100 protein-coding genes and 1 pseudogene (2 of these 101 only partly in view) are annotated in these 114,191 nt (G+C 71.3%); 67 read left to right on the forward strand and 34 right to left on the reverse strand.

Features of this window, described 5'->3' with window-relative positions; all coding sequences use genetic code 11:
* The 3 genes from ABZV77_RS22400 to ABZV77_RS22410 form a co-directional block, all read left to right on the forward strand.
* On the forward strand, positions 1-761 hold the 3' portion of the coding sequence (locus ABZV77_RS22400; RefSeq protein ID WP_356259500.1) for an AzlC family ABC transporter permease. The gene continues 10 nt to the left of window position 1, outside the view; only the last 761 of its 771 coding nucleotides appear in the window; its start codon lies off the left edge, out of view; the stop codon is at positions 759-761.
* Complete coding sequence (locus tag ABZV77_RS22405; protein WP_356259503.1) at positions 754-1,083, forward strand: AzlD domain-containing protein; 330 nt, start codon at positions 754-756, stop codon at positions 1,081-1,083. Before ABZV77_RS22400 ends, ABZV77_RS22405 begins: the two co-directional genes overlap by 8 nt.
* Before the next feature lie 73 nt (positions 1,084-1,156).
* Positions 1,157-1,969 carry a thioesterase family protein gene (locus tag ABZV77_RS22410; RefSeq protein WP_356259506.1) on the forward strand — a complete coding sequence of 271 codons (813 nt, stop codon included), beginning with the start codon at positions 1,157-1,159 and terminating at the stop codon, positions 1,967-1,969.
* Positions 1,970-2,026: 57 nt separating this feature from the next.
* On the opposite strand, the gene ABZV77_RS22415 is transcribed toward ABZV77_RS22410, so the two are convergent.
* From ABZV77_RS22415 to ABZV77_RS22430, 4 genes are all read right to left on the reverse strand, one after another.
* Complete coding sequence (locus ABZV77_RS22415; protein WP_356259508.1) at positions 2,027-2,998, reverse strand: acyl-ACP desaturase; 972 nt, start codon at positions 2,996-2,998, stop codon at positions 2,027-2,029.
* Positions 2,999-3,160: 162 nt separating this feature from the next.
* Positions 3,161-3,937 carry a dimethylargininase gene (ddaH, locus tag ABZV77_RS22420; RefSeq protein WP_356259511.1) on the reverse strand — a complete coding sequence of 259 codons (777 nt, stop codon included), beginning with the start codon at positions 3,935-3,937 and terminating at the stop codon, positions 3,161-3,163.
* Positions 3,938-3,975: 38 nt separating this feature from the next.
* On the reverse strand, positions 3,976-6,288 hold the full coding sequence (locus ABZV77_RS22425; RefSeq protein ID WP_356259514.1) for an excinuclease ABC subunit UvrA: 2,313 nt from the start codon (positions 6,286-6,288) through the stop codon (positions 3,976-3,978).
* Positions 6,289-6,297: 9 nt separating this feature from the next.
* On the reverse strand, positions 6,298-7,941 hold the full coding sequence (locus tag ABZV77_RS22430; RefSeq protein WP_356259517.1) for an ABC-F family ATP-binding cassette domain-containing protein: 1,644 nt from the start codon (positions 7,939-7,941) through the stop codon (positions 6,298-6,300).
* 297 nt (positions 7,942-8,238) lie between these two features.
* Here ABZV77_RS22430 and ABZV77_RS22435 point away from each other — a divergent pair, with 297 nt between their 5' ends.
* A complete protein-coding gene (locus ABZV77_RS22435) occupies positions 8,239-8,955 on the forward strand; it encodes a GPP34 family phosphoprotein (protein WP_356259520.1) in 717 nt (238 codons plus the stop codon).
* A 26-nt stretch (positions 8,956-8,981) separates the two neighbouring features.
* Here ABZV77_RS22435 and ABZV77_RS22440 read toward each other — a convergent pair whose 3' ends face one another.
* On the reverse strand, positions 8,982-9,398 hold the full coding sequence (locus ABZV77_RS22440; RefSeq protein WP_356259523.1) for an SsgA family sporulation/cell division regulator: 417 nt from the start codon (positions 9,396-9,398) through the stop codon (positions 8,982-8,984).
* Positions 9,399-9,611: 213 nt separating this feature from the next.
* Here ABZV77_RS22440 and ABZV77_RS22445 point away from each other — a divergent pair, with 213 nt between their 5' ends.
* Positions 9,612-10,724 carry an oxidoreductase gene (locus ABZV77_RS22445; protein ID WP_356259526.1) on the forward strand — a complete coding sequence of 371 codons (1,113 nt, stop codon included), beginning with the start codon at positions 9,612-9,614 and terminating at the stop codon, positions 10,722-10,724.
* A 7-nt stretch (positions 10,725-10,731) separates the two neighbouring features.
* Here the strand turns inward: ABZV77_RS22445 and ABZV77_RS22450 are convergent, their stop codons facing one another.
* The 4 genes from ABZV77_RS22450 to ABZV77_RS22465 form a co-directional block, all read right to left on the reverse strand.
* Positions 10,732-11,031, reverse strand: a complete 300-nt coding sequence (locus ABZV77_RS22450; RefSeq protein ID WP_356259529.1) for a YciI family protein — start codon at positions 11,029-11,031, stop codon at positions 10,732-10,734.
* Positions 11,013-11,480 carry a GNAT family N-acetyltransferase gene (locus tag ABZV77_RS22455; protein WP_356259531.1) on the reverse strand — a complete coding sequence of 156 codons (468 nt, stop codon included), beginning with the start codon at positions 11,478-11,480 and terminating at the stop codon, positions 11,013-11,015. The genes ABZV77_RS22450 and ABZV77_RS22455 overlap by 19 nt, the downstream gene beginning before the upstream one ends.
* A 41-nt stretch (positions 11,481-11,521) precedes the next feature.
* Positions 11,522-12,970 (reverse strand): SPFH domain-containing protein, encoded by a 1,449-nt coding sequence (locus tag ABZV77_RS22460; protein WP_356259534.1) that lies wholly within the window; start codon positions 12,968-12,970, stop codon positions 11,522-11,524.
* 84 nt (positions 12,971-13,054) lie between these two features.
* Entirely contained in the window at positions 13,055-13,570 is a 516-nt protein-coding gene (locus tag ABZV77_RS22465; RefSeq protein ID WP_356259537.1) for a hypothetical protein, read from the reverse strand.
* Between the two features lie 179 nt (positions 13,571-13,749).
* On the opposite strand from ABZV77_RS22465, the gene ABZV77_RS22470 reads away from it, so the two are divergent.
* On the forward strand, positions 13,750-14,439 hold the full coding sequence (locus tag ABZV77_RS22470) for an endonuclease V (protein ID WP_356259540.1): 690 nt from the start codon (positions 13,750-13,752) through the stop codon (positions 14,437-14,439).
* A gap of 58 nt (positions 14,440-14,497) precedes the next feature.
* Positions 14,498-15,952 carry a glyceraldehyde-3-phosphate dehydrogenase gene (locus ABZV77_RS22475; protein ID WP_356259542.1) on the forward strand — a complete coding sequence of 485 codons (1,455 nt, stop codon included), beginning with the start codon at positions 14,498-14,500 and terminating at the stop codon, positions 15,950-15,952.
* Between the two features lie 68 nt (positions 15,953-16,020).
* Here the strand turns inward: ABZV77_RS22475 and ABZV77_RS22480 are convergent, their stop codons facing one another.
* Both ABZV77_RS22480 and ABZV77_RS22485 read right to left on the reverse strand, forming a co-directional pair.
* Complete coding sequence (locus ABZV77_RS22480; RefSeq protein ID WP_356259545.1) at positions 16,021-17,244, reverse strand: saccharopine dehydrogenase NADP-binding domain-containing protein; 1,224 nt, start codon at positions 17,242-17,244, stop codon at positions 16,021-16,023.
* A 97-nt stretch (positions 17,245-17,341) separates the two neighbouring features.
* Entirely contained in the window at positions 17,342-17,791 is a 450-nt protein-coding gene (locus ABZV77_RS22485) for a DUF523 domain-containing protein (RefSeq protein ID WP_356259547.1), read from the reverse strand.
* A 145-nt stretch (positions 17,792-17,936) separates the two neighbouring features.
* On the opposite strand from ABZV77_RS22485, the gene ABZV77_RS22490 reads away from it, so the two are divergent.
* The 6 genes from ABZV77_RS22490 to ABZV77_RS22515 all read left to right on the forward strand — a co-directional run bounded on the left by ABZV77_RS22490 (position 17,937) and on the right by ABZV77_RS22515 (position 25,956).
* Positions 17,937-19,097 (forward strand): CaiB/BaiF CoA-transferase family protein, encoded by a 1,161-nt coding sequence (locus ABZV77_RS22490; RefSeq protein WP_356259550.1) that lies wholly within the window; start codon positions 17,937-17,939, stop codon positions 19,095-19,097.
* Positions 19,097-20,122, forward strand: coding sequence for an LLM class F420-dependent oxidoreductase (locus tag ABZV77_RS22495; RefSeq protein ID WP_356259553.1), 1,026 nt, complete (start codon positions 19,097-19,099; stop codon positions 20,120-20,122). Before ABZV77_RS22490 ends, ABZV77_RS22495 begins: the two co-directional genes overlap by 1 nt.
* Positions 20,123-20,166: 44 nt before the next feature.
* Positions 20,167-21,309, forward strand: coding sequence for an acyl-CoA dehydrogenase family protein (locus tag ABZV77_RS22500; RefSeq protein ID WP_356259555.1), 1,143 nt, complete (start codon positions 20,167-20,169; stop codon positions 21,307-21,309).
* 72 nt (positions 21,310-21,381) lie between these two features.
* Positions 21,382-22,596, forward strand: coding sequence for an acetyl-CoA C-acetyltransferase (locus ABZV77_RS22505; RefSeq protein WP_356259558.1), 1,215 nt, complete (start codon positions 21,382-21,384; stop codon positions 22,594-22,596).
* Between the two features lie 342 nt (positions 22,597-22,938).
* Entirely contained in the window at positions 22,939-25,122 is a 2,184-nt protein-coding gene (locus tag ABZV77_RS22510) for a 3-hydroxyacyl-CoA dehydrogenase NAD-binding domain-containing protein (RefSeq protein ID WP_356259561.1), read from the forward strand.
* 108 nt (positions 25,123-25,230) lie between these two features.
* Positions 25,231-25,956, forward strand: coding sequence for a hypothetical protein (locus ABZV77_RS22515; RefSeq protein ID WP_356259563.1), 726 nt, complete (start codon positions 25,231-25,233; stop codon positions 25,954-25,956).
* A gap of 22 nt (positions 25,957-25,978) precedes the next feature.
* On the opposite strand, the gene ABZV77_RS22520 is transcribed toward ABZV77_RS22515, so the two are convergent.
* Positions 25,979-26,728: a MerR family transcriptional regulator gene (locus ABZV77_RS22520; RefSeq protein ID WP_356259565.1), complete on the reverse strand. Its 750-nt coding sequence runs from the start codon at positions 26,726-26,728 to the stop codon at positions 25,979-25,981.
* Positions 26,729-26,861: 133 nt separating this feature from the next.
* Between ABZV77_RS22520 and ABZV77_RS22525 the strand changes: the two genes are divergently transcribed.
* The 5 genes from ABZV77_RS22525 (at position 26,862) to ABZV77_RS22545 (ending at position 32,279) form a co-directional block, all read left to right on the forward strand.
* A complete protein-coding gene (locus ABZV77_RS22525; protein WP_356259568.1) occupies positions 26,862-28,667 on the forward strand; it encodes an AMP-dependent synthetase/ligase in 1,806 nt (601 codons plus the stop codon).
* A 157-nt stretch (positions 28,668-28,824) separates the two neighbouring features.
* Positions 28,825-30,294, forward strand: a complete 1,470-nt coding sequence (locus ABZV77_RS22530; protein ID WP_356259570.1) for an amino acid permease — start codon at positions 28,825-28,827, stop codon at positions 30,292-30,294.
* Between the two features lie 36 nt (positions 30,295-30,330).
* Positions 30,331-30,810 carry a macro domain-containing protein gene (locus ABZV77_RS22535; protein ID WP_356259573.1) on the forward strand — a complete coding sequence of 160 codons (480 nt, stop codon included), beginning with the start codon at positions 30,331-30,333 and terminating at the stop codon, positions 30,808-30,810.
* Between the two features lie 93 nt (positions 30,811-30,903).
* Positions 30,904-31,413, forward strand: a complete 510-nt coding sequence (locus ABZV77_RS22540) for a hypothetical protein (protein ID WP_356259575.1) — start codon at positions 30,904-30,906, stop codon at positions 31,411-31,413.
* Positions 31,414-31,484: 71 nt separating this feature from the next.
* On the forward strand, positions 31,485-32,279 hold the full coding sequence (locus ABZV77_RS22545) for an alpha/beta fold hydrolase (protein ID WP_356259577.1): 795 nt from the start codon (positions 31,485-31,487) through the stop codon (positions 32,277-32,279).
* A gap of 61 nt (positions 32,280-32,340) precedes the next feature.
* Here the strand turns inward: ABZV77_RS22545 and ABZV77_RS22550 are convergent, their stop codons facing one another.
* Positions 32,341-33,843, reverse strand: coding sequence for a M1 family metallopeptidase (locus ABZV77_RS22550; protein WP_356259579.1), 1,503 nt, complete (start codon positions 33,841-33,843; stop codon positions 32,341-32,343).
* A 202-nt stretch (positions 33,844-34,045) separates the two neighbouring features.
* Between ABZV77_RS22550 and ABZV77_RS22555 the strand changes: the two genes are divergently transcribed.
* The 3 genes from ABZV77_RS22555 to ABZV77_RS22565 all read left to right on the forward strand — a co-directional run bounded on the left by ABZV77_RS22555 (position 34,046) and on the right by ABZV77_RS22565 (position 39,106).
* Positions 34,046-36,016: a Xaa-Pro dipeptidyl-peptidase gene (locus tag ABZV77_RS22555; RefSeq protein WP_356259582.1), complete on the forward strand. Its 1,971-nt coding sequence runs from the start codon at positions 34,046-34,048 to the stop codon at positions 36,014-36,016.
* Complete coding sequence (locus tag ABZV77_RS22560) at positions 36,013-37,293, forward strand: M14 family metallocarboxypeptidase (protein WP_356259584.1); 1,281 nt, start codon at positions 36,013-36,015, stop codon at positions 37,291-37,293. The genes ABZV77_RS22555 and ABZV77_RS22560 overlap by 4 nt, the downstream gene beginning before the upstream one ends.
* A 133-nt stretch (positions 37,294-37,426) precedes the next feature.
* Positions 37,427-39,106 (forward strand): BCCT family transporter, encoded by a 1,680-nt coding sequence (locus ABZV77_RS22565; protein WP_356259585.1) that lies wholly within the window; start codon positions 37,427-37,429, stop codon positions 39,104-39,106.
* 9 nt (positions 39,107-39,115) lie between these two features.
* Here the strand turns inward: ABZV77_RS22565 and ABZV77_RS22570 are convergent, their stop codons facing one another.
* Complete coding sequence (locus ABZV77_RS22570; protein ID WP_356259588.1) at positions 39,116-40,069, reverse strand: FAD-dependent oxidoreductase; 954 nt, start codon at positions 40,067-40,069, stop codon at positions 39,116-39,118.
* 66 nt (positions 40,070-40,135) lie between these two features.
* Between ABZV77_RS22570 and ABZV77_RS22575 the strand changes: the two genes are divergently transcribed.
* Positions 40,136-41,167 (forward strand): oxidoreductase, encoded by a 1,032-nt coding sequence (locus ABZV77_RS22575; RefSeq protein WP_356259590.1) that lies wholly within the window; start codon positions 40,136-40,138, stop codon positions 41,165-41,167.
* A gap of 59 nt (positions 41,168-41,226) precedes the next feature.
* Positions 41,227-42,879, forward strand: a complete 1,653-nt coding sequence (locus ABZV77_RS22580; protein WP_356259593.1) for an ABC-F family ATP-binding cassette domain-containing protein — start codon at positions 41,227-41,229, stop codon at positions 42,877-42,879.
* 28 nt (positions 42,880-42,907) lie between these two features.
* Here the strand turns inward: ABZV77_RS22580 and ABZV77_RS22585 are convergent, their stop codons facing one another.
* The 3 genes from ABZV77_RS22585 to ABZV77_RS22595 form a co-directional block, all read right to left on the reverse strand.
* Positions 42,908-45,379, reverse strand: coding sequence for a Tex family protein (locus ABZV77_RS22585; RefSeq protein WP_356259595.1), 2,472 nt, complete (start codon positions 45,377-45,379; stop codon positions 42,908-42,910).
* Between the two features lie 66 nt (positions 45,380-45,445).
* Positions 45,446-45,610 (reverse strand): LPFR motif small protein, encoded by a 165-nt coding sequence (locus ABZV77_RS22590; RefSeq protein ID WP_356259598.1) that lies wholly within the window; start codon positions 45,608-45,610, stop codon positions 45,446-45,448.
* Between the two features lie 117 nt (positions 45,611-45,727).
* Positions 45,728-46,618: a hypothetical protein gene (locus ABZV77_RS22595; protein WP_356259600.1), complete on the reverse strand. Its 891-nt coding sequence runs from the start codon at positions 46,616-46,618 to the stop codon at positions 45,728-45,730.
* 115 nt (positions 46,619-46,733) lie between these two features.
* On the opposite strand from ABZV77_RS22595, the gene ABZV77_RS22600 reads away from it, so the two are divergent.
* Complete coding sequence (locus ABZV77_RS22600) at positions 46,734-47,750, forward strand: GlxA family transcriptional regulator (protein ID WP_356259603.1); 1,017 nt, start codon at positions 46,734-46,736, stop codon at positions 47,748-47,750.
* A 7-nt stretch (positions 47,751-47,757) separates the two neighbouring features.
* On the forward strand, positions 47,758-48,390 hold the full coding sequence (locus ABZV77_RS22605) for a DJ-1/PfpI family protein (protein ID WP_356259606.1): 633 nt from the start codon (positions 47,758-47,760) through the stop codon (positions 48,388-48,390).
* Here ABZV77_RS22605 and ABZV77_RS22610 read toward each other — a convergent pair.
* Positions 48,384-49,121, reverse strand: a complete 738-nt coding sequence (locus ABZV77_RS22610; RefSeq protein WP_356259609.1) for an enoyl-CoA hydratase/isomerase family protein — start codon at positions 49,119-49,121, stop codon at positions 48,384-48,386. The genes ABZV77_RS22605 and ABZV77_RS22610 overlap by 7 nt on opposite strands.
* Positions 49,122-49,189: 68 nt before the next feature.
* On the opposite strand from ABZV77_RS22610, the gene ABZV77_RS22615 reads away from it, so the two are divergent.
* Positions 49,190-49,813: a DUF308 domain-containing protein gene (locus tag ABZV77_RS22615; RefSeq protein WP_356259611.1), complete on the forward strand. Its 624-nt coding sequence runs from the start codon at positions 49,190-49,192 to the stop codon at positions 49,811-49,813.
* 129 nt (positions 49,814-49,942) lie between these two features.
* Positions 49,943-50,419: an ATP-binding protein gene (locus ABZV77_RS22620; protein WP_356260203.1), complete on the forward strand. Its 477-nt coding sequence runs from the start codon at positions 49,943-49,945 to the stop codon at positions 50,417-50,419.
* A 19-nt stretch (positions 50,420-50,438) separates the two neighbouring features.
* Here the strand turns inward: ABZV77_RS22620 and idi are convergent, their stop codons facing one another.
* The 5 genes from idi to galE all read right to left on the reverse strand — a co-directional run bounded on the left by idi (position 50,439) and on the right by galE (position 55,425).
* Positions 50,439-51,032 carry an isopentenyl-diphosphate Delta-isomerase gene (idi, locus tag ABZV77_RS22625; RefSeq protein WP_356259614.1) on the reverse strand — a complete coding sequence of 198 codons (594 nt, stop codon included), beginning with the start codon at positions 51,030-51,032 and terminating at the stop codon, positions 50,439-50,441.
* Between the two features lie 118 nt (positions 51,033-51,150).
* A complete protein-coding gene (locus ABZV77_RS22630) occupies positions 51,151-52,407 on the reverse strand; it encodes a bifunctional class I SAM-dependent methyltransferase/N-acetyltransferase (RefSeq protein ID WP_356259617.1) in 1,257 nt (418 codons plus the stop codon).
* Between the two features lie 204 nt (positions 52,408-52,611).
* Complete coding sequence (locus ABZV77_RS22635) at positions 52,612-53,121, reverse strand: hypothetical protein (protein WP_356259619.1); 510 nt, start codon at positions 53,119-53,121, stop codon at positions 52,612-52,614.
* Positions 53,122-53,305: 184 nt separating this feature from the next.
* Positions 53,306-54,244, reverse strand: a complete 939-nt coding sequence (locus ABZV77_RS22640; RefSeq protein ID WP_356259622.1) for a cation diffusion facilitator family transporter — start codon at positions 54,242-54,244, stop codon at positions 53,306-53,308.
* A gap of 179 nt (positions 54,245-54,423) precedes the next feature.
* Positions 54,424-55,425, reverse strand: a complete 1,002-nt coding sequence (gene galE, locus ABZV77_RS22645; RefSeq protein ID WP_356259625.1) for a UDP-glucose 4-epimerase GalE — start codon at positions 55,423-55,425, stop codon at positions 54,424-54,426.
* Positions 55,426-55,724: 299 nt separating this feature from the next.
* On the opposite strand from galE, the gene ABZV77_RS22650 reads away from it, so the two are divergent.
* The 19 genes and pseudogenes from ABZV77_RS22650 to ABZV77_RS22740 all read left to right on the forward strand — a co-directional run bounded on the left by ABZV77_RS22650 (position 55,725) and on the right by ABZV77_RS22740 (position 75,994).
* A complete protein-coding gene (locus ABZV77_RS22650) occupies positions 55,725-57,545 on the forward strand; it encodes a DUF5941 domain-containing protein (protein WP_356260205.1) in 1,821 nt (606 codons plus the stop codon).
* Positions 57,542-58,279, forward strand: a complete 738-nt coding sequence (locus ABZV77_RS22655; RefSeq protein WP_356259626.1) for a phosphocholine cytidylyltransferase family protein — start codon at positions 57,542-57,544, stop codon at positions 58,277-58,279. The genes ABZV77_RS22650 and ABZV77_RS22655 overlap by 4 nt, the downstream gene beginning before the upstream one ends.
* A complete protein-coding gene (locus ABZV77_RS22660) occupies positions 58,267-59,334 on the forward strand; it encodes an iron-containing alcohol dehydrogenase family protein (RefSeq protein ID WP_356259629.1) in 1,068 nt (355 codons plus the stop codon). Before ABZV77_RS22655 ends, ABZV77_RS22660 begins: the two co-directional genes overlap by 13 nt.
* The gene (locus ABZV77_RS22665) at positions 59,312-60,091 is read left to right on the forward strand and encodes a CDP-alcohol phosphatidyltransferase family protein (RefSeq protein ID WP_356259632.1); all 780 of its coding nucleotides are present in this window, start codon (positions 59,312-59,314) and stop codon (positions 60,089-60,091) included. The genes ABZV77_RS22660 and ABZV77_RS22665 overlap by 23 nt, the downstream gene beginning before the upstream one ends.
* A 20-nt stretch (positions 60,092-60,111) precedes the next feature.
* Complete coding sequence (locus ABZV77_RS22670) at positions 60,112-60,984, forward strand: glycosyltransferase (protein ID WP_356260208.1); 873 nt, start codon at positions 60,112-60,114, stop codon at positions 60,982-60,984.
* Between the two features lie 95 nt (positions 60,985-61,079).
* On the forward strand, positions 61,080-62,027 hold the full coding sequence (locus ABZV77_RS22675; protein ID WP_356259635.1) for an ABC transporter permease: 948 nt from the start codon (positions 61,080-61,082) through the stop codon (positions 62,025-62,027).
* Between the two features lie 64 nt (positions 62,028-62,091).
* Complete coding sequence (locus ABZV77_RS22680; RefSeq protein WP_356260211.1) at positions 62,092-62,844, forward strand: ABC transporter ATP-binding protein; 753 nt, start codon at positions 62,092-62,094, stop codon at positions 62,842-62,844.
* Positions 62,845-63,191: 347 nt separating this feature from the next.
* Positions 63,192-64,088 carry a squalene synthase HpnC gene (gene hpnC / locus ABZV77_RS22685; RefSeq protein WP_356259638.1) on the forward strand — a complete coding sequence of 299 codons (897 nt, stop codon included), beginning with the start codon at positions 63,192-63,194 and terminating at the stop codon, positions 64,086-64,088.
* Positions 64,085-65,035: a presqualene diphosphate synthase HpnD gene (hpnD, locus tag ABZV77_RS22690; RefSeq protein ID WP_356259641.1), complete on the forward strand. Its 951-nt coding sequence runs from the start codon at positions 64,085-64,087 to the stop codon at positions 65,033-65,035. The genes hpnC and hpnD overlap by 4 nt, the downstream gene beginning before the upstream one ends.
* A gap of 34 nt (positions 65,036-65,069) precedes the next feature.
* Positions 65,070-66,569, forward strand: a complete 1,500-nt coding sequence (gene hpnE, locus ABZV77_RS22695; RefSeq protein WP_356260214.1) for a hydroxysqualene dehydroxylase HpnE — start codon at positions 65,070-65,072, stop codon at positions 66,567-66,569.
* On the forward strand, positions 66,566-67,699 hold the full coding sequence (locus ABZV77_RS22700) for a polyprenyl synthetase family protein (RefSeq protein WP_356259644.1): 1,134 nt from the start codon (positions 66,566-66,568) through the stop codon (positions 67,697-67,699). Before hpnE ends, ABZV77_RS22700 begins: the two co-directional genes overlap by 4 nt.
* Positions 67,700-67,833: 134 nt before the next feature.
* Positions 67,834-69,867: a squalene--hopene cyclase gene (gene shc / locus ABZV77_RS22705; protein ID WP_356259646.1), complete on the forward strand. Its 2,034-nt coding sequence runs from the start codon at positions 67,834-67,836 to the stop codon at positions 69,865-69,867.
* Positions 69,867-70,520, forward strand: a complete 654-nt coding sequence (locus tag ABZV77_RS22710; protein ID WP_356259649.1) for a 1-hydroxy-2-methyl-2-butenyl 4-diphosphate reductase — start codon at positions 69,867-69,869, stop codon at positions 70,518-70,520. Before shc ends, ABZV77_RS22710 begins: the two co-directional genes overlap by 1 nt.
* A gap of 5 nt (positions 70,521-70,525) precedes the next feature.
* The gene (gene hpnH / locus ABZV77_RS22715; RefSeq protein WP_356259652.1) at positions 70,526-71,548 is read left to right on the forward strand and encodes an adenosyl-hopene transferase HpnH; all 1,023 of its coding nucleotides are present in this window, start codon (positions 70,526-70,528) and stop codon (positions 71,546-71,548) included.
* Between the two features lie 4 nt (positions 71,549-71,552).
* Positions 71,553-71,738 (forward strand): annotated as a pseudogene (locus ABZV77_RS22720) (flavodoxin-dependent (E)-4-hydroxy-3-methylbut-2-enyl-diphosphate synthase); the annotation flags it as partial.
* Between the two features lie 70 nt (positions 71,739-71,808).
* Positions 71,809-73,719 (forward strand): 1-deoxy-D-xylulose-5-phosphate synthase, encoded by a 1,911-nt coding sequence (gene dxs / locus ABZV77_RS22725; protein WP_356259654.1) that lies wholly within the window; start codon positions 71,809-71,811, stop codon positions 73,717-73,719.
* The gene (locus tag ABZV77_RS22730; protein ID WP_356259657.1) at positions 73,716-75,125 is read left to right on the forward strand and encodes an aspartate aminotransferase family protein; all 1,410 of its coding nucleotides are present in this window, start codon (positions 73,716-73,718) and stop codon (positions 75,123-75,125) included. Before dxs ends, ABZV77_RS22730 begins: the two co-directional genes overlap by 4 nt.
* Positions 75,126-75,188: 63 nt before the next feature.
* Entirely contained in the window at positions 75,189-75,824 is a 636-nt protein-coding gene (locus ABZV77_RS22735; protein WP_356259660.1) for an XRE family transcriptional regulator, read from the forward strand.
* Positions 75,821-75,994, forward strand: coding sequence for a DUF6126 family protein (locus ABZV77_RS22740; RefSeq protein WP_356259662.1), 174 nt, complete (start codon positions 75,821-75,823; stop codon positions 75,992-75,994). The genes ABZV77_RS22735 and ABZV77_RS22740 overlap by 4 nt, the downstream gene beginning before the upstream one ends.
* Positions 75,995-76,011: 17 nt before the next feature.
* Here the strand turns inward: ABZV77_RS22740 and ABZV77_RS22745 are convergent, their stop codons facing one another.
* Together ABZV77_RS22745 and ABZV77_RS22750 are read right to left on the reverse strand one after the other, a co-directional pair.
* Positions 76,012-76,818: a tyrosine-protein phosphatase gene (locus ABZV77_RS22745; protein ID WP_356259665.1), complete on the reverse strand. Its 807-nt coding sequence runs from the start codon at positions 76,816-76,818 to the stop codon at positions 76,012-76,014.
* 108 nt (positions 76,819-76,926) lie between these two features.
* Positions 76,927-77,724 carry a metalloregulator ArsR/SmtB family transcription factor gene (locus tag ABZV77_RS22750; protein ID WP_356259668.1) on the reverse strand — a complete coding sequence of 266 codons (798 nt, stop codon included), beginning with the start codon at positions 77,722-77,724 and terminating at the stop codon, positions 76,927-76,929.
* A 227-nt stretch (positions 77,725-77,951) separates the two neighbouring features.
* Between ABZV77_RS22750 and ABZV77_RS22755 the strand changes: the two genes are divergently transcribed.
* Both ABZV77_RS22755 and ABZV77_RS22760 read left to right on the forward strand, forming a co-directional pair.
* Positions 77,952-78,785, forward strand: a complete 834-nt coding sequence (locus ABZV77_RS22755; protein WP_356259671.1) for an SGNH/GDSL hydrolase family protein — start codon at positions 77,952-77,954, stop codon at positions 78,783-78,785.
* A 219-nt stretch (positions 78,786-79,004) separates the two neighbouring features.
* Positions 79,005-80,405, forward strand: coding sequence for an aminotransferase class V-fold PLP-dependent enzyme (locus tag ABZV77_RS22760; protein WP_356259673.1), 1,401 nt, complete (start codon positions 79,005-79,007; stop codon positions 80,403-80,405).
* Here the strand turns inward: ABZV77_RS22760 and ABZV77_RS22765 are convergent.
* Positions 80,371-82,107, reverse strand: a complete 1,737-nt coding sequence (locus tag ABZV77_RS22765) for an ABC transporter permease (protein ID WP_356259676.1) — start codon at positions 82,105-82,107, stop codon at positions 80,371-80,373. The two genes, ABZV77_RS22760 and ABZV77_RS22765, sit on opposite strands and share 35 nt — an antisense overlap.
* Positions 82,104-83,999, reverse strand: coding sequence for a propionyl-CoA synthetase (locus tag ABZV77_RS22770; protein WP_356259679.1), 1,896 nt, complete (start codon positions 83,997-83,999; stop codon positions 82,104-82,106). The genes ABZV77_RS22765 and ABZV77_RS22770 overlap by 4 nt, the downstream gene beginning before the upstream one ends.
* Positions 84,000-84,182: 183 nt before the next feature.
* Here ABZV77_RS22770 and ABZV77_RS22775 point away from each other — a divergent pair, with 183 nt between their 5' ends.
* Together ABZV77_RS22775 and ABZV77_RS22780 are read left to right on the forward strand one after the other, a co-directional pair.
* Positions 84,183-84,983: an SIMPL domain-containing protein gene (locus tag ABZV77_RS22775; RefSeq protein WP_356259681.1), complete on the forward strand. Its 801-nt coding sequence runs from the start codon at positions 84,183-84,185 to the stop codon at positions 84,981-84,983.
* A gap of 108 nt (positions 84,984-85,091) precedes the next feature.
* Complete coding sequence (locus tag ABZV77_RS22780) at positions 85,092-86,294, forward strand: MBL fold metallo-hydrolase (protein ID WP_356259683.1); 1,203 nt, start codon at positions 85,092-85,094, stop codon at positions 86,292-86,294.
* 60 nt (positions 86,295-86,354) lie between these two features.
* Here ABZV77_RS22780 and ABZV77_RS22785 read toward each other — a convergent pair whose 3' ends face one another.
* Entirely contained in the window at positions 86,355-86,873 is a 519-nt protein-coding gene (locus ABZV77_RS22785) for a CGNR zinc finger domain-containing protein (RefSeq protein WP_356259685.1), read from the reverse strand.
* Between the two features lie 302 nt (positions 86,874-87,175).
* On the opposite strand from ABZV77_RS22785, the gene ABZV77_RS22790 reads away from it, so the two are divergent.
* The 5 genes from ABZV77_RS22790 to ABZV77_RS22810 all read left to right on the forward strand — a co-directional run bounded on the left by ABZV77_RS22790 (position 87,176) and on the right by ABZV77_RS22810 (position 91,052).
* The gene (locus ABZV77_RS22790) at positions 87,176-89,056 is read left to right on the forward strand and encodes an ATP-binding protein (protein WP_356259687.1); all 1,881 of its coding nucleotides are present in this window, start codon (positions 87,176-87,178) and stop codon (positions 89,054-89,056) included.
* A gap of 83 nt (positions 89,057-89,139) precedes the next feature.
* The gene (locus ABZV77_RS22795) at positions 89,140-89,574 is read left to right on the forward strand and encodes a roadblock/LC7 domain-containing protein (protein WP_356259690.1); all 435 of its coding nucleotides are present in this window, start codon (positions 89,140-89,142) and stop codon (positions 89,572-89,574) included.
* A gap of 2 nt (positions 89,575-89,576) precedes the next feature.
* The gene (locus ABZV77_RS22800; RefSeq protein WP_356259692.1) at positions 89,577-89,948 is read left to right on the forward strand and encodes a DUF742 domain-containing protein; all 372 of its coding nucleotides are present in this window, start codon (positions 89,577-89,579) and stop codon (positions 89,946-89,948) included.
* Positions 89,926-90,519, forward strand: a complete 594-nt coding sequence (locus ABZV77_RS22805; RefSeq protein WP_306335782.1) for an ATP/GTP-binding protein — start codon at positions 89,926-89,928, stop codon at positions 90,517-90,519. The genes ABZV77_RS22800 and ABZV77_RS22805 overlap by 23 nt, the downstream gene beginning before the upstream one ends.
* Entirely contained in the window at positions 90,516-91,052 is a 537-nt protein-coding gene (locus tag ABZV77_RS22810; RefSeq protein WP_356259695.1) for a GAF domain-containing protein, read from the forward strand. The genes ABZV77_RS22805 and ABZV77_RS22810 overlap by 4 nt, the downstream gene beginning before the upstream one ends.
* Before the next feature lie 6 nt (positions 91,053-91,058).
* Here the strand turns inward: ABZV77_RS22810 and ABZV77_RS22815 are convergent, their stop codons facing one another.
* Together ABZV77_RS22815 and ABZV77_RS22820 are read right to left on the reverse strand one after the other, a co-directional pair.
* Positions 91,059-92,939: a DUF2264 domain-containing protein gene (locus tag ABZV77_RS22815; RefSeq protein ID WP_356259698.1), complete on the reverse strand. Its 1,881-nt coding sequence runs from the start codon at positions 92,937-92,939 to the stop codon at positions 91,059-91,061.
* A gap of 173 nt (positions 92,940-93,112) precedes the next feature.
* Positions 93,113-94,216 carry a LacI family DNA-binding transcriptional regulator gene (locus tag ABZV77_RS22820; protein ID WP_356259701.1) on the reverse strand — a complete coding sequence of 368 codons (1,104 nt, stop codon included), beginning with the start codon at positions 94,214-94,216 and terminating at the stop codon, positions 93,113-93,115.
* Positions 94,217-94,404: 188 nt separating this feature from the next.
* Between ABZV77_RS22820 and ABZV77_RS22825 the strand changes: the two genes are divergently transcribed.
* The 6 genes from ABZV77_RS22825 to ABZV77_RS22850 all read left to right on the forward strand — a co-directional run bounded on the left by ABZV77_RS22825 (position 94,405) and on the right by ABZV77_RS22850 (position 102,887).
* Positions 94,405-95,862 (forward strand): M1 family metallopeptidase, encoded by a 1,458-nt coding sequence (locus ABZV77_RS22825; protein WP_356259704.1) that lies wholly within the window; start codon positions 94,405-94,407, stop codon positions 95,860-95,862.
* Positions 95,863-95,933: 71 nt separating this feature from the next.
* Positions 95,934-98,147, forward strand: a complete 2,214-nt coding sequence (locus ABZV77_RS22830) for a discoidin domain-containing protein (RefSeq protein ID WP_356260217.1) — start codon at positions 95,934-95,936, stop codon at positions 98,145-98,147.
* Positions 98,148-98,288: 141 nt separating this feature from the next.
* Positions 98,289-99,473: a Gfo/Idh/MocA family oxidoreductase gene (locus ABZV77_RS22835; RefSeq protein ID WP_356259706.1), complete on the forward strand. Its 1,185-nt coding sequence runs from the start codon at positions 98,289-98,291 to the stop codon at positions 99,471-99,473.
* 145 nt (positions 99,474-99,618) lie between these two features.
* On the forward strand, positions 99,619-100,647 hold the full coding sequence (gene tdh, locus ABZV77_RS22840; protein ID WP_356260219.1) for an L-threonine 3-dehydrogenase: 1,029 nt from the start codon (positions 99,619-99,621) through the stop codon (positions 100,645-100,647).
* A 59-nt stretch (positions 100,648-100,706) separates the two neighbouring features.
* The gene (locus tag ABZV77_RS22845; RefSeq protein ID WP_356259709.1) at positions 100,707-101,921 is read left to right on the forward strand and encodes a glycine C-acetyltransferase; all 1,215 of its coding nucleotides are present in this window, start codon (positions 100,707-100,709) and stop codon (positions 101,919-101,921) included.
* A 66-nt stretch (positions 101,922-101,987) separates the two neighbouring features.
* Positions 101,988-102,887 (forward strand): LysR family transcriptional regulator, encoded by a 900-nt coding sequence (locus tag ABZV77_RS22850; RefSeq protein ID WP_356259712.1) that lies wholly within the window; start codon positions 101,988-101,990, stop codon positions 102,885-102,887.
* A 34-nt stretch (positions 102,888-102,921) separates the two neighbouring features.
* On the opposite strand, the gene ABZV77_RS22855 is transcribed toward ABZV77_RS22850, so the two are convergent.
* Positions 102,922-103,719 (reverse strand): SDR family NAD(P)-dependent oxidoreductase, encoded by a 798-nt coding sequence (locus ABZV77_RS22855; RefSeq protein WP_356259715.1) that lies wholly within the window; start codon positions 103,717-103,719, stop codon positions 102,922-102,924.
* A gap of 227 nt (positions 103,720-103,946) precedes the next feature.
* Between ABZV77_RS22855 and ABZV77_RS22860 the strand changes: the two genes are divergently transcribed.
* Complete coding sequence (locus ABZV77_RS22860) at positions 103,947-104,303, forward strand: beta/gamma crystallin domain-containing protein (protein ID WP_356259718.1); 357 nt, start codon at positions 103,947-103,949, stop codon at positions 104,301-104,303.
* Positions 104,304-104,461: 158 nt separating this feature from the next.
* On the opposite strand, the gene ABZV77_RS22865 is transcribed toward ABZV77_RS22860, so the two are convergent.
* The gene (locus ABZV77_RS22865; RefSeq protein WP_356259721.1) at positions 104,462-105,502 is read right to left on the reverse strand and encodes a LacI family DNA-binding transcriptional regulator; all 1,041 of its coding nucleotides are present in this window, start codon (positions 105,500-105,502) and stop codon (positions 104,462-104,464) included.
* Positions 105,503-105,718: 216 nt separating this feature from the next.
* Between ABZV77_RS22865 and ABZV77_RS22870 the strand changes: the two genes are divergently transcribed.
* From ABZV77_RS22870 to ABZV77_RS22890, 5 genes are all read left to right on the forward strand, one after another.
* Positions 105,719-106,582 (forward strand): ABC transporter permease, encoded by an 864-nt coding sequence (locus ABZV77_RS22870; RefSeq protein ID WP_356259724.1) that lies wholly within the window; start codon positions 105,719-105,721, stop codon positions 106,580-106,582.
* A gap of 78 nt (positions 106,583-106,660) precedes the next feature.
* A complete protein-coding gene (locus ABZV77_RS22875; protein WP_356259727.1) occupies positions 106,661-107,686 on the forward strand; it encodes an ABC transporter substrate-binding protein in 1,026 nt (341 codons plus the stop codon).
* Between the two features lie 2 nt (positions 107,687-107,688).
* Positions 107,689-108,522, forward strand: coding sequence for an ABC transporter ATP-binding protein (locus ABZV77_RS22880; protein WP_356259730.1), 834 nt, complete (start codon positions 107,689-107,691; stop codon positions 108,520-108,522).
* Between the two features lie 96 nt (positions 108,523-108,618).
* Positions 108,619-109,188: an XRE family transcriptional regulator gene (locus tag ABZV77_RS22885; RefSeq protein ID WP_356259733.1), complete on the forward strand. Its 570-nt coding sequence runs from the start codon at positions 108,619-108,621 to the stop codon at positions 109,186-109,188.
* Positions 109,189-109,288: 100 nt separating this feature from the next.
* Entirely contained in the window at positions 109,289-109,879 is a 591-nt protein-coding gene (locus ABZV77_RS22890; protein ID WP_356259736.1) for a GNAT family N-acetyltransferase, read from the forward strand.
* A 28-nt stretch (positions 109,880-109,907) separates the two neighbouring features.
* On the opposite strand, the gene ABZV77_RS22895 is transcribed toward ABZV77_RS22890, so the two are convergent.
* Both ABZV77_RS22895 and ABZV77_RS22900 read right to left on the reverse strand, forming a co-directional pair.
* A complete protein-coding gene (locus ABZV77_RS22895) occupies positions 109,908-110,807 on the reverse strand; it encodes a sugar phosphate isomerase/epimerase (RefSeq protein WP_356259739.1) in 900 nt (299 codons plus the stop codon).
* 8 nt (positions 110,808-110,815) lie between these two features.
* On the reverse strand, positions 110,816-114,191 hold the 3' portion of the coding sequence (locus tag ABZV77_RS22900) for a ThuA domain-containing protein (protein ID WP_356259742.1). 119 nt of this gene lie beyond the right edge of the window; 3,376 of the gene's 3,495 nt are visible here — the last part of the coding sequence; its start codon lies off the right edge, out of view; the stop codon is at positions 110,816-110,818.

Below are 114,191 nucleotides of genomic sequence, written 5' to 3' on the forward strand. Positions count from 1 at the left end.
CTCCACCCGTCGTCGGCGACACCCTTGTCCCCGCCCCTGCCCCCGCCGCCCCTGCCGAGATATCCAGCCCCCGGCCCTTCTCAGGACTGCGGACCGCGCTCGGCGACACCGCCTCCGTAGGACTCGCGTTCCTCCCGCTCGGTCTCGCCTTCGGGGCCCTGGTCACCCAGTCCGGCCTCGACTGGTGGTGGGCGGGCCTGTCCGCCGCGCTCGTCTACGCGGGCTCGTTCGAGTTCCTGCTCATCGGCATGGTCGCCGCCGTCGCCCCGCTGGCCTCGATCGCCGCGACCGCGTTCATGGTCAACGTCCGGCACGTCTTCTACTCGCTGTCCTACCCGCTGCACCGCGTCGAAGGGCGGCTCGGCAAGGCGTACGGCACCTTCGCGCTCAGCGACGAGGCGTACGCCCTGACCTCGGGGGAGCGCGCGAGCTCCTGGCCGGGCCGGCGCATCCTCGGACTGCAGCTCCTGCTGCACCTGTACTGGGTGGCGGGGTCGATCGCCGGAGCGCTCCTCGGCTCGCTCATCCCCGACAGCGTCAGGGGCCTGGACTTCGCGCTGACCGCGCTGTTCACCGTCCTCGCCGTCGAGGCGGTGCGGGAACTGCGCGGCGACCTGCCCACGCCCGTACTCGCCCTGTTCAGCGCCCTGTTCGCCCGGCTGCTCTTCCCCGGCGAGCTGCTCCTGGCCGCGTTCGCCCTGTTCACCCTGGGGCTCCTGGCCCGTCACCTGGCCACCCGGAGGGCGCAGAGCCATGCCTGACGCTTCCTACGCGATCGCCGCCGTCGTCGTCACCGCGGCCGTCACCTGGGCCCTGCGCGCCCTGCCCTTCGCGGCTCTCGCCCCGCTGCGCGAGAGCGGCACCGTCCAGTACCTCAGCACCCGCATGCCCGCGGGCGTGATGCTGATCCTGGTCGTCTACTGCCTGCGCGACCTGCCGCTCACCCAACCGCGCGCCCTGGCTCCGGTGGTGGCCGTGGCCGTCACCGTCGGCCTCCATCTGTGGCGGCGCAACGCGCTGTTGAGCATTCTGGGCGGCACCGCCGTCCATGTGATCCTGTCCAGCACGGTCTTCGCCCCCTGATCCCCCTGATCCCCCTGACCCACCTGCCCCTCTGATCCCAGTGAGCCCGTCGAGTCCCGAGAGGTACGCACCGTTGAGCACCGGCAGCTACTACGAGTCCATCGATGACCACCGCTACAAGCCGACGGCTCACGCGAGCGGTGCGTGGGACCCAGCGGAACAGCACTTCAGCCCGCTCGGCGGCCTCGTCGCCCATGGGATCGACCGACATCTGGCCGCGCGTCCCGGCGGTGTCGGCGACGGCCTCGTGCTGTCCCGGATCAGCTTCGACATCCTCGGGCGCCTCGCCCTGGACGAGTGCGAGATCCGGGTGGAGACCATACGTCCCGGCCGCACCATCGAACTGCTCGAAGCGGTCGTGCTCATCGCCGACCGCCCCGTGGTGCGGGCCAGGGCCTGGCTGCTCGGCTCCGGCGACACCGCGGCGGTCGCCGGTGGCGGGGCGGACGCGCTCACGCCGCCCGACGGGCTCGCGTCCTGGCCGATGACCGAGACCTGGCCCGGCGGGTACATCGCCTCGCTCGACGTCCGTCCGCTCGCGCCCCCGCGGCCCGGCCGCACGACGGCGTGGATCTCCACCGGCCTCGATCTCGTCGCGGGACAGCCCGCGGGACCGCTCGCCGCCTTCGTCGCACTCCTCGACACCGCCAACGGCATCGCGGTGCGCCAGCCGCCCACGGCCTGGATGTACCCGAACGTCGATCTGACGGTCCACTTCCACCGCCAGCCCGAAGGACGCTGGGTAGGACTCGACACCAGCGTCACCTTCGGTCCCACCGGGCAGGGCGTCACGAGCTCCGTGCTGCACGACCTCGCGGGCCCGGTCGGCAGGGCCGAGCAGATCCTCACCGTCCGGCCCTTGCCGGGTGCCCACGAAGGGCCGTGACGAAGGGTAGTGACGGGAGGCCGTGACAGGAGGCCGTGACGGAGGGGGCGGGCCGGGTCAGGCGCCGCGCGCCGCCATCCGCGCCTTGCGCGCGGCCAGCCGCTCGTCGAACTTCGACGCCTCGGCGTCGAGCCCGCCCATGAAGAAGCCCAGCTCCTCCTGCGCCTGCAGACCCTCGGGGCCGAGCCCGTCGATCTCCAGGACCTTCAGGAAGCGCAGCACGGGCTGCAGCACGTCGTCGTGGTGGATGCGCATGTTGTAGACCTCGCCGATGGCCATCTGCGCGGCGGCCCGCTCGAAGCCCGGCATGCCGTGGCCCGGCATGCGGAAGTTGACGACCACGTCGCGCACGGCCTGCATCGTGAGGTCGGGAGCGAGCTCGAAGGCGGCCTTGAGCAGGTTCCGGTAGAAGACCATGTGGAGGTTCTCGTCGGTGGCGATGCGCGCCAGCATGCGGTCGCAGACCGGGTCGCCCGACTGGTGGCCGGTGTTGCGGTGCGAGATGCGGGTCGCCAGCTCCTGGAAGGCGACGTACGCGACCGAGTGCAGCATCGAGTGGCGGTTGTCCGACTCGAAGCCCTCGCTCATGTGCGCCATCCGGAACTGCTCCAGCTGGTCCGGGTCGACGGCGCGGGAGGCGAGGAGGTAGTCGCGCATCACGATGCCGTGGCGGCCCTCCTCGGCGGTCCAGCGGTGCACCCAGGTGCCCCAGGCGCCGTCGCGGCCGAAGAGGGAGGCGATCTCGTGGTGGTAGCTGGGGAGGTTGTCCTCGGTGAGCAGGTTGACCACCAGGGCGATGCGGCCGATGTCGGTGACCGGGGACTGGCCCTTCTCCCACGCCTCGCCGTCCTCGAAGATGCCCGGGAAGTTCCGGGCGTCCGAGAACGGGACGTACTCGTGGGGCATCCAGTCCTTGGCCACCTTGAGGTGGCGATTGAGTTCCTGCTCGACCACTTCCTCCAGCGCGTACAGCAGCCGGGCGTCGGTCCAGCTGTCCGCGCTGCCGAGGTGGGGAGAGGTGATCGTCACGGGGGCTCCAGGGGGACGGGAGTACGTAGAGTTCGACGGGCGGTGCGAGCGGTGCACTACCTACGGTGTCGTAGGTTACGTTGCCGTAGGTTAAACCCGCCGTAAAGAGGTGGTGAGCCAGGCCCCCACCCGTCCCTGCCGCCACTGAGGCCTCATTGCAGGTCAGGCGTACAGTTCACGGAGCCGAACTGAGAGGCACGTCACACAGCCTTCGAGCTTCTCGAACTCGCTGATGTCGACCGGAACCGGGTCAAATCCAAGATCGGCGAACAGCTCCGCGCTCCGGGGTGCGCTCGCCGACATGAGCAGTTTCGAGCCGCCGAGCAGCACCACGTGCGCGCCCGCCTCCTCCGGTACGGGCAGGAAGCGGGGAAACAGCGAGGGGCTGTCGACGAGCGGCTCGTACCCGATGACCGTCCCGTCGGGGAGCGCCGTCACCGCGGACTTCAGATGCAGGACCTTGGCGACGGGTACGGAGACGACCCGCGCCCCGAGCGGCTCGAAGACGGCCCGCAACTGCCGCACCCCCTCGGCGTCGGTCCTGCCGCCCCGCCCCACGTAGATCGTGTCGCCGATCTTGAGCACGTCGCCGCCCTCCAGCGTGCCCGGCTCCCATACCCAGTTCACCGAGCAGCCCAGCCGTCCCACCGCCTCCTCGACGCCGGTCGTCTCGCCCCGCCGGGACCGGGCGCCGGGCCGGGCGATCAGCGCCACGTTCCGGAAGACCACCACCGCGTCCTCCACGAAGACCGAGTCGGGGCAGGCGTCGGCCGGCTCCACCTCGAAGGTCTCCCAGCCGTGGTCGGTCAGCGCCTCCACGTACGCCTCCCACTGCCGCGCCGCCAGCCCCGTGTCGACCGGAGTGCGTTGCAGATGGGTGACCAGGCCTTCGGCGAGGCGCGGACTCGGGCGGCGGATCAGGGCCTTCTTGCTGGGCACGGGCGGCTCTCCTCACGCGGGCGGGCAGTGCCGCAACATCATGCAGCGCGCGGCCCGTCCTCGCCCAGGGCGCCGCGGAGGTGTTCCGCCGTGAACGAGCCCTCGGCCCGCAGGAGCTGCGCGGGCGTCCCCTCGAAGACGATCCGCCCGCCGTGCTTGCCGCCGTCGGGGCCCAGGTCGATCACCCAGTCCGCGTGCTTGACCACGTCGAGGTTGTGCTCGACGACGAGCACCGTGTTCCCGGCGTCGACCAGCCGGTCGAGCATCGCGAGCAGCCCTTCGACGTCCGCCATGTGCAGTCCGGTGGTCGGCTCGTCCAGGACGTACGTCGTGCCCGTGCGGTGCAACTGGGTGGCCAGCTTGATGCGTTGGCGCTCGCCGCCGGAGAGCGTGCTCAGCGGCTGTCCGAGCGTGAGGTAGGTGAGACCCACGTCCCGCAGGGCCCGCAGGCGGCGGCGGACCGACGCGTCGCCGAAGCGCTCGCAGAACTCCAGGGCCTGATCGGCCGTCATCTCCAGTACGTCCACGACGGACCGGCCGCCGACGGTGAGCCGCAGCACCTCTTCCTTGAAGCGGCGCCCCTCGCACGCCTCGCACGTCGTGGTCACCGGGTCCATGAACGCGAGGTCGCTGTAGATGATCCCGCGCCCTTGGCAACGCTCGCACGCACCATGGGAGTTGAAGCTGAACAGGCTCGCCTTCGCCCCGGTCTCGCGCGCGAACACCTTGCGCAGCGTGTCCATGATCCCGAGGTACGTCGCCGGGGTCGAACGGCCCGAGATGCCGATGGACGACTGGTCCACGACCACGGCGTCCGGGTGCGCCTCGGTGTACGCCTTCGACACCAGGGTGCTCTTGCCGGATCCGGCGACGCCGGTGACCGCCGTGAGGACCCCGGTCGGCACCCGTACGCTCACGTTCTTGAGGTTGTGCAGATCGGCGTCCTTGACCCAGTGGCCGCCGACGGCCTCGCGCGGGTGCTCCTTGATGCCGGTGGTGTGCCGCAGGTGGCGGCCGGTGAGGGTGTCGGCCAGGCGCAGTTCGTCCGGCGTGCCCTCGAAGACGACCAGGCCGCCGTCGGTGCCGGCCGCCGGGCCCATGTCGACGACGTGGTCGGCGATCGCGATCACGTCGGGGTCGTGCTCGACGACCAGGACGGTGTTGCCCTTGTCGCGCAGCCGCAGGAGGAGATCGTTCAGGCGTCCCACGTCGCGCGGGTGCAGCCCGACGCTCGGCTCGTCGAAGATGTACGTCATGCCGGTGAGGCTGGAGCCGAGGTGGCGCACCATCTTCAGGCGCTGTCCCTCGCCTCCGGAGAGCGTGGACGTCTCGCGGTCCAGGCTGAGATAGCCGAGACCGATCGCCTCGATCCGCTCCAGGGCCGCCACGGCCGCCCCCGCGATCGGACCGGCCACCGGGTCGTCGATGCGCCCCAACTCCGCGATCAGGTCGGTGACTTCCATGCCGGTGCAGTCGGCGATGCCCAGGCCGTTGATGCGGGTGGCGAGCGCCGCCGGATTCAGGCGGGCCCCGTGACAGGCCGGGCAGGTCCCTTCGTTCAGGAAGGCCTGCGCCATGTCACGGGTCTTCTGCGAGAGCGAGGACAGGTCGCGGTTCAGATAGAGGCGCTCGAAGCGGTCGGCGAGCCCTTCGTAGTCGATGTCCCGCGCGCCGCCCGTGTTGTTGACGTTCACCTTCTTCTTGGCGCGCCCGCCGCGCAGCAGGAACTGCCGTTCCGCCGCGGTGAATTCACCGACCGGCTTCCGCGTGTCCAGGTCGGGCGTGTTCGTGTACGTCTGGCCCTGCCAGGTCCCCACGGCGAACGGCGGGAAGAGGATCGCGCCGTCCGCCAGGGACCTGGCGGGGTCGAGGATGCGGTCGAAGTCGGGCCGCACCGTGCGCCCGAGCCCGTCGCACTCCGGGCACATGCCCGACGGGTCGTTGAACGAGTACGCCGCCGCGGAGCCCGCGCCCGGCGTGCCGTGCCGGGAGAACAGCACGCGGATCACGGAGTAGATGTCCGTCATCGTGCCCACGGTGGAGCGGGAGTGGCCGCCGACCGGCTTCTGGTCGACGACGATCGCGGGGGAGAGCTCCTCGATGGCGTCCGCGTGCGGCCGCTCGTACTTCGGCAGCCGGTTGCGGACGAACCAGGTGAAGGTCTCGTTCAGCTGGCGCTGCGACTCCACCGCGATCGTGTCGAAGACGACCGACGACTTCCCGGACCCCGACACGCCCGTGAAGACCGTGAGCCTGCCCTTGGGGATGCGCAGGCTCACTTCCTTGAGGTTGTTCTCACGGGCTCCGTCGATGGCGATGTACTGGTGCGTGTCCTGGTTGTCCTGGTCCATGCATCGAAGCTATGCGGAATACCCGACAGCTTCTGTCTTCTTTTCCTGAGTGATCTCCTTGAGCTCTCCGTCCAGGAGCAGCCACCGCGTGATGCCGATGGACTCCAGGAACGGCAGGTCGTGGCTGGCCACGAGCAGCGCGCCCTCGTACGAGTCCAGGGCCGTCGACAGCTGCTTCGCGCTCGCCATGTCGAGGTTGTTCGTCGGCTCGTCGAGCATGAGCAGCTGCGGCGCGGGCTCCGCGAGCAGCAGCGCCGCGAGCGCCGCCCGGAACCGCTCGCCGCCCGACAGGGTCGCCGCCTGCTGGTCGGCCCGGGCCCCCTTGAACAGGAAGCGGGCCAGCCGCGCCCTGATGCGGTTGTTGGTGGCATCGGGGGCGTACGCCGCCACGTTCTCGGCGACGGTCAGCGCGTCGTCGAGCACGTCGAGGCGCTGGGGCAGGAAGCGCATCGGCACATGAGTCACGGCCTCGCCGGAGACCGGTGCCAGCTCTCCGGCGATGGTGCGCAGGAGCGTGGTCTTGCCCGCGCCGTTCCGGCCGATCAGCGCGATCCGCTCGGGTCCGCGCAGCTCGAACTCGCCCTGCACACGGGCGCCGTAGCAGAGTTCGAGGCCGCTGAGGGTGAGGACGGTGCGCCCCGGGTGCACCAGGGTGTGCGGCAGGTCGACGCGGATCTCGTCGTCGTCCCGCACCGCCTCGACGGCGCCGTCCAGGCGCTCCTTGGCCTCGGCGAGCTTCTCCTCGTGCATGATGCGGTGCTTGCCCGCCGACTCCTGGGCGGCGCGTTTGCGGTTGCCCATGACGACCTTCGGCTCGCGCTTCTGGTCCCACATCTTCTGGCCGTACCGCTTGCGGCGGGCCAACTTGACCTGCGCGTCGGCCAGTTCGCGCTTCTGTTTGCGCAGATCGGTCTCGGCGACGCGCACCATGCGCTCGGCCGCCTCCTGCTCCACGGCGAGGGCCTCCTCGTACGCACTGAAGTTGCCCCCGTACCAGCTCACCTCCCCTTCGCGGAGGTCGGCGATCTGGTCGACGAGGTCGAGGAGTTCGCGGTCGTGGCTGACGACGACCAGGACGCCGGACCACGCCTCGACGGCCGCGTAAAGGCGCCTGCGGGCGTACAGATCGAGGTTGTTGGTCGGTTCGTCGAGCAGCAGTACGTCGGGACGGCGCAGCAGCAGCGCGGCGAGGCGCAGCAGCACCGACTCGCCGCCCGACACCTCGCCCGTGGTGCGGTCGAGGCCGATGTGGCCGAGCCCGAGCTGATCGAGGGTGGCGACGGCGCGCTCCTCGACGTCCCAGTCGTCGCCGACCGTGGTGAAGTGCTCCTCGCGCACGTCGCCCGCCTCGATGGCGTGCAGCGCGGCGCGGGTCGCGGCGATGCCGAGCACCTCGTCGACGCGCAGGCCGGTGTCGAGGGTGACGTTCTGCGGCAGATATCCGACGTCACCGGCGACGCGCACCGCGCCGTCGGTCGGCGTCAGCTCACCGGCGATGAGCTTCAACAGGGTTGACTTCCCTGATCCGTTGACGCCGATGAGACCGGTCCTGCCGGGTCCGAAGGCCACCTGGAGGCCGTCGAAGACGCCGGTGCCGTCGGGCCAGCCGAAGGACAGCGACGTACAGCTGATGGAGGTGGGGAAGGTAGACATACAGGCCTCGCGGTTGCGTGGTGTGAAGCGTGGTCAGGGGCAACGCGTTCGAGACACCGCGGCGGAGGTGAGGCCGGAGAATGAAAAAGGCCTGTGCCGGGGGGACGGGACGGCTCGTGATGCCGAGGTCGCACACGGCGTGCACGACAGCCGAAGCTGCGTGACGCGATGTCTCATGACCTCAGACGAGCAACGTCCTACTCCTATCGACGGCAACAGAACCGCTATACACCGTACGGAGCGCCGTGGGGTGCGTCAACGTTTTATCGTGAGGCCAGTGAGGCCACGCCCGGCTCCATGGCCGCCGACCGAGGAGGCGCCGTGCACTACGGCACGCTGTCCCTGCCCGCCAAGCTCCTGCTCCTGGCCTGGAGCGGCGAGAAGGAGAGGTTCACCGGCGGCCCCGACCTGCACCTCGTCATCCGCGCCGGAGCGCTGGCGGAGCTCGCCCAGCGCGGTGTGGTCGTCGAGACGGACGGCACCGTCACCCCGGTGGTCGGCGCGCGCACGGGCGACACGGTGCTCGACTCCCTGGCCGCACTCATCGAGGGGTCCCGGCCGCGCAAGTGGCGCGGCTGGCTGACGTACCGCTCCCGCACCACCCTGGACGAGGTGCGCGGCCAGCTCACCGCCCACGGCTATCTGCGCCAGGAGCGCAGGCGCGTCCTCGGCGTCTTTCCCACCCGGCACTGGGAGCTGGAGCGCGCGGGCTACGCGGAGGCGCTGCAGGCCGACGCGGGCACGGTGCTGCGCGGCACCCGACCGGTCACGGAGGTGCCCGCGAGCGAGGCGGCCCTCGTGATGTGCGCGGCCACCGGCAAGGTCCGGCCGTTCGCCACCGGCAAGGACCGCAGGCGGTACAAGGACCGGCTGGCGGAGCTGACGGACCGCGGTGGCGGCGCGTCGCCCGAGCTGGCCGAGCTGATGCGCGCCCTGCGCAAGGCGCTGGCCTCGGCGGTCGCGGCCGCGGAGATGGCGCGCTCGTCGAACGGCGGCGGCGGAGGAGGGGGCTGAGTCCGGGCAGCCCGGCTACGACGAGCTCAGCACGCGTCCCGCATCAGCTCGGCCAGGTCCTGGTCGAGATCGACGTGCCGGTGCTCCTGGCCGACCGGCACCAGCGCCGTCGTGCGGTGCAGGAAGCGGCGGAGGTCCCCGGTGCGGATGTGGACGATCGCGGTGCCTTCGGGGGCGTGGAACTCCACGACCGTGCGGTCGAAACCGTACGGACGCACGCGCACGTCCCCGTCGCCCGCCGCCCGCTCCACGCCGAGGACTAGGAGATCGCGGGCGAAGGTCCAGTAGACCTCGATTCCCTCGAGGGTCGCGGGAGCGGGGAAGCTCATGCGCACGGCGAACGGATCCCGCCGGTCGTAGTGGAGCGTTGCGGGAATGGTGGGCATCCGCGGCGCGGCGGCGACCAGGCGGGCCTCTACGGCTTGCTCGATGACGGTGGACAACGCCTGCTCCCTCACTGACTGCTGGACGACTGGGGTCGGCACTTGGATAGACGAAGGAAAGATGGAATCCGTGCACACGGAGGGTGGGTCGGAGCGAGTGACCTCTGTCACCGCGACACCCTGGCGGGGTCCGCGGTTCCCGGTGACCACCCCATGGGGGACACCTTCAGGCCATCTGGACGAGGCCGCGCGCGTCGGCTAGCTTCGCCCGCCATGAGGGGCATGGGGAAGACGAAGTCGACGAGGCGGATGCTACTGACGGGACTGTGCGGGGCGATGCTCGCAGGAACCGTCCTCGCGGCACCGGGCGCCGCGGGGGCGGACGGCGCCGCGCACCACCCGGACCGGAAACCGCGCTGGCAGCTCAAGGACAGCGGCACCGACGCCCGCTTCCGCGGGCTCGCCGCGGTCAGCCGTGACACGGCGTGGGCCGCCGGTACCAAGGGGACCGTGCTGCGTACAGCCAACGGCGGCAAGACCTGGCGCGAAGTGTCTCCGCCCGGCGCCGCCGATCTGGAGTTCCGCGACATCGAGGCCTTCGACGGCCGCCGCGCGGTGGTGCTCGCCATCGGCGAGGGCGAGGCGTCGCGGGTGCTGCGCACCGAGGACGGCGGCGCCAGCTGGACGGAGTCGTTCCGCAACACCGACGCCAAGGCGTTCTACGACTGCATGACCTTCTTCGACCGCCGCCACGGCCTGGCGATGAGCGATCCCGTCGACGGCAGGTTCCGCATCCTGTCCACCGCCGACGGCGGCCGGTCCTGGAAGGTCCTGCCGGACGCCGGGATGCCCGCCGCCCAGGAGGGCGAGGCGGGGTTCGCGGCGAGCGGCCAGTGCCTGGTCGCATCGGGGCCGCGGGACGTGTGGCTGGCCACCGGCGGGGCGTCCCGCGCGCGGGTCCTGCACTCCGCCGACCGCGGCCTGACCTGGCAAGACACCGACGCGCCGATCCCGGCGGGCGACCCCGCCCGCGGCGTCTTCGGGCTCGCCTTCCGCGACCGTACGCACGGCATCGCGGTGGGCGGCGACTACCGCGCCGACCAGGCCTCGCCGAAGGCGGCGGCGGTCACCCGGGACGGCGGCCGCAGCTGGGACCCGGCGGGGCAGCCGCCGCCCGCCTACCGATCCGGCGTGGCGTGGTTCCCGCACAGCCGCTCCACGGCCCTCGCGGTGGGCCCGACGGGCACCGACGTCACGACGGACGGCGGGCGGAGCTGGCGGACGGTCGACTCCGGGTCGTACGACACCGTGGACTGCATCCCCGACCGGGGCTGCTGGGCCGCGGGGGAGAAGGGGCGGATCGCCCGCCTGGAGGGGCGGCGCTAGAAGGGCCCTATGCGGGCAGCTGCTCGCGGTACGCGGACAGGGCATCGGCCGTCTTCGTCGCGTAGAACTCGGTGACGCGGTACTCGCAGACCCCGGCCACCGTGAACGGGTCCTCCGCGACGGTCTTCTCGATGGCCGCGCGGTCCTCCGCGACGGCGATGATCACGCCGCCGTCGCGGGGGTTCTTGCGGCCCGAGGCGATGAAGACACCGGCCTCGTACTGCTGGTCGAGCCAGGCGACGTGGGCGGCGAGCTGCTCGTCGACGGCGGAGACCGGCGCGGTGTAGGTCAATTCGAGAATGAACATGATCGCGAGGCTACCCGGGCGTCCCGCACCATGAAGACGTCGACCGGGTCCTCCGTCTCGACCGCGAACCCGTGGCGTTCGTACAGCCGCCGGGCGGAGCTGCCCTGCAGCACGTCGAGCCGGACGGTCGCGCCCTCGGCGTCGGTCCGCTCCAGGAGCGAGCCGAGGACCGCCGAGCCGAGGCCCCGCCCCTGCAGCCGCGGGTCGAGGTAGAAGTGCTCGAGCCACTGACCATCGGCGGCGGGCCGCAGGGTGACGCACCCCGCGAACCCGCCGCCGCTCTCGATCACACAGGTGTGCTCCCGGGAGAACGAGTCCCGCAGCCGCTGCCGCACCCGGTGCGGATCGAACCGGCCGAGACGCTCCAGGTCGGGCCGCATCACGATCGCGCGCAGTTCAGCTATGAGTTCTATGTCCGCCGTCCTCGCGGAACGCAGTGCCCAGTCCATGATCGAAGGGTATGCGGCCGCGAGGAGTCGCCCTCAGGCGCCTAGTCGGTGACGTCGATCTTGCCGTTGACGGAGGCGGCGGCGGATGCGGGCACGGCGGCCGCCCCGCTCTTGCCCGGCGTGCCCTTGCCCGTGATGCCCTTGAGGAGCTCGGCGAGGTCGACCCCCGTCGTGGAGCTGAGGAGCTCGACGCCCTGGGCGACGTTGTCCGCGACCGTGCGGGACAGCTGGCCCGCCCCGTCCGTCGAGATCACCGTCATCTTGTCCACCGCGCTCAGCGGCTCGGACGCCTTGGCGACGACGCTCGGCAGGACCTCGACGAGCATCTGCAGGACGGCGGCGTCACCGTACTGCGCGAACGCGTCGGCCTTCTTGCGCATCGCCGCGGCCTCCGCGGCACCCCGCGCGCCGATCGAGGCGGCCTCGGCCTCACCCTCCAGGCGTACGGCGTCGGCCAGCGCGGCACGGTGCGCCTTCTCGCCCTCACCGGTGAGACGGGCCCGCTCCGCGTCGGCCTCGGCCTGCTTGACCAGACCGATCCTGCGGGCCTCCGCCTCCTGCTCCGCCTGGTAGCGCGCGGCGTCGGCGGGCTTGCGGACCTGGGTGTCCAACTCGCTGTCGGTGAGCGCCGCCTGGCGCTTGGCGACCTTCTCCTGCTCGGTGAGGACGTCCTGCTGCCTGGCCGCCTCGGCGAGCGGTCCCGCGGCGCTCGCGCGGGCCGCCGCCTCGTCCGTCTCGGCCTTGATCTCCGCCTGCTTGAGGTAGAAGGTCCGCTGCGCGACGGCGATCTCCTCCTCGGCCTTCAGCCGCGCCTGCTCGGCGGCGCGGCGCGCCACGGCCTCGGCGATGTCCGCCTCCTGCTTGGCGCGGGCGGCCTCCGGGCGGCCGAGGTCCTCCAGGTAGGAGCCCTCGGTGGTGATGTCCTGGATCTGGAAGGCGTCGAGGACCAGGCCCTGCCCGGACAGGCTGGCCTCGGCCTCCTCGGCGACCTGACCGGCGAACGCGGCACGGTCCCGGATGATGTCCTCGACCGACATGCGCCCCACGATGGAGCGCAGCGCGCCGGAGAGCACTTCCTGGGTGAAGCCGACGATGCCGTTCTGCTGCACGAGGAAGCGCTGGGCCGCGGCCCTTATCGAGTCCTCGGTGCCGCCGACCTTCACGATGGCGACGCCTTCGAGGTTCGCCTTCACGCCGCGCAGCGTCACCGCGCCGCGCACGGCTATCGGGATGTGCCGCGAGGACAGGTCGAGCGTGAACTTCTGCTGCACGAACGGCACGACGAAGACGCCACCGCCGACCACGACCTTCTGGCCGCTGTTGTCGGTCATGATCCGGCCGGTGTCCGGATCGGTGGACTTCTTGCCGCGCCGGCCGGTCACGATGAAGGCCTCGCTGGGCCCGGCGACCTTGTAGCGCGTGATGACGACGAGCGCCAACAGGACGAGGAGTACGACGACTCCCACGACCGAGATCAGGACTGGACTCATGGTGCATTCCCCCCTTGCCACCCGGGGACGGCAGATCGGTTCTGAAGGTTGGTGAGCGGTGGACCGGTCGGCGCCGGTGCCGGGTCAGCGTTCGACGGGCCGGACCGCCACCGAGGTCGGCGACAGTGCGGCGTCGACCCAGATCTCGGTGCCCCGCGCCACGGCGGTGGCGCTGCGGGCCGCGTACTTCACGCGCTGGCCCGCGAGGTGCAGCAGCACCTCGCCGTAGCCGTCGGCCGGAATCGCCGTGACCACCGATCCCGCGGTGCCCACGAGGTCGGTGCCCCGCGGTGTGGGGGCGGTCTGGTCGCGCATCAGGGCGCGGGTGAGCTTCCACGTCACCCAGCCCGCCCCGGTCCCCGCGCAGGCTCCCGCGACGGCGGCGGGACCGGCGCCGAGGCCGGTCGTGCCGAGCACGAGCGCCCCGCCGAAGCCGAGCATGGACACGAATCCGGCGATGACCGGCAGGGAGAGGAGCCCGTCGAAGAGCCCGTCGAGTGCGCCCGCTCCTCCGAAGAGTCCTTCGAGGACCCCGTCGAGGAGGAGGGAGAGCGTCAGCAGCACGATTCCCGCGATGCCGAGACCAAGAAACACCGTCATCGGATCACTTCCCCCGTCGAGCCGTCCACCTCGGTACGGAAGGATGGTGACATACCGGACCCGAGCCGTTCATTGCCAGAACCCGGCAATCTTTACGCGTCTTTAATGCCGGTCGCCCCCGACCGCCACGGTCGGCCGAAGCGAGGGGCGATTCCGCGCCAACTAGGCTTCCCGGCACTATGACCAGCTACGCGACGCCCTCCGACTGGCCCACCGACGAGCGGACGGCGCGCGCCGTCCAGGACGAACTGCGCACCCGCGTCGTCCTCGACGAAACGGGCCCGCCGCCCGGCACCGGGCGGGTGACCGGCGTGGACGTCGCCTACGACGACGAGCGGGACATCGTCGCCGCGGCGGTCGTCGTCCTCGACGCCGCGACGCTCGACGTGGTCGAGGAGGCGACGGCGGTCGGCACGGTGACGTTCCCCTATGTGCCCGGCCTGCTGGCGTTCCGCGAGATCCCCACGGTGCTCACCGCACTCGCCGGGCTGCGGTCCGACCCCGGACTCGTCGTCTGCGACGGCTACGGCATCGCCCACCCGCGCCGCTTCGGCCTCGCGAGCCATCTCGGCGTCCTGACGGGACTGCCGACGATGGGCGTCGCCAAGAACCCCTTCGCCTTCGCGTACGAAGATCCGGCCGCCCCGCGGGGGAGCGCGGCGCCGCTCCTCGACGGCGCGGAGGAGGTGGGCCGTGCGCTGCGCACGCGGGAGGGCGTGAAGCCGGTCTTCGTCTCGGCGGGACACCGGGTGACGCTGCCCAACGCCTGCGAGCACGCCCTGCGGCTCACGCCCCGCTACCGGCTTCCGGAGTCGACGCGGCGCGCGGACGCGCTGTGCCGCTCCGTGCTGCGGGAAGCAGCCGGTTGAGAGGCGCAAAGGTGAGCGGGTTAGCATATGAGCGCCGCCTAGCTCGAAAGATACTCCTGTGACTGTCAATGACGACTCGTTCACCAATTGGAAGCACCGCGAGGAGATCGCGGAGTCGATGATCCCGATCATCGGGAAGCTGCACCGCGAGCGGGACGTGACGGTCCTGCTGCACAGCCGCTCCTTGGTGAACAAGTCGGTGGTCAGCATCCTGAAGACCCACCGATTCGCCCGGCAGATCGCCGGTCAGGAGCTCTCGGTCACCGAGACGCTGCCGTTCCTGCAGGCCCTCACCACGCTGGACCTCGGCCCGTCGCAGATCGACCTCGCCCTGCTGGCGGAGGCCCACAAGGCCGACGACCGCGGACTGACCGTCGAGCAGTTCACCGCGGAGGCCGTCGCCGGTGCCATCGGCGCCAACAAGGCCGAGCGCAGCGAGGGCCGCGACGTCGTCCTGTACGGCTTCGGCCGCATCGGCCGCCTCGTCGCCCGTCTCCTCATCGAGAAGTCCGGCTCGGGCAACGGCCTGCGCCTGCGCGCCATCGTCGTGCGCGGGGGCGGCGAGCGGGCCGCCGAGGACATGGTGAAGCGCGCCTCGCTGCTGCGCCGCGACTCGATCCACGGCCAGTTCCAGGGCACGATCACCGTCGACGAGGCGAACAGCACGATCGTCGCCAACGGCAACGAGATCAAGGTGATCTACGCCAACGACCCGTCCGAGGTCGACTACACGGCGTACGGCATCAAGGACGCGATCCTCGTCGACAACACCGGCAAGTGGCGCGACCGCGAGGGCCTCTCCAAGCACCTGCGCCCGGGCATCGACAAGGTCGTCCTGACCGCCCCCGGCAAGGGCGACGTCCCGAACATCGTGCACGGGGTCAACCACGACACGATCAAGCCGGACGAGCAGATCCTGTCCTGCGCCTCCTGCACCACCAACGCGATCGTCCCGCCGCTCAAGGCGATGGCGGACGAGTACGGCGTCGTGCGCGGCCACGTGGAGACCGTCCACTCGTTCACCAACGACCAGAACCTGCTGGACAACTACCATAAGGCCGACCGCCGCGGCCGCTCCGCGCCGCTCAACATGGTCATCACCGAGACCGGTGCCGCCTCCGCCGTCGCGAAGGCGCTGCCCGACCTCAAGGCCCCGATCACCGGCAGTTCGATCCGCGTGCCCGTGCCGGACGTCTCGATCGCCATCCTCAGCCTGCGCCTGGGCCGCGAGACCACCCGCGAAGAGGTCCTCGACCACCTGCGCGACGTGTCGCTGCACTCGCCGCTGAAGCGTCAGATCGACTTCACGACGGCGCCCGACGCGGTGTCGATGGACTTCGTCGGCTCGCGCCACGCCTCGATCGTCGACGCGGGCGCCACGAAGGTCGACGGCGACAACGCGATCCTCTACCTCTGGTACGACAACGAGTTCGGCTACTCGTGCCAGGTCATCCGAGTCGTCCAGTACGTCTCCGGGGTGGAGTACCCGACGTACCCGGTGCCGGTGGCCTGACCTCCGCACATCAGGACCCATGGAGATGCCCCGCACGTTCCCGTGCGGGGCATCTCCATGGGGCGTGTCTACTGCTCAGTGCGTGTCTCCTGCTCCGCGACGACCCGGAACGAGAGCCCCGCCGCCCGCAGCCTGGTGATCAGCGCGTCGCCCATCGCCACGGCCGTGGTGACCTGTCCCGCCGTCGGCGGCAGGGAGTCGAGGGCGAGGCACAGGGCCGACTCGCCCAGCATCCGCGCGGTCTCGTCGTAACCGGGGTCGCCGCCCGAGACCTCGGTGAACACCCGCTTCCCGCCGCCCTCGCCGACGAACCTGACCGAGAACCACGACGAGGCCCGCCGCGTCTCGCTCGGCCCGTCGCCGGGCTTCAGGCGCGCGGACAGCCACCGCCGCGCGGGCGGCAGTTGCGCCACCGCGAGGAGGCCGCCGAGGGCCACGGGAGCGCCCAGCGCCACCGGCAGCGTCTTCACGGCCGCGTAGTGCCGGTAGCGGAAGTCCGGCCCGTACCGGTCGAGGGCGCGCGCCGAGCGCTGCACCACCTGCGGGTCGATCGTCGGCAGGGGAAGGGCCCACGCGCCGATCGCGCCCGCGTACCGGGGCGCGCCCGGCGGCGCGTACGCCTTGCGGTCCACCGAACGCGGCTCGTGCCGTCGGCGGTCCTTGGCGGCGGCCAGCATCTGCGGGCCCCGCCCGAACTGGTTGAGCGCGGAGGCGAAGGTGCCGCCGGAGAACCGCGCGCCCACCCGGACGAACCCGTCCACGCGCAGCGGCACCCCCTCGGGCAGCTGCTGCACGGTGAAGTAGGCCCCCAGGTCGTGCGGGACCGAGTCGAAGCCGCAGGAGTGCACGAGCCGCGCGCCGGTCTCCCGCGCGCGGGCGTCGTGCTTCACGTACATGAGGTCGACGAACTCCGGCTCACCCGTCAGGTCCACGTAGTCCGTGCCCGATTCGGCGCACGCCGCGACGAGCTCCTGTCCGTACGTGAGGTACGGGCCGACGGTCGAGGCGATCACGCGCGCGTGGGCGGCCATGTCCCGCAGGGAGGCGGGGTCCGCCACGTCGGCGCGGACCAGGGGGAGTTCGGCGCACGCCGGATTGATCGCGGAAAGCCGCTTCCGCAACCCCTCCAGCTTCGTGGTGTCGCGCCCGGCGATGGCCCATCGCACCCCTTCGGGGGCGTGGGCGGCGAGATGCTCGGCGGTGAGCACTCCCACGAAACCCGTCGCTCCGAAGAGCACGATGTCGTATGCGCGCTCGCTGACGTTGCTGTTCTCGCTCTTACGACCGGTCATGGCACCTCTTCGTCGTGGGCCCCGCGCTGTTGTCGGTGGCCGAGGCTAGCGTGAGCGGCGGGCGCCGATTCCAGGAGGTGTCCACGACCTGGCGCGTTCACGCCCCGGGGGCCGTCCGCACCGTGATGCCGTGCCGTTCCAGGAGCGCCGCCGTGACCCCGTCCCCCGACACGAGCCTGCCGCCGAACGACCCGTCGTACACCGCCCCGCGGCCGCACGAAGGGCTGCGCGGCATCAGGAGCGCCTCCGTGCACCCGCCGTGGCGCGCGGCGGCCAGTGCGCGCTGCGCGCCGTCCACGAACTGCGCCGTCACGTCGCGCCCGGTGTCCTCGACCACCCGGGCCGTGCCGTCCAGGACGTCGTGGCCGTCGCCGCCGACGAGCTCGGCAGGGCGGCGCGGCGTCGGCAGGCCTCCCGCGGCCTCCGGGCAGAACGACACGACCGCGCGGCCCGCCACCGCTTCGTCGAGCTCGGGCGAGGCCTTGTCGCGGCCGTCGTAGCGGCACGGAACGCCCCGCAGACACGCGCTGACCAGTACGGAATCCATGCGCTCAGGCTAGGCGCCGCACGGATGCCGCGGCCGGGCGGGCCAGAATTGGCTAAGCGCTTGCTCGTCAAGGGCTTGTGCGCGGTGGAACACGTTCTTAGCATCACTGGTGTTACATCAGTTGTGTCACAGTGCTGGGGGCTCAATGACAGTGCCGGGCAAGGGCGTTCACGGACCGCTCGCCGGAGTGCGCGTGGTGGAGCTGGCGGGCATCGGGCCCGGCCCGTTCGCCGCCATGCTGCTGGCCGATCTCGGCGCCGACGTCGTGCGCGTCGACCGGCCGGGCGGCGGCGGCCTCGCGATCAACCCCGAGTACGACGTGACCAACCGCAACAAACGCTCCGTCGTCATCGACCTCAAGGCGGCCGACGGCGCGGCCCGCGTCCTCGACCTGGTCGAGCGCGCCGACGTCCTCATCGAGGGCTACCGGCCGGGCGTGGCCGAGCGTCTGGGGGTCGGCCCCGACGACTGCCGCGCCCGCAATCCGAAGCTGGTGTACGGCCGGATGACCGGCTGGGGCCAGGAAGGACCGCTCGCCCGCCGCGCCGGACACGACATCGCGTACATCGCCATCACCGGCACCCTCGGCATGATCGGCAACCCCGACGAGCCGCCCGCGATCCCCGCGAACCTCGTGGGCGACTACGCGGGCGGCTCGCTCTACCTCGTCGTCGGCATCCTCGCCGCGCTGCACCACGCGCGCGAGCACGGTGCGGGACAGGTGGTGGACGCGGCCATCGTCGACGGCGCGGCCCACCTCTCCACGATGATCCACGGCATGCTCGCGGCCGGTGGCTGGCAGGACCGCCGCGGCGCCAACCTCCTCGACGGCGGCTGCCCCTTCTACGGCACGTACGAGACCGCGGACGGCGGCTACATGGCCGTCGGCTCCCTGGAGCAGCAGTTCTACGACGAGTTCATCGCCCTGCTCGGCCTGACCGACGACGCGCCCGCCCGCAAGGACCTGGCCCGCTGGGGCGAGCTGCGCGACGCCGTCGCCGCCCGCTTCAAGGAACGTACGCGCGACGAGTGGACGGCCGTCTTCGAGGGCTCCGACGCGTGCGTGGCGCCCGTGCTGTCCCTGCGCGAGGCGCCAGGACACCCGCACCTCGCGGCCCGCGGCACCTTCACCGACCACGGCGGCATCACCCAGCCCGCCCCCGCACCCCGCTTCTCCGCGACCCCGACCCAGGTCCGCAGCGGCCCCGCACAGCCCGGCGCCGACACCGCCGACGTGGCCCGCGACTGGGACGTACCTGCCCTCGCGCGCCCCTCGACCGAAGCAACCGCAGAGGAAGACCACTGATGCAGATCTCGGCACCGCTCGCCTACGCGGGCGACCCGCGCGAAGCGGCCGACAACGCCGCGGCCCTGGAGTCCGCGGGCCTCGACGCCGTGTGGGTCGCGGAGGCGTACGGCTTCGACTCGCCCACGATCATGGGCTATCTGGCGGCGCGCACCGAGCGCATGAAGATCGGCGCCGCCATCCTCAACGTCTACTCCCGCACCCCCGCCCTCATCGCCCAGACCGCCGCGGGACTCGACGCCGTCTCCGGCGGGCGCGCGATCATCGGGCTCGGCGCCTCGGGCCCCCAGGTCGTCGAGGGCTGGCACGGCAAGGCGTACGACAAGCCGCTCGGCCGCACCCGCGAGGCCATCGAGCTGACCCGTCGCATCCTGCGCCGCGAAGTCATCGACCACCACGGCATCACGGACATGCCGCTGCCTCCGGAGAAGGGCGGCAGGCTGGGCAAGCCCCTGAAGATCCTCACCCGGCCGGTGCGCCCCGAAGTCCCGCTGTACGTCGCCTCCCTGGGCCCCGCCAACGTCCGCATGACCGCCGAGATCGCCGACGGCTGGCTGCCCACCCTCTTCCTGCCGGAAAAGGCCCACCAGGTGTGGGGCGCCTCGCTCGCCGAGGGCAAGGAGAAGCGCGATCCGGCCCTCGGACCGCTGGAGACCGTCGCCGGGGGACTGCTCGCCATCGGCGACGACGCGGCGGCCGTGCGCGACCTCGCCCGCCCGCAGATCGCCCTCTACGTAGGCGGCATGGGCGCCAAGGGGAAGAACTTCTACAACGACCTCGCGGTCGCGTACGGCTACGAGAAGGAAGCCGCACGCATCCAGGAGCTCTACCTGGCCGGGAAGAAGAAGGAGGCCGAAGCGGCCGTCCCGGACGAGTTCTGCGAGCTCATGTCGCTGTGCGGGCCCGCGGGCTACGTACGCGAGCGCGTCGAGGCCTTCCGTGAGGCGGGCGTGACCATGCTCAACGTCATCCCGGTCGGCCCCGAACCCGCCAAGTCGATCGAAACCGTCAAGGGCTGGCTCTAACCGGGCTCGCAGCTTCCCACCGGGCTCCAGGAGGCCACGTACAGATGAAACGGCAGATCTTCGACGCCGAGCACGACGCGTTCCGCGAGACCGTCCGCACCTTCCTCGCCAAGGAGGTGCTCCCGTACTACGACCAGTGGGAGAAGGACGGCATCGTCTCCCGCGAGGCCTGGCTCGCGGCCGGCAAGCAGGGGCTGCTCGGCCTCGCCGTCCCTGAGGAGTACGGAGGCGGCGGCAACGAAGACTTCCGCTACGCCGCGGTCCTCGCCGAGGAGTTCACCCGCGCGGGGGCCGCCGGACTCGCGCTCGGCCTGCACAACGACATCATCGGCCCCTATCTGACCTCCCTCGCCACGGACGAGCAGAAGCGGCGCTGGCTGCCCGGCTTCTGCAGCGGCGAGATCATCACGGCCATCGCGATGACCGAGCCGGGCGCGGGCTCCGACCTCCAGGGCATCCGCACCACCGCCGAGGACCGCGGCGACCACTGGGTGCTCAACGGCTCCAAGACGTTCATCTCGAACGGCATCCTCGCCGACCTCGTCATCGTCGTCGCCAAGACGAACCCCGAAGGAGGCGCCCACGGCCTGTCCCTCCTCGTCGTCGAGCGGGGCGCGGAGGGCTTCGAGCGGGGCCGCAACCTCGACAAGATCGGCCAGAAGTCCCAGGACACCGCCGAGCTCTTCTTCAACGACGTACGCGTCCCCAAGGAGAACCTGCTCGGCGAGCTGAACGGCGCCTTCATCCACCTGATGACGAACCTCGCGCAGGAGCGCATGGGCATAGCCGTCGCCGGGATCGCCGCCGCCGAGCACCTCCTGGACATCACCACGACGTACGTGAAGGAGCGCGAGGCCTTCGGGCGCCCGCTCGCCAAGCTCCAGCACATCCGCTTCGAGATCGCCGAGATGGCCACCGAGTGCGCCGTCACCCGTACGTTCCTCGACCGGTGCATCGTCGATCACTCGAACGGGGAACTCGACGCCGTGCATGCGTCGATGGCGAAGTGGTGGGCCACCGAGCTGCAGAAACGCGTCGCCGACCGCTGTCTGCAACTGCACGGCGGCTATGGCTACATGACGGAGTACCGCGTCGCCAAGGCCTTCACCGATGGACGCATCCAGACCATCTACGGCGGCACGACCGAGATCATGAAGGAGATCATCGGCCGTTCCCTCCTCGGCTGACCCCCGCCCTCCCGGACCCCTCACCCTTCCGGACACCACACACCCTCCCGGACACCCCCGAAAGGCTCACGCGTGACCACCGAAGCGTACGTATACGACGCGATCCGCACCCCGCGCGGACGCGGCAAGGCCAATGGCGCCCTGCACGGGACCAAGCCCATCGACCTCGTCGTCGGCCTGATCCACGAGATCCAGGCCCGCTTCCCCGGCCTCGACCCGGCCGCCATCGACGACATCGTCCTCGGCGTGGTGGGCCCGGTCGGCGACCAGGGCTCCGACATCGCGCGGATCGCGGCCATCGCCGCCGGGCTGCCCGACACGGTCGCCGGTGTCCAGGAGAACCGCTTCTGTGCCTCCGGCCTCGAAGCGGTCAACCTCGCCGCGATGAAGGTCCGCTCGGGCTGGGAGGACCTGGTGCTCGCGGGCGGCGTCGAATCGATGTCGCGCGTCCCGATGGCCTCCGACGGCGGCGCCTGGTTCGCCGACCCGATGACCAACTTCGAGACCGACTTCGCGCCGCAGGGCATCGGCGCCGACCTGATCGCCACCGCCGAGGGCTTCTCGCGGCGCGACGTCGACGAGTACGCGGCCCTCTCGCAGGAGCGCGCCGCCGCGGCCTGGAAGGACGGCCGCTTCGCGAGGTCCGTCGTGCCGGTCAAGGACCGCAACGGCCTCGTCGTCCTCGACCACGACGAGCACCTGCGCCCCGGCACCACCGCCGACTCCCTCGCCAGGCTGAAGCCGTCCTTCAAGGACATCGGCGACCTGGGCGGCTTCGACGCGGTCGCGCTGCAGAAGTACCACTGGATCGAGCAGATCGACCACGTCCACCACGCGGGCAACTCCTCCGGCATCGTCGACGGCGCGTCGCTGGTCGCCGTCGGCACGAAGGAGGTCGGCGAGCGCTACGGCCTCACCCCGCGCGCGCGGATCGTCTCCGCGGCCGTCTCGGGCTCCGACCCGCTCATCATGCTCACCGGGCCCGCGCCCGCGACGCGCAAGGCGCTCGCCAAGGCGGGTCTCACCATCGACGACATCGACCTCGTCGAGATCAACGAGGCGTTCGCCGCGGTCGTGCTGCGCTTCGTCAAGGACATGGGCCTCTCCCTGGACAAGGTGAACGTCAACGGTGGCGCGATCGCTCTCGGGCACCCGCTGGGGGCGACCGGGGCGATGATCCTGGGCACGCTCGTGGACGAGCTGGAGCGCCAGGACAAGCGGTACGGGCTGGCCACGTTGTGCGTGGGCGGCGGCATGGGCATCGCGACGATCGTCGAGCGGCTGTAGGGCTACGCGCCGTAGGGGCTGGGGTACGTCGCCGACCGCGGGTACGCCGTGGCCGCTCGCGCAGTTCCCCGCGCCCCTAAAGGCCTGCGGCTCCGCCGCGGCCTTCCCCACGACGCGCCCTTGAAGGCCTGCGGGCTTCGCTGCAGCCTTTCCGGCGATGCGCGCCTGAAGCCCTGCGGCTGCGCCGCGCCTTTCCCCGACGGCCGCTGAGACGGCGCACGCAGTGCGCCTTTCAGGGGCGCGGGGAACTGCGCGACCAGCCCTCACCGGCGGTCAGTCGGCCACGACACCCCAGCCGCCCTCCCCAGAATCCGCCTGCCACAGACTTCACGGAGAAGAGACATGACCGAGAGCACGACCATCCGCTGGGAACAGGACGACACCGGCGTCGTCACCCTCGTCCTGGACGACCCCAACCAGTCCGCGAACACCATGAACCAGGCGTTCAAGGAGTCCATCGCGGCGATCGCCGACCGCGCGGAGGCCGCCGTCCAGGCCGACAAGGACGCCATCCGCGGGTTCATCTACACCTCCGCCAAGAAGACCTTCTTCGCGGGTGGCGACCTCAAGGACATGATCAAGGTCGGCCCGGAGAACGCCCAGGAGGCGTTCGACGCGGGCACCGCCATCAAGAACTCGCTGCGCCGCATCGAGACCCTGGGCAAGCCCGTCGTCGCCGCGATCAACGGCGCGGCCCTCGGCGGCGGTTACGAGATCGCCCTCGCCTCGCACCACCGCGTCGCCCTCGACGTCTCCGGTTCCAAGATCGGCCTGCCCGAGGTCACCCTCGGCCTGCTCCCCGCGGGCGGCGGCGTCACCCGTACCGTGCGCCTCATGGGCATCACCGACGCGCTCCTGAAGGTGCTGCTCCAGGGCACCCAGTACAACCCGAAGCGCGCCCTGGAGAACGGCCTCGTCCACGAAGTGGCCGCCACGCGCGAGGAGATGCTGGAGAAGGCCCGCGCCTTCATCGACGCCAACCCCGAGTCGCAGCAGCCCTGGGACAAGCCGGGCTACCGCATCCCCGGCGGCACCCCGGCCAACCCGAAGTTCGCGGCGAACCTGCCCGCCTTCCCCGCCAACCTCAAGAAGCAGACGGCGGGCGCCAACTACCCGGCCCCGCGCAACATCCTCGCGGCGGCCGTCGAGGGCTCGCAGGTCGACTTCGAGACCGCGCTGACCATCGAGGCCCGGTACTTCACCGAGCTGGTCACCGGTCAGGTCGCCAAGAACATGATCCAGGCGTTCTTCTTCGACCTCCAGGCCGTCAACTCCGGCGCCAACCGCCCCAAGGGCATCGAGCCGCGCCAGGTCCGCAAGGTCGCCGTGCTCGGCGCCGGGATGATGGGCGCGGGCATCGCGTACTCGTGCGCCCGCGCGGGCATCGAGGTCGTCCTGAAGGACGTGTCGGCCGAGGCCGCGCAGAAGGGCAAGGGCTACTCCGAGAAGCTCTGTGACAAGGCCGTGGCCAAGGGCCGTACGAGCCGGGAGAAGGCGGACGCGCTGCTGGCCCGCATCACACCGGCCGCGGACCCGCAGGCCCTCGCGGGCTGCGACGCCGTGATCGAGGCGGTCTTCGAGGACACCTCGCTCAAGCACAAGGTGTTCCAGGAGATCCAGGACGTCATCGAGCCGGACGCGCTGCTCTGCTCCAACACCTCCACCCTGCCGATCACCACGCTGGCGGAGGGCGTCTCCCGCCCTGTCGACTTCATCGGCCTGCACTTCTTCTCGCCCGTCGACAAGATGCCGCTCGTCGAGATCATCAAGGGCGAGCGGACCGGCGACGAGGCGCTGGCCCGCGCCTTCGACCTGGTGCGCCAGATCAACAAGACGCCGATCGTCGTCAACGACTCGCGCGGCTTCTTCACCTCGCGCGTCATCGGGCACTTCATCAACGAAGGCGTCGCGATGGTCGGCGAGGGCATCGAGCCCGCCTCCGTCGAACAGGCCGCGGCCCAGGCCGGATACCCGGCGAAGGTCCTCTCGCTCATGGACGAGCTGACCCTCACGCTGCCCCGCAAGATCCGCAACGAGACCAAGCGGGCCGTCGAGGCGGAGGGCGGCACCTGGGCGGGCCACCCCTCGGACACCGTCATCGACCGCATGGTCGACGAGTTCGAGCGCCCCGGCAGGAGCGGGGGAGCGGGCTTCTACGAGTACGTGGACGGCAAGCGCGCCGGGCTCTGGCCGGGGCTGCGCGAGCACTTCACCAAGCCGGGGCACGAGATCCCGTTCAAGGACATGCAGGAGCGGATGCTCTTCTCCGAGGCGCTCGACACCGTGCGCCTGGTGGAGGAGGGCGTCCTGACCTCGGTCGCCGACGCCAACATCGGCTCCATCCTCGGCATCGGCTTCCCGGGCTGGACGGGCGGCGTGCTGCAGTACATCAACGGCTACGAAGGCGGCCTGCCCGGCTTCGTGGCACGCGCGCGTGAACTCGCCGAGCGCTACGGAGACCGGTTCGCGCCGCCCGCGCTGCTGGTCGAAAAGGCGGAGAGCGGCGAGAAGTTCAGCGACGGCTGATCCCGCAGGTGCCTCCGGTTCTGCCTGGTCAGGGGTGGAACCGGAGGCAGCCATGACGCGTCGTATGCTGGCGTACGTCATGATCACGACAACTGAAGGGTGACCGCTGTGCGGTTCACGACCGGGGGAACGACGCGTGCGGTCGGCGTCGGAGTGCTGGTCCTCTCGCTGGCCCTGACCGGCTGCGGAGGAAAGAAGAACAAGAAGAAGAACAAGCGGGGATCCTCCTCCTCGCACAGCCGGACCGTCGGCGGCGCGACGGGCGGCAAGGGCACCGGCACCGGTACCGGCTCGCTGAGCGCCGCGCGCCGGGCCCAGGAGATCCTGCCGCCCCTCGACACGATGCCCGCCGCCCTGCGGCACGTCGGCACGGAACTGCACACCCGGGCCAAGGCCCCCTCCCTGTGCAAGGACCCGGGCGGCAAGTGCAAGGGAGCCGTCGCCAACGGCCGGGTGGGATACCTCACCGCGAACAAGGCCGAGGGCGCGAGCTACGACCTGATCGCGTACCGGAACACCCGTGCCGCCGAGCGGGCCTTCGCCTCCTGGGAGAGCTACGTGCAGCACAACAAGCGCGAGGTCGCGGCTCTCGACGGCGCTCCGCAGGGCGACGAGAGCACCGTCTACGCGTACAAGTCGTCGGCGAAGGGGAACACCGTGACGATGGTGATCCGCCAGGGCGAGTACATCGGCACGCTCGACCTGCGGGACACCGCGGGCCGGGCGGCCGGACGGAAGGACCTGGCAGCCCTGTCCGAGGTCTACGCCGAGCGGCTTGCGCAGGCCACGCGGGACGAGACGCCGAGCGCGACGGCGGCCCACGTCAAGGTGTGACGGAGGCCGGTGCGGCAGTGGCTCAGCCTTCCTTGAGCCACTCCCGCAGCTCCTCCTTGAGGGAGCGCTGGAACGCGGTCACCAGCGCCTGCACCACCATCGGCTGCATGTGCGCCGAGAGCGACCGCATCGCCGCCACGTGCTCGGGGTCCGACTCGCGCTCGCGGTAGGGCCCCCAGACCTCGTCCCGGAAGAGCCGGGACAGTTCGTGCGCGGCCGAGCGCGTGTGCTCCATCAGGACCGTGCGCGCCGCCAGGATCGTCTCGTGCGCGATGGGCACGTCCAGGAGCTGCACGCCCAGGCGCAACAGGCCCGGGTCCACGCGGTACGTCCCGGGGACCTGCGTCCTTGCGACCACGCCCATCGCCGCGAGCCGGTCCAGGTCCTCGTCGCCGAGCGGGCGGCCCGCCCTGCGCTCGAGGTCGGCGCGCGGGGCGTCCTCCGCCGAGTCGGGCGCCCACGACGCCACCAGGGCGCGGTGGATGGCCAGATCGTGCGCGCTCAGGTCGGCGGGCAGTTGCTCCAGATACCGCTCGATCGCGGCGAGCGTCATGCCCTGGTGCTGCAACTCCTCGATGAGCGCGAGCCGGGACAGGTGCTCCTGGCCGTAGTGCCCGACGCGGCGCGGGCCGATCACCGGCGGCGGCAGCAGCCCCTTGGTGCTGTAGAAGCGGATGGTGCGGACCGTCACCCCCGCGCGCGCGGCGAGTTCGTCGACCGTGAGCGTCGGCTCCTCGGCCTCGGTCGTGACGCCCTCGGTGTCGGTCGTCATTGGCGGCGCCATCCCTCCCCGGTCGGCTCGGGGGACGTCTCCCCGCTTCGTGCGTCAATCCGGTGCAACAGTATTGCTGGCACACCAGTGTTGTGAAACCCTCCGGCCCAATCGATGGCACCAGGAGGCGGTCATGACCACGATCCTGCGACTCCCCGGGGACCCCGCCGACATCACGCTCCCCGCCCTGCTGCTCCGCAATGCCGAGGACCACGGCGAACTTCCTGCGCTCTCCTGGCGCGTGGGGGAGGAGTGGTCGACGCTCACCTGGCGCGAGGCGCGGCGCAAGGTCGCGGTCCTCGCCGCCGGTTACGCCGCGCTCGGCGTCGAACGCGGCGAACACGTCCTGATGATGATGAGCAACCGCCCCGAGCACTGGCTGAGCGACCTCGCCCTGGTGCACCTCGGCGCCGTCCCCGTCACCGTGTACGCCACCGCGGCCCCCGAGCAGGTCGCGCACATCGTCCGGCACAGCCGGGCCCGCTTCGCGATCGTCGAGGGCGCCCGCGAACTGCCGCGCTGGGAGCCCCTCCTGGGGGACGACACCGCCCCGCTGGAACGCCTCGTCGTCGTGGAGGCCGCCGAGGCGGGCGAGCACCGCACGTACGGCTCCCTGCACGCCACCGGCAGCCGCCTCTTCAACCCGGACGCCTTCGAGAAGGCGTGGCGCGAGGACCGCCCGACCGACGCCCTCACCGTCGTCTACACCTCGGGCACCACGGGCGACCCCAAAGGCGTCCGTCTCACCCACCGCAACCTGCTCCTGGGCGGCATCGCCCTGGACGGCGTCATCGAGTTCCCCGAGCACGTCGGACACATCTGCTACCTGCCCTTCGCGCACATCGCGGAGCGCCTGCTCGGCATCTACCTGCCGGTGCTGCGCGCGGGCCACGTCCATCTGTGCGCCGACCCCACGCAGGTGGCCGCCACCGCGCGCGAGCTGCATCCGGTCCAGTTCTTCGGCGTCCCGCGCGTGTGGGAGAAGCTCGCCGCCTCCGTACGGGCGGCGCTCGCCGGGCTGCCCGAGGAGCGGCGCCGGGTCATCGAGGCCGCCAACGAGACGGCACGCGCGCACGTCGCCTGCCGGGAGCGGGGTGCGGAGCCCCCGGCGGAGCTGCAGGACGCGTACGAGCGGGCCAGGCGGGACGTCCTCGATCCGCTGCTCGCGCTGGCCGGATTCGACCGGCTCGTGTGGACGGCGAGCGCCTCCGCGCCGATGCCGCTTGACGTCTCCCGCTTCTGGGCGGGATTCGGGCTGGTGATCATGGATGCGTGGGGGCTCACCGAGACCTCCGGTGTGGTCACGACGAACTGTCCCGGCGGATTCCGGCTCGGCTCGGTCGGCCGCCCGCTGGAGGGCCTCGACGTACGCATCGCGGAGGACGGCGAGATCCTGGTGCGCGGCGCCACCGTCTTCGACGGCTATCTGCGGCCCGACGGAGGCCTCGACGACGCCCGCGACGCGGAGGGCTGGTTCGCCACGGGGGACATCGGGCGGCTCGACGAGGACGGCTACCTCTGGCTCACCGACCGCAAGAAGGAAATGATCGTGACGTCGACGGGCAAGAACGTCTCGCCCGCCCTCGTCGAGAACACGCTCAAGGAGCACCCGCTGATAGGGCAGGCCCTCGTCCACGGGGACGGCCGCTCCTATCTCGTGGCGCTGCTCGTCCTGGACCAGGAGATGGCGCCCGCCTGGGCCGCCGCGCGCGGGATCGAGGGGGATCCGGCCACCCACGAGGCCGTGCGGGCGGAGGTGGCGCGCGCGGTCGAGGCCGCCAACGCGCGTCTGAACCGCACCGAGCAGATCAAGCGCTACCGGCTGCTCACCGAGGAATGGGGACCGGAGACCGGCGAGCTGACGCCATCCCTCAAGCTGCGCCGCAGGGTGATCCGTGACAAGTACATGCAGGTCATCGAGGGTATGTACACCCCTTGACCACCATGTGAGAAGTCCCGCTATGTGACGTGCGCCACCGCGTGGGGGCGATCTCTGGGGGAAGGTGTCCCGTCGGTCCGCGCGCGTCAGGGGTGCGCGGACCGGAGCACATCCGGACCCCGGAGCTCTTCCGGGCACCAGAGAGTAGATCCACCACGTGAGCAAGGAAGCCGTAGATTCGGCCACCCTGGACGCACCCCGCACGGATGCGACCCAGGCCCCCGCGGACGCGGGAGACGCCGGATACAGCAAGGACCTCAAGGCCCGTCACGTCAACATGATCGCGATCGGTGGCGCGATCGGCACCGGCCTCTTCCTGGGGGCGGGCGGCCGCCTCCACTCGGCGGGCCCCGCGCTCGCCCTTGCCTACCTCGTGTGCGGCATCTTCGCGTTCTTCGTCGTCAGGGCGCTCGGCGAGATGGTCCTCTACCGGCCCTCGTCCGGTTCGTTCGTCTCGTACGCGCGTGAGTTCCTCGGCGAGAAGGGCGCGTTCTTCGCCGGTTGGATGTACTTCCTCAACTGGTCGACCACCTGCATCGCGGACATCACGGCGATCGCGCTCTATACGCACTACTGGAGCTTCTTCACCGACATACCCCAGTGGGTGCTGGCGCTGATCGCCCTCGCGATCGTGCTCGCGGTGAACCTCGTCTCGGTGAAGTACTTCGGCGAGATGGAGTTCTGGTTCTCGATCATCAAGGTGGCCGCGCTGAGCGCCTTCATGATCATTGGTATCTGGCTGCTCGCCAGCCAGCACAAGGTGGGCGGCGAGACGCCCGGCCTCAACATGATCACCGACCACGGCGGCCTCATGCCGAACGGCCTGATGCCGGTCGTGATCGTCATGCAGGGCGTCGTCTTCGCGTACGCCTCCCTCGAACTGGTCGGCGTCGCGGCGGGCGAGACCAAGGACCCGCACAAGATCGTCCCGCGCGCGGTGAACTCGATCATGTGGCGCGTCGGCCTCTTCTACGTCGGCTCCGTGGTGCTGCTCGCGCTGCTGCTGCCCGGCGTGATGTACACGGCCGACCAGAGCCCGTTCGTGACGGTCCTCTCCAAGATCGGCGTACCGGCCGCGGGCGACGTCATGAACTTCGTGGTCCTCACCGCCGCCATGTCCTCGCTCAACTCCGGCCTGTACTCCACCGGCCGCATCCTGCGCTCCATGGCGATGTCGGGCTCCGCCCCGAAGTTCACCGCCAAGATGAACCGCAACCAGGTCCCCTACGGCGGCATCCTGCTCACCGCCTCCCTCGGCGTCGTCGGCGTCGGCCTCAACAAGGTGGTCCCGGGCAAGGCCTTCGAGATCGTCCTGAACGTGGCCTCGCTCGGCATCATCGGCACCTGGATCACGATCATGGTCTGCCACCTCGCCTTCGTGCGCGCCGCCAAGCGCGGCGAGGTCACCCGGCCGAAGTTCCAGCTCCCCTTCAGCGGTGTCACCGAGTACGTGACGATCGCCTTCCTGCTCGCCGTCCTCTGCCTGATGTGGAAGGACGCCGAGGTCGGCCGCAAGACGCTGTTCCTCATCCCGATCGTGGGCCTGGCCCTGGTCGCGGGCTGGTTCGGCGTCCGGCGCAAGGTGGCGCGCGAGGCCCAGAGCCTCACGGGGCCGCAGGACCGGTAGTCCTGGGCTGTCAGTGGCAGCCCGTACGGTGGCGTCATGTCGGAGATCACGTATGTCCGGGGTGACGCCACCGCGCCGTTCGGCAAGGGCACCAAGCTGATCGCCCACGTCTGCAACGACCTCGGGGGCTGGGGGAAGGGCTTCGTGCTCGCGGTCTCGCGCCGCTGGCCCGAGCCGGAGAAGGCGTACCGCGCCTGGCACCGGCAGCGCGCGAAGAACGACTTCGGCCTGGGCGCCGTCCAGTTCGTCGACGTCGGCCGCGGCCTGTGGGTCGCCAACATGGTGGGGCAGCGGGGCATGCGCACCGGCAGCAAGGGCGTCCCCGTGCGGTACGAGGCGATCGACACCGCCCTGGCCGCCCTGGCGGACAAGGCCGAGGAGCTCGGCGCCTCCGTGCACATGCCGCGCATCGGCTGCGGGCTCGCGGGCGGCAAGTGGTCCCGCATCGAGCCGCTGATAGCCGAGCGCCTGGTGGCGCGGGGGATCGCGGTGACGGTGTACGACTTCGGGGACTGAGGCGGACCGCCGCCGACCAGGGCCGCACCCTCTCCGTACAACTGCCTTGCATGTGTGCGTTGTTGTGCACGGATGAGCGGGTAGAGCTCCGACATGCAGTTCATCACCCTGGAACTCGGGCCGGTCAACCCGAGGGCCGAGGAGCTGGCGCTCGCCGCTGTCCTGTGCGGCGCGCTCTGGCTCCTTCTCGCACGATTCCTGCCCCGCGTCGCGCGTGCCCTCGCCCCCACGGAACCGCCTCCGCCCGGCAGTCGGAGAGCGAGCCCGACGATGCTGCTCTCGGAGGCGCACGGACACGGGCACGGGCGCCGGGAAGGCGGCGGCCCTGCGGCCACCGGACAGGCCCGGGGGGAGGCGGAGCGCGCCGAGGCGGAGGCCGAACTGCGCCGCCAGATCTCCGAGTGGGCCTCCGAGGTGGCGGGGCGCATCGCGGCCGACCCGCTCACCGGGCCTCCGGCGCGGCCTCCCGCGGCGCCGAGCACCACGCCGGGCGCCACGCCGGGCACCGACCCGGGCACGGACCCGCGCACCGGCCGACACCCCGACCGCCGCACCGACCCACGGACAGACCCGGGAAGCGATCCGACGGGTTCCGGCCGCTAGCCGTACGGATTCACGCCCTCGTCCGCCGACAGCACTGGCGGCCAGGACCCCGCGCCCGGAGACTCGCAGCCATGGACGTCATGGTCTCGGTCAAAGACGGCGAAGTGTGGTCGCACGACTCGGGTGAACCGAGCGGCACGGGCGGCGAAAGCCTCCCCCTGGTCCTTCTGCACCCGGGCGTGGGCGACTCCCGCCTCTGGGACCGCATCCTGCCGCGCCTCACGGAGCGGCACCGGGTGATCCGCTACGACGCGCGCGGCTACGGCAGGTCGCCTGCCCCGACCGCGTCCTTCTCGCAGGTCGAGGACCTGATCGCCGTCCTGGACCACTACGGCGTGGGCCGGGCCGTCCTGGTGGGATCGAGCATGGGCGGCGCGACGGCCATCAGCCTCGCGTTCCGCGACCCCGCGCGGGTGGCGAGCCTCGCCCTGGTGGTCCCGGGCGTCACCGGCGCCGACGAGCTCCTGCCGCCCGAGTTCATGGCCGAGGTCGGCAGGCTCGCGGAGGCGGGCGACGTGGACGGCATCGTGGAGCTGGTGCGGGGCTCGTCCGCCGCGATGGGCACCGGAGCCGACCCCGAGGTGATGGCGCTGCTCAAGGCGGTGGTCCCGGCGTGGTTCGCCGTGCTGCCGCATCAGGTGCCGGACCCGCCCGTGTACGACCGGCTCGGCGAGCTCGACGTCCCGTGCGTCCTGGTCATCGCGGAGCACGACGCGCCCGAGGTGGTCCGGGTCAACGAGACGATGGCGCAGCGCATTCCGGGCTGCCGTCTGGTGCGGCTCGCGCACAGCGACCACTTCCCGACGGTACGGGACCCGGACGCGGTCGTGGACGCCGTCCTGGAGGCGTACGCCGAGGCGCGCTGAGAGGGCAAGCGCGCCGCCGCGCCGCCGGGAACCAGCCCCGACGGCGCGGCGCAGCAGACCGTCAGTGATCGTGCCCGTGGTCGTGCACGCCGTTCGTCGCCGCGATCTGCTTCCACGACTTCGGCTTGGCCGGGGCGGCCGCCGACCGGGCGATCCCGGCCTCGCGCACGGCGGGAGCCTCGGGGCGCGACGGCTGGTAGAGCCAGGTGTCGAAGAGCTCCGCGAGCGGCTTGCCCGAGACCTTCTCCGCGTACTTCACGAAGTCGTTCACCTTGGCGTTGCCGTACGCGTGCTTCTGCGGCCACCCCTTGAGGATGGCGAAGAAGGTGTCGTCCCCGACCTCGTTGCGCAGGGCCTGCAGGGCCAGTGCGCCCCGGTCGTAGACCGCGATGTCGAACTGCTTGTCCGGACCCGGGTCACCCGGCTTGACCTTCCAGAACGGGTCGTCGGCGGGGTGCTGGGCGTACACGTAGTCCGCCAGCTCCTGCCCCGTGCCCTCGCCCTCCTTCTCCGACCACAGCCACTGGCTGTAGCGGGCGAAGCCCTCGTTGACCCAGATGTCCTTCCAGCCGTCCACGGAGACGCTGTCGCCGTACCACTGGTGGGCCAGCTCGTGGACCACGATGGAGGCGTTGGAGCCGTTCGCGAACGCGGAGGGGCTGTAGAAGGGCCGGGTCTGGGTCTCCAGGGCGTAGCTGCTCTTCACGTTCGGGACGTAGCCGCCGAGCGCGTTGAAGGGGTACTTGCCGTAGAGCGTCTCGAGCCACTCGGCGACCTCGGTCGTCCGCTCGATGCTGGCCCGCGCGGAGCCCGCGTTGTCGCCGAGGTCCTTGCTGTAGGCGTTGAGGACCGGAAGGCCGGACTCCGTCTTGTCGGTCGTGATGTCGAACTTGCCCACCGCGAGCGTGGTCAGATAGCTGGCCTGCGGCTTGTTGGAGCGCCAGTTGTAGCGGGTCCAGCCGAGCTTGGAACTCTGCGACTGCAGCACACCGTTGGAGATCGCCTGGGTGCCGTCCGGCACCGAGACCGACACGTCGTACGTCGCCTTGTCCAGCGGGTGGTCGTTGGACGGGAACCACCACACGGCGGCCTCCGGCTCCTGCGCCGCGACGCCGCCGTCGGGCGTGCGGTGCCAGGCGTTGTAGCCGTTGATCTTCAGCTCGGACGGCTTGCCCGCGTACCGCACGACGACCGTGATCGGCGTGCCCTTGGGCAGTCCGGCCGACGGCGTGATCTCCAGCTCCTGGTCGCCGGTCTTCGCGAACTTCGCCTTCTTGCCGTTGACCCGCACCTCGGAGACCTTGAGGCCGAAGTCGAGGTTGAAGCGCGAGAGGTCCTGCGTGGTGCGGGCGTTGAGCGTCGCCGTGCCTTCGAGCAGGTCGGTCTTGGGCTGGTACTTCAGCCGCAGGTCGTAGTGCGAGACGTCGTATCCGCCGTTGCCGCTCGCCGGGTAATAGGGGTCGCCGATGCCCGGGGCCCCGGGGGAGAAGTCCGCTGCCGATGCCGGGATCGCCAGCAGGAGAGAGGCCGCGAGAGCGCCCGGGGCGATGAGTCTGCGGTGCACAAGAGCTCCAAGTCGTAGGGGCACAACATCTTTTCGTCTTGAACGTGGAGCCTATTCAGCCCCTTCCGCACGCGTCATGTCCATGGCCCCATACGTCACACGATTGCCATTCGGCCGACATGTGCCTGGATGTCCCATGCACCTGTCGCTGCTGCATGCGGCCCTCTGTCGCACAGGAGTTCACCGGTGTAGCTTCCGCGCCATGCCGATACGTGCGCGACGCACCCGCATCCTGTGGAGAACGCTGCTGACGGCGGCCCTGGCCGCCCTGATAGCCACCCTCATGTCCCCGGTTGCAGCGCAGGGGGCCGCCCCGGCCCCGCGCACGCCGGGCGAGAGCAGACCCGTGTACTCGTACGAGGACGCGATACGCGAATCCGTATGGGTCGACATCGGGCTCGACGGCGACGCGGACGGCAAGGCCGACCGCGTCGCCGTCGACATAGTCAGACCCCGTGAACTCGACCGCACGGGCCGCCGGATACCCGTGATCATGGACGCGAGCCCGTACTACTCCTGCTGCGGACGCGGCAACGAGAGCCAGCTGAAGACGTACGACGAGAACGGTGACCCCGTCCAGCTCCCGCTGTACTACGACAACTACTTCGTGCCCCGCGGCTACGGCTACGTCGCCGTGGACCTCGCGGGCACGAACCGCTCCGACGGCTGCGTCGACGTCGGCGGCCGCTCCGACGTCCGCTCCGCCAAGGCCGTCGTCGACTGGCTGAACGGCCGCGCCCACGGCTACACCAGCCGCACCGGCGGCGAACGCACGGAGGCCACCTGGACCAACGGCGCCACCGGAATGATCGGCAAGAGCTACGACGGGACCGTCGCGCAGGGCGTGGCCGCAACCGGAGTGCGCGGCCTCAAGACCATCGTCCCGATCGGCGCGATCTCCTCCTGGTACGACTACTACTTCGCCAAGGGCGCCCCGCTCTACGGCAGCGGCCCCGACCGGCTGGCGAACGGCGTGGAGAGCCCCGAGGCCCGCGCCCGCTGCGGCGCCGTGCAGCAGCGCCTCGTCGACGGGGCACCCCGCTCCGGCGACTGGACCCCGCTGTGGAGCGAGCGCGACCACGTCCCGGACGCCGACAAGGTGCGCGCCAGCGTCTTCGTCGTCCACGGCATGCAGGACCTCAACGTCCGCACCAAGCACTTCGGCCAGTGGTGGGACGCGCTCGCCGAGAACGGCGTCGACCGCAAGATCTGGCTCAGCCAGACCGGCCACGTCGACCCCTTCGACTTCCGCCGCGCCGACTGGGTCCGCACCCTGCACCGCTGGTTCGACCATGAACTCCTCGGCTACGACAACGGAGTCGACCGCGAGCCGATGGCCGACATCGAGCGCGCCCCGGACCGCTGGAGCACCGACCGCGTCTGGCCCCCGCGCGGCACCCGCGCCGTCCAGCTCCGCCCCGCCAAGGGCGCGGCGCCCGGCGTCGGCACCCTCGGCACCCGGCCCGGCAAGGGCACCGAGACGTTCACCGACGACCCGCGCCTGAGCGAGACGGCCTGGGCCGAGCAGATCGACACATCGACACCGGGGAAGGCGGGCTTCACCAGCAAACCGCTCGCCCGTGACCTCAGGCTGTCCGGCTCCTCCACGGTGACCGTCACCGCGACCCCGACGACCCGCACCGCGCACCTCTCCGCGGTCCTCGTCGACCTCGGCCCCGACACCATCCGGGACTACGCCGCCACGGGCGAGGGCATCACCACCCTTCCCGAACGCACGTGCTGGGGAGCGAGCACCACGGGTGACAGCTCCTGCTTCAAGGAGACGCGTGCGAAGTCCGCCGACGTCGACTACACGATCTTCAGCCGGGGCTGGGCCGACCTCGGCAACTGGGCCGACGCGGGCCACGGCCGCCCGCTCACCCCGGGCAAGCCGCACACCATCACCCTCGACCTCGCCGCCACCGACCACGTCGTGCCCAAGGGCCACCGGCTCGCGCTGATCGTGGCGGGCACCGACCGGAATCTGATCGAACCCCCCGCCGACACCCCGACGCTCACCGTCGACCTGGCCCGCACCTCGGCGAAACTGCCCTTGGTCGGCGGCGCGGGCGCGTTCACCACCTCCGCAACCGTCATCCCCCGCGCATCCCGTCTCGACGGCGTGGCCCCGCCGCGTCGCATCAACCCCATCCCGGGAGGCAGTACTTCATGACTCCGCGCACCCGCTCCCTGGCGCTCGTCTGCGCCACTGCCGCACTCGCCGCGCCCTTCCTGACAGCGCCCGCCCAGGCGACGCCGACCCCGCCCCGTACCGGATTCGAGGAGACCAACGGAGCGCGCTGGACCACGCAGCCCGAGGAACAGGACCTCCTCGCCACCGTGGACCGGGCCACGAAGCGGGTCTCGGTCGCCCGCATCGGCACGACCAAGCAGGACCGTCCCGTGCAGCTGGTGCGCATCGGCGAACGCCCGGCGAAGAACACCGTGTTGCTGATCTGCAGCCAGCACGGCGACGAGCCGTCGGGCCGCGAGGCGTGTCTGTCCACGATCCGCGACCTGGCGTACGCGAAGGACAAGAAGACGAAACGCTTCCTCAGCCGCACCACGCTCCTCGTCGTGCCGACCGCCAACCCCGACGGACGTGCCGCCGACACCCGCGGCAACTCCGACGGCACCGACATCAACCGCGACCACCTCGCCCTGCAGACCGCAGAGGCCCGCGCCATGGCCGCGGTGATCAGGGACCGCAAGCCCGACGTCATCTACGACCTGCACGAGTACGGGGCCACTCCCAAGTACTACGAGAAGGACCTGTTCGACCTCTGGCCGCGCAACCTCAACACCGACGAGGCCGTGCACGGGGAGGCGCAGACGCTGTCGAAGGCGTACGTGCGACCGGCCGCCGAGCACGACGGGTACAGCACGGGCACGTACGGCATCTGGACCGACCCCGTCACCGGCGATCCCATCAAGCAGACCGCGGGCGACGGCCAGGAGCGCATCCTGCGCAACATGTCCGGCATCAAGCACGCCGCCGGGCTGCTGATCGAGAGCCGCGTCGATCCCCTCACGGACGCCGAGAAGAAGGACGAGGCGCTGAACAACCGGCGCCGCGTGACGTCCCAACGCTCCGCGCTCGGCGGCCTGCTCGACTTCACGGACGAGCGCCGCGGGGCGCTGGAGGCGGCCACCGGAGCGGCCCGCGCCAAGGGCTTCCACGACCGCGGCCCGGTCTACATCGGGGGCGCCGACAACGACCCCGCAGAGCCGTCCGAGATCATCCAGGACCCGCCCTGCGGCTACCGTCTGAGCGCCGACCAGTACCGCGACATCAAGGACGAACTGGCCCTGCACGGAGTCACCGTGAAGCGCACCAAATCTGGCGCGTACGTGCCGCTGCGGCAGTCCGCGCGGGCCCTCGTGCCGCTGCTGCTCGACGAGCGTGCGCCGTATCACATGGTCACAGGTACGCCCGACATGGCCTGTTGAAAAGGTGAGAGGTGCGTCACATGTGGTAGGGGGTAACGGAGAACAAAGTCTCGACTCAATACCGACCCCTTGAAAGGTGTCACTTGTGACGCAGGATCAGCATAAAGCGGACGACGGGGGAGGGGCGTCGGAAATGACGGCGCCCCACCACGGCGGCCGATCCCCACAGACGGACCGGGTGGTGTTCGGCGTGACCGCCGTGCTCACGCTCGCGTTCGTCGTCTGGGGCGCGGTGTCGACGGACTCGCTCGAGAATGTCTCCACGGACATGCTCAACGGTCTGATGCACAACGGCGGTTGGTTCTTCATGCTGACCGCCACCGGGTTCGTCGTCTTCGCGCTCTGGCTGGCCGTCAGCCGGTACGGAAAGATCACCCTCGGACGGGAGGGTGAGGACCCGGAGTTCCGCACCGTCTCCTGGGTCGCCATGATGTTCAGCGCCGGTATGGGCATCGGCCTGATGTTCTACGGAGTGAGCGAGCCCCTGGCCCACTTCACCTCGCCACCGCCGGGCACCGACCCGGCGGACGCGCCCGCGGCCATGGAGACCGCGATGGCCACCACCCTCTTCCACTGGACGCTCCACCCGTGGGCGATCTACGCGGTCGTGGGCCTGGCCATCGCGTACAGCACCTTCCGCCGCAACCGGCGACAGACCATCAGCGCCGTCTTCGAGCCGCTCATCGGCGAGAAGCACGCACATGGCGCCTGGGGCCGGGTCATCGACATCCTGGCCATCTTCGCCACGCTCTTCGGCTCGGCCGCCTCGCTGGGACTCGGTGCCCTGCAGATCGGCAGCGGCATCGAGGTCCTCGACTGGATGGAGAACGCGGGCACCGGCCTGCTCGTCGTCATCATCGCCGTGCTGACGCTGGCCTTCGTGGCGTCCGCCATCTCCGGTGTGGAGAAGGGCGTGCAGTGGCTCTCCAACATCAACATGGTGCTGGCCGGGCTGCTCGTCCTCTTCGTCTTCATCGCGGGCCCCACGGTCATCATCCTCGACATGGTGCCCACCTCCATCGGTGCCTACCTGAACGACCTGCCGCAGCTCATCGGCCGCACCGAGGCGTCCAGCGGCAAGGGCGTCGCGGACTGGCTGAGCAGCTGGACGGTCTTCTACTGGGCCTGGTGGATCTCCTGGACGCCCTTCGTCGGCATGTTCATCGCGCGGATCAGCCGCGGCCGTACGATCCGTCAGTTCGTCGGCGGCGTCATCCTGGTGCCGAGCACCGTCAGCCTCATCTGGTTCGCGGTCTTCGGCGGCACCGCCATGACCGTCTCCGAGCGCGGTGGGCTCAAGGGTGAGATGTCCCAGGAGGCCCAGCTCTTCGGCCTGCTGCACGAGTACCCGATCGCCACCGTGACCAGCCTGCTCGTGATGATCCTCGTCGGGATCTTCTTCGTGTCGGGCGCCGACGCCGCGTCCATCGTCATGGGCACGCTCTCCCAGAAGGGCGCCCTCGAACCCGGCCGGTTCGTCGTGGTCTTCTGGGGCATCGTCACCGGCGCCGTCGGTGCGGTCATGCTGCTGATCGGCGACGGCTCGGACGACGCGCTCACCGGCCTGCGCAACCTCACGATCCTGGTCGCGGCGCCGTTCACCATCGTGATGATCGGCATGTGCGTGGCCCTCATGCGGGACCTGCGCCACGACCCGCTGATCGTGCGCGGCGAGCACGGCACGGAGGTCCTGGAGAAGGCCGTCATCGCCGGCCACGAGCACCACGACGGTGACTTCGAGCTCCAGATCGGCCCCGCCACCGACGACGGCGACGGCCCGGAACAGGACAACGACCCGGTCACCTCCCGCTGACCGGTCGCCTCAGGAGGCGGCGCCCACCAGTTGCGCCGCCTCCTGGGCGCACCCCCAGGCCACCGTCACACCGCCACCGCCGTGCCCGTAGTTGTGCACGAGCACCCCGCCTTCCGGAGTCCGCTCACGCTCCAGACGTACGCGGTGCCGGGCCGGTCGCAGCCCCACCCGGTGCGCGAGGACACGGGCCCCGGCGATCTCAGGACGCACCGCGGCGCACCGCGCGACGATGGCGTCCGCCACGGCAGGGTCCGGCTCGGCCGACCAGTCGCCGTCCTCCGCGGTCCCGCCGAGCACGAGGCCACCCGGCTGCGGCAGGAAGTACGTCGTCGCGTCCGACGCGGAGTCGGGGGCCGTGAACCACGTCTCGATCCCCGGGTTCTCCACCACGACGAGCTGCCCCCGCACCGGATACACCCCTTCGTCCGGTACGAGGGCGCGCGCACCGAGCCCCGAGCAGTTCACCACGGCGGACGCCTCGGCCGAAGGCTCCGCGAGCCGCCCGACCGCACGCTCCTCCAGGACTCCGCCCGCGGCGCGCAGCCGCCCCCGCAGCCAGGCGAGATGGACCGGCATGTCGATGAGCGGCAGCCGCGCCCACAGCCCACGCCCCGCGTACTCCGCCCGCTCCGCGACCCGCAGCCCGCCCACGCGCGAGGCCCACGCCCCCAACTCGTCCAGACCCGTCTCGGCATGTACGCCCTCGACCATGCGTACGCCGGTGAGCGGGCCGCGCCCCGCCAACTCCTCGTACACGGCGAGGGATTGCAGGGCCCACTCGCCCGCCGACTCCGCGGGCTCGATGCGGTAGGGCCACCACAGGCCGCCCGCAACGGCCGAGGTGGTCCGCTCGGCGGGCTCCCGGCTCCACACGCGTACCCGCCGCCCCAGCTCCGCCAGCACGACCGCGGTGGTGAGCCCGACGACCCCACTGCCCACCACAATCACATCGTCATCAGCCATCCCGGGAACGTATCGGAATGTGCGATGCCGTGCTCACATCACACGTCAAGTGGGGATACTCACAGCATGTCTGCCGAGTACGCGACCTTTGGTCTGGCACCGGCCATGCGCGCCGGTGGGGTTCTCGCCAACGGTGACTACCAAGTGCACCGCGATTTCGTCGACTTCATCGTCAACGGCCGTCCCCTCCTCTTCCAGCTGTCCGACCTCGACGCGGTGTCGCCGCTCGCCTCCGACATTCCACCGGCGATCTTCACCGCTCATGTCCGCCGACTGCTCCTGGAGGCGCAGGCACCGCTGGAGGAGGGGCGTTACGTCATATACGGCTGCCCGGAGTGCGAGGGCCTGGAGTGCGGCGCGGTCACGGCCGTGATCGAGAAGAGCGCCGACGGCGCCGACGACTTCGTCTGGCGCGACTTCGCCTGGCAGACCACGGAACGGGCCGACCTGGAGCTCAACGGCTACCACGGCATAGGGCCGTTCCGCTTCCACGGCGACGAATACCGGGCGGCACTGGGGCAGTTGCTCGCCGAGGACGACCCGCAGGCCCGTCGCCGGGTGCTCCTCATCGGCGCCCGGGTGGCGATCCTCGCCAAGCTCGCCGCGGCGCTCCGCACGATCGGGATCGGCGCGGAGATCGCGTCGGACGCGACGGGCGTCGCACCCGACGAACTCCGCACCTACGGGGCGGTGGCCTTCGGCCCCACGGTGCCCGAAGCCACCCGGCAGTCCGTCCGCTCCGTCTTCGACGGCGCGAGCGTCCCGGTCGCCTATGTGGACGGCCTCGCCCCGATCATCCCGCTCCTGGTCGCCCAGATCGAGTACGCCCTGGACCGCAGCCCCCAGGAACAGCGCCGCCTCACCCGCCTCGCGGCCGGTCCCCGCTCGGCGGAGCTGGACGTCACATCGACGTGCCGGGTCCAGCTCACGGCGTACCGGATGGACCGCCTGTCCCGCACCCACATCCACGAAGTCTTCGACGAGGTCCTGGAGCCCGGGCGCCACCAGGTCCCCCTGACCCCCAAGGCCACGAAGGGCTCCGCCTACGTGGTGGCCCGGACCTCCACGCACGTCCTGGTCACCCCCACGTCCCGCTAGGCGCCCCCGCCGGGCAGGCGCACCGGCCGCCCCGCGCGCAGATCTACAATTGCCCCCTGATGACCGCAACCCTCGTCGCCAAAGACCTCGCCGCCGGCCACGGCGACCGCACCCTGTTCGCCGGACTGGACCTCGTCGTCGCCCCAGGTGACGTCATCGGTCTGGTCGGTGCCAACGGAGCGGGCAAGTCCACCCTGCTGAGGCTGCTCGCGGGCCTTGACGCCCCCGAAGGGGGAGAGCTGCGGCTCTCGCCGCCCACGGCCTCCGTGGGACACCTTCCCCAGGAGCCGGACCGCCGCCCGGGCGAGACCATCCGCGCCTTCCTGGCCCGCCGCACCGGCGTGGCCGAGGCCCAGCGCGTCATGGACCAGGACACCCAGGCCCTCGTGGACGGCGCCCCGGGCGCGGACGACGCGTACGCGAACAGCCTGGAGCGCTGGCTGGCGCTCGGCGGCGCGGACCTCGACGAGCGCGCGGAGGAGGTCGCCGACTCCCTGGGCCTCGCCGTGAGCCTGGACCAGCCCATGACCTCGCTCTCGGGCGGCCAGGCGGCCCGCGCCGGACTGGCCTCCCTCCTCCTCTCCCGCTACGACGTGTTCCTCCTGGACGAGCCGACCAACGACCTCGACCTGGCGGGCCTGGAACGCCTGGAGTCCTTCGTCCGCGGTCTGCGCGCAGGCACGGTCGTGGTCAGCCACGACCGCGAGTTCCTCACCCGCACGGTCACCAAGGTCCTCGAACTCGACCTGGCCCAGCAGCAGATCAACCTCTACGGCGGCGGCTACGACGCGTACCTGGAGGAGCGCGACACGGCCCGCAGGCACGCCCGCGACGAGTACGACGAGTACGCCGACAAGAAGGCCGCGCTCCAGGGCCGCGCCCAGATGCAGCGCTCCTGGGCCGACAAGGGCGTCAAGAACGCCCGCCGCAAGGCCAAGTCGGGCGGCGACAACGACAAGATCGGCCGGAACCTCCGCAGCGACGCCAGCGAGAAGCAGGCGGCGAAGGCCCGCCAGACCCAGCGCATGATCGAGCGCCTGGACGTCGTCGAGGAACCCCGCAAGGAGTGGGAGCTGCGCATGGAGATCGCGGCCGCACCCCGCTCCGGCGCGGTCGTCGCGAGCCTGCGCGACGCGGAGGTGCACCGCGGCGCGTTCACGCTCGGCCCGGTCACCCTGCAGATCGACTGGGCGGACCGCGTGGCGATCACCGGCGCGAACGGCTCGGGCAAGTCGACGCTGCTGGCGGCCCTCCTGGGACGCGTGCCGCTGGACGTGGGCCATGCCGCCCTCGGCTCGGGCGTGCTGGTCGGCGAGGTCGACCAGGCCCGCGCCCTGTTCCACGGCGAGGAGTCCCTGCTGGACGCGTTCTGCGCGGCCGTCCCCGACACCGAACCGGCCGAAGTCCGCACACTGCTCGCCAAGTTCGGCCTCAAGGCGGACCACGTGCTGCGCTCGGCGGCCACGCTCTCTCCCGGCGAGCGGACCCGCGCGGGCCTCGCGCTGCTCCAGGGCCGAGGCGTCAACCTCCTCGTCCTGGACGAGCCGACCAACCACTTGGACCTGCCCGCGATCGAGCAGCTGGAGACGGCTCTGGAGGCCTACGAGGGCACTCTGCTCCTGGTCACGCACGACCGCAGGATGCTGGACGCGGTCCGCGTGACGCGCCGTCTGGAGGTGGCGGAGGGCAAAGTGGCGGAACTGCCACTCTGACCTCCACCCCGCTCGGTCCTACGGCGTATCAGCGCCGCTTCGGGTCGACGAGCCCGGCCCGCCGCAGCGCATCGGCCATCGCGTCGTTGGCGGGCGGCGGGCCCTGCCGCTGCGGCTTCTGCCCGCGACCGCCCCGCTGTCCCTGGCCCTGACCCTGGCCTTGTGCCTGGCCCTGGCCCTGCTGACGTCGGCCCTGACCGCCGCCCGAACCACCGCTCTGGCCGCGCTGCCGCTGCTGAGGCGGACGGCCGCCGCCGCGCTTCGGCTGTTCCCCGTCCCCGCCGGAGGCATTCGCCTCGTCGTCGAGGCGCAGCGTCAGCGAGACCCGCTTGCGAGGGATGTCGACGTCCATGACCTTCACCTTGACGATGTCGCCGGGCTTCACGACGTCCCGCGGGTCCTTGACGAACGTCTTGGACATGGCGGACACGTGCACCAGGCCGTCCTGGTGGACGCCGACGTCCACGAACGCCCCGAAGGCGGCCACGTTCGTCACGACGCCTTCGAGGACCATTCCGGCGGCCAGGTCGGAGAGCTTCTCGACCCCGTCCTTGAAGGCCGCCGTCTTGAAGGCGGGCCGCGGGTCGCGCCCGGGCTTCTCCAGCTCCTTCAGGATGTCCGTGACCGTGGGCAGTCCGAAGACCTCGTCGACGAACGCGTCCGGCTGCAGTGAGCGCAGGGCCGCCGTGTTGCCGATCAGCGAACCGACCTCGCCGCCCGCCGACTTCACCATCTTGCGCACCACGGGGTAGGCCTCGGGGTGCACGCTGGAGGCGTCCAGCGGGTCGTCGCCGCCGCGGATGCGGAGGAAGCCCGCGCACTGCTCGTACGCCTTCGGGCCGAGTCGGGCGACGTCCTTGAGTCCCTTGCGGCTCTTGAACGGGCCGTTCGAGTCGCGGTGCGCCACGATGTTCTCCGCGAGGCCCGCGCCGATGCCGGAGACCCGGGAGAGGAGCGGGGCGGAGGCGGTGTTGACGTCCACACCGACGCCGTTCACACAGTCCTCGACGACCGCGTCGAGGGAGCGCGACAGCTTCACCTCGGAGAGGTCGTGCTGGTACTGCCCGACGCCGATCGACTTGGGGTCGATCTTCACCAGCTCGGCCAGCGGGTCCTGGAGGCGCCGCGCGATGGAGACCGCGCCACGGATCGAGACGTCCAGGTCGGGCAGCTCCTGCGAGGCGAAGGCCGAAGCCGAGTACACGGACGCGCCCGCCTCGGAGACCATCACCTTCGTGAGCTTCAGCTCGGGGTGCTTGGTGATGAGTTCACCGGCGAGCTTGTCGGTCTCGCGCGACGCCGTGCCGTTCCCGACGGCGATCAGGTCGACCCCGTGCTCCGCGGCGAGCCGCGCGAGCGTCGCAAGGGACTGGTCCCACTTGTTGGCCGGGACGTGCGGGTGGATCGTGTCGGTCGCCACGACCTTGCCGGTCGCGTCGACGACGGCGACCTTCACGCCCGTACGGAACCCGGGGTCGAGGCCGAGCGTCGCGCGGGTGCCCGCGGGCGCCGCAAGCAGCAGGTCGCGCAGGTTCGACGCGAAGACCCGCACCGCCTCGTCCTCGGCGGCGGTGCGCAGCCGCAGCCGCAGGTCGATCCCGAGGTGCACGAGGATCCGCGTCCGCCAGGACCAGCGGACCGTGTCCTGGAGCCACTTGTCGCCGGGCCTGCCGCGGTCGGCGACGTCGAAGCGGTGGGCGACGATGCCCTCGTACGACGAAGGGGTGCCGGGCGTGCCGGGCGTGGCGGCGGGCTCCTCGGGTTCGAGGACGAGGTCGAGCACCTCCTCCTTCTCGCCGCGCAGCATGGCGAGGATGCGGTGCGAGGGCAGGTCGGTGAAGGGCTCGGCGAAGTCGAAGTAGTCGGCGAACTTGGCGCCCGCCTCCTCCTTGCCGTCCCTGACCTTCGCGGCGAGCCTGCCGCGCACCCACATGCGCTCGCGCAGCTCGCCGATCAGGTCGGCGTCCTCGGAGAACCGCTCGGCGAGGATCGCCCGTGCGCCGTCCAGGGCGGCCTGCGGGTCCGCGACGCCCTTGTCGGCGTCGACGAACGCGGCGGCGGCCGCCTGCGGTTCCACGGTCGGGTCGGCGAGCAGCCCGTCGGCCAGGGGCTCGAGCCCCGCCTCCCGGGCGATCTGCGCCTTCGTGCGCCGCTTCGGCTTGAAGGGCAGGTAGATGTCCTCCAGGCGTGCCTTGGTGTCCGCCTCGCGGATCCGCGCCTCGAGCTCGTCGGTGAGCTTGCCCTGCTCACGGACCGATTCGAGGATCGCGGCGCGCCGGTCCTCCAGCTCGCGCAGGTAGCGCAGGCGCTCTTCGAGCGTGCGCAGCTGCGCGTCGTCGAGCATTTCGGTCGCTTCCTTGCGGTAGCGCGCGATGAAGGGCACCGTGGAGCCGCCGTCGAGCAGGTCGACGGCGGCCTTCACCTGCCGCTCCCGTACGCCGAGCTCCTCGGCGATCCTGCCTTCGATGGATGCTGGGGTGGACGTCTTCAAAGCTGCCACGTTCCGGTACCGCCTTCTCGCTGAGGTTGCCGGGCAATTGTGGCAGGTGGCGCCGACAGAGGGTGATCAGACCCGGCCGGCCCGGCCCGTGTGTCCCGGCCGCCGCCCGCCGCGCCCCGCGGAACGGGACGCTCCGCCGAACAACCTGGCCAGTGCCCGGAACGGCAGCGTGACGACGGTGGCGATGGCGGCGCCGATCTGGCGCAGGACGTCCGCGATGGCACGGAACATGAGTACTCCCCTTTCGTCCCCGACGCCGCCGGGGGTCGGCGGAGCCGGTGGACGAACGGGTACCTCGGTCGCGCGAAGCCATGCGCGCCGGGCGGCGGACGCCGGGCGCGCGCCCGCTCAGCGCTTGCCGAGCAGGTCCGCGGGGAACGCCCCGGCCTGCATCGCCTTGCCGACGAAGAGGGTGCCGAGTTCCGTCAGCCGCTCGATGCCTGCGGCGCCGAGGTGCTCGTAGGGCGCGCGGTCGAGGCGGTCCGTCTCGGCCTCGACGTCCCGGCGCAGCGCCACGCCGTCCTCCGTCAACTCGCCCTCGCCGTCCAGCAGCCCGCGGTCCCGCAGCCGGTCCGTCGCCGCGTCCCACTCCTCCTGGTTCCAGCCGCGGGTGGAGAAGACCCACTTCGGCCTGGTGCCCTTGCCGGTGGCGGTGTGGCTCACCATGGCTTCGAGGCCGTCGAGTTCGGCGCCGAGCAGCACGGTGAGGTGACCGTCGCCGCGGTGCTCGCGCAGCAGCGTCGCCGCGTGCCAGTAGGCGAGGTGCGGCTCCTCGGGGACGGGCAGGTCGGCGTGTGCGGCGTACAGCGGGCGGGCGCCGCGGGTGCAGGCCTCGGTGGCACGCAGCGCGAGGCCCGCGGCCTCCGCCATCTCCGGCGAGGCGACGAGCTCCTCGCCGAGCAGCCGCCGCAGCGTCGTGTCGACGCCCCGCAGGCGCGCCGCGAGGATGTCCTCGGGCGAGGCGGTCCGCCACACCTCGGGGACGTGCGCGGCCACGAGCTCGTACTTGTAGTTGTAGAAGGCGGCGGTCACGGTCCCGGGGCCGACGGCGCCCAGCGCGGCCGCGCGCACGGCGAAGTTGACGGCGCTGCGGTGGGTGATCCCGAGGCCGCTCAGCTCCCGGTTCACGTCCGGTGAGAAGTAGTGCGCGGAGTGCAGCGGGTTGAGGACGTTGTGACAGCGGCGCCCGGCCCGCGACTCCAGTGCGGCGGACGAGGAGGAAGTCGTCGAAGAGGTCATGGGTGCACGTTACCTACTGGTCAGTATGTGGCGCGTGAGGCGGTTCGGTGAGATGGCAGGAAAGGTGGGGTCTTCGTCATTGCGGACATCGCGGGCCGGGCGAAGAATCTAGGGCATGGCGCAGCGAATCGTCCTGGTCGTGCTCTTCGACGACGTCCAGAGCCTTGATGTCACGGGCCCCGTGGAGGTATTCACGGGGGCCGGGCTCTGCACGGCCGACCCCAAGGGCGGCTACCTCGTCCGCACCGCCTCCCTGGACGGCGGGCCCGTGCGCACGTCCAGCGGCCTCACCCTGGTCCCGGACTCCGCCCTCGCCGACGCACCCGAGCCGCACACGCTGCTGGTCCCCGGTGGCCTCGGCACCCGCGGGCAGGCCCCGGAGCTGACCGGCTGGCTGCGCGAGAACGGCCCGCGCGCGGAGCGCCTGGTGTCGGTCTGCACCGGTGCGATCCGGCTCGCCGAGGCGGGGCTCCTGGAGGGGCGCAGGGTGACGACGCACTGGGCGTACTGCGAACGGCTCGCCAGGGACCACCCGGGCGTCGAGGTCGACCCCGACCCCATCTACGTGCGCGACGGCCATGTCGCGACGTCCGCCGGGGTCACCGCGGGCATCGACCTCGCCCTGGCGCTCGTGGAGGAGGACCTGGGCCGCGAGGTGGCCCTCACGGTCGCCCGCCATCTGGTGGTCTTCCTGCGGCGCCCGGGGAACCAGGCGCAGTTCAGCGTCCAGCTCGCCGCGCAGACCGCGCGGCGCGAGCCGCTGCGCGAGGTCCAGCAGTGGATCACCGAGCACCCGGCCGACGACCTCTCGGTCGACGCGCTCGCCGCCCGCGCCCGCCTCTCGCCCCGCCACTTCGCCCGCGCCTTCCAGGCGGACACCGGCCTGACACCGGGCAAGTACGTCGAGCGCGTCCGCATCGAACACGCCCGGCGCCTCCTGGAGGACACCTCCGACGGGGTCGAGGAGATCTCCCGCGCCTGCGGCTACGGCACACCGGAGGCCATGCGCCGCGCCTTCGTGAAGCTGCTCGGCGCGGCACCGGCCGAGTACCGCCGCCGCTTCCACCCCGCACCTGCGGCACTCACCGCACCGGCACACGCACCCATCCGGCACGCCCACTCACACCGATAGGGACACCATGCAGATCGCCATCGCCCTGTACGAGCGCTTCACCGTCCTGGACGCCATCGGCCCCTACCAGACCCTGAGCAGCCTCCCGGGCGCCGAGACCGTCTTCGTGGCCGAGCAGGCGGGCCCCGTGCGGGACGACAACGGCTCCCTCGCCCTCGTCGCCGACAAGTCCTTCGCCGAGGTCCAACGGCCCGACATCGTGGTCGTGCCCGGCGGCCCCGGCCAGAGCGACCAGATGGAGAACGAGGCGCTCCTGGGCTGGCTCCGCACGGTCGACGCCACCACCACCTGGACGACCTCGGTGTGCACGGGCTCGCTCGCGCTGGCCGCCGCGGGCCTCCTCAAGGGCCGCCGCGCCACCTCGCACTGGCTCGCGCTGGCCGAGCTGGACCGGCTCGGTGTGGAGTCGACGGGGGAGCGGGTCGTCTTCGACGGCAAGTACGTCACCGGGGCCGGTGTCTCCGCGGGCATCGACATGGGCCTCACCCTGGCCGGGAAGATCGCGGGCGACGAGCACGCGCAGACCGTACAGCTGCTGACCGAGTACGACCCCCAGCCGCCCTACGACGCCGGGTCCCCGGAGAAGGCGCCCGCGCACATCGTCGCGAAGTTCCGGGCCGGAAGCCGCTTCGGTCAGTAGGTGAAGCGCGGCTGCCTGCGCTCCAGGAAGGCGGCGACACCCTCCGCGGTGTCGCCGCTGCCGCGCGCCTGCTCCGTCCAGTACGCGTCCCGGTCCGTGCGGCCGGTGGCGAACTCCTTGGCGGCCGCCTGCGTCAGCAGGGAACGCGACACGAGGATCCGGGTGAACTCGGCGACCCGCTTGGCCAGCTCGCCCGACGGCAGCACCTCGTCCACCAGGCCGGTGCGCAGCGCCCGTTCGGCGCCGATCAACTCCCCGGAGAAGAGCAGGTACTTGGCTGTGGCGGGCCCCACCAGCGACACCAGGCGGCGCGTGGACGACGCCGGATAGACGATGCCGAGCTTGGCCGGAGTGACACCGAACGAGGCGCCCTCGTCAGCGAACCGCAGGTCGCACGCGCCCGCCAGCTGCGCACCGCCGCCCACGCAGTAACCCCGCACGGCCGCGAGCGTCGGCTTGGGGAAGGCCGCAAGGGCGTCCTCGGCCCGCACCGCGAGGTCCTGTGCGGTGCCGGGCGACTCCCGCAGCGTGGAGATGTCGGCGCCCGCACAGAACGTGTCGCCCGCACCGGTGAGGACCACGGCGCGCACGGCCGGGTCGGCGCCGAGGCCCTCGAACAGCGGTGGCACCTGACGCCACATGTCGGCGGTCATCGCGTTGCGCTTGGCCGGATGGTCGATGAGGACGGTGGCGACGCCGTCCGTGACGGTGTGGCTCAGCTGCGGCTCCATGCGCCGGATGCTATCCGCACCCCTCGAACGTACGATCAAGAAGGGGGCCGAGCGAGAGGGAGACGCTGATGGCCGGACCCAGGGACGACACGGCCGCCTCGGAGGCCAGGACGGTCAGCCGCAGCTTCGGCTGGCTCGCCCTGCTCGGTGTGATCCTGGCCGTGGCCGGGCTCGTCGGCCTCGTCTACACCGGTGTCGCCACGCTGACCTCGATGCTCCTGTTCGGCTGGCTCCTGCTCATCGGCGGCATCGTCGGCCTGCTGCACGCCGTCCAGTCCCGGGGCAGCAGCTTCTTCTGGCTGGGCGTCATGGTCGCCGCGCTGAACCTGGCGGCGGGCGTCGTGGTCATCCGCAGGCCCGACGTGGCGGCGGAGGCGCTGACCATGTTCGCGGCCCTGCTCTTCCTGACGGGCGGTGTGTTCCGGCTGGTCGGCAGCATGGTCGTACGCGGCCCGCAGTTCGCCCTGACGCTGCTGCAGGGCGCCTTCGGCCTGCTGATCGGTATCCTGGTCCTCGCCGGATGGCCCAGCAGCAGTCAGTACGTGATCGGGTGCTTCTTCTCCCTGACGCTGCTCTTCGACGGCCTCGGCCTGATCGCCACCGGAATCGGCGGCCGCCGGATCGTCAGCCTCGTACAACCTGAAGAAGGCTTCAAGGCGGAACAACGGGGGCAGGACCAGTCGCACAGCTGACGCTGTGCGACCCAGGCGGTCAAATCCCGTCGATACTCGCTGACTTCTGGTCAGTGGCGCGGTCCGGACCAGAGCGTTCCCAACACTCGACGTGTGGCAACAATCGAGCGCGAGGGCGGCGACCGGACGATGGGGAACGACGGGAGAGGGCAGCGCCCCCTCCCAAGGGGCGGCGGATCGGTGCCGTACGAGGGGGTGTGGCGCTTCACCGCCCCCGCCGTCGACGCCTCCGTGCCCCAGGCCCGGCACGCGGTGCGGGACCTGCTGGCCCGGCAGGGCGTACCGGCGACGGACGACCTGGTCCACGGCCTGCTGGTGATCGTCTCCGAGCTGGTGACCAACGCGGTGCGCCATGCGGCCCTGCTGTCGCCGATGCTCGCGGTGGAGGTCGCGGTCGGCGCCGAGTGGGTGCGGGTGTCCGTCGAGGACAACCACCCCTACCGCCCGACGGCCCTGGTGGCGGACCACGGGCAGACGGGCGGGCGCGGCCTTCTGCTGGTCCGCGAGATCACGCAGGAGGCGGGCGGCGCCTGCGACGTCGAGCACACCGCGAGCGGGGGCAAGGTCATCTGGGCGGCCCTGCCCCTGAAACCCAACGGCGGCTGACCGCCCGGCGGGTGACCGACTACCAGCCTGCCGAGGGGCCCGTCAGTTCCTTGACCGCGGGCCGTGCCGCGTCGAGCACGGTCATGAACCAGGCGGAGAACGGGTCCCGCTCGTGCCGCTCGGCCAGCTCCGCCGCCGTCACGAAAGCGGTCCCGCCGATCTCGGCCGGGTCGGGGTTCAGCGGGGACTGCACCATGCCCACGAACAGGTGGTTGAACTCCTGCTCCACGAGCCCCGAGTCGGGGTCCGGGTGGTTGTAGCGCACCGTGCCCGCCTCGGCGAGCAGCGAGGGCGAGACCCCGAGCTCCTCGTACGTACGCCGGGCGGCCGCCGCGAACGGGGCCTCGCCCGGGTAGGGGTGCCCGCAGCAGGTGTTCGACCAGACTCCGGGGGAGTGGTACTTGCCGAGGGCGCGCTGCTGCAGCAGCAGCCGGCCCTGCTCGTCGAAGAGGAAGACGGAGAACGCCCGGTGCAATTGCCCGGGCGCCTGATGCGCGGAGAGTTTCTCCGCTGTGCCGATCGTCCTGCCGTCCTCGTCGACGAGTTCCAGCAAGATCGCTTCTCCGGTGCCGTTCGACGAGCTGTTCGCCGCGGTGGCAGGTGTGATCGGCATACGCATCCTTCGCTTCGGTCTTCGAACCCCAAGTCTGCCGTACGTTCCGGACACCGCGGGCACTTAACGGAACCCGCATGTCCCGCCGCGCCGGAGCACGGCGGGACACGCCGGGAGGTCAGACCCCGAAGGCAGCCGGATAGGTGATCGTGCCCCGCGGCAGTTGCGCGGAATCGTCGGATCCGTTCAGGACCAGAGCCATCATCGCGTCGTCGGGCACCTCGAAGCCCGGCCGGATTCCGTACCCGGAAGCGGGCTTGAAACCGAACCTCGGATAGTACGAGGGATGCCCCAGCACGAGGACGATCCGTTCCCCACGCGCGCGTGCCGCATCGAGCACGGCGCGCACGACCGCCGAACCGGCCCCCGTCCGCTGGAACTCGGGCAGGGTGGCGACGGGCGCGAGCGCCAGGGCGGGTGCCCCGTCCACCCGGCAGCGGGTGATCAGCGCATGCGCGGCCACCGAACCGTCGGGCGCCTCGGCGACGTACGACAGACCGGGCAGCCAGGCCTCGTCGTCCGTGCGCAGCGCGTCGACCAGATCGGCCTCCGCCCCGCTCTCGAAGGCGGCGGTGTTCAGGGCGTGCACGGCGGCGATGTCGGCCGCGGTCTCCGGGCGGGTCGGCCAGGAGTCCACGGGCCGCAGCACATAGCCGGTGTAGCCGTAATCGGTCCCGTGGGCACGCCGCATCGCGAGCTCCTCGCGGGTGGCGGCCAGCGCCTCCGCCATGCCGGGAGCATCCGGGTCCGCCGCGTCCGCGCGTGCGGCCAGCGGCCCGTAGTACTCCGCCCAGTCGGACTCGGGCTGCGGGTGCACGCCGAGCACGGCGTACCCGGCGCCGGTCGCGGCCCGGACGTTCGCCTCGCCGGTGCGCAGCGCGTAGTGCTGCTCCCAGAAGGCGCGGGCGGCGGCGGACGGCTCGGCGGCCGTCCACTCGCACTCGGTGAGGACGAGCACCCCGCCGGGGGCGAGCAGACGACGCCAGGCGCGGAGTGCGGTGTCGAAGCCGATGCCGTAGGCCGAGCTCTCGGCCCAGACGACATCGAACGAACCGTCCGGATAGGGGAGTTCCCCCATGTCGGCGTTGACGGTGGTGATCGATCCGGTGAGGCCGCGTGCCTCGGCCGCGGCGCGGAGCTCGTCGAGGAACGGCTCGTGGAGGTCGACGGCGGTCACCTCGGCGTGGGCCTCGGCGGCGAGCAGGAGCGCGGCCCGGCCGGGACCACAGCCCAGGTCGAGGACGCGCGGCCGCTCGGGCAGCGCACCCGCGAGGGAGAGCAGCCGCCTGGTGGTGGCATCGGAGCCGGGACCCTGCCGCGGAAGCCCGTGGTGCAGGGCGAAGAAGGCGTGGGTGAGGGAAGCGTTGTCAGTCAACGTGGAAATCCTTGAGTGAAGGACCCGCGGACCCGACGTACGAGTGGCGTACGAGACGTACGAGCGGTTGTACGAGAAGGTCAGACGCGTGCCCGGAAAGTGGGGATGCACGTGTCGCCGCGCAGTGCAGCGTCAGCCACGACAGTCATCAACCCACCTCCTGGGAACTCAAGAACTCGGACCACCTTAACACCGCCGACACCGTTAGCCGTCGGCGAAGCTGTTGGCCACCACGACCTGCCGGATGCCGTTCGCATCGTTCTGCAGGCGCTTGACCTGCATCAGGACCGTGTTCTCGTCGGTCGTCCTGAAGCAGTAGGACTGCCCGATCTCGATGATGGCCGACTTCATCTCGGTCTCGGAGACGCGGGTCCGGCACTCCTCGACGGTCGGCTTGCCGCTCTCGGTGATGACCGCCATCGTCGCGCCGTTCAGCACCGCGAGGGTGTTCCTGTCGGTCCCGACGACCTGCACGTCCGAGCCGGAGACCTGTGGATCGATGTGCGCCCAGGGACTGTCGAGGTCGTACGGCCGCGCCGGTACGTTCAGGAAGAACTCGTTGCCGTCCTTCCACTGCTGTGACTGTTTCGGCCTGGGCTCGGGCGGTGTGCTCTGCGGGGCGGCGGTCGTCCTCTCCTCGCCGCCGTCGGAGACCTTGACCCCGATGACGGCTGCGGCGACCGCGCCCAGCGCGCCGATGACGGCGGTCACCATCTGCCAGAACGGCCGCTGCCGGGCCCCCGGATCAGGATCGTGGTCGGGCCGTGGCGGGCCGGGTGGTGCGGGAGATTGTGGATGTGACACTGCTTTCCCCCGGAGCAAGTGCGTTTGTGAAGCCTCCCGTCGACTGTCCCACAAGAGCACTGACCCGTGAAGGGAATCCGGGCGGTCCCGGGCGTCAGTGGCAGAGCTTCGCCTCGTGCTCCGCGTGGCCGCTCGGTTCCAGCTGGAAGGTGCAGTGCTCGACGTCGAAGTGGTCGCCCAGGCAGCCCTGCAGCTCGTGCAGCAGCTTCTCGTGGCCGGTCGCGTCGAGGGTCCAGGAGCTCACCACGACGTGGGCGGAGAGGACCGGCATGCCCGACGTGATCGTCCAGGCGTGCAGGTCGTGGACCTCCTCGACGCCCGGCAGTTCGAGTATGTGCGACCGCACCTCCGCCATGTCGACCCCCTTGGGCGCCGACTCCAGGAGCACGTTCAGGGTCTCCTTGAGGAGCTTGACCGTGCGCGGGACGATCATGAAGCCGATGACGAGGGAGGCGATCGGGTCGGCGGCCTGCCAGCCGGTGAGCATGATCAGGACCGAGGCGACGATCACCGCGAGCGAGCCGAGGGTGTCCGCCACGACCTCCAGGAAGGCGCCGCGCACATTGAGGCTGTCCTTCTGGCCGCGCATGAGCAGCGAGAGCGAGATCATGTTGGCGACGAGGCCGAAGATGCCGAAGTAGAGGGCCAGGCCGCCCTCGGTCTCCGCGGGCGTGAAGAACCGCTGGACCGCCTCGTACAGCACGTACCCGCCCACGCCGAGCAGCAGCAGACAGTTGGCGAGCGCGGCGAGTATCTCCGCGCGGGCATAGCCGAAGGTGCGGTTCCCGGTGGGCGGCCTGTTCGCGAAGTGGATCGCGAGCAGGGCCATGCCGAGGCCCAGCGAGTCCGTCGCCATGTGCGTCGCGTCCGCGATGAGCGCGAGCGAGTCCGCCATCAGCCCGCCCACGATCTGGGCCACCATGACCGTGATCGTGATGGTCAGGGCGATACGGAGCCGCCCCTTGTAGGCGTTGGCCGCCGTCCCCGTGGCCGGTGCCCCGTGTGTGTGTCCGTGATCGTGCCCAGCCCCCATGGAGCCGCCCTCCCGCATCCGTCGTCGGCGTGCATTCCGCTGGTCGCGCGACCACAGTGAACTACGGGTAGGGGGTATCTGGCAACGCGGTACTGAACACCGTTATCACTGCGCTGACCTGCGAAAATGGCAACGGTTGCCGACTGGGGGGCGGGGTGCAGGTCAGGGCGTCGGAACGATCATCCCTGGCGCGCTTCCGGGTGGTGCAGACACCATCCCGCCCACGCCGACTCGACCATCTCGCGCACCCCGCGCCGGGCCGTCCAGCCGAGCTCCGCCGCGGCAAGGCGGGCGTCGGCCACGGCGCGCGGGGAGTCGCCCGCACGGGCCGGTTCGACGAGCGCCGGACGGGTGTCGCCGCTCACCTCGCCGATGACGGTGATCAGTTCGCGTACGGAAACACCCTGGCCCCGCCCGATGTTCACGGTCAGGTCGCCCGCGGCGCCCTCAGCGCCCTTGGTGTCCTCCGTGAGCCGACGGGCCGCCGCGAGATGGGCCTCGGCGAGGTCGGAGACGTGGACGTAGTCACGGACGCAGGTGCCGTCCGGCGTCGGGTGGGTGTCGCCGAAGATCCGCGGCGACTCGTCCTGGCGCAACCGGTCGAAGACCATCGGGATCACGTTGAAGACCCCGGTGTCCGCGAGCTCTGGAGCCGCGGCGCCCGCCACGTTGAAGTAGCGCAGGCAGACGGTCCCGATGCCGTGCGCCCGCCCGGCCGCCCGCACCAGCCACTCACCGGCGAGCTTCGTCTCGCCGTAGGGGCTGACCGGGGCGCAGGGCGTGTCCTCGCCCACGAGGTCCGCGTCCGGCGGATTGCCGTACACCGCGGCCGACGAGGAGAACACGAAGCGCTTGATGCCTGCGTCGGCCACCGCTTCGAGCAGCGTCGTGAGGCCGCCCAGGTTCTCCCGGTAGTAGCGCAGCGGCTGCTCCACCGACTCCCCGACCTGCTTGCGGGCCGCGAGATGCACCACACCGGTGACGTCGTGCTGGGCGAAGACCCGGCGCAGCAGGTCCCCGTCCAGCGAGGACCCCTTCACGAGGGGCATGTCCGCGGGCAACCGCTGCGGCACCCCCGACGAGACGTCGTCCAGGACGACGACGTCCTCCCCGGCACCGGCCATGACCCGCGCCACATGTGCCCCGATGTAACCCGCTCCGCCTGTGATCAGCCATGTCATGGGCGCCCACCCTAAGCGAACTGCCCGCACACGCCTTGCGCGGGCATGTGCCGCTATACGGGCAAGCCGGGCACCGGCAGGGGTGCGGTTTGTGGGCGCGGCCCCCCATCCACCATGATGATCGCGAAGGCCGAGGCCCTCGCAGGCCGCCCTTATCGGGGCGTGAACGGGTGATGAACGCCCGCTTCCCATCATCCGATAGCCTCTGCCGACGTGCCGCCCGGCCGCCATGGCCAGGGGCGCTCCCCTTACGCATGTGCCCGGCGCGAGCCGCGCCGGTACTCAAGGAGTGAGTTCGTCTGTCGACCGCCATCCTCACCGGTCAGCCGGTCCCCGGGTCGCCGCTCGAAGGCGATCTGCGGTCCCTCGGCTTCGATGTGCGGGTCGCCTCCGACGCGGCGGACGCCGAGGCGCTGCTCGCCGCCGTACCGGGTGACCAGCGGGTCGCCGTCGTCGACGCCCGCTTCGTCGGACACGTCCACGCACTGCGCCTCGGACTCACCGACCCCCGCTTCGCCGCCGCCACGGTGCCCGGCGCCGTCACCGCCAAGCCGGAGGCCCGCGCGGAACTGACGCGCGCCCTGCGGACGACCGCGGGCACCGCGAGCGCCGGAGCCACCGGCGGCGTCATGACGCTCGCCCCGCTCCCCGACGACATCGCCACGGCGATGGAATCCGGCGCGACGGACGTGCACCGCCCCGACCTCGGCACCCTCGTCGCCACCGTGCCCGACGACCCGCAGACGCGGAACGAGGCACGTCAGGCCGTCGCCGCCGTGGACGACGAGGCGGTACGCCTGCGCACCGCGGTCAAGTCGCGGGACGGCTTCTTCACGACGTACTGCATCTCCCCGTACTCGCGCTACATCGCCCGCTGGTGCGCCCGCCGGGGCCTCACCCCGAACCAGGTCACCACCGCCTCGCTGCTCACCGCCCTGATCGCGGCGGGCTGCGCGGCGACCGGGACGCGCGCCGGGTTCGTCGCGGCGGGCTTCCTGCTGCTCTTCTCCTTCGTCCTGGACTGCACGGACGGGCAGCTCGCCCGCTACTCCCTGCAGTACTCGACGCTCGGCGCCTGGCTGGACGCGACGTTCGACCGTGCCAAGGAGTACGCGTACTACGCGGGCCTCGCGCTCGGCGCCGCCAACGCGAACGGCGACGACGTATGGGCGCTGGCCCTCGGCGCGATGGTGCTGCAGACCTGCCGCCACGTCGTGGACTTCTCGTTCAACGAGGCCAATCACGACGCGGCCGCCAACACCAGTCCCACCGCCGCCCTTTCGGACAAGCTCGACAGCGTCGGCTGGACGGTCTGGGTGCGCCGGATGATAGTGCTGCCCATCGGCGAGCGCTGGGCGATGATCGCGGTGCTCACCGCGGTCACCACCCCGCGCATCACCCTCGTCGTCCTGATCATCGGCTGTGCGCTCGCCGCCTGCTACACCACCGCCGGACGCGTCCTGCGCTCGCTGACCCGCAAGGCGACCCGCACCGACCGCGCCGCCCACGCCCTCGCCGACCTCGCAGACAACGGCACGCTCGCCTCGGCCTTCGCCGCCGTCGGGCGCCGCGCCCGCATCCTGCCCGCACCCCTGCTCGCCTTCCTCGGCGGCGCCGCGGTCGTGGCGGTCGCCGCGTTCACCTCCTACGGCAGCCCGTGGGTCGTCGTCGCCGCGGTGATCTACGTGGTGCTGTCCGGCCTGGCGCTCGCGCGGCCCCTCAAGGCCCCCCTGGACTGGCTGGTTCCGCCGTTCTTCCGCGCCGCCGAATACGGCACGGTCCTGGTACTGGCGGCCAAAGCCGATGTGAACGGGGCGCTGCCCGCGGCTTTCGGGCTGGTGTCGGCGGTCGCCTACCATCACTACGACACGGTGTACCGCATCAAGGGCGGCACCGGCGCGCCTCCGCGCCGGCTGGTGCGGGCGATCGGCGGCCAAGAAGGCAGGACCCTCGTGGTCGCGCTGGCCGCCGCCCTGCTGCCCACCACTGATTTCACCGTCGCGCTCACGGCGCTCGCCGTGGCCGTCGCACTTGTGGTGCTCGTCGAGAGCATCCGCTTCTGGGTCGCCGCCAGCCAACAGGGCGCACCCGCCGTACACGATGAAGGAGAACCCGCATGATCGGCCTCGTCCTTGCGGCAGGCGCCGGCAGGCGTCTGCGTCCCTACACGGACACCCTGCCCAAGGCCCTGGTGCCCGTCGATGGTGAGACCACCATCCTCGACCTGACGCTCGGCAACTTCGCCGAGATCGGTCTCACCGAGGTCGCGATCATCGTCGGCTACAAGAAGGAAGCCGTCTACGACCGCAAGGCGGCCCTCGAGGCGAAGTACGGCCTCAAGCTGACCCTGATCGACAACGACAAGGCCGAGGAGTGGAACAACGCCTACTCCCTGTGGTGCGGTCGCGACTCGATCAAGCACACGGTGATCCTCGCCAACGGCGACACCGTGCACCCGGTCTCCGTCGAGAAGACGCTGCTCGCCGCCCGCGGCGACGGCAAGAAGATCATCCTCGCCCTCGACACGGTGAAGAACCTCGCCGACGAGGAGATGAAGGTCATCGTGGACCCCGCCAAGGGCGTCCAGAAGATCACGAAGCTGATGGACCCGGCGACGGCCACCGGTGAGTACATCGGCGTCACCCTCATCGAGGGCGAGGCGGCCGACGAGCTCGCCGACGCGCTGAAGACCACCTTCGAGCGCGACCCCGACCTCTACTACGAGGACGGCTACCAGGAGCTCGTCAACCGCGGCTTCAAGGTCGACGTGGCCCCGATCGGCGACGTCAAGTGGGTCGAGATCGACAACCACGACGACCTCGCCAAGGGCCGGGAGATCGCGTGCCAGTACTGACGAGGCTCATCCCCTCGCCGGTCGTCGTCGACATCCGGCCGGGGGCGATCGACGACCTGGCCGGTGTCCTCGCCGACCAGCGGATCTGCTCGTCGACCGGCAAGCTCGCCATCGCCATCAGCGGTGGCTCGGGTGCGGTGCTCCGCGAGCGGCTCATGCCCTCGCTGGGCGGCGCGGAGTGGTTCGAGGTCGGTGGCGGCACGCTCGACGACGCCATCAAGCTCGCCGACGCCATCAAGAAGTCGGGCCGCTACGACGCGATCGTCGGCCTCGGCGGCGGCAAGATCATCGACTGCGCCAAGTTCGCCGCGGCGCGCGTCGGCCTGCCGCTGGTCGCCGTCGCGACGAACCTGTCGCACGACGGCCTCTGCTCGCCGGTCGCGACCCTCGACAACGACGCGGGACGCGGTTCGTACGGAGTGCCGAACCCCATCGCGGTCGTCATCGACCTCGATGTGATCCGTGAGGCGCCCGTCCGCTTCGTCCGCTCCGGCATCGGCGACGCCCTGTCCAACATCTCCGCGATCGCGGACTGGGAGCTCGCCGCCCGCGAGCGCGGCGAGGACATCGACGGGCTCGCGGCCGCCATGGCCCGCCAGGCGGGCGAAGCCGTGCTCCGCCACCCCGGCGGTGTCGGCGACGACGCCTTCCTGCAGGTGCTTGCCGAGGGCCTGGTCCTCACCGGCATCGCGATGTCCGTGTCGGGCGACTCCCGCCCGGCGTCCGGCGCCTGCCACGAGATCAACCACGCCTTCGACCTCCTCTACCCCAAGCGCGCCGCCAGCCACGGCGAGCAGTGCGGCATGGGCGCGGCCTTCGCGATGCACCTGCGCGGTGCCCGCGACGAGTCGGCGTTCATGGCGCAGGTGCTGCGCCGCCACGGCCTGCCCGTGCTGCCGGAGGAGATCGGCTTCAGCGTGGACGAGTTCGTCAAGGTCGTGGAGTTCGCTCCGCAGACCCGTCCGGGCCGCTACACGATCCTCGAACACCTCGACCTGTCCACCGACCAGATCAGGGACGCATACGCCGACTATGCAAAAGCCATCGGTAGCTGAGCTCCGCCCGGTCGTTCACCCCCCGGGGGTGAAGGACCGACGGAGCGGCGAACACTGGGGCGGACGGCTCTACATGCGCGAGATCTCGCTGCGCATCGACCGTCACCTGGTGAACACCAAGGTCACGCCCAACCAGCTGACCTACCTGATGACCGTCTGCGGCGTCCTCGCGGCCCCGGCCCTGCTCGTGCCGGGCGTCTGGGGCGCGGTCCTCGGTGTCGTCGCGGTCCAGCTGTATCTGTTGCTCGACTGCGTCGACGGCGAGATCGCCCGGTGGCGCAAGCAGTACTCGCTGGCCGGTGTCTGGATGGACCGCGTCGGTGCCTACCTCACCGACGCGGCCGTCCTCGTCGGCTTCGGGCTGCGCGCCGCCGACCTGTGGGGCTCGGGCCGGATCGACTGGCTGTGGGCGTTCCTCGGTACGCTCGCCGCGCTCGGCGCCATCATGATCAAGGCCGAGACGGACCTGGTCGCCGTGGCCCGCGCGCAGAACGGCAAGGAGCAGGTGAAGGAGACCGCGTCCGAGATGCGCGGCTCCGGCATGGCCCTGGCCCGCAAGGCCGCCGCCGCGCTGAAGTTCCACCGGCTGATCCTGGGCATCGAGGCGTCCCTCCTCATCCTGGTCCTGGCGATCGTGGACCAGATCCGGGGCGACCTGTTCTTCACGCGGCTCGGCGTCGCCGTGCTGGCCGGGATCGCGGTCCTGCAGACCCTGCTGCACCTCGTGTCCATCCTGGCTTCGAGCAGGCTCAAGTGAGTACGACAGGGGAGCGGACGATGAAGGTCGGCGCCGTCATCATCACGATGGGCAACCGGCCGCAGGAGCTGCGCGCCCTCCTCGACTCGGTCGCCAAGCAGGAGGGCGACCCGGTCGAGGTGGTCGTGGTCGGCAACGGTGCCCCCGTGCCCGAGGTCCCCGAAGGCGTGCGCACCGTCGAGCTGCCGGAGAACCTCGGCATCCCCGGCGGCCGCAACGTCGGCATCGAGGCCTTCGGCCCGGGCGGCACCGACGTCGACATCCTGCTCTTCCTGGACGACGACGGCCTGCTCGCCACCCTGGACACGGCGCGGCTGTGCCGCGAGGCCTTCGCCGCCGACCGGGAGCTCGGCATCATCAGCTTCCGCATCGCGGACCCGGACACGGGGGAGACCCAGCGCCGCCACGTGCCGCGGCTGCGGGCCGCCGACCCGATGCGCTCCTCGCGCGTGACGACGTTCCTGGGCGGCGCCAACGCCGTCCGTACGAAGGTCCTCGCCGAGGTCGGCGGGCTGCCCGGCGAGTTCTTCTACGCCCATGAGGAGACGGACCTCGCCTGGCGCGCGCTGAACGCGGGCTGGATGATCGACTACCGCTCCGACATGGTTCTCTTCCACCCCACGACGGCCCCCTCGCGGCACGCGGTCTACCACCGGATGGTGGCCCGCAACCGCGTCTGGCTGGCCCGTCGCAACCTCCCCGCGCCGCTGGTCCCCGTCTACCTCGGTGTCTGGATGCTCCTCACCCTCGCCCGGCGCCCCTCGGGCCCGGCCCTGAAGGCCTGGTTCGGCGGGTTCAAGGAGGGCTGGACCACGCCCTGCGGCCCTCGTAGGCCCATGAAGTGGCGTACGGTGTGGCGGCTGACCCGACTGGGCCGACCTCCCGTCATCTGACAAGCTCGGGTCTGAGAGCATTCGGGCCATACCCCGGTCCCTGGCCCACGCCTACGCCCGACCGGCTGCGCTTCTGAAGACGAAAGTTTCCACTCGTGAGTGAGACAACGCATGACGGCGGGGTCACGGTGACAGCATCACCGTCGACTCCGTCGCCCGATGACGGGCTCTCCCGGGCCGACCTCGCCGCCAAGTACGGTCTGACCGTCAGCGGCGCCCGGCCCGGACTTTTCGAGTACGTCCGCCAGCTCTGGGGACGGCGTCACTTCATCCTCGCCTTCTCCCAGGCGAAGCTGACCGCCCAGTACAGCCAGGCCAAGCTCGGCCAGCTGTGGCAGGTGGCCACGCCGCTGTTGAACGCGGCGGTCTACTTCTTCATCTTCGGGCTGCTGCTCGGCGCCAGGAAGGGCATCCCGCACGAGATCTACGTGCCGTTCCTGGTGACGGGTGTCTTCGTCTTCACGTTCACGCAGAGCTCGGTCATGGCGGGCGTGCGGGCGATCTCCGGCAACCTCGGTCTGGTCAGGGCCCTGCACTTCCCGCGGGCCTCGCTGCCGGTCTCCTTCGCGCTCCAGCAGCTCCAGCAGCTGCTCTTCTCGATGATCGTGCTCGTCGTGATCATGTGCGCGTTCGGGATCTTCCCGGCCCTGTCCTGGCTCCTGGTGGTGCCCGCGCTGGTGCTCCAGTTCGTCTTCAACGTGGGCCTGGCGCTGATCTTCGCCCGGATGGGCAGCAAGACGCCCGACCTGGCGCAGCTCATGCCGTTCGTGATGCGGACCTGGATGTACGCCTCGGGCGTCATGTTCAGCATCCCCGCGATGCTCGCGACCAAGAAGGACGTGCCCGGCTGGGTCGGGGACGTACTCCAGTGGAATCCGGCCTCCATCTACATGGACCTGATCCGCTTCGCCCTGATCGACAAGTACGACTCCTCCTACCTGCCGCCGCACGTGTGGGCCTTCGCGGTCGGCTGGGCCGTGCTGATCGGCGCGGTCGGATTCGTGTACTTCTGGAAGGCGGAGGAGCGGTACGGCCGTGGCTGACGACGTGACCCCCAACAAGCCCAACAAGACCGACAAGCCCGACGCGAACGCAGGCAAGGGGCACATCCCCACCGTCATCGCCGACGAGCTGCACATCGTCTACCGCGTCAACGGCGCGAAGACCGGCAAGGGCAGTGCCACCTCCGCCCTGAGCCGCATCCTCAGGCGCGGCGAGGAGCGCGGGGTGCGCAAGGTGCACGCCGTGCGCGGCGTCAGCTTCAACGCCTACCGTGGCGAGGCCATCGGCCTGATCGGCTCCAACGGCTCCGGCAAGTCCACCCTGCTCCGCGCCATCGCGGGCCTGCTCCCCGCCGAGCAGGGCAAGGTCTACACCGACGGCCAGCCCTCGCTGCTCGGCGTCAACGCGGCCCTGATGAACGATCTGACGGGCGAGCGCAACGTCATCCTCGGCGGCCTCGCGATGGGCATGTCCCGCGAGCAGATCAGGGAGCGCTACCAGGAGATCGTCGACTTCTCGGGGATCAACGAGAAGGGCGACTTCATCACCCTTCCGATGCGCACCTACTCCTCCGGCATGGCGGCCCGCCTGCGCTTCTCCATCGCGGCGGCCAAGGACCACGACGTCCTCATGATCGACGAGGCGCTGGCCACCGGTGACCGCAAGTTCCAGAAGCGCTCCGAGGCCCGCATCCGCGAGCTCCGCAAGGAGGCGGGCACGGTCTTCCTGGTCAGCCACAACAACAAGTCGATCCGCGACACCTGCGACCGCGTGCTGTGGCTGGAACGCGGCGAGCTGCGCATGGACGGGCCGACCGACGAGGTCATAAAGGAGTACGAGAAGTTCACGGGCAAGTAGCCCGATCGAGCCACCGGACCACCACCCGTTCGGCAGCAGTGCCCCGCCTGGAGGAACCTGGCGGGGCACTGTCGTGACATGGTGTCCCCGGAGCCACTTGGTGCTCCCAACTCACCGCCGGTAAAGGAAGATTGACGTGGATCGGTGTGTTGTTGTGATGCGCCGAACACCCCGACGATGCGCGTTGGGTTGTACAACGTAAGCTGTACAGGTGCTGATTCGCGGCAAGTGGGGCGATATCGCGCGGCGCCCCGCCTCGGAGCACGGCCCATCTCGGAGAGAGCCGGGCGGCGTGTCCGAAATAGGATGTATTGGGTCGGCAGTGTAGAACGGGAGATGTGACGGCAATGGCTACGGATGATCTCCAGCTCCGCGATGCTTCCGCCGTCCTCGCCAAGGCCGCGGACGAGAACTTTCCGGTGGCACCCTTCTTCCTGCCCCGGAGCTGGCGCGACGACCTGATGGCCGTCTACGGCGTCGTCCGCCTCATCGACGACATCGGTGACGGCGACCTGGCTCCGGAGGCCGCCCACGCCCGTCACCTCGGTCTGGACGCCGACGCGGACGACCCGCTGACGCTCCTCGACGCCGTCGCGGCCGACCTGGGCAAGGTCTTCGACGGCGGCGACCCCGGCCACCCGCTGGTCCGGGCGCTGCGCCCGGCCGCCCGGCGCGGGACCCTGACGGCCGCACCCTTCCTGGCGCTGATCGAGGCCAACCGCCAGGACCAGCTCATCGCGCGCTACGAGACGTACGACGACCTCGTCGCGTACTGCGCGCTCTCCGCCAACCCGATCGGCCGTCTCGTCCTGGCCATCACGGGGACGGAGACCCCGGAGCGCGTCCGCCGCTCGGATGCCGTCTGCACCGGCCTGCAGATCGTCGAGCACATCCAGGACGTCGCCGAAGACCTGCGGCGCGGCCGCATCTACCTGCCTGTCGAGGACATGAAGCGGTTCCACGTGAGTGAGTCAGATCTGGCCCTGCCGACAGCGGGCGCGTCGGTGCGCGCGCTGGTCGCATTCGAAGTGGAACGCGCCCGCGGCCTGCTGAATGAAGGCACCCCCCTGGTGGGTAGCGTCCACGGCAGGCTGAAGCTGCTGCTGGCCGGGTTCGTGGCAGGAGGGAGGGCGGCCGCCGGGGCGATCGTCACCGCCGGTTACGACGTCCTCCCGGGACCACCCAAGCCGACCAAGCCGCGCTTGCTGCGCGAGGCGGGTGCAGTGCTGCGAGGAGAGGGGTGAGCCGGGCCGTGGAGTCTGATCTGCAGGTGTCCGCGTCGGTGCTCGCCGCGTACAGCTACTGCGAGGCCGTGACCGGCCAGCAGGCGCGCAACTTCGCGTACGGCATCAGGCTGCTGCCGACGCCCAAGCGGCGGGCGATGTCCGCGCTCTACGCACTCTCCCGGCGGGTGGACGACATCGGCGACGGCGCGCTCCCGCCGGACGTCAAGGCGGAGCGGCTCGACGACACCCGGGCGCTGGTCGCGCGGATCCGCGCGGGCGGGGTCCAGGAGGACGACACCGACCCGGTGGCCGTCGCCCTCGCCCATGCCGCCGTGCACTTCCCCATCCCGATGGAAGGCCTCGACGAGCTGATCGACGGCGTCCTCAAGGACGTACGCGGTGAGACGTACGAGACGTGGGAGGACCTGAAGGTCTACTGCCGCTGTGTGGCCGGGGCCATCGGGCGGCTCTCGCTCGGGGTGTTCGGCACGGAGCGGGGGGCGCTGCATGCCGAGCGCGCGCCGGAGTATGCCGACACGCTCGGTCTCGCACTCCAACTGACCAACATTCTCCGGGACGTTCGCGAGGACGCCCAGGACGGGCGGACGTACCTGCCCGCCGACGACCTCGCCAAGTTCGGCTGCTCCGCCGGGTTCTCGGGCTCCGAGCCGCCCGCCGGATCCGACTTCGCGGGCCTCGTCCACTTCGAGGTGCGCCGCGCGCGTGCCCTGTTCGCCGAGGGCTACCGCCTGCTGCCCATGCTGGACCGGCGCAGCGGCGCCTGTGTGGCCGCCATGGCGGGCATCTACCGCCGCCTCCTCGACCGCATCGAGCGGGAGCCGGAAGCGGTCCTGCGCGGCCGCGTCTCGCTGCCGGGGCGCGAGAAGGCGTACGTCGCCGTGCGCGGACTGTCCGGCCTCGACGCGCGGAACGTGTCACGACAGACCGTCCGGAGGCGTGTGTGATGCGCATCCGGAGTGATCGTGGGGCAGTTGGGACATCGTTCGCAAAGCGGCGGGCAACCCTCCGCTCCATGGTCGCGTCCCAGACTGCAACGGCCGAAGGGGTGGGTGCATGACGAGGAAAGACATGCAGCCCGAGGGGCTGATCGAGGACGCCGAAGGCCGCTCCGCAGGGGCGGCCGCCGTAGTGGTCGGCGGCGGCCTCGCCGGGGTCACCACCGCACTCGCGCTCGCCGACGCGGGCCTGCGCGTCACCCTGCTCGAAGGACGGCCGAGGCTCGGCGGCCTCGCCTTCTCCTTCCAGCGCGGCGCACTCACCGTCGACAACGGACAGCACGTCTATCTGCGCTGCTGCACCGCCTACCGATGGTTCCTCGACCGCATCGAAGGCGCACACCTCGCACCCGTGCAGGAACGTCTCGACGTGCCCGTCCTCGACGCCGACCGCAACCGGCTCGGGCGCCTCAGGCGCGCCGCGCTCCCCGTGCCGCTGCACCTCGCGGCGAGCCTCGCCACCTATCCCCATCTGTCGGTCGCCGAGCGCGCCAAGGTGGGGCGCGCGGCGCTCGCCCTCAAGGGACTCGACCCGTCCGACCCCGTGCTCGACGGCCAGAACTTCGGCAGCTGGCTCGCCCGGCACGGTCAGTCGGCGCGCGCCATCGAGGCCCTCTGGGACCTCGTGGGCGTCGCGACGCTCAACGCCGCCGCGGGCGACGCCTCACTCGGGCTCGCCGCGATGGTGTTCAAGACCGGGCTGCTCTCGGAACCGGGCGCCGCCGACATCGGCTGGGCCCGGGTGCCCCTCGGTGATCTGCATGACACGCTGGCCCGCAAGGCGCTCGACGCAGCGGGAGTCCGTACGGAACTAAAGGCACGAGTCACCTCCATCTCCCGTACGGAGAACGGCGGTTGGCGCGTGGAGGTTCCCGGCGAGACCATCGAGGCCAAAACCGTCGTGCTCGCCGTGCCGCAGCACGAGACGCACGACCTCCTCCCCGACGGCGCGCTCGACCAGCCCGACCGGCTCCTCGACATCGACACCGCGCCGATCCTGAACATCCATGTCGTGTACGACAGGAAGGTGCTGAAGCGGCCGTTCTTCGCCGCGATCGGCACCCCTGTGCAGTGGGTCTTCGACCGGACCGAGGCCTCCGGCCTTGCCGAGGGGCAGTATCTGGCGCTCTCGCAGTCGATCGCGCAGGACGAGATCGACGCGCCCGTCGCCGCACTGCGCGAACGCTATCTGCCCGAGCTGGAGCGGCTGTTGCCCGCGGCGCACGGCGCGGAGGTACGGGACTTCTTCGTCACCCGCGAGCGCACGGCGACCTTCGCGCCCACCCCCGGCGTCGGCAGGCTCCGCCCCGGTGCCCGCACCAACGCCCGCGGTCTGTACCTCGCGGGCGCGTGGACCGCCACCGGGTGGCCCGCGACCATGGAGAGCGCCGTACGCAGCGGCATCAGCGCGGCCGAGGCCGCCCTCTCCACCCTCGACCGCCCCCGTGATCACCTCTTCGCATTCGAGGAGGCGGCGGCGTGAAGCTCGACCTTCTGGGGTCAGGTCCCCAGAGAAACAGCACCGGAACAAGAGGAGAAACTGTGCCGACTGTGCCCTCGGCCGAGAAAACGGCTGCCGACACGGTGGACGTGACCTCACTGCTCGAGCAAGGAAGGACGCTGGCCACCCCGGTGCTGCGGGCCGCGGTGGACCGTCTCGCGCCGCCCATGGACACCGTGGCCGCCTACCACTTCGGATGGATCGACGCGGCGGGCAACCCCTCCGACGGCGACGGTGGCAAGGCCGTGCGTCCCGCGCTCGCCCTGCTCTCCGCCGAGGCCGCGGGCGCGTCTCCCGAGGTCGGCGTCCCCGGCGCGGTCGCCGTCGAGCTCGTGCACAACTTCTCACTGCTCCACGACGACCTGATGGACGGCGACGAGCAGCGCCGCCACCGCGACACGGTGTGGAAGGTGCACGGCCCCGCACAGGCCATCCTCGTCGGCGACGCACTCTTCGCGCTCGGCAACGAGGTCCTCCTGGAGCTCGGCACCGTCGAGGCGGGCCGCGCCACCCGCCGCCTCATCACCGCCACGCGCGCGCTGATCGACGGCCAGGCACAGGACATCAGCTACGAGCACCGCGACCGGGTCACCGTCGAGGAGTGCCTGGAGATGGAGGGCAAGAAGACCGGCGCCCTGCTCGCCTGCGCCGTCTCCATCGGTGCCGTCCTCGGCGGCGCGGACGACCACACCGCCGACACGCTGGAGAAGTACGGATACCACCTCGGCCTCGCCTTCCAGGCCGTGGACGATCTGCTGGGCATCTGGGGCGACCCGGAGGCCACCGGCAAGCAGACGTGGAGCGACCTGCGCCAGCGCAAGAAGTCCCTGCCCGTGGTGGCCGCACTCGCCGCGGGTGGTCCCGCGTCCGAGCGGCTCGGTGAACTGCTCACCGCCGACTCCAAGAGCAGCGACTTCGAGAACTTCTCCGAGTCGGAGTTCGCCGCACGCGCCGCCCTGATCGAAGAGGCGGGCGGCCGCGAGTGGACCGCCAAGGAGGCCAGGCGCCAGCACGCCATCGCCATCGAAGCCCTGGACCACGTCCAGATGCCGGACCGGATCCGGGCGCAGCTCGTCGCGCTCGCCGATTTCGTCGTCGTACGAGAGAGATGATCACCATCGCGCGGATATCCGGGTTATCCGGGGGGTGACCCCCGGACCCACAGGCAGTCGCCGGCCGGCGTGACGCGTCGGCCGACGGCGGACCCACAGCAGATGTAGCCATCGCACTGCACGAAGGGGAAGCCATGACAGCGACGACCGACGGAAGCACCGGAGCGGCCACGCCCCGCGCAGCCTCGGCCAGCCAGTCCACCGAACCCGTCGACCTGACCGATACGACCGCCACGACCGTCACGACGGCAGCCCCGCGTGACGCCGCCGCGCGTGCCATACAGCGCTCCACCGACTTCCTGCTCTCCCGGCAGGACGCCCAGGGCTGGTGGAAGGGCGACCTCGAGACCAATGTGACCATGGACGCCGAGGACCTCCTCCTGCGGCAGTTCCTCGGCATCCGGGACGAGCACACCACCCGCGCCGCCGCGCTCTTCATCCGCGGCGAGCAGCGCGACGACGGCACCTGGGCCACGTTCTTCGGCGGCCCCGGCGAGCTCTCCACGACCATCGAGGCGTACGTCGCGCTGCGCCTGGCCGGTGACAGGACCGACGAGGCGCACATGGCGAAGGCCGCCGCGTGGATCCGGGAACGGGGCGGCATCGCCGAGGCCCGTGTCTTCACCCGGATCTGGCTCGCCCTCTTCGGCTGGTGGAAGTGGGACGACCTGCCGGAACTCCCACCGGAGCTCATTTACTTCCCCAAGTGGGTCCCGCTCAACATCTACGACTTCGGCTGCTGGGCGCGGCAGACGATAGTGCCGCTCACCGTCGTGTCAGCCAAGCGGCCGGTGCGTCCCGCACCCTTCGCCCTGGACGAGCTGCACACCGACGCGCGCGTCCCGAGCCCCGTCAAGCCCCTTGCCCCCGTGGCGAGTTGGGACGGCGTCTTCCAGCGGCTCGACAAGGCGCTGCACGTCTACCACAAGGTCGCGCCGCGCAAGCTGCGCAAGGCCGCGATGAACAGCGCCGCCCGCTGGATCATCGAGCGCCAGGAGAACGACGGCTGCTGGGGCGGGATCCAGCCGCCCGCCGTCTACTCCGTCATCGCGCTGCACCTGCTCGGCTACGACCTGGACCACCCCGTCCTGAAGGCCGGGCTCGCCTCCCTCGACCGGTTCGCCGTGTGGCGCGAGGACGGCTCCCGGATGATCGAGGCCTGCCAGTCGCCCGTGTGGGACACCTGCCTTGCGACCATCGCGCTCGCGGACGCCGGAGTGCCCGCGGACCACCCGCAGTTGGTCAAGGCCGCCGACTGGATGCTCGGCGAGCAGATCGTGCGGCCCGGCGACTGGTCGGTGCGCAGGCCGGGCCTCGTGCCGGGCGGCTGGGCGTTCGAGTTCCACAACGACAACTACCCCGACATCGACGACACCGCCGAGGTCGCCCTCGCGCTGCGCCGGGTCGCGCACCCCGACAAGGCGCGCCTGGAGAACGCCATCGACCGCGGAGTGCGCTGGAACCTCGGCATGCAGTCGAAGAACGGCGGCTGGGGCGCCTTCGACGTCGACAACACCAGCCCCTTCCCCAACCGGCTGCCGTTCTGCGACTTCGGCGAGGTCATCGACCCGCCGTCCGCCGACGTCACCGGCCACGTCGTGGAGATGCTCGCCGTCGAGGGGAAGTCCCGCGACCCGCGCACCCGGCGCGGCATCGAGTGGCTCCTCGCCGAACAGGAGGAGTGCGGCGCCTGGTTCGGGCGCTGGGGCGTCAACTACATCTACGGCACGGGGTCGGTGGTGCCCGCACTGGTCACCGCGGGGCTGCCCGCATCGCACCCGGCGATCCGGCGCGCGGTGCGGTGGGTCGAGTCGGTGCAGAACGACGACGGCGGCTGGGGCGAGGACCTGCGCTCCTACCGCGACCGGGGCTGGGTCGGCCACGGCACGTCGTCCGCCTCGCAGACCGCCTGGGCGCTGCTCACCCTGCTGGCGGCGGGCGAGAGCGAGGCCAAGCCCGCGGAGCGCGGCATCGCCTGGCTCGTGGAGACGCAGCTCGCCGACGGCTCCTGGGACGAGCCGTACTTCACCGGCACCGGCTTCCCCTGGGACTTCTCCATCAACTACCACCTGTACCGACAGGTGTTCCCGCTGACCGCCCTCGGCAGGTACATCAACGGAGACCCCTTCGCGGGCGGCTCCGGCGCCGACCCCGGCAAGGGCAGCTGATGGACCGGAACCCGGCCCCGCGGCCGGGCCCCGCACCGCTGCTGATCGCCTGCGCGCTCGGCATCGAGCACCTCGCCCTGCGCACCGGCGACCGCAGCGGCGCGCCGGGCGGCATGACCGTGCTGCGCACCGGCATGGGCCCCCAGAACGCCGAGCGCGCCGTCACCGGTGCGCTCGGAAAGGAAAACCTGCGCGACGCGGCCGTACTGGCCACCGGCTTCTGTGCCGGACTCGCCCCCGGTATGCACCCCGGCGACCTGGTCGTCGCCGAGGAGACCAGGGACACGCGCGGCAGCACGCCCTGCACGGGAACCGGGCTGCTGGTCCAGGAGCTGGTGCGGGCCGTGCCCGGCCGCACCGTGCACACCGGACCGCTCACCGGCTCCGACCACGTCGTCCGCGGTCACGAGCGCGGCGATCTCCTGGCCACCGGCGCCATCGCCGTGGACATGGAGTCCGCCGCGACGCTGCACTGTGCCGTACGCACCGGTCAGCGGCCCGTTGCGGCCGTCCGGGTGGTCGTGGATGCCCCACAGCACGAACTCGTCCGCATCGGCACGGTGCGCGGTGGAATATCAGCTTTCCGCGTTCTTCGTGCCGTGCTCCCCGCTTTCTTTGAATGGCACCGTTCTTCGCTGCTCCCTCGGAGGTGAGCCAGATGGCCATGCCGCTTCGCCAGTCCATCAAGGTCGCTACGTATCTCTTTGAACAGAAGCTGCGCAAGCGCGAGAAGTTTCCGCTGATCGTCGAATTGGAGCCGCTCTTCGCCTGCAACCTGAAGTGCGAGGGCTGCGGGAAGATCCAGCACCCGGCCGGGGTGCTCAAGCAGCGCATGCCGGTGGCCCAGGCCGTGGGCGCCGTGCTGGAGTCCGGCGCGCCGATGGTGTCCATCGCCGGCGGCGAGCCGCTGATGCACCCTCAGATCGATGAGATCGTGCGGCAGTTGGTGGCGAGGAAGAAGTACGTCTTCCTCTGCACCAACGCGATGCTGTTGCGCAAGAAGATCGAGAAGTTCACGCCATCGCCGTACTTCGCGTTCGCCGTGCACATCGACGGCATGCGGGAGCGGCACGACGAGTCCGTCGCGAAGGAAGGGGTCTTCGACGAGGCCGTCGCGGCCATCAAGGAAGCCAAGAAGCGCGGCTTCCGGGTCACCACCAATTCGACCTTCTTCAACACCGACACCCCGCAGACCATCATCGAGGTCCTGAACTTCCTCAACGACGACCTCCAGGTCGACGAGATGATGCTGTCGCCCGCCTACGCCTACGAGAAGGCGCCCGACCAGGAGCACTTCCTCGGCGTCGAGCAGACCCGCGAGCTCTTCAAGAAGGCCTTCGCGGGCGGCAACCGGCTGCGCTGGCGCCTCAACCACTCGCCGCTCTTCCTGGACTTCCTGGAGGGCAAGGCGGACTTCCCGTGCACCGCGTGGGCGATCCCCAACTACTCGCTCTTCGGCTGGCAGCGCCCCTGCTACCTGATGAGCGACGGTTACGTCCCCACGTACCGCGAGCTCATCGAGGAGACCGACTGGAGCAAGTACGGCCGCGGCAAGGACCCGCGCTGCGCCAACTGCATGGCGCACTGCGGCTACGAGCCGACCGCCGTCCTCGCCACCATGGGCTCCCTCAAGGAGTCCATCCGTGCGGCCCGCGAGACGGTCTCCGGAAACCGCGGGTGACGTCATGACCCCAGGAGAGCCCGTTTCCCTGGGCCTCCCGGAGCTGCCGGTCCGGCCGATCTCCGAGCGCCGCCTCTCGCGGCGCATAGAGGTCGGACCGGTGGCCGTGGGGGGCGGTGCGCCGGTCTCGGTGCAGTCGATGACGACGACGCGTACGTCCGACATCGGGGCGACGCTGCAGCAGATCGCGGACGACGGCGTCCCGTCGGGGGCGCCCGACGTCACCGTGAGCTGAGAACAACCAGAGAGGGGGCTCGAGCATGACCATTCTCGACACCATCCGGGGGCCACGGGACCTGAAGGGGCTTTCCGGGGCCGAGCTCGACGAACTGGCAGGGGAGATCAGGGAGTTCCTGGTGCACGCGGTGGCCAGGACGGGCGGCCACCTCGGGCCCAACCTGGGGGTCGTGGAGCTCTCCATCGCCCTGCACCGGGTCTTCGAGTCGCCGGTCGACCGGCTCGTGTGGGACACCGGCCACCAGAGCTATGTGCACAAGCTGCTCACCGGGCGGCAGGACTTCTCCAAGCTCCGCGGCAAGGGCGGCCTCTCGGGCTACCCCTCGCGCGAGGAGTCCGAGCACGACATCGTGGAGAACAGCCACGCCTCGACCGCGCTGGGCTGGGCGGACGGCCTCGCCAAGGCGCGGCAGGTGCTCGGCGAGCGGGGGCACGTCGTCGCCGTCATCGGGGACGGCGCGCTCACCGGGGGCATGGCCTGGGAGGCGCTCAACAACATCGCGGCCGCGAAGAACCGGCCGCTGATCATCGTCGTCAACGACAACGAACGCTCGTACGCCCCGACCATCGGCGGCCTCGCCAACCACCTCGCCACCCTGCGCACCACCGACAGCTACGAGCGCGTGCTCGCCTGGGGCAAGGACATCCTCCAGCGCACCCCCGTCGTCGGACAGACCGTGTACGAGTCGCTGCACGGTGCCAAGAAGGGGTTCAAGGACGCCTTCGCGCCGCAGGGCATGTTCGAGGACCTGGGGCTCAAGTACGTCGGACCGATCGACGGGCACGACATCGGAGCCGTCGAGTCGGCATTGCGACGTGCGAAACGCTTCCACGGCCCGGTCCTCATCCACTGCCTCACCGAGAAGGGCCGTGGCTACGAACCCGCGCTCGCCGACGAGGCGGACCGCTTCCACACCGTGGGCGTCATGGACCCGCTCACCTGCGAGCCGCTCGCGCCGTCCAACGGCCCCTCCTGGACCTCCGTGTTCGGCGACGAGATCGTCCGCATCGGCGCCGAGCGCGACGACGTCGTCGCCATCACCGCGGCCATGCTCGGCCCCGTCGGCCTGACGAAGTTCGCGGCGGCCTACCCCGACCGGGTCTGGGACGTCGGCATCGCGGAGCAGCACGCCGCGGTGTCCGCCGCCGGGCTCGCCACGGGCGGCCTGCACCCGGTCGTCGCGGTGTACGCCACCTTCCTCAACCGCGCCTTCGACCAGCTCCTGATGGACGTCGCGCTGCACCGGTGCGGCGTGACCTTCGTGCTCGACCGGGCCGGGGTCACGGGCGTCGACGGCGCCTCGCACAACGGCATGTGGGACATGTCGATCCTCCAGGTCGTGCCGGGGCTGCGGATCGCCGCGCCGCGCGACGCCGACCAGCTCCGGGCGCAGCTGCGCGAGGCGGTCGCCGTCGACGACGCGCCGACGCTGCTGCGCTTCCCCAAGGAGTCGGTGGGGCCCGCGATCCCCGCCGTGGACCGGCTCGGCGGCATGGACGTGCTGCTCCAGGAGCCGGACGCGGAGGTGCTGCTCGTCGCGGTCGGGGTGATGGCGCCGACCTGTCTGCAGGCCGCCGAGCTGCTCCGGGAGCGCGGTCTGCGCTGCACCGTCGTCGACCCGCGCTGGGTCAAGCCCGTCGACCCGGAGCTGCCCGGGCTCGTCGCACGCCACCGGCTCGTCGCCGTCGTCGAGGACAACAGCCGCTCCGCCGGGGTCGGCGCGGCGGTCGCGCTCGCGCTCGGCGAGGCCGAAGTGGACGTGCCCGTGCGGCGGTTCGGCATCCCCGAGCAGTTCCTCGCGCATGCCAAGCGGGGCGAGGTCCTCGCCGATCTGGGGCTCACCCCCGTCGAGATCGCCGGTCGGATCAGCGCTTCGCTGACCGCCAAGGAGGGCGCGGACCAGCAGGGTTCAGGCAAGGAGTACAGCGTATGACCAAGGAGTTCGACACCAAGGACGCCAAGGAGTTCGACCTCGGCAGACTCCTCGCCGAGCGGGGCGCCGAACGGTACGAACTGCACGCCCGGCACCTCAACCACCAACTGCCGCGCATGCTGCACACCATCGGCTTCGACAAGGTCTACGAGCGGGCCGAGGGCGCGTACTTCTGGGACGCCGAGGGCAACGACTACCTCGACATGCTCGCGGGCTTCGGCGTGATGGGTCTCGGCAGGCACCATCCCGTCGTACGCAAGGCGCTGCACGACGTCCTCGACGCCTCGCTCGCCGACCTCACCCGCTTCGACTGCCAGCCGCTGCCCGGCCTGCTCGCCGAGCAACTGCTGAAGCACAGCCCGCACTTGGACCGGGTCTTCTTCGGCAACAGCGGTACGGAAGCGGTCGAGACGGCGCTGAAGTTCGCGCGGTACGCCACCGGGAAGCCGCGGGTGCTGTACTGCGCGCACGCCTTCCACGGGCTCACCACGGGATCCCTCTCCGTCAACGGCGAGGACGGCTTCCGGGACGGCTTCGCGCCGCTGCTCCCCGACACGGCGGTCCCGCTCGGCGACCTGGACGCGCTGCGCAAGGAGCTGGCCAAGGGCGACGTCGCCGGGCTGATCGTCGAGCCCATCCAGGGCAAGGGCGTGCACGAGACACCGCCCGGGTACCTGCGCGCCGCCCAGGAGCTGCTGCACCGGCACAAGGCGCTGCTGATCGCCGACGAGGTGCAGACCGGCCTCGGCAGGACCGGCGACTTCTACGCGTACCAGCACGAGGAGGGCGTCGAACCCGACCTGGTCTGCGTCGCCAAGGCGCTGTCGGGCGGCTATGTGCCGGTCGGCGCCACGCTGGGCAAGGACTGGATCTTCAAGAAGGTCTACTCGTCGATGGACCGGGTGCTCGTGCACTCGGCGAGCTTCGGCTCCAACGCGCAGGCCATGGCGGCCGGGCTCGCCGTCCTGTCCGTGATGGAGGACGAGAAGGTCGTCGAGAACGCCGCGGTCACGGGCGAGCTGCTCAGGTCCCGGCTCGCCGCCCTCGTCGACCGCTACGAGCTGCTGAGCGAGGTGCGCGGCCGCGGGCTGATGATCGGCATCGAGTTCGGGCGGCCCAAGTCGCTCAAGCTGCGCGGCCGCTGGGCGATGCTGCAGGCCGCCCGCAAGGGGCTCTTCGCGCAGATGGTCGTCGTACCGCTGCTGCAGAAGCACCGCATCCTCACCCAGGTCTCCGGGGACCACCTGGAGGTCATCAAGCTGATCCCGCCGCTGACCGTGGGGGAGCGGGAGGTGGACCGCTTCGTGGCCGCCTTCACCGCCGTGATGGACGACGCGCACAGTGGCGGCGGTCTGATGTGGGACTTCGGCAGGACGCTGGTGAAGCAGGCGGTCGCGAACCGCTAGGACCCTTTTTGCCTCTCGGGCAAGAAAGTTGCCCGGGAGGCAAGGCTCTGGCTCAATCAGGGTATGAGCCCTGCCGAGCCCAAGGAGCCCGTCGAGCCGCCCCAGGCGGCCGAAGCGCTCCCAGCCGTGGCGCCCCAGCTGCGTGAACTGCGCCGCCGCGCCTCCCTCACGCTGGAGGCCGCGGCCCGCACCGCCGGGCTCTCGCCCGCCCATCTGTCCCGCCTGGAGACCGGGCAGCGCCAGCCTTCACTGCCGATGCTGCTCACGCTCGCACGTGTCTACGGTACGACGGTCTCGGAGCTGCTCGGCGAGACGGTCGCCGACCGGGACGCCGTCGTCCGCGCCCCGGACATGGAACCGACCGCGGCGGGCGGCTGGACCTACTGGCAGGCGGGCGCCCCGGGCCGCGGCATGCAGGCGCTGCGCGTGCACGTGCCGCACGGCGCGCAGGGCGACATCGTGCGCGTCCACCCCGGCGAGGAGTGGCTCTACGTCCTGCAGGGGCGGCTGCGGCTGCACCTGGGGGACACCGCGCACACCCTCGCGCCGGGGGACAGCGCGCACTTCGACTCGCTGACCCCGCACCGGATCGCCGCCGCCGACCGCGGCGGCACCGATCTTCTCTTCGTCCACACACTGCTGCAGAGCCCCGCCACCGCGCTGTGCCTCGGCGGCCCCACCCAGGGAGACCCGACATGACGGAACCGGAAGAGCAGGGACCTGCGCAGCCGGAGCGGCCCGCCCGCAACACCATGGAGGAGAAGCTGCCCCGTGGCCTCTGGGTCCGCCTGATCATCTATGTGGCGGTGGGCCACCTCTTCGCGGCCTTCCTCTACCTGCTGTTCGAGCTGGGCGCGAACAACCAGTAGCCGCCGCTCGGCCGAGCTCAGTCGAGGAGACGCTCACGCAGGCGCTCGCGGGTCCCGGCGCTCACCTTGAGGCCCACGGAAAGATAGGTGTCCACGTCGCCCCACGTCTCCTCGATCGTCTCGTACGCCGCCGCCAGATACTCGGCGCGGGCGTCGAAGAGCGGGTCCAGGAGCTCCATGACCTCGGGCGACATCGCGTTCGGCGAGCTGTCCGAGCGGTGCACCTTGTAGCGGCGGTGCTTCACGTTCGACTCGAGGTAGTCCGCCTCGATGGCATCACGCTCCACGCCGACGGCGAGGAGCGTGACGGCTATGGAGAGGCCCGCGCGGTCCTTGCCCGCCGCGCAGTGCATCAGGGCGGGCACGCTGTCCTCGGCGAGCGCGTGCAGCACCTTGCTGTGCTCGGCGGTGCGCTCCTTGATTATCGTCCGGTACGCGGCCCCCATCCGGTCGGCGCCCCGGCCGCCGGAGAGGATCGAGCGCAGCTGGTCGAGGTCGCCGTCGCGCACCATCTTCCAGAACTCGGCGCCGTCGGCCGGGTCGGTCAGCGGGAGGTTCACGTTGCGCACGCCCGGCAGCTCGACGTCGGGCCCTTCCAGGCGCTGGTCGGCTTCGTTGCGGAAGTCGAAGACCGTGTGCAGACCCAGCGAGGAGAGGAACGCGGCGTCGGCGTCCGTGGCGTGCGCCAGGTGACCGCTGCGGAAGAGCCTGCCCCGGGCGACGCGGCGGCCGTCCACCGTCGGCAGCCCGCCCACGTCACGGAAGTTGCGCACTCCGGCAAGCTCGGGCTCCGACAGTTCTGCCGGCGGGAACTGCTGCGTCACGGGCTCTCCTCGGGCTCTGCGTCCGGCGCGACTCGCCGGTGGGTGCGCCTTCGACGATACGACATGGCTTCCTGGGGCAATCAACCCTCCGCGGAGCCCCTGAGCGGCTCAGTCGAGGGGCTCGCCGGTCTCCAGGAGGGTCTTGAGGCTGGAGAGGATGGCGGGCCAGCCCTGGCTGCACATCGACTGCAGCGTGCCCGTCCGGTCGAACTCGTGGGTGACAGTCAGTTTCACCTGGTCGCCCTCGGCTTCGAGGTCGAAGGTGACCCGGGAGCGGCGCTCGCTCGCGAGTCGTGCGCGCAGTTCCTCGCCGATGCCGTTGGCCTTGGCCCACTGCGGGCTGAAGGTGTGCCAGGTGTACGCCAGCTTGCGGTGCGGTTCGTGGACGAGGACGACCTGCTCGGGGTCCTCGGTCGTGGCTCCCGTCTCGGTCCAGGTCATGGGGGAGCCGGGGGCCCAGTCGGTGCCGAAGCTGACGCCCCAGTACCGGCGGGTGAAGGCCGGATCGGTCAGGGCCTGCCAGAGCCGCTCCGGGGTGGTGCGGATGTACGTGGTGTACAAGAAGGTGCTGCTGTCGGTGCTGCTTTCGGTGCCCATGGTCGGCTGCTCCAATGCTGTCTTGAGGTCCGCGAGGGCGTTGGCCCGGTCGCGGTCGAACCGGCTGATCCATCGTTCGGCGATGGCGTTGATCGGAGCGGCGTTCAGGTAGTGCAGCTTCTCCCGCCCCTGCCGCACCGTGGTCACCAGCTCGGCGGCCTCCAGCACGGCCAGATGCTTGCTCACCGACTGCCTGGCCATGTCGAGGCCCGCGCACAGCTCCCGCAGGGTCTGTCCGTTGTGGTCCCGCAACCGGTCGAGCAGCTGCCGCCGGCTCGGATCGGCCAGCGCCTTGAACGCCGCGTCCATCTTCAGCCACCCCCAGTAATGCAGCTGAACGGCTGCATCTTCATAATGGGCAGCCGGATGGCTGCATGTCAACCGGAAAGGGCGGCCGGTGCGGCCGACCTGGGCGTCGTGGAGTGCTGACACTTATTCCGAAATTGGGTGAATCTTGACCGGTGGCTTATCTCACGCACCGTCAACCCCTCCCTACGGTGGCGTAGGTCACTTAGGGAGGTGAAGGATGTGTCTTCGTGAGCGCAGAGTCGACAACCTTCATCAATCACCCCATCAACAACGGCGTAATCAACTCCTACGCAGCGGTCGGCGACAGCTTCACCGAAGGCGTGGGCGACCCGGGCCCCGACGGCACCTTCGTCGGCTGGGCCGATCGCCTCGCGGTCCTGCTGGACGACCGGCTGCCCGAGCACACCTTCCAGTACGCCAACCTCGCCGTCCGCGGCAAGCTCCTCGACCAGATCGTCGAGGACCAGCTGCCGCGCGCCAAGGAGCTCGCCCCCGACCTGGTGACGTTCTGCGCCGGGGGCAACGACATCATCCGGCCCGGCACCGACCCCGACGAGGTCGCCGAGCGGTTCGAGCGCGCCGTCGCCGACCTCTCGTCGGCGGTCGGCACCGTCATGGTGACCACCGGCTTCGACACCCGTGGCGTGGCGCTGCTCAAGCACCTGCGCGGCAAGATCGCCACGTACAACATGCACGTCCGTGCCATCGCGGACCGGTACGGCTGCCCCGTCCTCGACCTGTGGTCCCTCAAGACCGTCCAGGACCGCCGGGCGTGGGACGGCGACCGGCTGCACCTCTCCGCCGAGGGCCACACGCGCGTGGCGCTGCGCGCCGGGCAGGTCCTCGGGCTCGACGTGCCCGCGGACCCCGACCAGGCATGGCCGCCGCTGCCGCCGCGCGGCACGCTGGAGGTGCGGCGCGACGACATCCACTGGGCACGCGAGTACCTGGTGCCGTGGATCGGACGGCGCATCCGGGGCGAGAGCTCGGGGGACCACGTGGAGGCGAAGGGCTTCCGCAACCTCGACGCCCTCAAGATGCAGATCGAGGCCGCTCCCTGAGCGGGCGAACCGCCCGACGGGCGGCTCTGTGCACAGCGAAGGCGCCCTTTCCGGGGCGCCTTCGGCGTGTGCGGACCGGGTCGCCTGCGTAGTTGTGCCGACAACCACGGCCCGTCCTGGGTGGTCTGGACAGGCGGGGACGGATGGCAGACGCTGCGGACAGGTGCAGGGGACAGACGCACGTGCCCGATGGCGTCGCGCGTGCGGGACGGGGGTGGCGTGAGGGAGAACGGAACGAGCGAGGCCGTCTTCGCGCGGTTGCGCGCGGAGGACTTCGGATACCTCGACGAGACGCGGCAGATCTATCTGGACCACACCGGCGCCGCGCCGGTGCCCCGCGGCCTCGTGCAGGCGCAGGCCGCGCGGCTCAGCGGCCAGGCGTTCGGCAATCCGCACACCGAGAGCCCCGCGTCCATCGCGTCCACCGAGCTGATCGAGGAGGCCAGGCTCCGGGTCCTGCGGTTCCTGGACGCGGATCCGGCCGAGTACACGGTGGTGTTCACGGCGAACGCCTCGCAGGCCGTCAAGCTGGTCGCCGAGGCCTACCCCTTCCACCGGCGCACGGGAGCCCTGCTGCTCACCCAGGACAACCACAACTCCGTCAACGGCGTACGGGAGTTCGCGCGGGCCGCACGCGCGAAAGTGGGCCTCGTGCCGTTCGCGGGGGACGAGCTGCGGGTCTCCGGAGCGGCGCTGCGCAGGGCGCTCACCGGACGGCACCGCGGACTGTTCTGCTATCCGGCGCAGAGCAACTTCAGCGGCGTACGGCATCCGCTGGAGTGGGTGGCGCGGGCGCGGGCGGCGGGCTGGCACACGCTCCTCGACGCGGCGGCGTACCTGCCGACCGGGAAGCTGTCGTTACGCCGGGTGCCCGCCGACTTCGTCGTCGCGAGCTGGTACAAGGTCTTCGGCTTTCCGTCCGGCGTGGGCAGCCTGGTGGCCCGGCGCGAGGCACTCGCCGGACTGCGGCGCCCCTGGTTCGCGGGCGGCACGATCCAGGTGGTCAGCGCCCAGGCACGCTGGCACCGCATGGCCCAGGCACCCGCGGCCTTCGAGGACGGCACCCCCGACTTCCACGCCGTCCCGCAGATAGCCACCGGACTCGACTGGTACGACGGGGTGGGCGCCGATGCCGTCGCCGCACACGTGAACCGCCTGACCGGACGCCTGCTGCAGGGTCTCTCCGCACTCCGGCACCCGGGCGGCCGGCCCCTCGTGCACCTCTACGGACCGCGCGGCACCGAAGGGCGCGGCGGGACGGTCGCGCTCAACGTCCTGGACACCGAGGGCGGGGTCGTCGACGAGCGGATCGTGGCCCGCGAGTGCGCCGCCGCCGGTATCTCCGTCCGCACCGGCTGCTTCTGCAATCCGGGCGCGGGCGAGGAGGCCTTCACCATCGCGCCGCGCCTGCTGCGGCGCACCGGCACGGGACGGTGGCACGCCGCGACCATCGACGGGTACATCCGGCGACTCGGCCTGCCCTCCGGCGGCGCGGTGCGCGTCTCGCCCGGCATCGCCAACGTCACCGCGGACATCGACCGGTTCCTGGAGTTCCTGTACGAGACCTTCGCCGCCGCCACCCCGGTCAGGGGCGAACTGGCCCCCCGTCTGACGTGCTGAGCCGGTGCGCCGACGTCGGACAGCGCCGCCGCAGCACCAGCCAGGCCGCGCAGAGCAGCGCGACGGCGCACCCGGCGAGGATCACCCAGCCCACCCACGCCGGGCTCCCGAAGCTGTCCCCGTACGAGTCGAGCAGCGTCCGCCCTTCCGCGCCGCCACCCCGCCACAGCTCCTCCAGACCGGCCCCGGAGCCGAGCGCCTCGAACGCCCACCGGTTGGTCATCGCGACACTGATCCAGCGCCCGCCCGCCGCCATGTTCGGCACCGGCACGAACGCCCCCGAGAACAGCACCTGGGGGAAGCACAGCAGCGGGAGCACCAGCGCGGCCTGGCTCGGTTCGGAGACCAGGGCGGAGCAGCACAGGCCGAGTGCGAGCGCGGCGAACGACGCCAGCGCCGTCGTCGCGAACAGCGAGGCGTGGACGGACAGATCGGCGCTCGGCAGCCGGTCGAGCGCGCGCAGCACCACGAGCAGCAGTGCGTCCGCGAGGAGCAGGACGGGCCCGAGGACGGTGAGCTTGGCCAGCAGATAGGGCCACAGGCGCAGGACGGTTCTGCGCTCCCGGCGCACCACCGCCAACTCGCCGCAGATCTGCGGGAGTCCATAGGCGAGCCCGAAGAAGAACGCGCCGAACGCGATCCAGAACAGCACCATCGCGGAGGCCGCAGGTGCCGGGTGGCCGGGGTCGAAGACGCCCGGGCGGAACAGCAGCGCGAACATCGCGATGATGACGAGCGGTGACCCGATGGTGATGGCGGCGGTCAGCCGGTCGTGCCGCAGGAGCCGCAGATCGCGGCCGGTGAGGACGGCCCACTGGCGCAGCTGTCCGGTCGCGGGGGAGAACCGAGGGCGTGCGGCGGCGGGTTCCGGCGGCTCTTCCTGGGGCGACGCCTCACTGGCCGACGGCGTCTCCCCTGGCGTCTCCCCTGGCGTCTCCCTTGGCATCTCTCTTGGCATCTCCATGGAGTAGAGCGCCTCGAAGGTGCCGTCGGGCGACCGCCGCGCCAGCTCGGCCGGGGTGCCCGAAGGGCCCGGCCTGCCGTTCGGCGCGATGAACATCACCTGGTCGCAGTGGTGCAGATCGGCGGGTGTGTGCGTGGTGAACACGACCGTTACGCCGCTCGCCGCGAGCCGGGCCAGGTACCGGGTCAGCTGCGCTCCGGCGAGCGGGTCGAGTCCGGAGGTCGGCTCGTCCAGGAAGAGGAGCTGGGGCCGGGAGAGCAGCTCGATCGCGATGCTGGCGCGTTTGCGCTGACCTCCGCTGAGGGTCCGCACCGGCTGCCCGGCGGCCTCGCCGAGCCCCAACTCGTCCAGGACGAGCGGCACATCGCCGGGATCGGTGCCGCGCAGCCGGGCCGCGTACTCCAGCGCCGTCCGCAACGGCAGCGCGCGGTGCACGATGTCGTCCTGCGGCACGAACCCGTACCGCAGCGGCTCCCCCTCTCCCGCACCTGCCCGGGCTGTGTCGCCGGTCACCGCCGCCGCCCGGACCGAGACCCGCCCGCCGCGCGGCACCCGCAGCCCGGCCAGCACCTCCAGGAGCAGCGTCTTTCCCGCGCCGCTGCCGCCCGCGACGCCGAGCACGCGCCCGGGGCCGACCGTCGGCACGTCGATCCCGGACAGCGCCACACCACCGCCCGGCAGCACGAGTTCGATCCCCCGCGCCGAGAGCTCCACCCCGGGGCGCTCCACGGTGGTCACCGGTCGCCCGCCCGCAGCGACTCGGTGATCTCGTCCAGGACTCCGACGTCCTCGATCGTTGCCGGAACGGTGTAGTCCCGGCCGTCGGCGATGGCCCGGACCGTGCCCCGCAGGATCTTGCCGGAGCGGGTCTTGGGCAGCCGCGGCACGGACACCACGCGGCGCGGCGTGGCGACGGCGCCGATGCGGGACCGCACCAGGGCGCGCAGCTCCGCCTCGACCTCGGCGGCGGGCCGGTCCACGCCCTGGCGCAGCACGACGAGGCCGAGCGGCAGCTCGCCCTTGAGTTCGTCGGCGACGCCCACCACCGCGCACTCCGCCACGTCCGGGTGGTCGGCGAGCACCTCCTCCATGGCGCCGGTGGAGAGCCGGTGCCCCGCGACGTTGATGACGTCGTCGAGGCGCCCCATCACGAAGACGTGGCCGTCCTCGTCGAGATGGCCGCCGTCGCCCGTCAGATAGTGGCCGGGATAGCGGCTCAGATAGGTGGCGGCGAACCGCTCGTCGTCGCGGTAGAGCGTGGTGAGACTGCCCGGCGGGAGCGGCAGGCGCAGGGCCAGGGTGCCGTCCGTGCCGGGCGGGCACGGCTCGCCCGCCTCGTCCAGGACGCGCAGGTCCCAGCCGGGCATCGGCCTGCCGGGAGAGCCGGACTTGGCGGGCAGCGCCTCGATGCCGAGGGGGTTGGCGACGATCGGCCAGCCCGTCTCGGTCTGCCACCAGTGGTCCACGACGGGGATGTCCAGGAGCTCGCGCGCCCAGTGGTAGGTGTCGGGGTCCAGGCGCTCGCCCGCCAGGAAGAGGGCGCGCAGGGACGACACGTCGTGCCCGGCGACCTGCGCGCCCTTCGGGTCCTCCCGCTTGATGGCACGGATCGCCGTCGGCGCGGTGAACAGGGTGCGCACCTTGTGCTCCGCGACGACGCGCCAGAACGCCCCCGCGTCGGGCGTGCCGACCGGCTTGCCCTCGTACAGGAGCGTGGTGCACCCCGCGAGCAGCGGCGCGTAGACGATGTACGAGTGGCCGACGACCCAGCCCACGTCGGACGCCGTCCAGAAGACCTCGCCGGGCCTGGCGTCGTAGATGTGCTCCATGCTCCAGCGCAGCGCCACCGCGTGGCCGCCGTTGTCGCGGACCACACCCTTGGGGGAGCCCGTCGTGCCGGAGGTGTAGAGGATGTAGAGCGGATCCGTGGCGGCTACCGGCACACAGTCGGCGGTGGGTGCCGAGCGCACCGCGTCCGCCCAGTCGATGTCACGGCCTGCGCGCAACTCCGCCCGCTCCTGCGGCCGCTGGAGGATCACGCAGGCGTCCGGGCGGTGCGTGCACAGGTCCAGGGCGGCGTCCAGGAGCGGCTTGTACGCGATGACGCGGTCCACCTCGATGCCGCAGGACGCCGAGAGCACCACCTTGGGGCGCGCGTGGTCGATGCGGGCCGCGAGCTCGGGCGGCGCGAAGCCCCCGAACACCACGGAGTGCACGGCGCCGATGCGCGCGCACGCCAGCATCGCGACCGCCGCCTCGGGCACCATCGGCAGATAGAGGACGACGGTGTCGCCCTTGCCGACGCCGAGTTCGGTGAGCATCCCGGCGGTCCTGGCGACCTCGTCGAGCAGTTCGCGGTAGGTGTAGCTGCGGACCGTGCCGGTGACGGGGCTGTCGTGGATCAGCGCCGTGCGGTCGCCGTGTCCGGCCAGGACGTGCCGGTCCAGGGCGTTGTGACAGGTGTTCAGCTCGCCGCCCGCGAACCACCGGGGTGCGGACGGCGCGTCGGGATCCAGGACCGTGGCCGGCGGCACGTACCAGTCGACGGCCTCGGCCGCGCGGCCCCAGAAGGCCGTCGGGTCCAGGAGGCTCTCGCGGTGGGCACTCGCGTAACTCGACGACCTTGGCAACCGGTCACTCCGCTCTTCCGAGGTGTGCTGGACGGCATCGTGGGGCGAACGCCCGCCATCGTAAGGGGAGTCGGCCGGTGAGGTGACAGAGCGGGAGTGGCGCGGGGGCGCGCGGGCGCGCCGGTGCTGGGATGACGGCGAACCGTCCCCCGCAGGGACGGTCAGCCGGAAGGAACCCTCGCCATGCGCTCAGTACGTTCCGTACGTTCCGTCAGTGCCCTCGTCCTGGGGCTCGCCGCTCTCGGGCTGCCGGGCGCCCCCGCCGTCGCCGCCCAGGCCGCGGCCCCGGCCGCCGTGGCCGCCCCCGCCCCGGCGACGGTGACCGTCACCGGGGCGGGCGCCGCCTCGGCCGCGCCCGACATCGCGGTGCTCACCGCGGGGATCGAGGTCACCCGGCCGACCGCGGACAAGGCGCTCACCGAGCAGAACGCCGCGGCCGGGGCGCTGCTGGCCGCGGTGCGTGCCGCGGGGGTCGCCGAGCGCGACATCAGGACGGAGAACCTGTCGCTGACCGCGGTGTACCGGGACCAGGAGGCTGAGTCGAACCAGTACCGGGCCAAGGGGGCCAAGGGGGCCGAGGGGGCCAAGGCGGAGGACGAGCAGCTGGTCGGCTACCGGGCCACGCAGATGTTCTCCCTCACCATCCGTGACATCAAGAAGACCGGCGCCGTGGTCCAGGCGGTCGTGGACGCGCCAGGCGACGCGAGCCGCATCCACTCGGTGGCCTTCGACGTCAAGGATCCGCAGGCGTTGCGCGCCAAGGCCCGCAAGTCGGCGTACCAGGACGTCAGGGCCAAGGCCGCGCAGTACGCCGAGCTGAGCGGCCGCAGGCTGGGCCGTCTGGTCTCGCTGGAGGAGAGCGACGGCGGGCGGCCCCGGCCGGTGCCGGTCCCGGTGGCCTCCTTCTCGAAGGAGGGGGTGCCGGTGGCGCCGGGGCGGATCCAGGACGAGGTCTCGGTGACGGCGGTGTACGAGCTTCGGTGATCGCGGGGCCCTGGAGACGGCGGGGCGCCGTGTACCGGTGCCCCGCAGGACTCAGCCGGAGCCGGTGGACATAATGGGGAGGCCTATCCGCCCCCCTCAGGAGGTCCCGTGTCCCGGTCCCTGTTCCCCGGGCTGCGCTCGCTGCGGTCCGCTGCTTTCGGAGCGGATCCCGCGGGTGCCCGGCTGGCCCGAATCCGCAGGTCACCGAATTTCTCGGTGGCCGAGGGATCCTTCCAGAACCCCGTGGGGGCACGGACCCGGCCGACCGGTTCGTCCCTGGAGTTCGCCAAGATCTACTTCCGCAAGGAGGAGCGCGTACGCCGCGGCCCCGCCGGAACGGTCCCGGTGCACGCCACCACCCTTGCCGACCTCGCCAAGCCGCCGGTCAGCGGCTTGCGGGTCACCTGGATGGGGCACTCCAGCGTGCTGGCCGAGATCGACGGGCAGCGGGTCCTCTTCGACCCGGTGTGGGGTGAGCGGTGTTCGCCGTTCTCCTTCGCGGGGCCCAAGCGGCTGCACCCGGTGCCGGTGCCGCTGGCGGCGCTCGGCCCGGTCGACGTCGTGGTGATCTCGCACGATCACTACGACCACCTGGACATGCCCACGATCAAGGCCCTCGTCGGCACGGACACGGTGTTCGCGGTGCCGCTCGGCGTCGGCGCCCACCTGGAGCGGTGGGGCGTACCGGCGGACCGGCTCCGCGAGCTGGACTGGCACGAGTCGGCGAAGGTGGCGGGGCTGACCCTCACGGCCACCCCCGCCCGCCACTTCTGCGGCCGCGGCCTGCGCAACCAGCAGCACACGCTGTGGGCGTCCTGGGTGGTGGCGGGGCCGGAGCACCGCGTCTACCACAGCGGCGACACGGGCTACTTCGACGGCTTCCGGGAGATCGGCGCCGAGCACGGGCCCTTCGACGCCACGATGATCCAGATCGGCGCTTACAGCGACTTCTGGCCCGACATCCACATGACGCCCGAGGAGGGCGTGCGGGCCCACCTGGACCTGCAGGGCGGACAGCCGCGGGGCGTGCTGCTGCCGATCCACTGGGGGACGTTCAACCTCGCCCCGCACGCCTGGTCGGAGCCGGGCGAGGGCACCATGGCCGCGGCGCGCCGTGCGGGTGCCGCCATCGCGCTGCCCACTCCCGGCGAGCCCTTCGAGCCCGGGACGCGGTCCGTGCCGGAAGCGCCCTGGTGGCGGGGCGTCGCGATCACGCCGGAGGACGGCTGGCCGGAGCCTGCGGTGGCGGACGGCGTCGCCGGGGCGCACCCGTCGGGCAGCGGCGAGCCCGAGGCGGCGCCTGTCGGATAGCGCGCCGCCCAGGAGCTGAGCCGCCCGGCGGCCGCTCCCGGTCCACGTGGCTCACGTGGCTCACGCGGCTCGTGCGCGGTGTCTGCGTACCGCGTCGCGGTTGGCGCAGCGCTGGGAGCAGTAGCGCTGCCGCCCCGTGCGCGAGGTGTCCGCGAAGATCGTGACGCACTCGGTCACGGCGCACCGCCGCAGCCGGTGCATGCCCCGCCCCGCCAGATGCAGCGCGGTGCCCACCGCGATCAGTGAGAACAGCAGGTCGCCGAGCGGCTGCCGCTCCTCGCGGTAGTGCAGGTGCCAGCCGCTGTCCGCGTGGTCGGTCAGCCGCGGATAGGCGGCGGCCGCCGCCAGCATGGCGTTGACCAGCGCGGCCCGCTCGGGCTCTGCGGTGGTGTCGACGACCTTCTCCCAGGCGTCCAGGGTGTCCTGGGTGCGCGCCAGGTCGTCGTGCGCGACGGGGTGCTCCAGCTTCAGCCCGGCGGCGCGGCAGCGGTCCGCCAGCTCCTCGGCGCTGCGCGGACGGTGGTTGGCCAGCTCGGCGGCCAGGTTCACCGCGTCCTCGCCGTAAGGGTTGAGGTGCATGGCGCCATTACAGCAGGAACGCGGGGCGCGGCGGCGGGATTTGAATCGTCCCTGCGTGCGATGCGAATCGGACCCGCGTGCGAGGCGTCATACCAGAGCGGGACGCTGCACCGCAGACTTTGTCAACTGCCCACCGCACGTGATGCGTTGCCGACTACCGTGAGTGGCCGTCGGGCGACGCAGGGATCACGACGCAGGGCTGACGTCGCGACCTGCCGACCGGCACGGCGATGCCGCAACCACGCCGCAAAGGGGAGTCGGGCCGAGCGCCGGACCCTCGTCGCAACGTACCGAGGACGCAGATGTCTCACCTACGCGCACCGGCCGCCCGCGCAGACCGCCGTGAGGGCGGTCGGCACGGCAGACCCGCCGGCCGGACCGCCGCCGCACTGCCCGAGACCCACATACGGCCGCAGCTCCTGCGCATCGCCGTGCTGCCGACCGTCGCCGTGGGCCTGAGCGCGTGCGCGGCCGTGCTCTTCACCCTGCGCTCGACTGGCGCCCGGCCGGGCCCGGCCCTGCTCGCCGTCCTCACCGCGGCCGCCCTGGTCGGCCTGGCCGCCATCGCGACGGCCGTCATCGCCGCCGAGCGCGCCGCCAAGTCCGTGCGCGACCGGGTCGTCGCGCTGCGCCGCGCCACCGCCCGTGGCCAGGCCGAACTGCGCGGCGTCGTCGAACAGTTGCGCCGCGGCGACCAGCCGCAGCCCTCCGGAGCACCGGCCAGGCCCAGGCCCGGTGGCGACGAGTTCGACCAGCTCGCCGAGGAGCTGACCCGCGCCCAGGACGCCGCCGTCGGCGCCGTCGTGCAGGCCTCACAGCTCTCCAGCCACGCGGGCAGCGAACAGAAGGTCGAGGTCTTCGTCAATCTCGCCCGGCGGCTGCAGTCGCTCGTGCACCGCGAGATCTCCCTGCTCGACGAGTTGGAGAACGAGGTCGAGGACCCCGAACTCCTCAAGGGCCTCTTCCACGTCGACCACCTCGCGACCCGCATCCGGCGGCACGCCGAGAACCTCGCCGTGCTCGGCGGCGCCGTCTCGCGCCGCCAGTGGAGCAACCCGGTCTCCATGACCGAAGTGATGCGCTCGGCCATCGCGGAGGTCGAGCAGTACTCCCGCGTCAAGCTGGTCCCGCCGATCGAGGGCACCCTGCGCGGCCACGCCGTCGCCGACGTCATCCACCTGCTCGCCGAACTCGTCGAGAACGCCACGGTGTTCTCCGCCCCGCACACCCAGGTCCTGCTGCGCGCCAACCTCGTGACCGCCGGGATCGCCGTCGAGGTCGAGGACCGCGGCCTCGGCATGCCCGTCACCGAGCAGAACAAGATGAACCGCCTCCTCACGGACCCCGACCAGGTCGACGTCGCGAGCCTGCTGCAGGACGGCCGCATCGGCCTCTTCGTGGTCTCCGCGCTCGCCCGCAGGCACGGTGTCGCGGTGCGGCTGCAGACCAACATCTACGGCGGCGTCCAGGCCGTACTGATCCTGCCCCAGGACCTGTTGGGCGCGGAGCAGCAGGCCGACCCGGTCACCCGCCGCCGCCCGGCGGCCGAGGCGGCGTCGAAGGGCGCTTCCGGGGACGCGGGGCAGGCAGCGGGGGACGGCGCGCGTGCTGTCGTACACGACACGCGTGCTGCCGTACACGCCGACGTCCCCGCCTGGCCGGACCCCACCCCTCAGCCCCAGTCCCAGCCGCAGCCCCACCCCACCCAGTCCCAAGCCCGCCCGGAGCCCCGCACCACCCGGCACCGCCCCGCCCCGCAGCCGACCCCCGTGCCGCTCCACCCGGGCACCGCGAACGGCGCCCCGCACGTGCCCCTCCCCGTGCGCGGCTCCCGCCAGGACCGGCCGACGCCCGCCGATGCCACCCCCGGCATCCGGCCCGAGGACCGGCAGGCGGCCGCCGAGCACACCGCGGCACCGCCGACGCCCCGCAACGGCGCCGTGCGCGGCCGGGTGGGCAGACCGCAGCTCCCCAAGCGGCGCGCCCAGGAACACATCGCACCCCAGCTGCGGGACTCCCCGTCGCCGCGGCCCGAGAGCGACCAGCTCGTCGGCCACGACCCGGGCCTGATGGCCGCGTTCCAGCGCGGCATCGGCCTCGCCCAGGCGCAGGACGCGCGCGACCCCACGCCGCGGGAGCACCAGGCCGGTGCCCCGCACGACGGGCAAGGACACAGCGGCTGACCGGCACATCGGGCCCGATCAGCGCCCACCACCGCTGCTTGCGCAGACCTACGTACGTTTGTACCTCAAGGAGTCGATCCACCATGGCGAGCGATGCGCCGACCGGCCATGTATCCGATCTCGACTGGCTGATGAGCGGCCTCGTGCAGCGCGTGCCGCACACGCACAGCGCCGTGCTGCTCTCCTCCGACGGACTCGTGAAGTCGGTGCACGGCCTCGACCCGGACAGCGCCGACCACATGGCGGCCCTCGCCTCGGGGCTCTACTCGCTGGGGCGCAGCGCGGGCATCCGATTCGGCGACGGCGGGGACGTCCGCCAGGTCGTCGTGGAGCTGGACTCCACCCTCCTGTTCGTCTCCACCGCGGGCTCGGGCACCTGTCTGGCCGTGCTCGCCGGGCGCGACGCGGACGCGGCCGTCCTCGGCTACGAGATGGCGATGCTGGTCAAGAGCGTGCGCCCGTATCTGATCACCGCCCCCCGGCAACCCGCCGGCGAACCCGCGTCAATGAGGCGCTGACGATGGCGGCCCCGCACGACGGGCCCTGGCTCGACGACGCCGCGGGGCGGCTGGTCCGCCCCTACACCGTCAGCAACGGACGGACGAGGCCGACCAGCCAGCTCGACCTGCTCTCCCTGGTGATGGCGACCGGCTCCACACCGCTCGGCTACCTCGGGCCCGAGCATTCCACCGCACTTGGTCTGTGCGAGGCACCCACCTCCGTCGCCGAGATCGCGGCCCAGCTGAAGCTGCCCGCGGTCGTGGCGAAAGTGATCCTCTCGGATCTCCTCGACTGCGGGGCCCTCACCCAGAAGGCCCCGGACTTCTACCACAACCCCACTGACCGGTCCCTGTTGGAGGCAGTGCTCGATGGATTACGACGACAGCTCTGACCCCTTCCCCACCGCACTGAAAATCCTGGTCGCGGGCGGCTTCGGGGTAGGCAAGACGACCTTCGTCGGCGCGGTCAGCGAGATCGCGCCGCTGAGTACCGAGGAGCTGCTCACCACGGTCAGCGAGGCCACCGACGACCTGTCGGGCGTGGAGAACAAGACCACGACGACCGTCGCCATGGACTTCGGGAGAATCACGCTCGACCCGGAACACGTGCTGTACCTCTTCGGCACGCCGGGTCAGGAGCGCTTCTGGTTCATGTGGGACGAACTCTCCGAAGGGGCCCTCGGCGCGGTGGTGCTCGCCGACACCAGGCGCCTGGAGGACTGCTTCGCCGCCGTGGACTTCTTCGAGCAGCGCGGCATGGGCTTCATCGTGGCGATCAACGAATTCGACGGCGCCTACCGCTACGAGCCCGACGAAGTGCGCTCCGCGATCGACCTCGACCCGCAGGTGCCCGTCGTGCGCTGCGACGCACGGATCTCGAGCTCCGGCATCCAGACCCTCCTCATCCTCGTCAAACACCTCCTCAACCACGCCCCGGCGGCCAGCTACGGAGCCCACACGTGATGCATGACCCGACCGGGCGCCTCCTGCTCACTCCCGTGGACGACGAGGCGCCCGCACGGGTGCGACGGCTGCGCGGGCTCGGGATCGGGCAGTACTCCGAACCGGCCTTCGACGCCTTCGCGGACCGGCTCGCCGAACTGACCGGCGCGCCGTACGCCATGGTCAACTTCCTCGACGAGACCCAGCAGTTCTTCGCGGGTCTGCACGCTCCGGGCAACCGGGACGGCGAAGCCTGCCGCTATCTGGCCCGCGACCACGGGTACTGCCCGCATGTGGTGGTGCGCCGCAAGGCCCTCGTCCTGGAGGACGTCCGCGACTATCCGCGGTTCGCGGGCAACCCCGTGGTGGACGAGACCGGCATCCGCTCCTACCTGGGCGCGCCGCTGATCGACCGCACGGCGACGGTGCTCGGCACGGTCAGCGTCGTGGACGTCGAGCCGCGCCGCTGGGGCACGGCGGGGCTCGACACGATCAAGCGGATGGCTGCGGAGCTGGTCGAGCAGATCCACCGGCGGGAGGCGGGCGGCATCTGAACGTGGTCACAGGACGAGTCGGGTGCCGTCGGGAAAGCGGACGTGGACGGTGTCGCCGTCCACGGTGCAGGTGATGGACTCCCGCAGGGCGAGCGGGGCGACCGTGTCCCGGGACAGGGCGATCAGGCTGACGTGGACGCTCTGGCCGCCCGGGTGGGCCGCGGACGTCAGGAACGGTGTCGCGGAGTGCGGGCCGTACGCGTTGGCCGCCACCTCGCGGGCGATGCCCGCCTCCTCGTCCCAGCCGTGCAGGGCGACGACCGCGCTGGTCAGGCCGGTCGTCGTGCGGGTGAGCGCCCAGCCGGGGCCGCACTCGGCGTGCGGCTGCGTCTCGTCCGCCACCGCATGGCCGCCCTCGCGGACGGTCGCCCCCGCGGGCGCCTGTACGCGGTGCGCGCGGATCTCCCACGGGCCGTGCAGCGCGCTCGTCGTCTCGACGGGGAACTCCTCGCCGCCGTCCGGGTAATGGGCCGTGTGGCGGGAGGCGGCCACGCGGCCCTCGCAGCTCAGCGGGTGGATGCGGAGGCGGCGCGAGGGCGTGCCGTCCGGGGCGACCAGGGCGAGGTGGCCGTCGACGGCACGTTCCCACGCGCGCGGGGCGGTCTCCGGGGCGGTCGCCGTCGAGTAGGCGAACTTGGCGTAGTGCGGGTCGTCCTGGGCGGGGCCTTCAAGGAGGTTGTGGTCGCTGCCGTGGTTGACCAGGCGGACGATGCCGTCGTGCCGGGTGCCGTGCAGCAGCCAGCCGGGCTGGGGGAGTGCCGTGTACTGGTCGGACTCCTCGACGGGGAGCGGCACTTCGCGCTCCGTCCACACCGGGTGGTCGGCGGGGAGCAGCAGGCCCAGGAAACCCTTGCTCGCCCAGTAGGGGGAGGCGGGGCCCGAGTAGGCCTGCGTCGCGGGCAGGAACGTCCCGTACCAGCCGAGCGGCAGGAGCCCCCGCTCGTCGGGCACGCCCCGCTCCACGAAGTGCCGTGCCGTGCCGGAGGCGAGGCGCCGGGTCAGGCCCGGGGCAAGGGGAGTGCAGTCGGCCAGGGCGCCCATCCACACGGGGGCCGCGGTCGCGAAGCGGTACGTCAGGGAGCGGCCCTGGTGGACGGGTGCGCCGTCGCCGCCGAAGAAGTGCGGGTAGGTGGTGAGGAACTGGGTGAGGCGCTCCCGGTAGACCTCGGCGCGGCCGCCGTCGTCCCCGCCGGTCATCCTGGCCCACAGCAGCGGGTACAGGTGCATGGCCCAGCCGATGTAGTAGTCGAAGTTGCGCCCGTCGCCGTCGCTGTACCAGCCGTCGCCGCGGTACCAGTCCTCGATGCGGTCGAGGCCGCCGTCGATGTCCGCCTGGCTGTACGGGGCGCCGACCGAGGCGAGGAACTGCTCGGACACCACCTGGAACAGCCGCCAGTTGTTGTCCCAGGTCTTCCCGCCGACGAAGCCGGAGAACCAGTCGACCACCCGCTCCTGGACCCGGGTGTCGAGCTTGTCCCAGATCCAGGGGCGGGTCTCGTGCAGTCCGATGGCGATGGACGCGGCCTCCACCATCTGCTGGGAGCAGTCGGTGAGCTGCGGCCAGCTCTCGCCGCTGTCGGGGTCCGTGCCCGCGGCCAGGCCCTGCGCGTAGCGTTCCACGAGGCGGGGGTCGACCTCGCCGCCCGCTCCCGCGATCCGGAAGGCGGCGAGCAGGAACGAGCGCGCGTACCCCTCCAGACCGTCCGACACGACCCCCGACCAGCTGTTCCTGCCGGGCAGCCGGTACTGCGCGAACCCCGGTGTCGCGTACGGGACGAGCGCCGCCAGCTGCCGGTCGGCGAGCGCCTCCCAGTGCGCCCGGGTCCAGCCGGTGAGCGGGGACAGGACGCGGTCGGTGGGCGGCAGGGTCAGATGCGGTGCGGGCATGGGGTCCATGACTCCTTGGTGGATCGGTGGATCGGTGGATCGGTGGATCGGCCGCCGTGGGCATGCGACAGCATGTAAGCGGTTGCTATGTGGCGCAAGAGGGGTCGGAGTCTTTCTGTGTTCTTTCTGCTCCGGCCACGGATGTGTGCGCCCCCACCCGGGGTTAACCGGTTTCAGTAGCCTGCGCGACGCGCGCGGCCCGCAGGCCCCGCCACCGAGTCCCGCACCACGATGTGCGTGCCGAGCCGCACCCCGCCCTCGGCGGGCGGCCGCCATGAATCGGTCTCCGCGTCGGGCACCGCGATCCGTACCGCCTGCCGCCCCATCTCCTCCAGCGGCACCCGCACGGTGGTCAGGCGCGGCCGTAGCGTCGCGGCCGCGGGCACGTCGTCGTATCCGACGAGGGAGACGTCGTCCGGGACGCGGATCCCGGCCTCCTCCAGGGCCTGCAGCGCCCCGATCGCCACCATGTCGTTGGCCGCGAACACCGCGCTGAACTCCAGCCCCGAAGCCAGGAGTTCGGACAGCCTGCGATGGCCGAAGGCGGGACTGAACGCCCCGGTGTGCACCAGTTCGGGAGCCGTCGGCACACCCCGCAGCGCCAGCGCCCTGCGGTGCCCGGCGAGCCGGTCGTGGGTGGTGGAGAGGCGGGGCGGCCCGCCGAGGTAGAGGATGCGTTCGTGGCCCTGCGTGAGCAGGTGGTCGGTGAGGGCGAACGCGCCGCCCTCGTTGTCGTACTCGACCGAGAGCGTCGGCACGCCGTCCCCCACCGAAGGCCTCCCGCACAGCACGAGCCGCGCCCCGCCCGCGTACAGACCGCGAGCCCTGCGGGCCACCTCGCGCGCATACGCCCGGTCCTGGTGCGCGCCGCCCACCAGGACCACCGCGTCCGCCCGCTGCTCGTGCAGCAGGTCGACGAAGGCGAGTTCGCGCCGCGGGTCGCCGTGGGTGCAGCAGACCATGCAGAGCCGACCCGCCTCGGACGCGGCCCGCTCCACGCCGCGGGCGATGTGCGCGAAGAACGGGTCGACGACGTCGTGCACGATGATGCCCACGGTGCGGTTGGAGGTTCCCGCGAGTGCGCGGGCGTGGGCGTTGACCACATAGCCGAGTTCGTCCACCGCCGCGTGGACGCGGTCGCGCGTGGCCCCGGCCACCGGATAGTTGTCGTTGAGGACCCGCGAGACGGTGGCCGACGAGACTCCGGCCCGCTGCGCGACGTCGATGATCGTCGCCCGTCGCGCGGGGCCGGGTCCGTGTGTCGACGCGTCTGCCATGTTCGGTCGTCCTTCCTTCTGGTGCAGGTTCGCCGTGGCTTGCCGCGGAGTTCCCCGCGTCCCTTCGGGGACGGTAAGCGTGTACCGAGATACGGTCCGGCGCCAGAGTGGCAACGAAGAAATGTCCAAGGGGTCAGGCGGTCGAGGGTGTTGACGGCGACAGTAAGCGATTACTACGTTGCCGCCCCATGGCTGAGAAAAGGACCCGAACCGTGCGTGCCGCCATCGCGACGGCGGCCGCGGCCGCCACCCTCGCGCTCGCCGCCCCCGCCCACGCCGCACCCCTCACCCCCACCCCCACCCCCGGCTCGGACGGCGTGGGCGACCCGCTGTATCCGACGCTCGGCAACGGCGGCTACGACGTCCGCCACTACGACCTCTCCTTCGACTTCACGCCCGTGACGTACGACTTCGCCGCCACCATGAAGATCCGGGCGAGAGCCACCCAGGGCCTGTCGTCCTTCAACCTCGACGTGGACTCGCTCGCCATCGACCGGATCACGGTGAACGGCTCGCCCGCCACCTGGTCCCTCGCCGCGGGCAAGACCGGCCAGGAGCTCACGGTCACCCCAGCACGCGCACTGCGCGACCGCCGCTCCTTCGACGTCGAGGTCACCTACCACGGCAACGGAAAGACGAAGCCCGTCGGCCTGCCCGGCTGGCGCCACATGTCCGACGGCGGCTTCGCCTCGGCCGCCCAGGCGTCGCGCGCCGACACTTTCGCGCCCGTCAACGACCACCCGTCCGACAAGGCCACCTGGACCTTCCACCTCACCGCGCCCAAGGGCTGGACGCCCGCCGCCAACGGCAACCTCACCGCCCGGCGCAAGGCCCCCGGCGCCAAGGAGACCTGGGACTTCTCCCTCAACTCCCCGATGGCCCCGGAGCTGTTGGGCATCTCCGTCAACAAGCAGACCTACCTGTACGGGCGCGGCCCGCACGGCGTGAAGCTGCGCCACCTCGTGCCCGAGGACCAGCTCGCGAAGTACCGTCCCATCGTCGAGGAGACCGGCGGTCAGCTCGCCTGGCTGGAGAAGACCCTCGGCGTGCGCTACCCCTTCGACACGTACGGCGTGCAGATCGTGCGCGACGGCTACGGCGACGCGCTGGAGAACCAGACCCTCTCCCTCTTCGGCCCCGGCTGGTTCGAGCGCCCCACCTACTCCACCACCATGGTCCACGAGCTGACCCACCAGTGGTTCGGCGACTCCGTCACCCCCGCCACCTGGCAGGACGCCTGGCTGAACGAGGGGCCCGCCGTGTTCTACGCGGCCGTGTGGGCGGATCAGAAGGGCTTCCAGCCCATCGAGGAGAAGATGAAGGCGGCGTACGAGAAGCTCGACGCGGTCCGCAAGACCGACGGTCCGCCCGGCAAGCCGACGGGGCTCGGCGGCTTCAACATCTACGACGGCGCCGCCGTCTCCCTCTACGCCCTGCGGCAGCAGATCGGACAGGACGAGTTCGACGCCGTCATGAAGGCGTGGCTGACGAAGCACCGGCACGGCAACGCCTCCACGCAGGACTTCATCGACAACGCGGTGAAGGTGACAGGGGACCCGTCCACCGGGGCCTTCCTGCGCCACTGGCTCTACGACCTCGACAACCCGCCGATGCCCGGGCACCCCGACTGGGGTGTCGCCAAGTGAGTGACTGGCCTGCAAGTCTGCGGATTCTGAGCCGTCGGCCCTGCGCTCTCGCCGTGGCCCTTTGCGCCGCGATGGCGCTCGGTGCCCTGGCCGCCCCGGGGGCCGCCGCGGAGCCAGCACCGCGCGTCCTGCACGCCGCCCCGCACGGCACCGGCGACGCCTGCGGCGCCGCCCGCCCCTGCTCGCTCACCGGCGCCCGGGACGCCGCGCGCACCCTCATCGGAAGCGAAGCACGCGATGTGCGCGTCGAACTCGCTGACGGGACCTACGAGTTGGACGCGCCGCTGAAGCTCGGCGCCGCCGACTCCGGGCGCGCAGGGCACGCGGTCACCTGGACCGCGGCGCCCGGCGCCCACCCCGTGCTCTCCGGCGGCCGCGCGGTCCAGGGCTGGGCGGAGAACCGCGACGGCACCTGGACCGCGGCCGTCCCCGAAGGGGTCGCTCCCCGCCAGCTCTTCGTCGACGGCCGCCGCGCCGTCCGGGCCCGGGGCGCGGCCTGCGCCGCCGCCACCTGCGACGCCACGAAAGACGGCATGACGGGCGCGGAAGCCACCGGCATCGCGCAGTGGAAGCGGCCGACCGGAGCCGAGGCGGTCATCAAGGTCCGCTGGCGGAACTACCGTTGCCGGATCACCGGGGTGACGGGCGACCGCATCACCTTCGCGCAGCCCTGCTGGGCCAACTCGTCGAGCGGGACCGGCCGCACGGGCCCCGCCTGGGACTCCACCACCGTCGACTCGGCCCGCTACCAAGGCGTCGCCTTCTTCGAGAACGCCCGCGAACTCCTCGACGAGCCGGGCGAGTTCGTGTGGGACGCCGAGGACCGCACCGTCACCTACCTGCCGCGCGCCGGTGAGGACCCGCGCCGCGCCCACGTGGTCACGCCCGTGACCGAGCAACTCATGGTCCTCGACGGCGCCCACGACGTCCGCGTCGACGGCATCGGCTTCGCGTACGCCGCCTACCACCAGCCCGCCACCGACGAGGGCTACGCCGGAACGCAGGCCGGTCTCACCCTCACCGGCGCCACCGGTCCCACCGACCACGCGGGCCGCCACTACACCAAGCCCACGGCGGCGCTCACCGTGCGGGGCGGACGCCAGGTGGCCGTCGGCCGCGCCGAGTTCACCCACCTCGGCGGCGCGGGCGTCGTCCTCGAAGCGGGCACCAAGGACTCGTCGGTCACCCTCTCCCGCTTCACCGACCTCTCCTCGGGCGCCGCCTACATCGGCGACACCGAGCCCGACCCGCGGCCCGAGCTCGCCGGGGAGCGGAACACCGTCGCGTACAACACCGTCCGCCGCACCGGAGTCGAGTACACGGACTCCGTGGGCATCTGGGCCGGGTACGAGGCGGAGCTGAGCGTCGACCACAACACCCTCGCCGACCTGCCCTACTCGGGGATCTCCGTCGGCTGGGGCTGGAACCAGCCCGAGGCGCGGACATCGGTCCTGCGCGACAACCGCGTCACCGGCAACCGGATCACCGACGTCATGCGGGTCGAGCACGACCAGCACGACGGCGGCGCCGTCTACACGCAGGGTGCCCAGCCCGGCACGGTGGTCTCCGGCAACTACATCAACCGCTCGGCGTACGGGAACACCGAACGCGACGGCAACGGCATCTACCTGGACGAGCAGTCCTCGTACATCCGCGTCGAAGGCAACGTCCTGACCCGCGTCGGCTACAAGTGGGTCTCCAACTGGGCCGACTACGGCATCCAGAACCACGCCACCGGCAACTGGACCGACACCGACACACCCGCCCTCGGGGGCACGGGCTCGACGATGCGGGACAACCACACCGAACTCGACCGGCTGCCCGCCGACGCGCTCGCCGTGGCGCGGCGCGCTGGCGCCCAACCGGTGCCCGCCGAACAACTGCGCCCGGACCTGGCTCGCGCGGGCCGGGCGACCCAGTCCTCCACGGACGGCGAGGCCCCGGCCGCGTACGCCGTCGACGGCGACACCTCCACCGACACCGCCACGCTCGCCGAGCCGGGCGCCTGGTGGCAGGTCGACCTCGGCGAGAGGCGACGCGTCGGACAGGTCGAGGTGTGGAACGGCGCGTCGACGGCCACGGCGGACTTCGACGTACAGCTGTCGAAGACCGCGGACTTCGCCGACGCCACGACCCGGCACATCACCGGGAAGGCGCTGCGCCCCACGCTCCTGGACTTCGGGGACGACGAGTCGGCGAGGTTCGTGCGGATCAGGCTCACGGGGAGCGGGCGCGTCGCCCTCGCCCACGTGCTCGTCCATCCACCACAGGGGCATCGGGCATAGCCGGGGCGTCGGGCCTCTCGACAGGGGCGGGCGGGGCCGGATAGATAAGGATCAAGCTCGTCCGCCCCGCCCGCACCCCGGGGCAGGCGCCCGCACCCCGAAGTCAGCACCCGCAACACCGGCTCAAGCGAAGGAAGTTCCATGACCGACCTCCGTCTCGGCGTTCTCGGCTACGGACTGCGCGGCTCGCTCGCCCGCACCGCCCACCGGCCGGACGCGGGCGCCCGCGTCACCGCGCTCGCCGACCCCGATGCCGCCGCCAGGGCCGAGGCGGCCACGGCCTTCCCCGGCGCGCTGATATCCAGCGACCACCGCAAGGTCGTCGAGGACCCGGACGTCGACGCGGTCGTCGTCCTCACCCCCGACCACACCCATGCGGCGCTCGCCTGCGAGGCGCTGCGCGAGGGCAAGCCCGTCTTCGTCGAAAAGCCCCTGGAGACGAGCGTCGAGGCCTGCGACGAGATCCTGCGCACGGCCCACGAGACGGGCACGCGCCTGTACGTCGGGCACAACATGCGCCACATGCCCGTGGTCCGCCTGATGCGCGACATCATCGAGCGCGGCGAGATCGGCGCGGTCAAGACCGTCTGGGTGCGCCATTTCGTCGGCTACGGCGGCGACTGGTACTTCAAGGACTGGCACGCCGAACGGCAGTACACCAACGGCCTGTTGCTGCAGAAGGCCGCCCACGACATCGACGTCCTGCACTGGCTCGCGAACGGCTACACGAGCCGGGTGCAGGCCCTCGGCGACCTCATGGTCTACGGCGACAACCCGCACCGCCGCGAGCAGGGCGAGCCGAAGACGGACGACTGGTTCACCCGGGACGGCCACTGGCCGCCGCACACCCAGCGCGACCTCAACCCCGTCATCGACGTCGAGGACGTCTCCCTGGTCAACATGCGCCTGGACAACGGAGTCCTCGCCGCCTATCAGCAGTGCCACTTCACCCCCGACTACTGGCGCAACTACACCGTCATCGGCGACGCGGGACGGCTCGAGAACTTCGGCGACGGCCCCGGAGGAGCGGTCAAGGTGTGGAACGCGCGCCGGTCGGGCTACCGCGGCGAGGCCGACGCCGTGTACGCGGTGCCGGACGCGCAGGACGACGGCGGGCACGGCGGCGCGGACCCGCTGCTCATCGACGAGTTCGTACGTTTCGTACGCGAGGGAGGGCGCACCGACACGTCTCCCGTCGCGGCGCGCATGGCGGTCGCGGCCGGTGTGCGGGCGACGCAGTCGCTGCGGGACGGCGGGACGCCCCGCGAGGTCCCCGGCCTCGACCCGGAGCTGATCGCCTACTTCGAACGCGGCCAGACCCGCTGACCTGACCGCCTTTTCGCCGGGGTTCGCGGGGCCTGAAGGAAAGCTGCGGCGGCGCTTAAGAAATCCTCGATGGACCGGGGCGCCGCCGTAGGGAAGATTCCTGTGTCGTCGGGGGAAGAAGCGACGTACGACGGGAGCCGTGGCGTTGAAGGCGCTGGTCAAGGAGAAGGCAGAGCCGGGTCTCAGCCTGAAGGACGTACCGGAGCCGGTCATCGGCCACGGCGACGTCCTCATCAAGGTGCTGCGCACCGGGATCTGCGGAACCGATCTGCACATCAGGGCCTGGGACGGCTGGGCACAGCAGACGATCACCGCGCCGCTGGTGGTCGGGCACGAGTTCGTCGGCGAGGTCGTGGAGACCGGCCGTGACGTCGCTGACATCAAGACCGGCGACCGGGTCAGCGGCGAAGGCCACCTGGTCTGCGGCAAGTGCCGCAACTGTCTCGCCGGGCGGCGGCACCTGTGCCGCGCCACGGTCGGCCTCGGAGTCGGCAGGGACGGCGCCTTCGCCGAGTACGTGGCGCTGCCCGCGTCGAACGTGTGGGTGCACCGCACGCCCGTCGACCTCGACGTGGCCGCGATATTCGACCCCTTCGGCAACGCCGTGCACACGGCCCTCTCCTTCCCGCTGGTCGGCGAGGACGTGCTGATCACGGGCGCAGGACCGATCGGCCTGATGGCGGCGGCCGTCGCCCGGCACGCGGGCGCCCGCAACGTCGTGATCACCGACGTCAGTGAGGAGCGCCTGGAGCTGGCCCGCAAGGTCGGCGCCAGCCTCGCCCTGAACGTGTCGACCTCGACGATCGCCGACGGCCAGCGCGAGCTCGGCCTGCGCGAGGGCTTCGACGTCGGCCTCGAAATGTCCGGCAACCCGCGCGCGATGCGCGACATGGTCGCCAACATGACCCACGGCGGCAAGATCGCCATGCTCGGCCTGCCCGCCGAGGAGTTCGCCGTCGACTGGTCGCGGATCGTCACCTCGATGATCACCATCAAGGGCATCTACGGCCGCGAGATGTTCGAGACCTGGTACGCGATGTCGGTGCTGCTCGAAGGCGGCCTCGACCTGGCACCCGTCATCACGGGACGGTACGGCCACCGCGACTTCGAGGCCGCCTTCGACGACGCGGCGAGCGGCCGCGGCGGCAAGGTCATCCTCGACTGGACCGCCTGACCTTCGCCGCCCGCCCCGCGCCGCCCACACCAGCGACCCCCCGACCTCAAGGATTCCGCATGTTCGACTCCGTACGCGAAGACCTCCAGGCCACCCTCGACGAGATCCGCGCCGCCGGTCTGCACAAGCCCGAGCGCGTCATCGGCACCCCGCAGTCCGCCACGGTCGCCGTCACCTCGGGCGGCAGGCCCGGCGAGGTCCTCAACTTCTGCGCGAACAACTACCTCGGCCTCGCCGACCACCCCGACGTCGTCGCCGCCGCCCACGAGGCGCTCGACCGCTGGGGCTACGGCATGGCCTCCGTCCGCTTCATCTGCGGCACGCAGGAGGTGCACAAGGAGCTGGAAGCGCGCCTGTCCGCCTTCCTCGGCCAGGAGGACACGATCCTCTACTCCTCCTGCTTCGACGCCAACGGAGGCGTCTTCGAGACGCTGCTCGGCGCCGAGGACGCGGTGATCTCCGACGCCCTCAACCACGCGTCGATCATCGACGGCATCCGTCTGTCGAAGGCCCGCCGCTTCCGCTACGCCAACCGGGACCTCGCGGACCTGGAGCAGCAGCTGAAGGAGGCCACGGAAGGCGGCGCCCGCCGGAAGCTGATCGTCACCGACGGCGTCTTCTCCATGGACGGCTACGTCGCCCCGCTCGCGGAGATCTGCGACCTCGCCGACCGGTACGACGCCATGGTCATGGTCGACGACTCGCACGCCGTCGGCTTCGTAGGACCCGGCGGCCGCGGCACGCCCGAGCTGCACGGCGTCATGGACCGCGTCGACATCATCACGGGCACGCTGGGCAAGGCCCTCGGCGGCGCCTCCGGCGGCTACGTCGCCGCCCGCGCCGAGATCGTCGCCCTGCTGCGCCAGCGCTCGCGCCCGTACCTCTTCTCGAACACCCTCGCCCCGGTGATCGCCGCGGCCTCCCTGAAGGTCCTCGACCTGCTGGAGTCGGCCGGTGACCTGCGGGACCACCTCGCCGCGAACACGGCCCTCTTCCGCTCGCGGATGACCGAGGAGGGCTTCGACATCCTGCCCGGCGACCACGCCATCGCGCCGGTCATGATCGGCGACGCGTCGGTGGCCGGACGCATGGCCGAGCTGCTCCTGGAGCGCGGCGTCTACGTGATCGGCTTCTCCTACCCGGTGGTGCCGCAGGGCAAGGCCCGCATCCGTGTGCAGCTGTCCGCCGCGCACTCCACGGAGGACGTGAACCGCGCGGTCGACGCGTTCGTGGCGGCGCGGGCGGAGCTGGCGCAGGAGACCGCCCAGGCCTGACGCGCGGGAGGCTCCGGAGGGGGCCCGTGGTGCGGTGGTGGCTGCCGGTTTGGGAGAATCGGCAGCATGATCGAAGCGCGGCGGCTGCACATCCTCCGTGCGGTGGCCGACCACCGCACGGTCACGGCGGCTGCCGCCGCGCTCTACCTCACCCCGTCAGCGGTCTCCCAGCAGCTCACGGCCCTGGAGCAGGAGACAGGCCACCGTCTCGTCGAGCGCTCGGCGCGCGGCGTACGCCTGACGGCGGCCGGGGAAATCCTGCTCACGCACACGAACGCGGTGCTGGCCCAGCTGGAGCGCGCCGAGGCCGAGCTCGCCGCGTACAGCACCGGTGAGGCCGGGACCGTGACCGTCGCGGCCTTCGCCACCGGCATCGGCCTGGTCGTCGCCCCCGCCCTGGCCCGCCTCGCCGTCTCCGCCCCCGGCATCCGGGTCCGCGTCCAGGACGCGGAGGGCGACGCGAGCCTGCCGATGGTCCTGGACCGGCAGGTGGACGTGGCCGTCGCCGTCGAGTACCGGGGCGCGCCGGGCGCGGACGACCCGCGGCTCACCCGCGTACCCCTCTACGCCGAACCCTTCGACGCGGTGCTCCCGCTCGGGCACCGGCTCGCGGACGCGGAACGGGTGGCCCTCGCCGAGCTCGCCAAGGACGCGTGGATCGGCCCCTTCGCCGGTAATCCCTGCCACGACGTGGTCGTCCTCGCCTGCGAACAGGCCGGATTCCAACCCCTGCTGGAACATTGGTCGGACGATTTTCGGGCAGTGGTCGCACTGGCCTCGGCGGGCGCGGGGGTCGCCCTCGTACCCCGCTCGGCGCTGCGGGGCATGGACGTGTCGGGCGTGGTGGTGCGCCCGGTCGAGGGCGCGGCTCCCACGCGCCGGGTGTTCGCGGCCGTGCGGTGCGGCGCCGAGGACCATCCGCTGATCCGCCCGGTGCTCGACGCGCTGGGGGAGGCGGCGGGCTGAGCGCGGCCGCCCCCTCCTCGGCGCCGTCCTCGCGTCACACCGTCTTGACCGAGTTGCCGTCGATGACGTGGTCCGCCCCGGTGACGCTGGCGGCGACCGGCGAGCCCAAGTAGGCGATGAGCGCGGCGACTTCCGACGGCTCCACGAGTCTGCCGGTGACCATGCCCGCGGTGTCGGGCAGACCGTCGAGCAGCCGGGCGTGCGGCACTCCCAGGGACTCGGCGAGCTGTGCGCCGTAGCCGTCGGGGCTCTCCCACATGGCCGTGCGGACCGGTCCCGGCGAGACCGTGTTGACGCGCACGCCTCGCGGCCCCAACTCCTCGGCCAGGGCCTTGCCGAAGGCGGTCAGCGCGGCCTTCGCGGTGCTGTACGTGATCGGCCCGGCGTGTGGGGTCCTGGCGCTGGTGGAGGAGACGTTGACGACCGCGCCACGGGCGGCGGTGAGGTGGGGCAGCGCGGCCCGTGTGGTGCGGACCGAGGCGAAGAAGTTCACGTCGAACGCGTCGGACCACTGTTCGTCGGTGCAGGTCAGGAAGGTGCCCGTCCAGGCGGCGTCTGCGTCCCCGCCGCCCACGTTGTTGACGAGGAGATCGAGTCCGCCGCGCCCGCCGAGCTCGGCCGTGGCCCGGGCCACGAGGCGGGCGGGCCCGTCGGCCGTGGTCAGGTCCACGGCCACGCCGGTGGCGCCCGTGGCCCTGAGCTCCGGGGTGATCGTGCGGGCCGCCGCCACGACGCGCATGCCCTCGTCAAGCAGCGCGGACACGGTGGCCAGACCGATGCCGCGGCTCGCTCCGGTCACCAGGGCGGCCTTTCCGGTCAGTTGCAGATCCATCTGATTCCCACTCTCTTCGCCCGTTCTGCCCGAACTCTTGGCCCTAAGGGCCATCAAATCACCCGAATGACACTGATTAGGACATTGGGCGATGTATTTCGGCCGTGCGCCATTTCAAAGATTGCCATGTACAGGAGACCTACAGGATCGTCGTCGTGCAAGCGCAAAACGTTTCCCGGAAATGGTCGTTGAATGGCCACGCCCGGGCCCGAAATCAGGGAGTACTTGTGCTGTCGAAAACCAAGAGGGTCGCCCGGTCCGCAACCGTTGCGATCGCCGCGGCCGCCGCGTTCACCGTGGTGATGCCCAGTGGCAACGCCTTCGCCATCGACCACGTCGAATGCCGTGGCGGCGAGAACTTCTTAAAGATCTGGTCGCACAGCGGCGACGGCCGATCGAGCGTGGACTGCTACGCCAACAAGGGCCGCACCGGTTTCGGCAACTGGTGGGTCGACCGCATCTCCACGGGCAACAACGACCTGGTCTACTACGACGCCAATGGCGACTCCGTGCGCATCAACCGGTGGACCGACATCACCTTCCCGCACCGTCCGCCGAAGGTGAAGGACATCGAAATCCTGTGATTCGGTAAAAAGGTGGCCGCCTCCGCACCGTGGCCATTCCGGAATTCCACCGGCCACGCCTTTACGGGCGTGGCCGGTTTCGGCGATTTCGATTCCGATTCCTCTGATTCAGATTCAGATTGCGATGCCGTGCCGCCGGAGGGAACGCCCGCCCCCTCTCAAGGGCACCGCCCCGTGCTCCCCCGCAGCACCACCTCGCCCCGCACCCGCTCCACCCGCGACCGCCGCCCGACCGGCTCCCGCAGGGCCAGCTCCAGCACCGCCCGCCCCATCAGCGGCAGAGGCAGCGCCACCGTCGTCAGCGGCGGTGTGAGCTCGCGTACGAGAGGGATGTCGTCGAAGCCCGCGAGCGACACGTCGTCGGGGACCCGCACACCCCGCTCCCGCAGCGCCGCGAGCGCCCCGACCGCCATCACGTCCGTCACCGCGAAGACGCAGGTCGGCGGGTGGCCGCGGCGGAGCAGCTCCCTCGCGGCCCCGTAGCCGCCGTCCCGGGTGAACGCCCCCTCCACGACGCGGTCCTGCGGCAGCGCGACGCCCGCCTCGGCCAGCGCCGCCCGGAACCCCGCGAGCCGGTCCGCGACCGTCGTGAGGCGTTCGGGGCCGGTGAGCACGGCGAAGTCCCGGTGACCGAGCCCGAGGAGCGCGCGGGCCAGGGCCGCCGCGCCCGCACGGTTCTCGGGCAGCACCGTGTCCACCCGCAGACTGCGGTGTCGGCTGACGACGGCGACGCGGCCCCCGCCACGCGCGTACGGCGTCAGCTCGGCCGCAAGCTCCCGCTCCCAGGAGGCGTCCTGGAAGCCCGAGCCGATGAGCAGCACGGCGCGGGCCCGCTGGGCGCGCAGCATCGAGACGTACGCGATCTCGCGCCCCGGTTCGCGGAACGTGCTCGCCAGCATGACGAGCAGCCCGCGCTCGGCCGCCGCGCCCATCACGCCGCTCGCGATGGCGGCGAAGTAGGGGTCGCCCACGTCGTGGCAGATGACGCCCACCGTGTTGTTGGAGGAGCTGGCGAGGGCCTGCGCATGGGCGTTGGGGATGTACCCGAGGCGGTCCGCGGCGGCGATGACCCGGCTGCGCAGGTCGTCGCGGACCCGGGCCGTGCCGTTCAGGGCCCGGGACGCGGTGGCGGGCGAGACCCCCGCGGTCCTGGCGACCGCGTCCAGCGTGACGTGCAGACCGCGCTCGGCTTCCCTCACCGCACCCCCCAGGGCCGTGGCGCGCCGCGAAACTCAGGTCCGACCTATTGACCCTGCGGTCAGCCAGTCATTAGCGTGGCGGGCAGTCTACCAGAAAGCGCTTTCTGAAAGCGGTTTCCGGGATTTCCGCACCACAGAGCTCCGCACCGGCCCCGCCGGTCCACGCAACTGCCTCCCAAGTTCACCGCATACCAGGGAATGTCAGGGGAGTTCACCGTGAGTCAGAGCACAGCGTCAGTAACTCCCGTGAAGACGGCGGGTGTTGTCGATCGACAACGGCCGGGCCTCCGGCAGCGTATAGCCGAGGCCGCCGAGAAGAGCTGGCGCCCGCTCGCGCTGCTGGTCGTCTGCTTCGCCGCCTGGTGGGTGATCGCCGCCACCGAGATGGTCGAGGCCTATCTCGTGCCCTCGCCGGGCGCCACCTTCGACGTCATCATCGACAAGCCCGACTACCTGTGGCAGCACACCTGGGTCACCACGTACGAGACCCTGCTCGGCTTCGTCATCGCGGTGGCCGTCGGCATCCTCGCCGCCGTCCTGATGGTCGCCTCGACGACCGTCGAGAAGACCCTCTATCCCATCCTCCTCTTCGCCCAGGTCGTCCCGAAGATCGCGATCGCCCCGCTGTTCGTCGTCTGGCTCGGCTTCGGCATCGCCCCGAAGATCCTCATCGCCGTCCTGATCGCCTTCTTCCCCGTCGTCATCTCGATGGTCACCGGACTCAAGGCCGTGGACCCCGAAATGCTGCAGCTCTCCGCCACCATGGGCGCACGGCCCTGGCAGACCTTCCTCAAGATCCGCTTCCCGGCGTCGCTCCCGCATCTCTTCTCCGGCCTGAAGGTGGCTGTCACGCTCGCCGTCACCGGCGCGGTCGTCGGCGAGTTCGTCGGCGCGAACGAGGGCCTCGGCTATGTGATCCTCCAGGCCAACGGCAACCTCGACACCCCGATGCTCTTCGCGGGACTGCTGGTCATGTCGCTGATCGGCGTGGTCCTGTTCGTGCTCGTCGAGATCGCGGAGAAGCTGCTGCTCCCGTGGCACGCGAGCCGCAGGGACCAGGGCGCGACCACCGCGTACTGAGTCCCGGCCGCACACCGAAGCCCCCAGCGCCCCCCGATTTCCCCCGCCATGTCCTCCGTACGCGAGAAGGGCCGTCCCATGCACGCGCGCAGACTCCTCACCGGCCTCGTCCCCCTGGCGCTCGTCGCGGCGACCGCGACGGCCTGCGGTGACGACGACAAGACGAGCACCAGCGCCTCCGGCAAGAAGCTGGACAAGGTGACCCTGACGCTCAACTGGTACCCGTACGGCGAGCACGCGCCGTTCTACTACGGCAAGAAGCAGAAGATCTTCGAGGAACACGGCATCGACCTGGAGATCAGGGCGGGGCAGGGGTCCCAGAAGACCGTGCAGGCCACCGGCGCCGGGCAGACCGACTTCGGGTGGGCCGACACACCGGCCGTGCTCGCCGGTGTCGACCAGGGCGTCAAGGTGAAGAGCCTCGGGGTGTTCCTGCAGACCACGCCCGCATCCGTGCAGTCCTTCGAGGCCGAGGGCGTCGCGTCACCCGCCGACCTGAAGGGCAAGACGGTCGCCGGTACGGCGGGGGACGCGCTCACCAAGACCTTCCCGATCTTCCTGCAGAAGAACGGCATGGAACTCTCGGACGTCAAGGTCCAGAACACCGACCCCGCGGGCAAGATCGCGGCGGTGATGTCCGGCAAGACGGACGCGTTGCTCGGGTACGCGAGCGACCAGGGCCCCACCATGCGCAGCAAGGCCGAGAAGGACGTCTCCTACCTCCGCTTCTCCGAGCACGGCCTGAACTTCTACTCCAACGGCCTGATCGCGGGCAGCAAGACCCTCCAGGGCCGGGGCGACCTGGCCAAGCGGATGACCACCGCGGTCAGTGAGGCGTGGGCGGCGGCCGAGAAGAAGCCGGGCCCCGCGGTCGCGGCGATGGAGGGCGCATCCGAACAACTCCCGCCCAAGGACGTCCTGTCGGAGCAGTTCAAGACGACCCTGACGCTCCTCCACACCGACGCCACGAAGGGCAAGGCGCCGGGGGCCAACACGGCGGCGGACTGGAAGCAGACCATCGACGTCTTCTCCGAGGCGGGCCTGGTCGAGAACCCCAAGTCCGTTGCGGAGTACTGGGATTCGGCCAAGGGGATCAAGGGGTGACCATGCCCAACGACGCGACGCTCAGAAAGACCGGCCGACCGGCGCAGGAGGATGTCGCGGCGGCCGCGCCCGCCGTGCGGATCGACGACGTCGCCGTGCGCTTCCGTACGAAGAAGAAGGACGTCACCGCGTTGCGGGACGTCTCGCTCGACATCGGTGCCGGAGAGTTCGTGGCGATCGTCGGCCCTTCGGGCTGCGGCAAGTCGACGCTGCTCAAACTGGTCGCGGGACTCCTGTCGCCGTCGTCGGGCGAGGTGCTCCTCGGCGGTGAGCGGGTGCGGGGGCCGCGGCCCGACATCGGGTACGTGTTCCAGCGCGCCGCGCTGCTCGACTGGCGCTCGGCGCGGCGCAACATCCTCCTCCAGGCGGAGATGCGCAGGCTCCCCGCCGAGTGGGCACGCGCGCGTGCCGACGAGCTGATCCGGATGACCGGGCTCGACGGCTTCGAGGACGCCTACCCCCACGAGCTGTCCGGCGGCATGCAGCAGCGGGTGGCGCTGTGCCGTGCGCTGCTGCACGAGCCGCCCGTACTGCTCATGGACGAGCCGTTCGGCGCCCTCGACGCGCTGACGCGGGAGCAGTTGAACGTCGAGCTGAACCGCATCTGGCGCGAGACCGGCACCACGGTGCTCCTGGTGACGCACTCGATCGCCGAGGCGGTGTACCTGGCGGACCGCGTGGTGGTGATGAGCCCGCGCCCCGGCACGGTGGCGGAGGTCATCGAGGTCGGCCTGCAGCCGGAGCGGGGGTACGCGGAGACCCTCGCCTCGACCGAGTTCCGGGAGGCGACCGGGCGGGTCAGGGAGCTGCTGGGGGCGGTGTCGGCGCACGACTGAGAGCGGGACGGGGGGAGTCCGTGGCTGCGGGCAGAGACGCAGCCCACACACCAGCGACCTTGTTGGCCATCCCGTATCCGGGATAGCTTCCCGAATATGGAACACGACGGAGATGGAGTCGACGCGCGCCTCGCCGCCCGACTGTCCGAGCTGCGCGCCGAACGCGGCTGGTCCCTCGGCGAGTTGGCCGAGCTGAGCGGGATCAGCCGCTCCACCCTGTCCCGGGCCGAGCGTGCGGAGATCAGCCCCACCGCGGCCCTCCTGAACCGGCTCTGCGCCGTCTACGAACGGACCATGTCGCAGCTCCTCAGCGAAGTGGAGGCGGAGCCCGCCCAGCTGGTGCGCGCCGTCGACCAGGCGGTCTGGGCCGACGACGAGGCCGGCTTCATGCGCTGGGCCGTCTCGCCGCCCCGCACCGGGATGCGCGGCGAACTGGTCGAGGGACGGCTGCAGCCGGGCGCCGACATCGCCTACGACCGGCCGCCCGTGCCCGGCCTGGAGCAGCACATCTGGGTGCTCGAAGGGGCCCTGGAAGTCACGGTGCAGGGCGAGCCGCACACCCTGCGCACCGGCGACTGCCTGCGCTTCCGGCTGTGGGGCGCGTCGCGGTTCCGCTGCGCGGGCGAGGAGGCCGTGCGGTACGCGCTCGTGGTGGTGAAGCCTTGACCGGTGGTCCGGTGTGCAGTGGTTCGGTGTGCGGTGGGCTGGTGACCGGCGGTCCGGTGACCAGTGGCCTGCTCGCCGGGGCCCGGTGTCTGGCAGTCCGATGGTCAGTGGCACGGTGACCCCCGGCCCGGCCACCGGCGGCCTCAGGACCGACGGCCCGCGCCTGGAGCTCCTCGACGCGGCCGGGCTCCGCGACGCCTCCGGCCACCTGGCCGAGCTGCTGCTCGACACCGTGCGGGGCGGCAGCTCGCTCGGCTTCCTCGCGGACCTGGACCGGACCGCGGCGCGCACCTGGTGGCACGGCCTCGCCCCCGCCGTCGAGGCGGGCGGCCTCGCCGTCTGGGCGGCCCGCGACGAGGACCGGGACGACCGACGGATCACGGGCACCGTCAGCGTCACCTTCACCGACAAGCCCAACGGCCGCCACCGCGCCGAGATCGCCAAGCTGATGGTGCACACCGAGGCCCGCGGAAAGGGCCTCGCCCGCGCCCTCCTGGCCGCCGCGGAACAGACGGCGGCGGAGGCGGGCGTGACCCTCCTCGTCCTCGACACCGAGACCGGCAGCCCCGCCGAGACCGTCTACCGCAGGGCGGGCTGGACCGAGGCCGGGACCATTCCCGACTACGCGGCGGACCCCTTAGGAGCCCTCCACGCGACGACCCTCTTCTACAAGCGGCTCGGCGCCGGATGACCGGCGCCGAGCCGGAGCGTGCGACGCGTCAGTAGCGCAGTGCCGCCAGATACGCGTAGCTGTTCCGCGCGGTCGCGAACGGGTCCGTGGGGGAGTCGTGCTCGACCAGCCACTGCCGGACGCCGCCCACGCGCGCGTGGGCGAACATCGCGGCGAAGTCGAGCGTCCCCGAGCCGACATCGGCGAAGCCGCCGTCGGCCGCCATGTCCTTCACGTGCAGCGCGGGGAACCTGTGCGCATGGCGCCGGAAGTACGTCGCCGGATCGGCGCCGCCCTTCACCGCCCAGTACACGTCCAGCTCGAAGCCGACCAGCTCGGGATCGGTCTCGGTGAGCAGGACGTCGTACAGGTTCGTGCCGTCGACCACCACATGGTCCGTGCCGTGGTTGTGGAACAGCACGGGGCCGAGTCCCGCCTCGCGCGAGGCGCGCCCGATCAGGTTGAACTGCCGCGCCGCCTCCCGGAAGCCGTCCGGCGTGTGCAGCGCGCCGGGCAGGCTCGGTACCACGGGCCACTTGGCGCCCAAGGTGTGCAGGTCGTCGAGCGCCTGGGGGAGCCCGCTGCCGGTGAGCGTCGGATAGGCGACGTGCTCCAGGACGGCGCGCAGGCCGACGGCATCGAGCAGCCGCCGGATCCCGGCGGCGTCGTACCCGTGGCGGCCGCTCACCCCCACGGTCGCGTAGCCGATGTCGGCCAGCTGCTCCAGGGTGCCCGCGAAGTCCCGCGGCAGTGCGTCGCGCATCGTGTACAGGTGCATGCCGATGCCGCCGCGCGGGATGCGCCGCTTGTGCGCCCGCTCCGCCGCCCGCGCGGGCAGCGCCCCGCCGACCGCTGCCGCGAGCCCCAGGGACGTACCGACGCACGTAAGGAGAAAGGCTCGTCTGGCGCTGTCGACGGAAGACGCGCTCGGAGATCCGGTCAGGGTCATGGTCGTCCTCACTTCGCCGTGATCCGGACAGCGCCGGTCGTCGTGTCGCCCTTGTCGTCGGTGACGGTCAGATGAGCCGTGTACGTCCCCGCGCGCGCGTACGCGTGCTCGGCGCTGCCGCTCTCCGTGCCGCCGGGCTTGGAGTTGTCGCCGAAGTCCCAGTGGTACGAGGCCGCGGTGCGGCCCGCCGGGAGCTGCACCGTGCTGGTGAGCTTGACGGCGAGGGGCGCGGGGCCCGTGTCCGGCGCCGCCTTGACGGTCACCTTCGCACCGGCGTTCTTCTCGACCCCGGGACCGTTGAAGTGCAGCCAGTCGACGGTGAGGAGGTCGGGCTTGTCGGACGACCACTGGGGGTTGCTGAAGACGGCGTACAGCTTCGTCGTGCCGTCGTGGGCGGCCAGTTCGGTGGTCGGCGAGATGAAGTTGCCCCAGCCGCCGGTGTTCGGCACGCTCACCTTGCCGAGCAGCTCGCCCGTCGGAGACCCGGCGCGGAACTCGACGTCACCGCCGAGACCGCCCGAAGCCGCCCCCACGGTCACGGAGTCGACGCCCTTGAGGTGCACCGGGTCGAAGGAGACCCAGTCCCCGTCCTCGATCTCGATGAGCCGCTTGCCGCCGGACGCGTCCGCGCGGTCGCCGGTGTCCGCCCCGCCGTGCGCGCCGCCCGTGGCGGTCCGGTGCTCGGCCTCGCGGTAGGAGGTCCGCAGCGTCAGCGAAGCCGAGCCGGTCAGCGCGGGCACGCCGCCCGCCCCCTTGTCCTCGTACTGCGCCGTGATGCCGTAGTACAGGTTCTGCCCCGGGCCGTGGCTGTCACCGGCATCGGTCACGATCTCGCCCGCGCAGCCCTTGTAGTTGTCCAGCGGGTGCAGATGGGTGTCGTGCCCCAACTGGGACTGCACGACGACCCGTTCGCAGTCGATCCGGCCGTCCTCCCGGTCCGTCACCTTGACCTTGAACGGGATGGTGTCCCCGAAGCTGAACGTCCCGCCGTTCGGCGGCTGCTGGATGGTCACCTCCGGCCGCGTGTTGCCGACCGTGATGTCCCGTACCGCGAGAGCGCTCAGCTCGTTGGGCCCGGTCACCTTCAGACGGGCGGTGAACTGCCCCTTCGCCGTGTACTTGTGTGTCGGGTTCGCCTCGGTGGAGTCGGTCGTGCCGTTGCCGTCGAAGTCCCATGCGTACGTGACGGGTGTGCCGTCCGGCAGTCCCGATCCCTCGCTGGAGAACTTCACGGTGAGGGGCGTGCGCCCGTTGTCCGGCGTCGCGGTGACCCGGGCGTCGGGGAGGCGGCCGTCCGCCACGTAGTCGATGCGGTAGATGCCCGAGCCCTCGTTGCTGCCGCCGCGGCCCGTGCCGCTGCCCAGCCCGAAGTCGATCACGTAGAGCGCCCCGTCAGGACCGAAGTCGGCGTCGAAGGGCTGATTCCACTTCATGTCGGAGAAGACGGAGTTGATGGACTGCAGATCGCCCTTCTTGGCAGGCGGGAAGCGCGGGTCGGAGAACGACTGGTCCTTCTCCTGGATCGAGAAGGTCTTGAACCACTGCCGGGTCAGCTCGTACGCGAGCCACTTCCCCTCGAAGTACTCGGGGAACTTGGTCTTGTACGTGTTCGCCGCGTCGTAGTCGTACACGGGGCCGCTCATCGGGCCGCCGCCACCCGTGCCGAGCTCGGGGAACTCCTTGGACTCGGAGTAGGCGTACCAGACGTTCGCGGGCTCGGCGGGCGGCAGTTCGCGCAGGCCCGTGTTGTTCGGCGAGTCATTGACGATCTTCGCGCAGTCGAACTTGTCCTTCGACGTCTTCGTCGCGAAGTCGTAGTCGTTGAACGGGGTGTTGTCGCCGATGCAGTAGGGCCACCCGTAATTGCCCGCCTTGGTGATCCGGTCGTACTCGACCGTCCCCTCGGGGCCGCGGTCCGCCACCGCCTTCTTCGCGTCCGGGCCGTAGTCGGCCATCAGCAGAGCGCCGCTGATCGGATCCGTGGTGATGCGGAAGGGGTTGCGCAGCCCCATCGCGTACACCTCGGAGCGCGTCCTGTCCGTTCCGGGAGGGAAGAGGTTCCCCTCCGGCACGCCGTACGTCCCGTCGTCCTTCGGCGTGATCCGCAGGATCTTGCCGCGCAGATCGTTCGTGTTCCCCGCGGTGCCCTGCGCGTCCCAGGCCCGGCGCCCCTCGCGTTCGTCGATCGGCGCGAAGCCGTCCGACGCGAACGGATCGGTGTTGTCGCCCGTCGCGACGTACAGGTCGCCCTTCTTGTCGAAGGCGATCGACCCCGCCATGTGCGAATTGGCCCGGCCCTCGCCGCGCCACGTCGGAATCGTCAGCAGCCGCTTCTCCGACGACGCCGCGACCTTCCCGCCCGCCTCGGTGAAGCGGGAGAGATTGATCCGCTTCTCCGTCTTGTCGGAGTGCAGCAGATACAGCCAGTGGTTGTCCTCGAAATCCGGATCCAGCGCGAGACCGAGCAGCCCGTCCGACTGGCTCGTCATCTCCGGCGTGTACGCGAGATCGAGCGCCGTGGAGACCTTGAGCGTCTCCTGGTCGATGATCTTCAGCTTTCCGGTGCGCTGCACGAAGAAGACCCTGCGGTCCGGCGCGACGGCCAGCTCGAACGGGTCGGCGAGGTCCGCGGTGGCCAGCGGAGTGCGCTGGAAGGCGCCCGTCTTGGTGGCCGTGCAGTCGCCCGGCTTGTCACCTGCGGCCCACTGGATGCCGCCGAGGATGTGCTGGAGGAACCCCTCCTCCTTGAAGGAGGACTCGGCGTGCCCGCCCGCCGTGTACCAGGAGCGGCCGCCGTCGTAGTTCTGGCACCAGGACCACGGGTGGTCGGCGCCCTCGTCGAGCCCGGTGATGCCGTCGCGCACCTTGATCTGCGCGAGGGTGTGCACCTTCCCCGTGGGATTGGTGCGCCAGTTGTACCACTCCTCCTCGCGCTCCCAGAGCTCCGGAAGGCCCTTCGTGGACGGGTGCGCGCGGTCGAGGACCTTGACCCGTCCCTTCTGGACGGCGGGGTGCTTGTCGAAGATCGCCCCGACCAGGCCCTCGTACCAGTTCCAGTCGCGCTCACTCGCCGACGCCGCGTGCAGCCCGACCCAGCCGCCGCCCGCCCGGACGTACTTCTGGAACGCGGCGCGCTGCCCCGCGTCGAGCAGGTCGCCCTTCTCGGGCGTGGAGTTGGTGTTGTTGAAGACGACGGCCTGGAAGCGGGCCAGATTGGCGTCGGTGAACGCCCCGGCGTCGTCCGTGGCCTCGACCTCGAAGCCGTTCTCGCCGCCGAGCTTCTTGATCGCCTCGATGCCCGCCGGGATCGAGTCGTGGGGGTAGTTCGTGACCTTGGAGAAGACCAGGACACGGAAGGCGGGGGCGGCCTCGGCGCGCGGCGGG

Origin of the sequence: Streptomyces sp. NPDC004732, assembly GCF_040609235.1 — a bacterium.
In the GTDB taxonomy this organism is placed as follows: domain Bacteria; phylum Actinomycetota; class Actinomycetes; order Streptomycetales; family Streptomycetaceae; genus Streptomyces.

What these genes read in the sequence shown, in the direction of transcription:
- ABZV77_RS22510 (WP_356259561.1), top strand. Translation starts at nt 22,939, where the DNA reads ATGACCGAGAGCACGACCATCCGCTGGGAACAGGACGACACCGGCGTC.
- ABZV77_RS22450 (WP_356259529.1), bottom strand. Translation starts at nt 11,031, where the DNA reads ATGTTCATTCTCGAATTGACCTACACCGCGCCGGTCTCCGCCGTCGAC.
- ABZV77_RS22825 (WP_356259704.1), top strand. Translation starts at nt 94,405, where the DNA reads ATGGCTGAGAAAAGGACCCGAACCGTGCGTGCCGCCATCGCGACGGCG.
- ABZV77_RS22610 (WP_356259609.1), bottom strand. Translation starts at nt 49,121, where the DNA reads ATGGAGCCGCAGCTGAGCCACACCGTCACGGACGGCGTCGCCACCGTC.
- ABZV77_RS22750 (WP_356259668.1), bottom strand. Translation starts at nt 77,724, where the DNA reads ATGGACGCGGCGTTCAAGGCGCTGGCCGATCCGAGCCGGCGGCAGCTG.
- ABZV77_RS22480 (WP_356259545.1), bottom strand. Translation starts at nt 17,244, where the DNA reads ATGACCGGTCGTAAGAGCGAGAACAGCAACGTCAGCGAGCGCGCATAC.
- ABZV77_RS22425 (WP_356259514.1), bottom strand. Translation starts at nt 6,288, where the DNA reads ATGGACCAGGACAACCAGGACACGCACCAGTACATCGCCATCGACGGA.
- ABZV77_RS22575 (WP_356259590.1), top strand. Translation starts at nt 40,136, where the DNA reads ATGTCTGCCGAGTACGCGACCTTTGGTCTGGCACCGGCCATGCGCGCC.
- ABZV77_RS22640 (WP_356259622.1), bottom strand. Translation starts at nt 54,244, where the DNA reads ATGGGGGCTGGGCACGATCACGGACACACACACGGGGCACCGGCCACG.
- dxs (WP_356259654.1), top strand. Translation starts at nt 71,809, where the DNA reads ATGACCATTCTCGACACCATCCGGGGGCCACGGGACCTGAAGGGGCTT.
- ABZV77_RS22485 (WP_356259547.1), bottom strand. Translation starts at nt 17,791, where the DNA reads ATGGATTCCGTACTGGTCAGCGCGTGTCTGCGGGGCGTTCCGTGCCGC.
- ABZV77_RS22830 (WP_356260217.1), top strand. Translation starts at nt 95,934, where the DNA reads ATGGCGCTCGGTGCCCTGGCCGCCCCGGGGGCCGCCGCGGAGCCAGCA.
- ABZV77_RS22895 (WP_356259739.1), bottom strand. Translation starts at nt 110,807, where the DNA reads ATGACCCTGACCGGATCTCCGAGCGCGTCTTCCGTCGACAGCGCCAGA.
- hpnH (WP_356259652.1), top strand. Translation starts at nt 70,526, where the DNA reads ATGGCCATGCCGCTTCGCCAGTCCATCAAGGTCGCTACGTATCTCTTT.
- ABZV77_RS22850 (WP_356259712.1), top strand. Translation starts at nt 101,988, where the DNA reads ATGATCGAAGCGCGGCGGCTGCACATCCTCCGTGCGGTGGCCGACCAC.
- ABZV77_RS22495 (WP_356259553.1), top strand. Translation starts at nt 19,097, where the DNA reads ATGCAGATCTCGGCACCGCTCGCCTACGCGGGCGACCCGCGCGAAGCG.
- ABZV77_RS22465 (WP_356259537.1), bottom strand. Translation starts at nt 13,570, where the DNA reads ATGACGGTGTTTCTTGGTCTCGGCATCGCGGGAATCGTGCTGCTGACG.
- ABZV77_RS22560 (WP_356259584.1), top strand. Translation starts at nt 36,013, where the DNA reads ATGACTCCGCGCACCCGCTCCCTGGCGCTCGTCTGCGCCACTGCCGCA.
- ABZV77_RS22595 (WP_356259600.1), bottom strand. Translation starts at nt 46,618, where the DNA reads ATGACCTCTTCGACGACTTCCTCCTCGTCCGCCGCACTGGAGTCGCGG.
- ABZV77_RS22455 (WP_356259531.1), bottom strand. Translation starts at nt 11,480, where the DNA reads ATGGACTGGGCACTGCGTTCCGCGAGGACGGCGGACATAGAACTCATA.
- ABZV77_RS22710 (WP_356259649.1), top strand. Translation starts at nt 69,867, where the DNA reads ATGGACCGGAACCCGGCCCCGCGGCCGGGCCCCGCACCGCTGCTGATC.
- idi (WP_356259614.1), bottom strand. Translation starts at nt 51,032, where the DNA reads ATGCCGATCACACCTGCCACCGCGGCGAACAGCTCGTCGAACGGCACC.
- ABZV77_RS22615 (WP_356259611.1), top strand. Translation starts at nt 49,190, where the DNA reads ATGGCCGGACCCAGGGACGACACGGCCGCCTCGGAGGCCAGGACGGTC.
- ABZV77_RS22880 (WP_356259730.1), top strand. Translation starts at nt 107,689, where the DNA reads ATGCCCAACGACGCGACGCTCAGAAAGACCGGCCGACCGGCGCAGGAG.
- ABZV77_RS22540 (WP_356259575.1), top strand. Translation starts at nt 30,904, where the DNA reads ATGCAGTTCATCACCCTGGAACTCGGGCCGGTCAACCCGAGGGCCGAG.
- ABZV77_RS22570 (WP_356259588.1), bottom strand. Translation starts at nt 40,069, where the DNA reads ATGGCTGATGACGATGTGATTGTGGTGGGCAGTGGGGTCGTCGGGCTC.
- ABZV77_RS22800 (WP_356259692.1), top strand. Translation starts at nt 89,577, where the DNA reads ATGGCGGCCCCGCACGACGGGCCCTGGCTCGACGACGCCGCGGGGCGG.
- ABZV77_RS22565 (WP_356259585.1), top strand. Translation starts at nt 37,427, where the DNA reads ATGACGGCGCCCCACCACGGCGGCCGATCCCCACAGACGGACCGGGTG.
- ABZV77_RS22820 (WP_356259701.1), bottom strand. Translation starts at nt 94,216, where the DNA reads ATGGCAGACGCGTCGACACACGGACCCGGCCCCGCGCGACGGGCGACG.
- ABZV77_RS22635 (WP_356259619.1), bottom strand. Translation starts at nt 53,121, where the DNA reads ATGGTGACCGCCGTCATCGGCGCGCTGGGCGCGGTCGCCGCAGCCGTC.
- ABZV77_RS22665 (WP_356259632.1), top strand. Translation starts at nt 59,312, where the DNA reads ATGCAAAAGCCATCGGTAGCTGAGCTCCGCCCGGTCGTTCACCCCCCG.
- ABZV77_RS22730 (WP_356259657.1), top strand. Translation starts at nt 73,716, where the DNA reads ATGACCAAGGAGTTCGACACCAAGGACGCCAAGGAGTTCGACCTCGGC.
- ABZV77_RS22740 (WP_356259662.1), top strand. Translation starts at nt 75,821, where the DNA reads ATGACGGAACCGGAAGAGCAGGGACCTGCGCAGCCGGAGCGGCCCGCC.
- ABZV77_RS22885 (WP_356259733.1), top strand. Translation starts at nt 108,619, where the DNA reads ATGGAACACGACGGAGATGGAGTCGACGCGCGCCTCGCCGCCCGACTG.
- ABZV77_RS22815 (WP_356259698.1), bottom strand. Translation starts at nt 92,939, where the DNA reads ATGCCCGCACCGCATCTGACCCTGCCGCCCACCGACCGCGTCCTGTCC.
- ABZV77_RS22845 (WP_356259709.1), top strand. Translation starts at nt 100,707, where the DNA reads ATGTTCGACTCCGTACGCGAAGACCTCCAGGCCACCCTCGACGAGATC.
- ABZV77_RS22805 (WP_306335782.1), top strand. Translation starts at nt 89,926, where the DNA reads ATGGATTACGACGACAGCTCTGACCCCTTCCCCACCGCACTGAAAATC.
- ABZV77_RS22890 (WP_356259736.1), top strand. Translation starts at nt 109,289, where the DNA reads ATGGTCAGTGGCACGGTGACCCCCGGCCCGGCCACCGGCGGCCTCAGG.
- ABZV77_RS22555 (WP_356259582.1), top strand. Translation starts at nt 34,046, where the DNA reads ATGCCGATACGTGCGCGACGCACCCGCATCCTGTGGAGAACGCTGCTG.
- ABZV77_RS22790 (WP_356259687.1), top strand. Translation starts at nt 87,176, where the DNA reads ATGTCTCACCTACGCGCACCGGCCGCCCGCGCAGACCGCCGTGAGGGC.
- ABZV77_RS22600 (WP_356259603.1), top strand. Translation starts at nt 46,734, where the DNA reads ATGGCGCAGCGAATCGTCCTGGTCGTGCTCTTCGACGACGTCCAGAGC.
- ABZV77_RS22405 (WP_356259503.1), top strand. Translation starts at nt 754, where the DNA reads ATGCCTGACGCTTCCTACGCGATCGCCGCCGTCGTCGTCACCGCGGCC.
- ABZV77_RS22855 (WP_356259715.1), bottom strand. Translation starts at nt 103,719, where the DNA reads ATGGATCTGCAACTGACCGGAAAGGCCGCCCTGGTGACCGGAGCGAGC.
- ABZV77_RS22655 (WP_356259626.1), top strand. Translation starts at nt 57,542, where the DNA reads ATGATCGGCCTCGTCCTTGCGGCAGGCGCCGGCAGGCGTCTGCGTCCC.
- ABZV77_RS22435 (WP_356259520.1), top strand. Translation starts at nt 8,239, where the DNA reads ATGGCCGCCGACCGAGGAGGCGCCGTGCACTACGGCACGCTGTCCCTG.
- ABZV77_RS22590 (WP_356259598.1), bottom strand. Translation starts at nt 45,610, where the DNA reads ATGTTCCGTGCCATCGCGGACGTCCTGCGCCAGATCGGCGCCGCCATC.
- ABZV77_RS22490 (WP_356259550.1), top strand. Translation starts at nt 17,937, where the DNA reads ATGACAGTGCCGGGCAAGGGCGTTCACGGACCGCTCGCCGGAGTGCGC.
- galE (WP_356259625.1), bottom strand. Translation starts at nt 55,425, where the DNA reads ATGACATGGCTGATCACAGGCGGAGCGGGTTACATCGGGGCACATGTG.
- ABZV77_RS22545 (WP_356259577.1), top strand. Translation starts at nt 31,485, where the DNA reads ATGGACGTCATGGTCTCGGTCAAAGACGGCGAAGTGTGGTCGCACGAC.
- ABZV77_RS22775 (WP_356259681.1), top strand. Translation starts at nt 84,183, where the DNA reads ATGCGCTCAGTACGTTCCGTACGTTCCGTCAGTGCCCTCGTCCTGGGG.
- ABZV77_RS22445 (WP_356259526.1), top strand. Translation starts at nt 9,612, where the DNA reads ATGAGGGGCATGGGGAAGACGAAGTCGACGAGGCGGATGCTACTGACG.
- ABZV77_RS22875 (WP_356259727.1), top strand. Translation starts at nt 106,661, where the DNA reads ATGCACGCGCGCAGACTCCTCACCGGCCTCGTCCCCCTGGCGCTCGTC.
- ABZV77_RS22500 (WP_356259555.1), top strand. Translation starts at nt 20,167, where the DNA reads ATGAAACGGCAGATCTTCGACGCCGAGCACGACGCGTTCCGCGAGACC.
- ABZV77_RS22525 (WP_356259568.1), top strand. Translation starts at nt 26,862, where the DNA reads ATGACCACGATCCTGCGACTCCCCGGGGACCCCGCCGACATCACGCTC.
- ABZV77_RS22735 (WP_356259660.1), top strand. Translation starts at nt 75,189, where the DNA reads ATGAGCCCTGCCGAGCCCAAGGAGCCCGTCGAGCCGCCCCAGGCGGCC.
- ABZV77_RS22835 (WP_356259706.1), top strand. Translation starts at nt 98,289, where the DNA reads ATGACCGACCTCCGTCTCGGCGTTCTCGGCTACGGACTGCGCGGCTCG.
- ABZV77_RS22670 (WP_356260208.1), top strand. Translation starts at nt 60,112, where the DNA reads ATGAAGGTCGGCGCCGTCATCATCACGATGGGCAACCGGCCGCAGGAG.
- shc (WP_356259646.1), top strand. Translation starts at nt 67,834, where the DNA reads ATGACAGCGACGACCGACGGAAGCACCGGAGCGGCCACGCCCCGCGCA.
- ABZV77_RS22520 (WP_356259565.1), bottom strand. Translation starts at nt 26,728, where the DNA reads ATGACGACCGACACCGAGGGCGTCACGACCGAGGCCGAGGAGCCGACG.
- ABZV77_RS22620 (WP_356260203.1), top strand. Translation starts at nt 49,943, where the DNA reads ATGGGGAACGACGGGAGAGGGCAGCGCCCCCTCCCAAGGGGCGGCGGA.
- ABZV77_RS22470 (WP_356259540.1), top strand. Translation starts at nt 13,750, where the DNA reads ATGACCAGCTACGCGACGCCCTCCGACTGGCCCACCGACGAGCGGACG.
- ABZV77_RS22785 (WP_356259685.1), bottom strand. Translation starts at nt 86,873, where the DNA reads ATGCACCTCAACCCTTACGGCGAGGACGCGGTGAACCTGGCCGCCGAG.
- ABZV77_RS22580 (WP_356259593.1), top strand. Translation starts at nt 41,227, where the DNA reads ATGACCGCAACCCTCGTCGCCAAAGACCTCGCCGCCGGCCACGGCGAC.
- ABZV77_RS22605 (WP_356259606.1), top strand. Translation starts at nt 47,758, where the DNA reads ATGCAGATCGCCATCGCCCTGTACGAGCGCTTCACCGTCCTGGACGCC.
- ABZV77_RS22795 (WP_356259690.1), top strand. Translation starts at nt 89,140, where the DNA reads ATGGCGAGCGATGCGCCGACCGGCCATGTATCCGATCTCGACTGGCTG.
- ABZV77_RS22535 (WP_356259573.1), top strand. Translation starts at nt 30,331, where the DNA reads ATGTCGGAGATCACGTATGTCCGGGGTGACGCCACCGCGCCGTTCGGC.
- ABZV77_RS22430 (WP_356259517.1), bottom strand. Translation starts at nt 7,941, where the DNA reads ATGTCTACCTTCCCCACCTCCATCAGCTGTACGTCGCTGTCCTTCGGC.
- ABZV77_RS22460 (WP_356259534.1), bottom strand. Translation starts at nt 12,970, where the DNA reads ATGAGTCCAGTCCTGATCTCGGTCGTGGGAGTCGTCGTACTCCTCGTC.
- hpnC (WP_356259638.1), top strand. Translation starts at nt 63,192, where the DNA reads ATGGCTACGGATGATCTCCAGCTCCGCGATGCTTCCGCCGTCCTCGCC.